The sequence below is a fragment of the Amycolatopsis sp. CA-161197 genome, assembly GCF_050942255.1.
Classification (GTDB): Bacteria; Actinomycetota; Actinomycetes; order Mycobacteriales; family Pseudonocardiaceae; genus Amycolatopsis.
The window spans coordinates 4,779,987-4,892,045 of the sequence record NZ_CP192059.1 but is presented as its reverse complement, the minus strand read 5'-3'; the positions used below and the strand labels follow the sequence as shown (position 1 = coordinate 4,892,045).

Here is a 112,059-nt window from a genome sequence, read left to right as displayed (position 1 = left end):
CGCCTGGTCCGTCGCGCCCAGGTGCCAGGTGACGCCCTGGTCGTCGCTGTAGATGAGCGCGCCGACGTTGGGGCTCGAGGTGGTCGCCTGGTAGCTCATGCCGACCACCAGCCGGCCGGCGTGCGCACCGCGCTGCAGCACGATGCCGTGGCCGGGGCCGGTCGCGAGCCACCCGGGCGCGGTGGTGAAGCCGAGCTGCGCGGTGAGCGCTTTCGGCGCCGTCCAGGTCGTGCCGTTGTCGTCGCTGTAGCTCACCCGCGGCACCCGCCCGCACGCCGCCGACTTCACGCACTGCATCTCGGTCAGCAGCACGATCCGCCCGGTCGGCAGCACGATCGGCACCGCGTCGTCCTTGGTGTCACCGAAACCCTGCACCGCGATGGTCGAAGCGCTCCAGGTCTTGCCGTTGTCCTTCGACCGCTTGAGCACCACGTCCACGTCACCGATGTCGCCGCAGTCGGCGCCGGTGTGCCGCCCCTCGGCGAAGGCGAGCAGGTCGCCGTTGTGCGCCTTCACCACCGCGGGGATGCGGAAGCAGTCGTACCCTCCGGTGTTCGCCTGGAACACCACCGTGCTCGCCACGTCGGCCGACGCGGGCGCGGCGGGCAGCGCGCCCAGCCCCGCCACCGCGGCGGCGGCCGCCAGCGCCCCCGTCGCGAAACGTCTCAATCCCATGATCCCGGCTCCGTCCTGGTTCCTTTGAGGTGCGGCCAGGATCGCGGCGGACCGTACAAGCGCCGTACAACGGCGATTGTTCTCAGTCGTGCCGGGAGGGCTGAAGTTTCCGGGTTCGCCGGTGTGGACACGTTCGCCCCGATAGGATGCCCCGCTGTGACCGCGCCGCCGCAGTCCCTCGCCGATGCCCTGCCGGAGCCCGTGAGGGAAGCCGAACCGGTCCGCGACGAGCTCGTCGACGAGCTGCGCGAGCTGATCAAGCCCACGGCCGAGGCCGTGCTCGGTTTCTTCGCCGAATCCCCGGACCTGACCGTGGCTCACCGGGTCCGGGACGAAGGCGTGCGGACGGAGGTCGTGCAGCGGGTCACCGCGGACTCGGACACGCTGCTCAGCAAGACCAACGAGCAGATCTCCGCGCTGCGCCACGCCCGCCAGGCCCTCGAAGCGCACGAAACCCCGCCCCAGCACGCGGCCGGGCAGCCCGACCCGCGCGACAAGGGCGCGCACGCGCTGCTGGGCGCCGCCCTGTGGCTCGGGGTCCTGGTGCCGGTCGTCGTCTGGCAGCTGCTGCAGACCCCGCTGAGCCCGGCCGCGCACTTCTGGGTGTCGGCCGCCGTGGTGGTCGCGGGATTCGCCTTGCTGCGGCCGGTGTACCTCGCCGTCGCCCGGGCGGGCCGGCGGCTGAACGGCGAACCCGCGCTCGGCGGTGCGGGCTGGCCGTTCCTGACCGGCTTCACCACGACCTACCTCGTGCTGATCGTGCGGTTGTGGCCGTCCTCGCGCGAGACCATGGGCTCGGTCTGGGCGGTGGTGGTCTGGGTCGCTCTCGGCCTCGTCACCGCGTTCCTGCTGTTCCTGGTGGTGGCGATCGGGTTCCTGAAGCTCAAGGACGAGCCGCCGGGCCGGCGGGTCCCGGCTCCGGTCGTCTGGCGGGAACTGCTCGTCACGGTAGCGGCGGCCGCGATCCTCAGCCCGGTGTTCACCGCGGCGGGCGCGGACTGGACCGCGTGGCTGGTGGCCGACGTGCTGTGTTCGCTCATCGCGGTCGTCGGCGGTCCGCTTCTGCTCGTCTCCGTGCCCGCGCGGCTCTCGCGGGACCCCGCCCGATTCGGCAGTCCCGCGTGGACCCGCCGCCGCGACCAGCTGGAGCTGGCGCGCGACACCGCGAGCAAGGAGTGGACGAAAGCCGTCGCGACGCAGGTCGAGCAGAGCGTGCGGCTGCACCTCGCCGCGGTGCTCGACCCGCCGTTCAGCACGGTGCTGCCGGAGCTCGATCGCGGGGCGCTCGGCCAGATGCGCCCCGGCGAGCAGGTTTTCCTGGACACCGATGCGGCCCGGCGGCTGCGGTCCTTGCTCTCCGGCATCCGCGGCGGTGCGGTCGGCATGGCCGGCCCGCGCGGCGTGGGCAAGTCGACGCTGCTGGAGGCGTACCAGGCCGGCCGGTTCCTGGACCCCAACCGCGTGCACATCGCGTTGCTGGAGAGCGTCCCCGTGCGCTACGACGCGCGCGAGTTCGTGCTGCACCTCTACGCCCGGATGTGCGAGGAGGTGATCAGGTTCTGCGAGTCCGAGGGCGCCGAGGCCGCGGACCGGCCGAGCCGGTGGTCGGCGGTGTGGCCCGTGCTGCGCCGGGCGTGGCCGTTCGCCGCGGTGGTGGTCGCGTGGGTCGTCGCCGGTGTCCTCGGGTCGCTGACGTTGCGCAGCCCGCAGGCCGATCTGCGCACGTGGCTCACGGCGAACTGGTGGACGCTCGTGACGCTGCTGGGCGTGGCCGGGGTCGCGGCTCTCGCGCGGCGCCTCCGGCGCGTCCCGTCACCGGAGCCGGCGGAGGTTCGCGAGCAGCCTCGCCTCGAACCCGGTGACGTGCGGGCGCTGAAGGCCGTCGCGGAGGGCAACCTCGGCCGGATCCGCTTCCAGCAGAAACACACGTCGGGCTGGTCGGGCAAAGTCGGCCTGCCGGTCGGCGCCGAGGCCGGTGTGAGCGGCTCTCGCGAGACGACCCGGCAGCCGCTGACGTACCCGCAGATCGTGCACGAGTTCAGCGCGTTCCTCGGCCTGACCGTCGACTGCGTCCGCGGGTTGCCGCAGATGGCGACGCCGTCCGTGGTCGTCATCCTCGACGAGCTGGACAAGATCGTCTCGGCGGAGGCGGCCCAGGATTTCGTCAACGAGATCAAGGCGGTGCTGACCTTCGACGTGCCGGGTTTCCTGCTGCTGGTCTCGGTGTCGGAGGACGCACTGGCGTCGTTCGAACGGCGCGGGCTTCCGGTGCGCGACGCCTTCGACAGCACGTTCGACAGCATCTTCCGGCTGGAGTACCTGCGGCTCGGCGACGCGCGGCAGCTGCTCAACCGGCGCGTGCTGGGGCTGCCGGAACCGTTCGTGTGCTTGGCGCACTGCCTGTCCGGCGGGCTGCCGCGCGAGCTGATCCGCGTGACGCGGCAGGTGCTCGGCTCGGCCGGGCCGCTGGCCGACGTGGCACACCGGCTCGCCGGGGAGGAGCTGCGGGACAAGCGGGCGGCGCTGCGCACGGTCGTCGGGCGCGACAGCTTCGACGACGTCGCCGTGAGCGAGCTGGTCCGGCACGTCGACGCCCACGCGCTCGCCGACAGCGCCTCACTGCTGACGGCCGCGGCTCAGCCGCCCATCACCTCCGCCACGAGCACTGAAACCGTTGCGTTGCACCGGCTTCAGCTCGAAACGCTCGGGCACCTGTACTACCTGGGCACCGTCCTGGAGGTGTTCGGCCCGGCGTTCAGCCCCGCGGACCTCGAACGCGGACGCGGCGAGGGAGACGCGTCGTTCGACACCCTCACCTCGGTCCGGCAGCTCTTCCCGGTCAACGCCCGGCTCGCGTGGCTCACCATCAGCGCGTTCCGCCGGGCCTGGGACCTGCCGGTCGTCGACCCGCCGGACGCCGCCCGGGGCGACGACGGCGCCTAGGCCGTCAGCTCTTGGCGTGGTGCCGCTGGTAGTGCCGCTGAACCCGCGCCCGGTTGCCGCACCCGGCCGAACACCACTCGCGCCGGGAGTGGTCCTTCACGAAGAACAGCAGGCAGTTCGGCGCCAGGCAGGCGCGCAGCTTCTGCCGCTGCTCGCCGCCGAGCAGGTCGATGCCTTGGTGCGCCAGGAAAGCCACCGCGCGTTCGGCCGGGGTACCGCCTGAGCGAAGTACGCGGGCGGGCTCGCCGTCCTCGGGCCAGACCAGCTCGGCGCGCGTCTGGGCGAGGTCGTTGAGCGTGGCCAGCGCCTCGGCCCGGGCCACCTCGACCGCCACGGGGCGGGGGTCGTCGGTGGCCTCGGCGGCGAGCGCGCGCAGGGCGTCGCGCAGGCGTCGCAGCCGGTCGGCGACGGGCGCCGAGTCGTCGTCGAGCGCCACGCCGGCCTCGGTTTCGAGACGAGGAGCGACGGCGGCCAGCCAGCTGACGACGTCGGCGTCGTCCGTCAACGCGTCGGTCACGCCGTCGCGGCCGGCGTTCACGGTGTTCATCAGCTCCACCGGGAGGGGTTCGCCGAGCAGGGCAGCGGTCGTCATAGCACCCACTCTAGCACTTCCTAATGGAAGTCTGCGTCACAACCATTTGACAGCGCGGAGCGACCCGTGCCACTTTGACCTAACGGTTAACAAGACTCCAAACATTAGAAAGGCTTCGAGATGCCGACGCTGCCCCAGATCGAGCTCGAGCACGCCACCGGCCAGGCCGCGGTCCTGCTCGCCGAGACGAAGAAGAACATGGGCGCGATCCCGAACATGGCGAAGACCATGGCGAGCAGCCCCGCGCTGCTGAAGGGATACCTCGGCCTGTCCGGCGCGCTCGCCGGCGGGGTGTTGCCCGCCGCCGTCCGCGAGCGCCTCGCCCTCGCCACCGCCGAGTACAACCAGTGCACGTACTGCCTGTCGGCGCACACGATGATCGGCAGGAAGGTCGCCAAGCTCGACGCCGACGAGATCGAGCGCGCCCGCCATGCCGACTCGGCCGACGCGCACGTCGCCGCCCTGCTCACCCTGTCCGACGCCATCGCCCGCGGCCGCGGCACGATCGACGAGTCCGTGCTCAAGACCGCGCGCGAAGCCGGCGTCACCAACGCCGAGATCGGCGAGGTCGTCGGCAACCTCGCGCTCAACGTCCTCACGAACTACTTCAACATCGTCGCCGACACCGACAACGAGTTCCCGGTCGTGCGGCCCCACGACTGATCACCGCGGGCGGGGTTCGAGCCTGGCTCGAACCCCGCCCGGCGCAAGGGTTTCAGTCGGCCGGACCGCCACCGGGGAAGCCACCCTGCGACAGCACGGTGATCACCTCCGCCGCAACGTCCCCGCGGTTCGCGAAGCGATGCCGCCGTCCCGTGCGCAGGTAGACGCTGTCGCCGGGTTCGAGGTCCACTTCGGACTCCCCGCCGTCGAGCACGAGCTGCACCGCACCGCGCACGACGTGCACCCATTCCTCACCGTCGTGCACGGAGTCCTCGGCCATCACCGCGCCCGGTTCCAGCAGGGCGATGCCCGACAGCAGCGTGCGGCGGGTATCCGGGGAAGCCAGGTAGACGCTCATGCCGGCGGCCGGACTGTAGACCCGCTGACGCTCGGCGGCGCGCACCACGATCCCCTCTTCCGGATCGCGGGCGGGCATCAGGTCCGCCAGGTCCACGCCGTAGAGCGTGAGCAGCCGGTGCAGGCGGCCGAAGGTGATGTCGTTGGTGCCGTTCTCCACCAGGGACAGGAACGACTTCGAGATCCCCGTCGCGAGCGCCACCTGCTGCAGCGAAAGCCCGCGCCGCTTGCGGCACGCGCGCAGGTAGGGACCGATCTCGGGGACCGCCTCGTCGAGAGACCCGGATGACATGGTCCGGGACGGTACCCGATCGTCCAGTTTTCTGGAAGTCGTGTCCGGTGTTGTGAACTTTCCCCGCCGCCGCGGTGACGCATCCGTTATCCGGCAAGCGGTTGACCCGCGCGAACTCGGCTCGTACTGTACGCCGCAAGTTCAGTGTTCAGTTTACTGGATTCACGTTCTGTTTACTGGATAGCGGCGGCGGGCCCTGCCCCGTGGTCCGGGAAGGGCAACGATGCGCATCGGAATCGACGTCGGCGGCACCAACACCGACGCAGTCGCGCTCGACGGCGAGCGGGTCGTGGCGTGGACGAAAACCACCACGACGGCCGACGTGCTCACCGGCGTGGCCACGGCACTCGCCGCGGTGGTCGCGCAGGTCGGCACCGCCGCGGTCGAGGCCGTGGTGATCGGCACGACGCAGTTCGTCAACGCCGTGGTGGAGGCGCGCCGCCTCGCGCCGGTGGTCGTCATCCGGCTGGCCACGCCGCCCCAGACGCTCGAACCGTTCACCGACTGGCCGCCGCCCCTGGCCGCCGCGGTACGGGCGCGGGCTCACGTGGTCGGCGGCGGGCACCAGTTCACCGGTGAACCGCTGCAGGCGCTCGACGCGGACGCCGTCCGGGAGATCGTCCGGACGGCCCCCGAGGGCTGCGAGTTCGTGGTCAGCGGCACGTTCTCCCCGGTCAACCCGGACGCCGAGTGCGAGGCCCGCGACCTCATCGACCGGGTGCGGCCCGGAGCGTCGGTCACGCTGTCGCACCAGATCGGCCGCCTCGGCATGCTGGAGCGGGAGAACGCCGCGATCCTCAACGCGGCGCTGCGGCCACTGGCCGTCCGCGTGATCACCGGCTTCGCCGACGCCCTGGCCGACGTCGGCCTCGACGTCCCGCTGTTCCTCTCCCAGAACGACGGCACCGTGATGAACCTGGCCCTGGCGCGGGCGTTCCCCATCCTCACCATCGCCTCCGGGCCGACGAACTCCCTGCGCGGAGCGGCTTTCGAGTCGGCCGAGACGGACTGCATCGTCGCCGACGTCGGCGGCACCACCACCGACATCGGCCTCGTGCAGGGCGGGTTCCCGCGCGAGTCGGCCATCGCGATCGACCTCGCGGGGGTGCGCACCAACTTCCGGATCCCCGACGTCGTCTCGCTCGGCATCGGCGGTGGCAGCCTGGTCGCCCAGCACGACGGCGAGGTGAGCGTCGGGCCCGAGAGCGTCGGCCACCGGCTCACCGAACGCGCGCTCGTCTTCGGCGGCGACACACTCACCCTCACCGACGTCGCGGTGGCGGCCGGCCTCGCCGACGTCGGCGACCCGGCCCTCGTCGCCCACCTGGAAGCCGAGTTCACCGGCCGGGTGCTGGTGCACGTGCACGAGCGGATCGCCGAAGCCGTGGAACGCGCGAAACTCAGCGCCGCGGCCATCCCGGTGATCGCCGTCGGCGGCGGGGCCTTCGTGGTCGGCGACGAGATGCCCGGCGTGTCGGCAGTGCTGCGACCTGGCCACGCGCCCGTGGCGAACGCCGTCGGCGCGGCGACCGCGAACGTCGGCGCGGAGGTCGACCGGATCTACTCCCTCGCCGAGCGCTCCCGCGACGACGTGCTCGCCGAGGCCCGCCTGAGGGCGCACGAACGCGCGGTCGAGGCCGGCGCCGTCGCCGGGACGGTGCGGATCGTCGACGAGGAAGACCTCCCGCTCGCCTACCTGCAGCACACCACGAGGGTCCGCGTCCGGGCCGTCGGCGACCTCGGCACCTTCGTGCCCCCACGTGAGGAGCAGCTCCATGCAGCTCGATGAACCCGTGCTCGACGACCTGGTCACCGGCGCCACCATCCTCGCCGCCGGTGGCGGCGGCGATCCCTACCTGGGCAAGCTGATGGCACGGCTGTCGATCCGCGAGCACGGCCCGGTGCCGCTGCTCGACGTGGCCGGGATTCCCGACGACGCGCGGGTCGTGTTCGTCGCCGGCATGGGCGCGCCGAGCGTCGTGGTGGAGAAGCTGCCGCGGGCGAGCGAAATCGTGGCCGCGCTGGAAACCCTGGAACAGCACCTGGGCTACCGCTTCACCCACGTCGCTCCCGCCGAAGCGGGCGGGCTCAACGCGGTGATCCCCGTGACCGCGGCCGCGTTGCGCGGCATCCCGATGCTCGACGCCGACGGGATGGGCCGCGCCTTCCCGACGCTCGACCTCGTCACCCCCGCCCTCTACGGCGCGTCCACCACGCCCATGTCCCTCGTGGACGAACACGGCAACCGGCTGGTCATCACCGCGGAGTCCAACGACTGGGCCGACCGCATCGCCCGGTCCGCGATGATCACCTCCGGCTGCGTGATGATGTCGGCGCTGTACCCGATGACCGGCGCGCAGGCCAAGCAGTGGCTGGTGCGCGGTGCGCTCAGCCTGGCCACGAGGCTCGGCAGAGTCGTGCGGACTGCGAGGGCCGGGCACACCTCACCGGTGGACGCCGTCGTCGCCGAACGCGGCGGGGCGCGGCTGTTCGACGGGAAAGTCGTCGGCGTCGAGCGTGCCACCGAGGGCGGCTGGACGGTCGGCGAGGCCGTGCTGCAGGGCCTCGACGCGTTCGCCGGGCAGGAGTTCCGGCTCGGGTTCCGCAACGAGTACCTGGTGGGCCGGCGCGACGGGCGGATCGTCGCGACCACGCCCGACCTGTTGATGGCGCTGGAACGCGAGACCGGCGCACCGATTCCCGCGGAGGAGCTGCGGTACGGCTACCGCGTGGCCGTGATCGGGCTGCCGTGCGACGAGCGGTGGCGCACCGAGGCGGGCCTGCGCGCTTCCGGCCCGCGGCGATTCGGGTACGACGTGGACTTCACGCCGGTCGAGACCGGTGCGGTGGCCCGATGAGCCGCACGGTCCTGCGCGGCGGCCGGGTGCTCGACGGCACCGGCGCCGCGACCGCCGACGGCGACGTGGTGATCGAGGACGGCCGCATCGTCGAAGTCGGGCTCGGCCTCGACGGCGACGAGGAAGTCGACGTCACCGGCCGCACGATCCTGCCCGGCTTCATCGACTGCCACGTGCACGTGGTGTTCTCCGGCGTCGACCCGTTCCGGATGCAGCACGAGCCGTTCTCCTACCAGTTCTACGCCGCCGCGCGGAACCTCGCGGCCACTGTGGACACCGGCGTCACCACCGTCCGCGACGCGGGCGGGGCCGACGCCGGGATCAAGAAAGCGCTCTCCGACGGCCTGATCGAGGGGCCACGGCTGCGCACGGCCGTCACTGTGCTCGGCCAGACCGGGGGCCACACCGACGGCTGGAGCGCGAGCGGCGAGACCGTGCGCCTGCTCGTGCCGCACCCCGGCCGGCCGGACATGATCGTGGACGGCCCCGACGAGATGCGTCGCCGCGTCCGGGAACTCGTGCGCGCCGGCGCCGACGTGATCAAGATCTGCACCTCCGGCGGAGTCCTCTCCCCCAGCGACGACCCGCGCCACGGCCACTTCTCCCCCGAGGAGATCGACGTCTGCGTCGCCGAGGCGGCCGCCGCCGGGCTCGGCGTGATGGCCCACGCCCAGGGCACGGCCGGGATCAAGAACGCCGTGCGTGCCGGGGTCGTCTCGATCGAGCACGGCGTCCACCTCGACGACGAGGCGATCTCCCTGATGCTCGAACGAGGGACCTGGCTCGTGCCGACGCTGATCGCCGGGCGGGCCCTGCTGCGGGACGTCGACGCGGGCACCACGCGGTTGCCGGCGGCCGTTCTCGACAAGGCCCGCGCCGTGACGGCCGAGCACCTGGAGTCGATCCGCCGCGCGGTCGACGCCGGCGTGCCGATCGCGCTGGGCACCGACAGCGGTGTGTTCCCGCACGGCTCGAACCTCGACGAACTGGAGCTGCTCGGCGAGGCCGGACTGTCCCCTGTGGACGCTCTGCGCGCCGGAACCTCCTCCGCCGCACGGCTGCTCGGCCTCGGCGACGAGCTCGGCAGCGTCGAACCCGGCAAGGTCGCCGACCTCGTGGTCCTCGACGGCGACCCGCTCGACCTCACCGGTTACGGCAAGCGCGTCGCGCAAGTCTGGCAACGCGGGCACCTCGTCCGCACCCGTTGATCCCCTCCCCGAGGAGTCCCCCATGGCAAAGGCGCCTGACGAAGTCGTGAACCTGGTCAAGGACTGGCTGGCCGCGGGCCACCGGCGTGACGTCGAGTTCATCACGAAGCACTCCCACACCGAGGACGAGAACTTCGTCCACACCGTCGCCTCCGGTCCCGACGGCGCGCTCACCCTCGCGCAGTTCCTGGACCACCTGCGCCAGTACCGGCCGCGTGAGGTGCTGATCTCGGACCCGCAGGGGTTCGTGCACGGTGACGTCGCGTGGATCTTCGACTCGCCGCGGGTCGACCTGCTCGACGAGGGCGTGGTCGACGCCCGCTTCACCGCGGTGCTGCGCCGCGTCGACGGCGATTGGAAGGTCGTGCACGCGCACCTGTCCGAAGGCGTCCCGCACCAGCCCTGACCACCCATCGTTGCAAGGGGGGATCCACCACATCGAGCCGGCCTTGGAGGCTGTCATGAGTTCGGCGGGTTCTGACGACTACTCCCTCGCGCGCGTGCCGCTCACCGCGCGCCGTTCCTGGTTCGGGATCGCGGTCCAGCGGTTCGGCCAGCTCTCGGCCCTGATCCAGTTCCTCATCGGGGCCACTCTCGGCTACAGCATGCACTTCTGGACCGCGTTCTGGGCGCTCACGCTGGGCGCGCTGGTGATCGAGCTCGTGTCCGTCCTGGTCGGCGTGATCGCCGTGCGGGAAGGACTGCCGACCGCGTTGCTGGCGCGGTGGACGGGCTTCGGCACCGGCGGCTCGGCGCTGCTGTCGCTCGTGCTGGGGCTGTCCATCACCATCGGGTTCGGCGTGCAGTCGGGCGTTTCGGCGCAGGGCCTGCTGTCGCTGCTCGGCGGGCTGCCGCTGTGGGCGTGGGCGATCGTGTTCGGGCTCGTGGTCACGGGCATCGTGGTCTACGGCATGACGTCGATGGCGTGGACGGCCTATCTGGCCGTGCCGGTGTTCCTCGCCCTCGTGGCGTGGTCGGTCGGCACCGAGCTGTCGCGGCACTCGCTGTCGGACCTGGTCGCCTCTCCCCCACCGGGCCCGGCCATGACGCTCGCGCAGGGCGCCGCGCTGGTCGCCGGCTCGTTCATCACCGGCGCTGTGATCACGCCCGACATGGCGCGCTTCAACCGATCCGTCGGCGACGTCGTGAAGCAGACCGTCGTGGGCATCACCCTCGGCGAGTACGTGATCGGGCTGGCCGGCGTGCTGCTCGCCCACGCGGCGGGTTCCAGCGACGTCATCGCGATCATCGTCTCGTCCGTCGGCTGGGTCGGGGTGCTGGTGATCCTGCTGGGCACCGTGAAGATCAACGACTGGAACCTCTACAGCGCGAGCCTCGCCCTGGTGTCGTTCGTCGAGATCATCTTCCGCCGCAAGGTCCACCGCGCGGCGGTGACGATCGCCGTCGGCGTGGTCGGCAGCGTCACCGCGGCGTTCGGCGCGCTGGACTGGTTCACCTCGTACGCGGCGGCGCTGGGGTACATCTTCCCGCCGGTGGCCGGGATCATGCTGGCGGAGTACTTCGTGGTCCGCTCGTGCCGTCCGTTGCTCGACCGGGGCCGCGCCACGGACGAGCTTCCGCCCGAGGCGCCCCGCTGGGTCCCGGCCGCGCTGGTGGTGTGGGTACTGGCTTCGCTCGCGGGCGCGTTGGCGGGCTTCGGAAGCCCGGCGATCACGTCACTGGTGGCGGGGTTCGTCCTCTACGCGGCGGCCGGGAAACTCGGCCTGGTGCGGCGTCCGGTCGTGCCCGCGGCCGAACCCGCTCCGGCCCCCGCGGCGGAAGCGTCGTGACGTCTTCGCCGGACGGCCGGCTACCGCGGCTCTTCGTCGGGGAGGTCCTCGACGGACAGCCGCAGCCAGTCGTGCTCGAGGAGAACGTGCAGGTCCGGCCCACGGCCGATGGCGCGGACGGCGGGCAGTTCCCGGCCGTCCGGCCGGACCAGGCGGTACTCGCCGGTCACGTGCACGCGGTCGTCGCCGAGGACACCCACGACGAGCCGGTCGCGCTCGGCGCCGTAGCCCCCGTAGAACACGACCCGGGAACCGCCGACGGCCAGGGCCCTGGCGCCGTGGACGTCGTTGTGCCAACCGGTCACCTCACCGTCTCGGATGCGCACGACGGGGAAGTCGGTGTAGTGGCAGGTCCACGCCGTGTCGCCGTCGACGTTGAGGGCGTAGCAGTCGCTGATCCCCCAAGACCCGTGCTCGTCGGGCGGGCGGAAGCGCCAGGTCAGGGTCAAATCGGCGGAGAAGCGGTTCAGCCCGTGATCGCCGAGGGGTTCGTCGGCGTTTTCGCCACCCCAGCCGTAGTTTCCGAAGACGCCCTCGTCGAAGTAGCCCGCCCAGATCTCGCCCCGGCGCGTCGCGCCCACGTGTTCGATGCCGTCGCCCAGGGTCTGTTCGATCACCGGCGTTCCGTCGGCGTCGAAGACGATCGCGTTGCGGTCCGGGCCGCCCTCGCGCCACCGGCACCGGGCGCCGACGATCAGCGTCCGGCCATCGGGCAACGGCTGCACGTGGGGGTGCGCCACCGGAAGCCGTGCGATCCGCGTGGTGCCGATCGGTTCCGGTGCGTGCACGCTCACGCGGGCCGCGACCGCATGGGGCGCCACGGCATCGGGAAACGTGGCCCAGCCCGGCTGCGTGGTCGTGGACCGCAGCGCCGCGAGATCTTCGGGCGTCGACCAGAGGGCCACGGCCTCGCCGGAGGGGCCGATCGACGCGGTCACCCGCACGTCACCTTCTTGCGGGGCAAGGATCTTCGCGTGGTGCCGGAGCCGGACAGTGGGCAGGGTCAGCATCTCGGCGCGCCGTTCGAGGTCTCGTCGGCGGTAGTCAGCTTCAGTCATCGAGAGCATTCGAGCACGGGCAAGCGCCCGTGGCCCACCGAATTTCGCGAAGGCGCGCTCACCAGGCGCCCGGTTCGAACTCCGCGGTCAGGTCGCGCCAGCCCACCGGTTCGCCGCAGTGGGCGCACGTCGGGCGGGGGTCGGCGGGGTGGCCGCAGTCGCGGTGGTGGAGGCGGACCGGGGGGACCTCGTTCTGGTACTTGTCGCCCCAGGACATGACGGCGAGGAGGATCGGGTAGAGGTCCGCGCCCTTCTCGGTGAGACGGTATTCGTGCCGCGGCGGGGTGTCCTGGTACTGCACGCGGTCCAGGACACCCTCAGCGGTGAGCAGGCGCAGGCGGTCGTTGAGCACGTTGCTGCCGAGGCCCAGCTTGGTGCGGAAGTGGTCGTAGCGCCGCTCACCGCGGAAGCACTCACGCAGGATCATCATCGTCCAGCGCTCGCCGATGACCGACCACGTGCGGGCGACGGAGCAGTAGACGTCCTGGAGCTCGTCGTGCTTCATGGCAGCCATCGTAGGACAAGGCCGAGTAGGACAACTTTCGAGTCTTACCTGGTTGCGGGCATCGTGGCTGCCCCCTAGAGTCGGACTCAATTCGAGTCCCGGCGGCCGAGAGGACGACGATGCCCTTCTACCAGTTCACGGTCCCGAGCGGTGGCGCGACGCTGAAGCACCGGGCGGAAGTGGCGGCGGTGGTGACGAAAGTCCACGCCGAGGTCACCGGCGCGCCCGAGGTCTACGTGCACTGCTCGTTCACCGAGGTCGCGCCGGGCAGCATCTTCGTCGCCGGGGAGCCGGTGACGGGCCCGCGTCTGGTCGGCTTCATCCGCTCCGGCCGGCCGCCGGAGCTTCGGGCCCGGCTGCTGCACCGGCTGGCCGACGACTGGTGCGCGATCACCGGCGACGCCAAGGAAAGCGTCGCGATCTTCCTCACCGAGATCCCCGGCGCGAACGTCCTCGAAGACGGCCGGATCCTCCCTGAGGTCTGAGCCTCAGAGCACCCGCCGCACCAGCTCGGCCTGTTCCTTCTGGTGCCGGTGGTGCGAACCCGTCGCGGGTGACGCGGCCGCGGGCCGCGACACCACCGTCAGCCGCTTGCCGGCCGGCGGTTCGAACTCGCCGCGCAGGAACGACCACGCTCCCTGGTTCTTCGGTTCCTCCTGCGCCCACACGAGGTCCGCGTTCGGGTAACGGGACAGCACCCGCGTCAGCTCCGCCTGCGGCAACGGCGACAACTGCTCCAGCCGCACCAGCGCGACGTTCCCGCCCGCCCGCGCGAGCAGGTCGTAGTACAGCTTTCCGGACACCAGCACGACCTTCTCGACGGCGGCGGGATCGAGATCGCGGGGGTCGTCGAGCACCGGCGCGAAGGCACCTTCGGTGAAGTCCGCGACGGCACTCGTCGCGGCCCGCAGCCGCAGCATGCTCTTCGGCGTGAACACCACCAATGGCCTGCGCACCGGTGCGAAAGCCTGGCGCCGCAACAGGTGGAAGTAGGACGCCGGCGTCGACGGCTGCGCCACGATCAGGTTCTCCTCGGCACACAGCTGCAGGGACCGCTCGATCCGCGCCGACGAGTGGTCCGGCCCGCGGCCCTCGTACCCGTGCGGCAGCAGCATCACGACCGACGACGACTGGCCCCACTTCTGCTCCGCCGAGCTCACGAACTCGTCGACGATCACCTGCGCACCGTTCACGAAGTCGCCGAACTGCGCCTCCCACAGCACGAGCGCGTCCGGCCGCTCGACCGAGTAGCCGTATTCGAACCCGAGCGCCGCGTACTCGCTCAGCAGCGAGTCGTAGATCCGGAACGGCGCCTGCGTCTCGCCGAGGTGCGCCAGCGGCGTCCACTCCCGGCCGGTCTCGTGGTCGTGGAGCACGGCGTGGCGCTGCACGAACGTGCCGCGCCGGCTGTCCTGGCCCGCGAGCCGCACCGGCACGCCGTCGAGCACCAGCGAGCCGAACGCGAGCAGCTCCGCGAACGCCCAGTCGATGCCGCCCTTCTCCCCCATCTCCGCGCGCTTCGCCAGCAGGGGCGCGAGTTTCGGGTGCACGGTGAAACCCTCGGGCTGATCGGTGAACGCCGTCGCGATCTGTTTCACGGTCACGTCGGAGATCGCGGTCGGCCGCACCGGCGCGGCGCGCCGAGTCTCCGAAGAGGCGACACTGTCCACAGTGGTCTGTGCGAACGCCCGCTCCAGCCGGTCGCGGAAGTCCCGCTCGGCGGCCGCGAACTCGTCCGCGGTGAGGTCGCCGCGCCGCGTGAGGACGTCGGTGTAGAGCTTGCGCACCGAGGGCTTGGCCTCGATCACGGCGTACATCCGCGGCTGGGTCATCGACGGGTCGTCGGCCTCGTTGTGCCCGCGACGGCGGTAGCAGATCAGGTCGATCACCACGTCGCGCCCGAACTCCTGCCGGTAGGCGAACGCGAGCCGCCCGGCGCGCACGACGGCCTCGGGGTCGTCGCCGTTCACGTGCAGCACGGGCGCCTGGATCGTCTTGGCGACGTCGGTCGAATACACCGACGAACGCCCGTCCTGCGGCAGCGTCGTGAACCCGACCTGGTTGTTGATGTTGACGCGGATCGTGCCGCCGACGCGGTAGCCGCGCAGCTGCGACATCTGCAGCGTCTCGGCGACCACGCCTTCGCCGGCGAGCGCCGCGTCGCCGTGGACGATGATCGGCAGCGTCGAGAACCGCCCGTCGCCGCTGCGGTCCTGCCGCGCGCGGGCCACCCCGAGCAGCACGCCGTCCACCGCGTCGAGGTGCGACGGGTTGGCGGCCAGGTACACGGGCAGTTCGGCACCGTCCGCGGCGGTGAAGACGCCCTCGGTGCCCAGGTGGTACTTCACGTCGCCAGAACCGTCACCCGCCTCGGCGCTGTCCTCGAACTCGTCGAAGATCTGGCGGTGCGTCTTGCCGGCGATGGTGGCCAGCACGTTGAGCCGGCCGCGGTGCGCCATCGCGATGGTGGCGCCGGACAGGCCCTCGCCGGCCGCGCGGCCCAGGATCGCGTCGAGCAGCGCGATCGCCGACTCGCCGCCTTCGAGGCTGAAGCGCGTCTGGCCGACGTACTTGGTCTGCAGGAACGTCTCGAACGCCTCGGCTTCGGTGAGCTTGCCGAGCAGGTGCAGCTGCTCGCCTCGACCGGGCTTCACGAACGGCTGCTCGACGCGTTCACGCAGCCACCGGCGCTGCTCGAGATCCTGGATGTGGGTGTACTCGATGCTCAGCGTGCGGCAGTAGGCGTCCCGCAGCACAGCGAGGATGTCGCGCAGGGCCATCCGCTCGCGGCCGCCGAGGCCGCCGGTCGCGAACTCGCGGTCGAGGTCCCAGAGGGTGAGGCCGTGGGTGGCCGGGTCGAGGTCCGGGTGCGAGCGCTGCCGGTACTCCAGCGGGTCCGTGTCGGCGGCGAGGTGACCGTGGGCGCGGTAGGCGTCGATGAGCTCGTGGACCCGGGTCGTTTTGTCGACCGCTCCGGTGACCTCGGCGGCCCAGCGGAGCGGCTCGTACGGGATCCGGAGCGCGGCGAAGACGTCGTCGTAGAAGCCGTGCTCACCCAGCAGCAACTCCTCGACCAGGCGCAGGAACTCGCCACTGCCCGCACCCTGGATCACGCGGTGGTCGTAGGTGCTGGTGAGCGTGAGGGTCTTGCCGATGCCGTTGTCCGCGAGCCACTCGGCACTCGCGCCCTTGAACGCCGCCGGGTACTCCAGCGCGCCCGCGCCGATGATGGCGCCCTGGCCCTGGGTCAGGCGCGGCACGGAGTGCTCGGTGCCGATCCCGCCGGGGTTGGTCAGCGACAGCGTGAGGCCGGCGAAGTCGTCGACCTTCAGCGCGCCGCCGCGGGCGCGTTCGACGAGGTCTTCGTACGACGCCAGGAACTCGGCGAACGTCAGCGCCTCGGCGGCCTTGATCACCGGCACGACGAGCGTGCGGCGGCCGTCGGGGCGCGCCAGGTCGATGGCGACGCCGAGCCCCACGTGCTCGGGCGTGACGACGGCCGGCTTTCCGTCGACCACGGCGTAGTGGACGTTCTGGCCGGGGAACCGCTTCACGGCCTGCACCAGTGCCCAGCCGAGCAGGTGCGTGAAGCTGACCTTGCCGCCGCCGGTGCGGCGCAGGTGGTCGTTGACGACGATCCGGTTCTCGACCAGGAGCTTGGCCGGCACCGTGCGGACGCTCGTGGCGGTCGGCACGGAAAGGCTCGCGTCCATGGCCGACGCCAGGGTTTTCGCGGTGCCGCGCAGGACGGTGACGTCTCCGTCCGGCTGCTCACCGGGCGCCGGTGCGACGGGAGGCTGCGTGCTCGGGGTGTCCGGGGTGTCCGGGGTGTTCGCCTCGGGCCGGTAGTTCTCGAAGACCGGCCACCAGGACCGGTCCACCGAGGTCTTGTCCTGCCGATACCGGTCGTACAGCTCCTCCACCAGCCACTCGTTGACCCCGAACCCTGCCGGGGACCCCTCGTCGACGTCCGTGCCCGCCATTTCGATCCAGCTCCTGTTCCCTGAGAACGATCGTTCTCACCGCTCGGCATCAGTCTACGCCCCGGAAGAGGACCGTTCGCCCGGCCCCGGATCCGGGGGAAATCAGTGGTGTGGCAAGCGATCCACGACGTGCACCACCGTCGGGACCTTGTACGGCGCGAGGCGATCGCGCAGCCACTCGCGCAACGTCGTGCCGACCGTCGGATCGGTGGTGACGACGTACGCGGCGACCGTCTCGCCCCACCGCGGATCGGCGACCCCGGTCACCCGGACGGCGGTGACGGCCGGGTGCGTGAGAACGACCTCTTCCACCTCGTCCGGGTAGACGTGGAACGAGCCGGTGTTGATCATCCCGTCGAGCCGGCCGGTCAGCCGCAGGTAACCGGCGCCGGTGAGCTCGGCGGTGTCGCCGAGCCGGCACCAGCCGTCCACGTCCGCGAAGGCGGGCGAAACCATCGGGCTGCGGGTGCGGACTTCCCCGCCGACGATCCGCAGGTCGACGGCGGGGATCGGGCGGCCGCACGTCCCGGCCACCTGCTCGTCGCCCGCGAGCAGCCGCCCGTGGTCGTCGGGGCTGAGGACGGTGAGCGGCCAGCCGGCCTCGTAGCGGCCGTAGAGCTGGCAGAGGGTGCCGCCGAAGACGCGGTACAGACGGGCGAGCTCGGCCGTTTCCACCGGCGCGCCGCCGTAGAGGACGCGGCGCAGCGAAGCCAGGCGGCCGGGGTCGCCCACCGCGTCGGCGACGCGGCTCAGCATTCCGGGAACGGCGAACACCGTCGTGATCCGGTGCCGTTCGATCGCCTCGGCCATCGCGCCGGCGGAGAACCGCGGCAGCAGAACCTGGGGCAAACCCAGGTGCAGGAACGGAAAACTGCCGACCAGGCCGGTCGCGTGCATCAGCTGGACGACGGTCAGGTAGCGCTCGCCGGCGGCGAGCGGCGGGCCGTAGCCACCGGCGCGGTGGAGGTCCACGTTGATGTCGATGATGGCGCGCCAGTTGGCGTAGCTGGTGGGGATGCCGAAGAGCTCGCCGCCGCGGACCGCGCGCGGGTAGACGACCAGTGGCTGTTCCGCGCGGACGAAAACCCGGTCGAACCACTCGGGGCCCGGTGCCGGTGAAGCGTCGTGGTGCACCAGAGTCGCGGCACCGAGCGCCGTGCTCGTCCAGCCCGTCGGATCGTCGCGGACGTCGTCGTGGTGGCCGTCGGTCAGCACCGCCCGCGCGCCGCCGGCGTCGAAGATCGCCCGGGTTTCGGCTGTCGCCGCGGACGGTTCGACCGGCAGGCGCGTGGCCCCGGCCAGCTCCGTGGCGAGAAACGCCTCGAGCGCGGCCGCGCTGTTGCGGAACGACAGGCCGACCGTCGCGCCCGTCAGCCCGCGCTCGACCAGCCGGCCCGCCAGCGCCCGGGCCCGTCGCAGCAGGTCTTCGCCGGTGCGGGTCACGGTGCCGTCGGGGCTGGAGGTGAGCACGGTGTCGGCGGCTCGGGTCAGCGCTTCCCGGATCTCCCGGCCCGCTTCGACCCCGGAGGGACGGTCCATGGTGTCCTCGTCGTCGGTGAGAACGTTCATTCTCACGGTGGTGGTAGTCTAGGGTTCACTTTTCCGACCGTCAACGTCCGCTTACGTGAGGTGCCGTGACCAGCGCCGAGGAACTCCGAGACCCCGTCCGCGAGCAGCTGCTCGACGCCGCGGAGCAAGTGTTCTACTCGCGGGGCATCCAGGCCGTGGGCATGGACCGGCTGCGGACCGCGGCGAACCTGCCGCTGCGGCGGATCTACCAGCTCTACCCCAGCAAGGACGACCTCGTCGTCGCCTTCCTGCGCCGGCGCCACGAGCGCATGATGGGCAGCATCGCCGACTTCGTCGCCAAGGCCGACGAGCCGCACGCCCGCGTGGCCGCGATCTTCACCTGGCTGCACCGCTGGTTCTGCGAGGCCGACTTCCGCGGCTGCCCGTGGATGAACGCGTTCGGCGAGCTCGGGGCCACGACCCCGGCGGTCGCCGCCGAGGTGCACCACCACCAGCGCGAGTTCCGCAAGCTGCTGTCCGGCATCGTCACCGACGCCGGCTTCTCCCGCGAAGCCGGCAACGCCGTGTACTTGCTGGCGGAGGGCGCGGTCTCGGCGGCCGCCGTCCAGCGCACCGCCACCCCGGCCGCGGAAGCCCGCCGGACAGCCGAGATCATCATCGGCGCCGAAACGCCCGGCCCCCGTCGCCGCGGCGCCGCCCGCGCCCAGTCCTGAGCGCGGGCGGCCGCGGCCGTCAGGCCGACGGTGCGGTGGATTCCTCTGTGGACACCGCGAGAGCGGCGCCCCACTCGGTGATCCGGGTGCGGACGGCCTGCGCGGACAGGCCGACGCGGGCCCGCACGTCGTCGAGCTTGCCGTGCGCGAGGAACTCGTCCGGCACCCCGATTTCGCGGACCGGGGTGTCGACGCCGGCGGCGTGGAGCTGCTGACCGATCCGCGAGCCGACTCCTCCGGCGACCACACCGTCCTCCGCGGTGACCACCAATCCCGCACCGCGAGCAAGGGAGACGAGTGCGGCGGGCAGCGGCTTCACCCACCGCGGATCGACCACGCGGACCGTGAACCCGGCGTCGGCGATTCCCGGAGCCGCGGCGAGAACGTCCGTGGCCATGGTGCCGATGGCGACGACGAGCACATCGACGTCACCTTCGCCGGACTCCCACAGGACGTCGACGTCGCCCTCGCGGCGGATCGCCGGCACGCCGGCGACCAGCGGAGACTTGGGAAACCGCACGACGCTCGGCCCCTCGTCGTGGGCCACCGCCGCCCGTAGCGCAGCTCGCAGCGTCGGTTCGTCCCGCGGCGCCGCCTGCACGAGCCCCGGCACCATCCCCAGCAACGCGTAGTCCCACACCCCGTTGTGCGAAGGCCCGTCCGCGCCCGTCACGCCCGCGCGGTCGAGCACGAGCGTGACCGGCAGCCGGTGCAGCGCCACGTCGAAGAGGAGCTGGTCGAACGCGCGGTTGAGGAACGTCGAGTACAGCGCCACCACGGGGTGCGCGCCGGCGGAAGCGAGGCCGGCCGCGGAGGTCACGGCGTGCTGCTCGGCGATCCCGACGTCGTGGAAGCGCTCGGGGAACGCGCGCGCGAACTTGCCCAGGCCCGTCGGCTCGCGCATCGCGGCGGTGATGGCGACGAGGTCCTCGCGTTCGGCGCCCAGCGCGGTGATCTCGTCGGCGAAGACCGAGGTCCACGTGCGCTTTTTCGCGGCCAGCGGCCGTCCGGTGGTGATGTCGAAGGCTGCGGGAGCGTGCATCTGCTCGACGTCGTCGTCTTCGGCCGGCGCGTAGCCGTGACCTTTGCGCGTGACCGCGTGCACGACCACCGGCTCGCCGAAGTTCTTCGCCAGCGTGAACGCGCGTTCGAGGGCGGCGAGGTCGTGGCCGTCGACCGGGCCGACGTACTTGAGCCCGAGATCCTCGAACATCCCTTGCGGCGCCAGGAGATCCTTGACGCCGCGTTTCACGCCGTGCAGCACGTCGTACACCAGCGGCGCCTTCTCCAGCGCCCCCTTCACGGAGTCCAGCACGCGTTCGTAGCCCGGCTGCAGGCGCAGCTTGGCGAGCCGGTCGGCCAGCGCGCCGGCGGTGGGCGAGTACGAACGGCCGTTGTCGTTGACCACGATCACCACGGGCCGCCGGGCCGCGGCGATGTTGTTGAGCGCTTCCCAGGTCATCCCGCCGGTGAGCGCGCCGTCGCCGGTCACCGCGACCACGCACCGAGTCTCGCCGCGCAGTTCCAGGCCCTTCGCGAGGCCGTCGGCGTAGGACAGCGCCGTGGACGCGTGGGAGTTCTCGATCCAGTCGTGCGCGCTCTCCGCACGGGCGGCGTAGCCGGACAGCCCGCCGGTCTGGCGCAACCGCTCGAAGCCGGCCCGGCGCCCGGTCAGGACTTTGTGGACATACGTCTGGTGCCCCGTGTCGAACAGGATCGGCTCGGCCGGCGAGTCGAACACCACGTGCAGCGCCACAGTGAGCTCGACGACGCCCAGGTTGGGCCCGATGTGGCCCCCGGTCGCCGACACGGTCCGGATCAGGAACTCGCGAATCTCACCGCACAGCGCCACGCGGTCCTCGAAGCTCAGCCGCCGCACGTCTTCCGGGCTCGAAACGCCCGAGAGCAAGCCGGTCATGCCACTCCCCTCGCCCACCGGCCCACCTGGCCGGAGCCACCCGAACGTACAACACGGTGAGAATGGTCGTTCTCAGAGGGCGCGGTCCGGCGGGCAAACGGGTTCCTGACAATCTTCGGTTACCGTCCCCGCCCATGCGGCTGATCATGAAGACGACGGTGCTCGCCGTCGCGGCGATCGTGACGGGATCCGGCACGGCGGTGGCGACCGGGGACCCGGCGGCCACCCGCCGGGTCGAGACGGTGGCCTACGACCTGGGTGACCAGGCGTTCACGCCACCGGCGGACCTCGGCTACGAAGGCAAGAACGAGCTCGACGGCGTCGTCTACTACCCATCCGACTTAGCGCTCGGCACCCATCCGGTGATCATGATCGAACACGGCTCGTGGCAGACCTGCGCCGACCGTGCCGCGACCGACGCCAACGCCGCGGCCCAGGCCGCCCTGGCCGCGGCGCAAAAGGCCGGCGACGACGCGGAAGCGGCGCGGCAAAGCGCGATCGTCGAGCAGACGTCCGCGCGGATGTGGGCGTGGCCGTGCGCCCCCGGCGTCCCGCCGCTGCCCAGCGAGGCCGGCTACGACTACCTCGGGCGGCAGCTCGCGCGGCTCGGGTTCGTCGTCGTGTCCATCGGCACCAACGGGATCAACGCGACGGCGGGCGGCCAGGCCCCGACCGTCTACTACGCGCGGGCGGCGCTGCTCAACGCCCAGCTCGCCCTGTGGCAGCAGCTGGCGTCGACCGGGCAGGGACCGCTGCGCGGCCACTTCACCGACCCGGCCACCGGAAAGCCGCGTGCCGTGGGCTTCCAGGGCCACCTGAACCTGGACGACGTCGGCACCATCGGCCACTCGATGGGCGGCGGCGGGGTCATGCAGCAGGCCGCCGACCAGCGCCACGGCGACTGGCCCGCGGGGGTGACCGTGAAGGCGGTGTTCGCCCTCGCGCCCACCGACAACTGGAACGACGAGGCCGTGACGCAGGTGCCGTTCGCCCAGATGTGGGGCACGTGCGACCAGGTCAACACCGGCCGTTACTTCACGAGCAACTCCGGCCACAACCAGGTCCCGATCTACCGCTTCACCCTCACCGGCGGCAACCACGACAACTACAACACCCAGTGGTCCCCGAGCGGCCACCAGGTCGGCAGCTACGACGACGCCGTCCCCGGCACCCGCCCGGGCACCTGCCGGTCACAGTTCCCCGACGGCCCGCAGCAGGACCAGCCCCGGCTCACGGAGCCCCGGCAGCGCGCCATCACGTCGGCCTACGTCACGGCCTTCTTCCAGCGCTTCCTCAACGGCCGCACCGACTTCGACCCCGTCCTCACCGGCCAGCACCACCCGGCCGGTCTGCCGAACGCGATCGACGTCGGCTACACCCCGGCCGCCGGTTCGCGCTGACCCCGGCCAGGCGCCGCGGGACTTCGGCAGGTCCGCAACCGGCGGGAGCAGCCGCGGCGGCTTCCTGAGGTCGAGAGCGAGGGCGGCGCGCCAGCCCATCGCGGCGGCTTTCCCTTCTCCGGACAGCAGAACTTCCCGGCCCTCCGCGGAGGTCCGCCACCGCTGGACGACCTCGGCACAGGTCGGCCCACCCGGAGCGGCTCATCGAACGGGGCTCGTCTCCGGTCATAAGACTTGGCGGCGCGGCGCAGGTGGGCCGAGCCGGCCCGCCGCGGGTCAGCTCGACACGGCGAGGCCGTGCATGGCCGTGGAGAGCAGGCGTTCCATCAGGTCCGCGGGGCCGCCGGGTTGCTGGGCCGCCCAGGCGAGGCCGAGGGCCAGGGAGATGACCTCGTAGACGGTGACGTCGGCGCGGACGCGGCCGGAGTCCTGGGCGCGCGCGAGCAGCCGGCCGGCGGACGAGCGCATCGCGGCGCACGAGGCGTGCAGCGCGGACTCCTCGTCCGCCAGTGCCGCCATGATCGACTCCGGCAGGCCCAGGTAGGTGCGCGCGCCGGTCGCCAGTTCGCCGAGCCAGGTGAGCAACGCGTCGGGTGCCGCGAGGTCGGGAGTGTCCGCCAGTGCCTCCGCCCGCGTGCGCAACGCGGCGAAGTTGCTGTCCAAAAGGGACTCCAGCAGCGCCGCACGGGTCGGGAAGTGCCGGTAGAGCGTGCCGATGCCGACGCCGGCTCGGCGGGCGACGTCCCGCAGCGACGCATCGGTGCCCTGTTCCGCGAAGGCCTCGCGTGCGGCGGCCAGCAGGAGGTCGCGGTTGTGCGGCACCCCGGACGGCGTGGCTTCGGTCACGCGAGCTCTCCCGCCTTGACGTCGCGGAGCACTGCTCCGTAGCTTTGAAGTGCACCGGAGCGGTGCTCCGGCCGACGTCGAGTGTACGCCGCCAGAAAGGACCACGTCATGCGTGCGGTCATCCTCACCGGCCCGGGCGAGCCGGAGGTCGTGGACCTGCCCGACCCTCACCCGACGGACGGGCAGCTGCGGATCCGGATGGCCGGCGCGGCGGTGAACCCGGCCGACCTGCACGTGATCGACAGCGGCCACACGGGTGTCGGGCTCGGGCTCGACGTGGCGGGGGTCGTGGACGAAGTCGGCCCCGGAGTCACCTGGTTCGCCGTGGGCGACCGCGTCGCGGCCCTGCAGTTCCCGCACGCGCCCCACGCCGTCGCGGGTGCCGCCGCCGAGTACGTGCTCGTGCCGGCCCAGGACGCCGCGCGGGTGCCGGACGGTGTCGACCTCCTCGACGCCGCCACCGTGCCCTGCAACTCCCTGACCGCGGCACAGCTCCTCGCCCTCCTCGGCCCGGCGGCGGGACGGCGGCTGCTGGTCACCGGCGCCGCCGGTGCGGTCGGGGGCTACGCCGTGGCCCTCGCCGCACAGGACGGCTGGTCGGTCGTCGCCCTGGCTCGCGCGTCGGACGCCGGGTTCCTCACCCGCGCCGGAGCGCACGACATCATCACGGACCTGGCGCAGGCACCCGAGGTCGACGCGGTGTTCGACACCGCCCTCCTCAACGAGGCCGCATTGAAGCCGGTGCGCGCCAACGGTTCCTACGTCGGCATCTTCCCGGGTCGCGAACCCGCACCCGAACGCGGCATCGACGTCACCTCGGCGGTCGTCTTCCCCGACGCCGCCGCTCTGACGCGGATGCTCGCCCTCACCGAGCAGGGTGTGCTCGAAGCGCGCCGCGCCGGCACCGTCGCGCTGGCCGAGGCCCCGGCCGCCTACCCGCGGTTCCGGACCGGCGGCCTGCGCGGCCGCCTGGTCCTCACTCCGTGAGCGAGCCGCGCACGACGGGGCCGAAATCGTCGTACGCCGCCGCGACGTCCTCCAGGTCGAGCTCGCCCGGCAGGTCGTCCGCGTCCTGGCGCGCGAGCAGGTACGCCATGATCGCGCGCACCAGCCGCTCCTCCTCGATCCCGCCGAACTCCAGCTCGGACACCGTCGTGCTGTCCGACCTGAGCCGGATCAGGACCTCGTCCTCGCCGCTGGGGACGCTGACGAGGTAATCGTGTTCGGCGAGCCGCTCGACCCGGACCTGCTGCATCGTCACGCCCACCGGCTCCATTCCGAGAACGATCGTTCTCACCGGAACGAGTCTAGAAACCGCCGGCGACCGAAGTCAATCCGGGATGTTCAACCCCACGGTGGCGCGGTGAACCCGCCGAGCTCGCCTTCGAGCAGCCGCGCGAGGTGGATCGTGGTGTGGTCCTCGAACATCGGCCCCACCAGCTGGACACCGACGGGCAGCCCCTCGTCGGACAGCCCCACCGGCGCGACCGTGGCCGGCAGCCCGGGCATCGACGCGATCCCGGCCCACACGAGCTGGCCGGGGTACGGGTGCGCCACGCCGTCGACCGGAATCGTCCGGCCCCACTGGTCTTCGCTGTGGTCGTGCGGGAACGCCGGAGTCGGCATCGCCGGGCACAGCACGACGTCGAACTCCTCGAACAGCTCCCGCCACGCCTGGCGGTGCCGCTGGCGGACCGCGTCGGCGGCCAGCCAGTCGCGGTGGCTGATCACCGTGCCGCGCAGGTGCTCCGCCGCGAGACTGTGATCATCGGGCGCCACCGAAGTGGCCCGCTGCCGGAACTGCTCGTAGACCGGCGGCGGACAGCTCGCGCCGACGACGGAGTCGAACAGCAGCACGAACGTCCGCGCGGCCTCGACCGGATCGGGCAGCAGCGGACTGTCGTGCTCCACCCGCGCGCCGGCACGGGTCAGCACGTCGGCGACCCGCCGGATCCCGGCCCGCACACTCGCGGACGTCGGCATCAACGGGTGGTCCTCGACCACGAGCACGCGGTAATCCGCCAGCGCCGTGCGCCGCGAAGGCGGAAGTTTCCCCGACGCACCACGCGGCGTCGTGAGCGGATCCGGCTCGGCGAGCAGGTCGAGCAGCAGCGCGAGGTCGCTCGCGGTGCGCGCCATCGGCCCGATGACGGTGAGGTCCTTTTCGGACGGCAGCGGCGGGTTCGGCGGCGCGGTGTGCCCGCGTGAGGGCAGCACACCCTGCGACGCCTTGTGCGCGTACACCCCGGTGAAATGCGCCGGGGCCCGCAGTGAACCCGCGATGTCCGACCCGATCGACAGCGCGCCGAACCCGGCGGCGAGCGCGGCGGCCGAGCCCCCGGACGAACCACCCGGCGTCCGCGTGCGGTCCCACGGGTTGTTCGTGGTGCCGTAGATCGCGTTGTAGGTCTGCAGATCCCCGAGCCCCAAGGGGACGTTGGTCTTCCCGAGCACGACGGCGCCCGCCGCCTTCAGCCGCGCGACCGGCAGCGCGTCCTCAGTCGCGACGAAGTCCTTGAACGGCGGGATCCCCCACGTGGTCGGCAGGCCCGCGACGTTGAACGACTCCTTGACGGTCACGGGAATCCCCAGCAGCGGCCGGTCGTCCCCGCGCGCCAGCGCCGCGTCGGCTTCCCGCGCCGCCGCCCGTGCCCGGTCGAAGTCGCGCACGCACACCGCGTTGAGCTCCGGGTCGTACATCTCGATGCGCGCGATCGCCGCCTCCGTCAGCCCGGCCGCGCTCACCTTGCCCGCACGCAGGGCGGCGGACAGTTCGAGGGCCGTCGCGTAAGTCCAGTCCGCCTGCATCGAGGTCCCCCACTCTGGGTTCGGATTGTCGAAGTCAGACTCTACGCAGCTGACTTCGACAGTCGCAACTCAGGGGTAGACTCGCAGCATGGCGATGACTCTGGAGGGCGCGGTCACCGACCGGCGCGGCTGGCGGGCCGAGAACTGCTCGATCACCAAGGCGATCGAGGTCGTGGGCGCCCGCGCGACCGTGCTCGTGCTGCGCGAGGCCTTCTACGGCACGACGCGCTTCGACGAGTTCGTCGACCGCACGGACCTCTCCCCCAGCGTCGCGGCCGCCCGGCTCAAGCAGCTCGTGGAGCTCGGCGCGCTCGAGAAGCAGCCCTACCGCGAACCCGGTGCGCGGCCGCGCGACGAATACGTGCTCACGCCGAGGGGTCGCGATCTCTTCCCGGTCGTGCTGGCGCTGATGCAGTGGGCCGACAAGCACCTGCAGCCCGACGGCGGCCCGGTGCGGATCGTCGAGCGCGGCTCCGGAAAACCCGTCAGCGTCGCGCCCCACACGGACTCCGGCGAGCCGCTGAACCTCGAAGACCTCGCCGTCGTGCCCAACGAGACCTGGGTGCGCCCGTGAGGTCCGCGGGGTCGCGGACCCGCCTCGCCGCCGACGGATTGGGAACCCGGCCGAAGTCGCGGGGCGGGGGACACGCGACCTCGGCCGGGTAGCTATGGGGACGGTGGTCCGTCCCGGTTTTCACCGCCCGCCGGGGATTCCCCGGCAGTCGGCGCATTGCGGCGAGCCTTCACCCGAGCCGCGCTCGGCCCGGTCGCGCAGCCAGCCGGCCGGGAGTCCGAGCCGCGCCGCCTGGCCGCGCAGATCGAAGTCGTCCCAGCCCAGCAGCCGGTCGCTCGACCACCAGCGCCGCGGGCCCGCGTACGCGGTCACGCCGCACTCATCCCGCGCGGGTCGGCCGGCGCCGAAACGTCTTCGTCGGCCTGCGGGTTCGCCAGCCGGCACAGCGGCCCGCCGCCCGGGTGCGAGACGACGCGGCTGTCGGCGAGGAACCACAGGCGCTCGGCCGGGCGGCCGCACACCGAGCACGGGCAGCCGAAGAGCTGCAAACCCCAGCGGGACAACGGCTCAGGCATGGCTCGTCCTCTCCGCATCCGTGCGGCCCCGAGCACCGAGCACGGCCGTGGCGCTGCCTCGCGGCAGCCGGCCCGAACGCATCCGCTGCCGAGGTCCGGCCGGGACGCGGCGGAGGGCGGCCGTGCGTCCCCGGTCGGGCAAGCCGTGCTGGCGCATCACGCTTCCACCTTCCGATCCGGAGGAGAACTCGGGGGGCGGGCGGCATCTTGACGACCCGATGCCGGCTACCGCCATGGCTTTCGAGTCCTCACAGGATCGCCGCGACCGGCTGTGGTCCGCATTCCTGCCACCTGGAGTCCCTCGCCCCCGCTACCGGGACTTTCCCCCGAGGCCGGGGGCTGGCTGTCCGCGCGGGCGGCGCCTATTCTCGGGACGGGTGTTGCGCGTGTCCGACGAAACGATGGTGCAGCGTCGCCGGACCGGAGAGCGCATGCGGCGGCGCTCCAGCGGCGCGCTCGCCGCCGTGGTCGCGGTCGCCGTCGTCACGGGTGTGGCGCTGCTGCTCGAGCCGCATGTGGACTCCGTGTCCCTGCTGATGTTGTACCTCGTCGTGGTGCTGCCGGTCGCCGTGATCTGGGGAACCGCGCTGGCCGTGGGCACCTCGTTGCTGAGCGTCGGTGTCTACGCGGTCCTGTTCGCCCCGCCGCCGTTTTCGCTGCAGTTCGTCGACGCCCAGAACGCGGTCGCACTGGGGGTTTTCCTCATCACCGCGGTGGTGGTGGGGACCCTCGCGGCGCAACTGCAGCGCACGGCCCTGATCTCCGAACGCCTCACCGCCGAGCAGTCGGCCCTGCGCCGGGTCGCGACGCTCGTCGCGAGATCGGTGTCGCCGCCGGAGGTCTTCGAAGCCGTGACGCGGGAGGTCGGCCTGCTCTGCGACGCCGACCTGGCCCGCATGGAACGGTACGAAGTGGACGGCACGGTGACGGGTGTCGCCGCGTGGAGCCGCGTGCCCGTGCACCTCGCCGTCGGCACGAAGATCGAGCTCGACGGGCTCAGCGTCGCGCGCGACGTGCGCGCCACCGGGCGGCCGGTGCGGCTCGCGAGCTTCGCCGGCGAGACGGGCGCGATCGCGCGCGAAGCCCGCAGCCTGGGCATCCGCTCGTCGGTCGGCTGCCCGATCACGGTGTCCGGCCGGCTGTGGGGCGTGATCGCGGCGTCGACGAAGAGCGCCGAGCGCTTCCCCGACAACACCGAGGCGCAGATCGCCAGCTTCACCGAGCTCGTCGCCACCGCGGTCGAGAACGCCGAGGCCCGCGCCGAGCTCCAGGCCTCCCGCGCGCGCATCGTCGCCACCGCCGACCGGACCCGCCGGCGCATCGAACGCAACCTGCACGACGGCGCCCAGCAGCAGCTCGTCTCGCTCGCCCTCCAGGTGCGCGCGGTGCAGGCGCTGATCCCCGACGAGGCCCTCGAGGCCCGCGGCGAGCTCGATCGCATCGCCGACGGACTGTCCGACGCGCTGGACGAGCTGCGCGAGATGGCCCGCGGCATCCACCCGGCGCTGCTGGCCGAGCTCGGGCTCGTGCCCGCGCTCAAGGCCCTCGCCCGGCGCGCGCCGCAGAACGTCGAGCTCGACGTCCGCGCCGACGGACGGCTGCCGGAGCCGATCGAGGTCGGCGCGTACTACGTCGTCGCCGAGGCACTCACGAACGCGGCCAAGCACGCGCAGGCCACCGCGATCACCGTCGTCGTCGAGACCCGCGCCGACGCGCTGCGCATCGCCGTGCGCGACGACGGCGCGGGCGGCGCCGACTTCGCCCGCGGCACCGGGCTGGCCGGGCTGAAGGACCGTGTAGAGGCGCTCGGCGGGCGGATCTTCCTCGACAGCCCGCCCGGCGACGGCACGGTGCTTCGCGCCGAGTTCCCGCTGGTCGGGCGGGCCGGCTGAGCAGGCGTACCGGCCAGCCGGTAGGTGAGCTACCCACTGGCCGGGCCCGGGAATTCCCGCTCGCCGTGACGACGGCGACCCGGTCGGGGTACCACACTGGGTGGCCAGGCGGGGGGCAAAGAAGGTTCCTCGGGAAGAAGTCCGGTCATGACAGTCCACCACCACGCGAGCAACAGGTACTGCACCCGGTGCGGGCGCTGGCACAGCCACTGCGACGCCTGCGGCTGGTTCTGGTACGGCGCCTGCACGTTCTCGGAGGCGCTGCGGCGCATCCGGTTGCACCAGCTCGACGAGGTGTATGCGGACGGGGTGACCGGCCGTGGCCGTACCGGTTAGCGGGAATGCGCGCGCTGCGCGGTTCTGGGAGAGTGAACACGTGCGGTGCCTGATCGTCGACGACAGTCCGGGTTTCCTGGCCGCGGCTCGTCGGCTGCTGGAGCGTGAGGGAGTCACGGTCGCGGGGGTGGCCCGGGGCGGGGCGGAAGCATTGCGGTCCGTCGCGGAGCTGCGACCCGATGTCGTGCTGGTCGACATCGACCTCGGCGGGGAAAGCGGCCTCGACCTCGTGGTGCGCCTGGCGCACACGGACGCCGGGGGCTCGTCGGACATCATCGTGATCTCGACCCACGAGGAAGAGGACTACCGCGACGTGATCGCGGAAGGTCCCGCGGTGGGGTTCCTGCCCAAAGCCATCCTGTCCGCGGGGGCGATCCGCGGCCTGCTCGGCGCGGCCGGCTAGCGGTTGTCGAGGTAGGCCAGCACCGCGAGCACGCGGCGGTGGTCGTCGGTGGTCTCCGGCAGGTCGAGCTTGGCCAGCACGCTGCGGACGTGCTTCTCCACGGTGCCTTCGGTGACCCAGAGCCGGCGCGCGATCCCGGCGTTGGAGCGGCCTTCGGCCATCAGGCCCAGCACCTCGCGTTCCCGGGCGCTCAGCGCGGCCAGTGGGTCGTTGCGGTGGCGGGCCTCGACGAGCTCCTGCACCAGCGCCGGCTCGACGACCGAGCCGCCCTTGGCGATCCGCCGGAGCGTGTCGAGGAACTCCCCCACGTCGGCGACCCGGCTCTTGAGCAGGTAGCCGATGCCGCGGCCGCCGGCCAGCAGCTCCATCGCGTGGTCGACGTCGGCGTGGGCCGAGAGGACCAGGATGCCGATCTCGGGGAGCTCCTCACGGATGGTGCGCGCGGCCTCGAGCCCCTCGACGGTGTGGGTCGGGGGCATCCGGACGTCGACCAGGACCAGGTCGGGGCGGTGCTCCCGCACGAGATCGAGCAGCGCCGTCGCGTCTCCGGCCTGACCGGCCACGGCGAACCCCGAGCGGTCGAGCAGGCTCGCCAGGCCTTCGCGCAGCAGTACGTCGTCCTCGGCCAGGACCACTCGTGGCACCGTCATCGCCACCACCGCTTTCGCCGCGGTGTTGCCCGGATGCCGCGGAACTCAGGTGGACAATCGTGCCATAGCGCTTCGGCCGTCACCAACTCGCTCGGCGTGTCACGAACCGACGAGCACCACGTGCAGGGTCCGCGGCCCGTGCACGCCTTCGACGCGGTTCAGCTCGATGTCGCTCGTGGCACTGGGACCGCTGATCCACGTCTGCGGCCGGTTCGGGTCCAGCAGCGCGACGGCCTCGGGCACACCCGGCACGATCTGGTCCTCCCGGACGACGCACACGTGCACGTCCGGCACCAGGCTGAGTGCGCGGCGGCCCTGGCCCGGGCCGTGGTCGAGCACGAGCGTGCCGGTGCGCGCGATCCCGACGGCCGCCGTGGTGACCACGGCGTCGCAGGAGTCGAGGTCCTCGGCGTCCGGAGTTCCGCCGAGGTCGACGGGGAAACCGTCCGGAACCAGGATGTTTTCAGCCGGCCCCAGCGCGGCGCGGACAGTGTCGGCCAAGTCGGCCGGCGCGCACCGGCTCAGCGTGGCGCGGTAGTCGACCACGCGTTCGGCGAACAGCGAAACCACGTCCGCGGGCGGGGGCGCGCTGCGGTAGCCACGAGGCACGGGCGTCTCGGCGCGGTCGGCCTCGCGCAAGGCACCGCGGACGGCCGCGAGGATCTCGTCGCGCGCGCTCATCGGCGGCCCGTCCGGCGCCACCACGCGCGGAAGGACTCCGGCGGCGGCGCGGGCAGGTCGCGGGCGCCGGTCCACAGCGAGGCGGGCCACGGCAGCCGCCGCACCGCGCGCCGGCCGCCGGGCAGAACCGCGCGGCCGAAGCGGTTCAACGCCTTGCCCGCCGCGCCCATCCCGCGTTCGGCGAGGGTGAGCCGCCGGGCGTCCGACAGCACCCAGGACGCGGTTTTCATCGCCACGGCTTCGGGTTTCGGCGCGCCGCCGCGGTGGGCGTCCACGATCTGGGAGCGCAGGTGGACCAGCACTTCGGGGATGTCGATGCGGACCGGGCAGGCTTCGAAGCAGGCGCCGCACAGGCTGGAGGCGTACGGCAGCGAATCGGTCTGCTCGTCGACGCCGACGCCTTTGAGCAGCGGGTTGAGGATCGCGCCGATCGGGCCCGGGTAGACCGAGCCGTAGGCGTGGCCGCCGGTGCGTTCGTAGACCGGGCACACGTTGAGGCACGCCGAGCAGCGGATGCAGCGCAGCGCCTGCCGCCCGACCTCGTCGGCCAGCGCTCGCGTGCGGCCGTTGTCGAGCAGCACCACGTGCATTTCCTGCGGCCCGTCGCCGGGCGTGAGCCCCGACCACGTGGAGGTGTAGGGGTTCATGCGCTCGCCCGTGCTGGAGCGCGGCAGCAGCTGGAGGAACACGTCCAGATCGGACCAGGTCGGCACGACCTTTTCGATGCCCACCACCGAAACCAGCACCTCGGGCAGCGTCAGGCACATGCGGCCGTTGCCCTCGGACTCGACCACGACCAGTGTCCCGGTGTCGGCGACGGCGAAGTTCGCGCCGGAGACGGCCATCTTGGCGCGCAGGAACTTCTCGCGCAGGTGCAGCCGTGCCGCACCTGCCAGCTCGGCCGGTTCGTCGGTCAGGTCCTCGGGCGCCGGCCGGCCCGCGGCGGCCATCCGGCGGCGGAAGATCTCGCGGATCTCCGCGCGGTTGCGGTGGATCGCGGGCACCAGAATGTGGCTGGGCAGGTCGTCGCCGAGCTGCACGATCAGCTCCGCGAGGTCGGTCTCCCACGCGGTGATGCCCTGCTCGGCGAGCGCCTCGTTGAGCCCGATCTCCTGCGTGGCCATGGACTTGACCTTCACGACCTCGCCGACGCCGTGGCCGTGGGCGATCCGGGCCACGATGTCGCACGCCTCCCGCGCGTCGCGGGCCCAGTGCACGGTCGCGCCGCGGGACTGCAACGCCGCTTCCAGCGTCAGCAGGTGCTCGTCGAGGTGCCGCAGCGTGTTGTCCTTGATCGCCGCGCCCGCCAGCCGCAGTTCTTCCCATTCGTCCACCTCGCCGACGACGGCCGCGCGCTTGGCGCGGATCGTGCCGGTGGCGTGGGCGAGGTTGCGGCGCAGCTGGCTGTCGGCGAGGGCCTCGCGCGCGGCCGTCGGGAACGCCGGCATGCCGACGAACGTGGCACTCACGCGTCCTCCTCGGTCGAAGCCAGTACGTCGGCCAGATGCAGCACCCGCACGCCGGAGCGCTCGCGCGAGAGCAGGCCGCCGATGTGCAGCAGGCACGAGTTGTCGCCCGCCACGAGGACTTCCGCGCCGGTGTCGCGGACGTGGCGGGCCTTGTCCGCGCCCATCGCGGTGGACGTCTCGGCGTTTTTCACCGCGAACGTCCCGCCGAACCCGCAGCACTCCTCGGCAGCGGGCAGTTCCACGAGGTCGAGCCCGCGCACGTTGCGCAACAGCTGCAACGGCTTGTCGCCGACGCCGAGCATGCGCAGCGAGTGGCACGTCGGGTGATACGTCACGCGGTGCGGGAAGTAGGCGTCCACGTCGGTCACGCCGAGCACGTCGACCAGGAACTCGCTGAGCTCGTAGACCTTCGGCCCGGCCTCCGCCAGCCGCGGCTCCCCCGCGCGGCGCGCGACGAGCGAGTGCTGGTGGCGCGCCGAACCCGCGCAGGACCCGGACGGCGTGACGATGCAGTCGTAGCCGGCGAAGGCGTCGGTGAAGGCGCGCACCACGGGCACGGCCTCGTCGAGGTAGCCGGTGTTGACCATCGGCTGGCCGCAGCAGGTCTGCGCTTCCGGGAAGTCCGCGTCGACGCCGAGGCGCCGCAGCAGCCGGAACACCGCCTTGCCGGTGTCGGGGAACATCGTGTCGTTGATGCACGTCACGAGCACGGCGACCTTCACGCCACCACCCCCGCTCCGCTCAGCCGCGCCTCGGCGGCAGCCCAGTTCCCGCCGCCCGGCTGGTAACGCCGCAGCGGCTGGGTCTCGCGGATCAGCCTACGCATGGCCGCGAGGTCCGGCAGGCCGGCACCGAGGGCCCGCGCCTGCACGAGGACGTTGCCCAGCGCCGCCGCCTCGACCGGCCCGGCCAGCACCGGCACGCCGCACGCGTCGGCCGTCAGGCGGCACAGCAGCTCGTTGCGGGCGCCACCGCCGACGACGTGCACCACGTCGACCGGACGGCCCGTGACCTGTGCGGCCTGCCGGACCGCGCGGCGGTACGCGAGCGCGAGACTGTCCACAATGCACCGCACGAGCTCGCCCCGGCTCCGCGGCGGCCGCTGCCCGGTTCCGCGGCACGCGGCGGCGATGCGCGCGGGCATGTCTCCGGGCGGGAGGAACTCGGGGGTGTCGAGGTCCACGACGGCCGCCAGGGGCGGTGCGGCGGCCGCCTCCGCGAGCACCGTCGCCAGGTCCGCGGGCTCGCCGCGCGCGGCCCAGGTCCGCAGGGTCTCGGTGAGCACCCACAGGCCCATCACGTTGCGCAGGAAGCGGATCTTGCCGTCGACGCCGGTCTCGTTGGTGAAATTGGCCGCCAGCGCCGCCGCACCGAGCTGCGGTTCGTCGAGCTCCAGCCCGACCAGCGACCACGTGCCGGAGGAGATGTAGGCGAAGTTCGCACCGGGCTCGGCGGGCACCGCCACGACCGCCGACGCCGTGTCGTGCGAACCGACGGCGATCACCGGCAGCTCCGGCTTCCCGAGCTCCTCGGCCAACGCCGGCAGCAGCGTCCCGATCCGGTCGCCCGGCTCGCGCAACGGGGGCAGCAGCCGTGCCGGGATGCCGGCCCGCTCGGCGAGGCCACCCGCCCACGTCCGCTCGCGCACGTCGTAGAGCTGCGTGGTCGACGCGTTCGTGCGCTCCGCGCCGACGCTGCCGGTCAGCCAGTAGCCGAGCAGGTCCGGGATCAGCAGCATCTTCTCGGCCGCCGCCAGCCGGTCGCCTTCGGACACCAGCTGGTAGAGCGTGTTGAACGGCAGCTCCTGCAAGCCGGTGACGGCGAACAGCTCCGCCGCGGGGATCGTCCGGTGCACGAACTCCGCCACGCCGTCGGTGCGGGAGTCCCGGTAGTGCACGGGGTTGGCGAGCAGCCGGCCGTCGGCGTCGAGGAGGCCGTAGTCGACCGCCCACGAGTCGATGCCGACGCCCGCCACCGCGCCGGCGGCGCCGAGCCCGGCCAGCACCTCGCGGTAGAGCCCGAGCACGTCCCAGTGCAGGGTGGAGCCGGTGGCCCCGGCGACCCGGACGCCGCCGTTCGGAAAGCGGCGCACCTCTTCCAGGTCGAGCCGCCCGGGCCCGACCGTCCCGGCCATCACCCGCCCGCTCGTCGCGCCGAGGTCGACGGCGGCCAGGCGCAGCACCCGCACATCCATCAGCCGGACACCACGGTCAGCCCGAGTCCCAGCAGGTCCGCCACCGCCTTCAGCTCGGCGACGCGGTGGCCGGTCCCCAGCGCCCAGTGGTGGTTCACGCCGGTGGCCGACCACGCGTCGGTCCACTCGCCGGGGTCGCAGCCGAAGTCCACCCGCGACGTCGTGTTCCCGATCTGCAGCAGCGGCCCCGGAACGACCTCGCCTTCGGACGCGACGAGCACGAACGTGCCGTCGCGCAGCTGGCCGAGGCCGCACAACGTCACCGGGCCGTGCTGCACGTCGAACTCGACGGACACGCCCCAGCCCCGCTTGCCGTGGTAGACGCCGAGCCCGCGCAGCAGCGGCTTGCGCGCGCTGATCGCCAGGTGCGCCGGGCCGTCGTGGCCCATCTCCACGACGTTGTCGCGGAAGTTCAGCGCCTGCAGCTCGGTGAACGAACCGCCGGCACCGAGCCGGTCCATCAGCAGCATCGCGAGCGACGCCCGCAGCTCGTACTCGCCGACCGTGGGCACGCCGCGGGCCGTGAGCAGCGAGGCGCCGAGGATGAACCCGGCTCCGACGCGCTCGTGGGTCTCCCCGTCGAGCCCGCGGTGGTAGTACGCGAGCGAGTCCAGCCCGAAGTCCCCGACGAGGCGGTCCAGCGCCACCGAAACCTTGGCGCCCCAGGCGAAGTCCTCCTCGACGACCGAATCGTCCACAGTGAACACTTCGCGGGCGAGGGCCATCCGGGCCGCCGTCTCGGCGTCGGTGACCTGCTCCACGCGCACGCGCAGGTCGTCGACCTCCAGGATCTCGACGTGCCCGCCGAGCTGCGCCGACACCAGCGTCGGATCGGTGGCCACGTCCATCATCCCCGGGTACAGGTGCCCGAGCAGGCCGTGACGCCCGTGCCGGAACGCCGCCCGCACGCCGGCCGCGGTGATCCAGCGCGCGATCTTCACCCAGGCCCGTTCGTCCTCCAGGTACCCGGACACCGACCGGAACTCGACGCCGACGCGGCGGAACGCGTTGGCCATCTCCGGCAGCGGGCAGGCCCCGCAGTAGGCCAGCCACGCGCCCGTGTCGAACGACGCGTGGTCCATCGCCTCGGTGGGCTGCAGGTTCAGCAGCAGCACCGGCGAGCCCGAGCGCTGCGCGATCGGCACCAGCATGCTCGACGTCAGGTACGTGGTGAGGAAGCCGATGATCAGGTCGCAGTCGGCCACCCGCAGCTTCTCCGCGGCGGCCGCGCCTTCGGTCGCGTCGGAGACGAACCCGGCGTCGACGACCTCGCAGTCCATTCCCGACAGCCGCTCCGCGACCCGGCGCGCCGAGGCCTGCAGCTGCGGCAGCAGGTCCGGGAACTGCGGCCAGTACGCACCGAGCCCGCCGGCGACGAGGCCGACGCGGGTGCGGCGCGGGGTGATGCGGTCCAAAGCGGACGGCACAGAGGGCACTGCCGGGACGGGCTGCCCGAGTGTGTCGGTCATGAAATGCTCTCCCTAGCGGAGGAAGGCCGCGGCGACCCCGGCGTCGACCGGGATGTGCAGGCCGGTGGTGTGGGTGAGGTCGCCGCCGGTCAGCGCGAACACCGCGGCGGCGACGTGCGCGGGCAGCACCTCGCGCTTGAGGATCGTGCGCTGGGCGTAGAACTCGCCGAGCTTCTCCTCCGGCACCCCGTAGACCGCGGCGCGCTGCGCACCCCAGCCGCCCGCGAAGATGCCGGAGCCGCGGACGACGCCGTCGGGGTTGATGCCGTTGACACGGATGCCGTGCTCGCCCAGCTCGGCCGCGAGCAACCGGACCTGGTGGGCCTGGTCGGCTTTCGCCGCGCCGTAGGCGACGTTGTTCGGGCCCGCGAACACCGAGTTCTTCGACGAGATGTACACGACGTCGCCGCCGAGGCCCTGGGCGATCATCGCCTTCGCCGCGGCCTGCGAGACCAGGAACGAGCCCTTGGCCATCACGTCGTGCTGCAGGTCCCAGTCGCGTTCCGTCGTCTCCAGCAACGGCTTCGAGATCGACAGCCCGGCGTTGTTCACCACCAGGTCGAGCCCGCCGAACGCCAGCACGGTCGCGTCGACGGCCGCGGCCACTCCGGCCGCGTCGGTCACGTTCGCCGTGACCGCGATGGCCTTGTCGGTGCCGCCGATGCCGGTGGCGACCTCCTCGGCCGCCTCGGTGTTGAGATCGGCGATGGCCACACAGGCGCCTTCGGCCGCGAGCCGTTCGGCGATGGCCCGGCCGATGCCAGAGCCCGCGCCGGTGACCAGCGCGATCCGCCCGGCCAGCGGTTTCGGCTTCGGCAGGCGCTTGAGCTTGGCCTCCTCCAGCGCCCAGTACTCGATGCGGAACTTCTCGCTCTCCGCGATCGGCGCATACGTCGACACGGCTTCCGCGCCGCGCATCACGTTGATCGCGTTGACGTAGAACTCCCCCGCCACCCGCGCGGTCTGCTTGTCCTTGCCGAAGGAGAACATGCCGACGCCGGGCACCAGCACGATCGCCGGGTCCGCACCACGCATCGCCGGGCTGTCCGGCGTCGCGTACCGCTCGTAGTAGGCGCGGTAGGACTCGCGGTACTCGGCGTGCAGCTCCTTCAGCCGCGCGACGACGTCCTCCAGCGGCGCGGTCGCGGGCAGGTCGACCACCAGCGGGCGGACCTTGGTGCGCAGGAAGTGGTCCGGGCACGACGTGCCCAGCGCGGCGAGCCGCCCGAGCTTCTCCCGCGAAAGGAACTCCAGCACCACGTCGGCATCGGTGTAGTGGCCGACGTTGCGCTGATCCGTGGACGCGAGCCCACGGATCAGCGGCGCCAGCGCCGCGGCCCGCGCGCGGCGCTCATCCTCCGGTAACCCCTCGAAACCGGGGACGACGGGGCCGAACGGCTCGGCTTTGCCGCGTTCGGCCAGGAACTTCTCGGCGGTGCGGATGATCTCCAGCGAATTCCGCCGGCACTCCTCGGAAGTCGCGCCCCACGCGGTGATCCCGTGTCCGCCCAGGATCACGCCGATCGCCTGCGGGTTGGCCGCCTTCACGGCCGCGATGTCCAGGCCGAGCTGGAAGCCGGGCCGGCGCCAGTCCACCCAGGCGACGCGGTCGCCGAAGCACTCCTTCGTCAGCGCAGCGCCGTCGGCCGCCGTGGCCAGCGCGATGCCCGAGTCCGGGTGCAGGTGGTCGACGTGCGCCGCCTCGACGAGACCGTGCATCGCGGTGTCGATCGACGGCGCCGCCCCGCCGCGCCCGTGCAGGCAGTAGTCGAACGCGGCGACCATCTCGTCCTCGCGCTCGACCCCCGGATAGACGTCGACGAGCGCGCGCAGCCGGTCCAGCCGCAGCACGGCGAGCCCGGATTCCTTCAGGGTGCCGAGGTCGCCACCGGAACCCTTGACCCACACCAGTTCGACGGGCTTCGCGGTGACCGGGTCGAGCACCTCGCCCTTCGCGGAGGTGTTGCCGCCGGCGTAGTTCGTGTTCCGCGGATCGGCGCCCAGCGCGTTGCTGCGGGCGATGAGCTCCTCGGGCACGGTCATGCTCATGCTCCCCATCCGGCCTGCTGCCCGTCGGCGCGCTCGGCCTCGATCTTCTGCTGGTAGCCGCTGCGGTGGTAGGCGGCGACCGGGTCCGGATCCAGCCCCGCGTCCTCGCGCACCTCGGCCAGGATCGGCCGCACGTCGGTGTTGTAGGCGTCCATGAGCACGGCGTTGGCGCCGAGCACGTCGCCGGACTGCTGGGCCGCGCGCAGGGCGTCGCGGTCGACGAGCAGCGCCTTGGCCGTGGCCTCCTGCACGTTCATCACCGAGCGGATGATCGCGGGGATCTTCGCCTCGATGTTGTGGCACTGGTCGAGCATGAAGTTGATGCCGTAGGCCGGGTCCAGCGCGTCGCCGCGCACGATCTCGTACAGGATCCGGAACAGCTGGAACGGGTCGGCGGCGCCGGCCATCAGGTCGTCGTCGGCGTAGAAGCGCGAGTTGAAGTCGAACGCGCCGAGCTTCCCCGCCCGCAGCAGGAACGCGACGATGAACTCGATGTTCGTGCCCGGCGCGTGGTGGCCGGTGTCGATGCACACGGTCGCCTTCTCGCCCAGCTCGATGCAGTGCGCGTACGAGGTGCCCCAGTCGGGCACGTCGGTGGCGTAGAACGCGGGCTCGAACAGCTTGTACTCCAGCAGCATCCGCTGGTCGTCGCCGAGCCGGTCGTACGCCTCGCGCAACGCGGCCGCGAGCCGGTCCTGGCGGTCCTGCAGGTCGTCCTGGCCCGGGTAGTTGAGGCCGTCGGAGAACCACAGCTTCAGATCCCGCGAGCCGGTGGCGTCCATGATGGAGATCGCCTCGAGCAGGTGGTCGGTCGCCTTGCGCCGGATGTCGGGGTCGGGGTTGGTGACCGAGCCGAGCTTGTAGTCGTTGTCCTGGAACACGTTGGTGTTGATCGCGCCGATCCCCACGCCGAGGTCCTCGGCGTAGGAACGCAGGGCGGCGAAGTCGTCGACCCGGTCCCACGGGATGTGCAGCGCGACGGTCGGCGCGACCCCGGTGAAGCGGTGCACGGTCGCCGCGTCGGCGATCTTCTCCTCGGGCGTGCGGGGAACCCCGGCCTGGGCGAAGACCTTGAACCGGGTGCCGGAGTTCGCGAACGCCCACGAGGGGGTCTCGATCCGCTGCGCCCGCAGAGCGGATTTCACGGCTGCCAGGTCGGGCAAGTCGATCACGTCTTTTCCTTCTCACGCGCTCGCGCGCTCGTCGTCCAGATGAAAAACCTCGGTGAGCAGGGCGAACCCCTCGTCGGGTCCGCGGTCGTCGAGGCCGGTGAAGAACTGCGCCATCTCGGCCTGCCACCGGGCGTTCACCTCGGTCTCGGCCATCGCGGCCTGTGCCGCGGCGAGGTCGTCGGCCTCGACGTAACCGATCAGCAGGCCGTCCTCACGCAGGAAGAGCGAGTAGTTGCGCCAGCCGGTCTCGCGCAGGGCCGCCTGCATCTCCGGCCACACGGCGCGGTGGCGTTCGGCGTACTCGGCCATCCGCTCGGGCCGGACCTGCAGCTGGAAGCAGTATCGCGCCACGATCTCCGTCCTCGGTGGACTCAGTGGATCCAGTGGACTCTGTGGACTCGGGAGGTCCGGCCGGGCCGAGCAGGCCCGGCCGGAGCCGCGCCTCAGAAGTTGAACTTGTCGATGTTGTCGGCGTTGAAGACCGTCGGCGGGCCGAGCACGATCTCGCCGTCCGCGCCGATCGTGTACTCACCGAGCTTGCCGGCCTTGAACTTCTGGCCCTGCGTACCGGTGATCTGCCCCGAGCTCAGCGCCACGCCCGCGTAGGCGGCCAGGTAGCCGATGTCGGCCGGGTTCCACAGCGCGAACTCCTTGACCGTGCCGTCCTTCACGAACGCCCGCATCTGGTTCGGCGTGCCCAGCCCGGTGATCGCGACCTTGCCCTTGTAGCTCGACGAGCTCACGTAGCGGGCCGCGGCCGCGATGCCGACGGTGGTCGGCGACACGATCACCTTGAGGTTCGGGAACGACTGCAGCAGGCCCTGGGCCTCCTGGAACGACTTCTGGTCGTCGTCGTTGCCGTAGGCGATCTTGTCCAGCTTCAGCTTCGCGTACTCGGGCTTCTTGAGCTCGTTCTGCAGCACGGCGATCCACGCGTTCTGGTTGGTCGCGTTCGGCGTCGCCGAGAGGATCGCGATCTCGCCCCCGCCGCCGGCCAGCTCGTTGGCCATCTTCGCGAGCTGCTCGCCGATGCCCTGGGTGCTGGCCTGGTTGATGAACACGTCGCGGCAGCTCTTCGCCGCATCGGAGTCGAAGGCGACGACCTTGATGCCGGCGCTGCGGGCCTGGTTGAGCGACGGGCACACCGCGTTCGGGTCGTTGGCGGCGATGCCGATCACGTCCTGCTGCTGCTGGATCAGCGTGTTGATGTAGCTGACCTGTGAGGACGCGCTGGCGTCGTTGGGGCCGACGAGCTTGTACTCGCCCTTGAGCTCGTCCAGCGCGGCCTTGCCGCCGCCGACCTCGATGTCGCTGTAGGGGTTGTTGAGCTGCTTGGGCAGGAACGCCATCTTGACGCCCGTCTTGCTCGCCGCGTTCGGGTCCGCGGACGCGGTGGACGCGGCCGGGCCGGAGCCCGTGCTGTCGTTCTTCGTGGTGCCTCCGCACGCGGTGAGGCTCAGGACCAGGCCTGCCGCGCTCGCCAGCGACACGACGCCGGTCAGGATTCGTCGGGACATCTTCGTCACCTTTCTGGGTTACTGCTCGGCGCCGGCGAGAGCTCCGGCTTTCGGGGACGGGGATCGCCGCCTGCGCCGCTGCAGCGCGGCACGGGCGGAGGACAGGATGTTGGGCAGCAGCACGGAGATGATCAGCAGCACGCCGGTCACGATGTTGAGCGCCTCGTTCGACACGTCCTGCAGCCGCAACGCGTTCTGCAGCGCCGAAAGCAGCACCACCCCGCCGAGCACGCCGGGCAGCGTGCCCTTGCCGCCGAAGATCGAGACGCCGCCGAGCAGCACCGCGGCCACCACGGCCAGCTCCAGGCCGAAGCCGTTGTCGGCACGGGCGCTGGAGTAGCGCAGCGTCCACAGCACCCCGGCCAGCCCGGCCACGGCGCCGCTGACGACGTAGAGCCAGAACTTCGTGCGCCCGGTGCGGATGCCGGCGAAGCGGGCCGCGGTGTCGCTCGCGCCGGCCGCGAACACGCCGCGGCCGATCGGGGTGGCGTGCAGGACGACCCCGAAGACGATCGCGAGGATCACCAGTGGCACCAGCACGTTCGGGATCGAGCTGCCGCCGATCGTCCCGGTGACCCAGGCGGTGTAGGACTGCGGGAAGTCGGCCACCGCGCTGTCGCCGAGCACCACGAACGCGAGGCCGCGGTAGAGGGCCATGGTGCCGATCGTGACGGCGAGCGACGGCAGCTTCAGCACCGTGACGAAGAAACCGTTCACCGCGCCGAGGATCGCGCCGAGCACGATGCACAGCGGGATGATCGACTCGATCGTCAGGCCGGAGTTCCACAGCGAGCCCATCACCGCGGACGTGAGCCCGAGCGTGCTCGCCACCGACAGGTCGATCTCGCCGGTGACGATGATGAACGTCATCGGCAGCGCCATCAACGCGATCGGCAGCAGGTCCAGCAGCAGGAACGTGTAGTTGCGGCCGGTGCCGAAGTTGTCGATGGTGCCCGACGCGACGAGCAGGACCACGATCGCGATCGCGATGACGGCGACGTCCCAGCTCGCGAGCCGCGCCAGCCAGGCGGGGCGCCGCGCGGCGGTGGTGGGGTCAGACATGGGAGTCCCTCTTCTTCAGTGCCTTGGCGACCCGCACGGCGACCAGCCGGTCGGCGCCGATGGCCAGCAGGATCAGGGCGCCGACGATCGCCTGCTGCCAGAACTGGTCGATGTCCAGCACGGCCAGCGCGCTGCCGATCACCGTCAGCAGGAGCGCGCCGAGGCTCGCGCCCCACACCGAACCGCTGCCGCCGAACACGGCGACCCCGCCGACGACCGCGGCGGCCACGACGTTGAGCTCGTACCCCGTGCCGGCCGCGGCGTCGACCGTGCCGAACCGGGCGGCGAAGAGCACCCCGGCGAGGCCGGCCAGCGCTCCGCTGACGAGGAACGCGATGGTGGTGTTGCGGCCGACCTTGATGCCGGCCAGCTGGGCGGCCTGCGGGCTCGAGCCCATGGCGTACAGCTCACGCCCGCCGCGGTAGTTGCGCAGCACGATGCCGGCGATCACCATCACGAGCACCGCGATGAGCACCAGCCACGGGATGCCGAGCACCGACGCGTCTCCGAAGTCGAGGAACGAACGCGGCAGCTTGTCGGCGTTGATCTGCTGCCCGCCGGCCCAGAAGTAGACCGCGCCGCGGAACGCGTACAGCGTGCCGAGCGTAACGACCAGGGCCGGGACCCGGCCGAACCGCACGACCGCGCCGTTGATCAGGCCGCACGCCGCGCCGACGACCAAGCCGGCGAGCAGGGCCACGATCACCGGCAGGCCGGGGTTGTCGCGCAGCATCGTGCCGACGGCGAAGGCCGACAGACCGAGCACGGACCCGACGGACAGGTCGATGTTGCGCGTGATCATCACGACGGCCTGCCCGACGGCCAGCACCGCGAGGATCGCCGTGCCGAGCAGGATGTCGCGGATGCTCTGCCCCGAAAGGAACCGGGAGTTCTGCGTCGCGGTGAACACCACGATCACGATCAGCGCCAGCACGATGCCCGACTCGCGGGCCTTGAACACGGTTCCGAACACCGATCGCCGCGCCCCCGGGCTCGCCTGGCGGGGCGGCGGGGCCGCCACCTTCGTCGCGTTCACGCCACAGCTCCCTGTCCCATCGCCGCGAACATCACCGAGTTCTCGTCGGCCTCGGCGCGCGGGATCTCCGCGACGATCCGGCCTTCGCGCATCACCAGCACCCGGTCGGCCATGCCCAGCACCTCCGGCAGCTCCGACGACACCATCACCACCGCCACGCCTTCGGCCGCCAGCGCGGACATCAGCCGGTGCACCTCGGCCTTGGTGCCGACGTCGATACCGCGCGTCGGCTCGTCCACGATCAGCACGCGCGGCGCCATCGCGAGCCACTTGGCCAGCACCACTTTCTGCTGGTTGCCGCCCGAGAGCGTGCCGACCGCGTCGCCGAGGCGGCCGTACTTGGTGCGCAGGCGTTCGGTCCAGCGCAAGGCTTCCCGGCGCTCGCCCGGGCCGAGGAGCAGGCCGAGCTTCGACAGCGCTCTCGCTCGCGGAAGTGTCACGTTGCGCTCGATCGAGAGGTCCATGACGAGGCCCTGCTGCCGGCGGTCCTCCGGCACGAGTGCCATGCCCGCCGCCATCGCCGCGCGCGGCGAGTGGGGCTTGAGCTTCTTCCCGTTGAGCCGCACGACTCCGGCGTCGCGTTCGTCCACTCCGAACACCGCCTGGACCACTTCGGACCGACCGGCACCGACCAGCCCGGCGAACGCGACGATCTCGCCCGCCCGCACGGAGAACGACACGTCGCGGAACACGCCCTCGCGCGTCAGACCGTCCACTTCGAGCACCACGGCGCCGGGTTCGACGTCCTGCTTGGGGAAAAGTGCGTCGAGGTCGCGTCCGACCATGCGGCGCACCATCTCGTCCACGGTCACGTCTTCCATCGCGTCGGTGGAGACGTGGCGGCCGTCGCGCATGATGGTCACGCGCTGGCAGAGGTCGACGATCTCCTCGAAGCGGTGCGAGATGAACATGATGGCCGCGCCCTCGTCGCGCAGCGCCCGGGCCACGGAGAACAGGCGCTCGACCTCGACCAGGCTCAGCGCGGCGGTCGGCTCGTCCATGATGAGCACGCGCGCGTCGGCGCTGAGCGCCTTGGCGATCTCCACGATCTGCTGGTCGGCGATGGACAGCCCGCGCGCCGGGCGGTTCGGGTCGATGCGCACGCCGAGGCGGGCGAAGAGCCGTTCGGCCTCGGCGCGGATCGCCGAGCGGTCGATCATCCCCAGCCGGCCGCGCGGGTGGCGGCCCATCACGATGTTCTCGGCGACCGTGAGATCGGGGAACAACGTCGGTTCCTGGTAGATCACCGCGATGCCCGCGGCTTTCGCGTCGGCGGGTGAGGAGAACTCCACTTCCCGGCCGTCCAGGAGCAGCTCGCCCTGGTCGGGACGGTGCACACCGGCCAGCATCTTGACGATCGTGGACTTGCCCGCGCCGTTCTCGCCGACCAGCGCGTGGGCCTCGCCGGCGTAGAGGGGGAAGGAAACGCCCGCGACCGCCGCGACCGCGCCGAACGACTTCGTGACCCCGCGGACCTCGAGCAGTGGCACTCGGTCGCGCTCCTGCCGCGTCATCGCGACCTCCGGGATTGAAAGGTTTCACAAACCTGGCGCGGTGACGCTACTATGCGTTCGAACGGGAAGTCAATGACAGCGGTATCTCGACGTTGTCGCGGTTTTTCAGGCAGCGACCGGTGATTGTCACGTTTCAACACAGGGTGGGGTGACAGTGGAAGACTCGAGCGAAGTCGTGACCCCCGCACCCCGCGCGGCCGGGATCAAGGACGTGGCCGCGGCCGCCGGCGTCTCGCTCGGCACGGTGTCGAACGTGCTCAACCGGCCCGAGCGCGTGAGCCCGAAGACGCGGGCCAAAGTGGAGGCCGCAATGGCGGCGCTGGGCTTCGTGCGCAACGAGTCCGCGCGCCAGCTGCGCGCCGGGCACAGCAGCGTGCTCGCCTACGTGATGCTCGACGGGCGCAACCCGTTCTTCACCGACGTCGCCGCGGGCATGGAGGACGCGGCCGCCGCGGACGACCTGTCCCTGTTCGTGTGCAACAGCGCCAACCTCGCCGAACGCGAGACCGCCTACCTCCGCCGGCTCGAACAGCAGCGCGTGCAGGGCGTTCTCATCACCCCGGTCGACCCGGACTCCCCCGCCCTCGCCGAGCTCGCGCGCCGGGGCACGCCGGTGGTCATCGTCGACCGCAAGCGCCCCGGCACCGACCACTGCTCCGTCGCCGTCGACGACGTCCGCGGCGGCGAGCTCGCCGCCCGCCACCTGCTCGACCAGGGCCACACCCGCATCGCCTTCGTCGGTGGCCCGCTCACGCTCGGCCAGGTCCGTGACCGCCGCGAGGGCGCCCTGCGCGCCTTGCTCGCGGCCGGCCTGGGCCCCGACCACCTCGTCGACCTGGCCACTCCCCAGCTCACCGTCGAGGACGGCAGCAACGCGGGCCAGCGCCTCGCCGGCCTGCCGTCCGCCACCCGCCCGACCGCGGCGTTCTGCGCCAACGACCTGCTCGCCCTCGGCCTTCTGCGCAGCTGCGCGGCGCTGGGCATCTCAGTCCCGGCCGACCTCGCCATCGTGGGCTACGACGACATCGACTTCGCCGCGGCCGCCACGGTGCCCCTCACTTCCGTCCGCCAGCCCCGCCACCGCCTCGGCCGCACGGCCGCGGAGCTGCTCATCCAGGAGACGTCGGACCCGGGACACGTGCACCGGCAGGTGACGTACCTTCCGGAGCTGGTGGTGCGGGCGTCGACCCTGCGGACGAAGTAGGTCCATTGTGGATGGCCGACCATCCACAATGGACCTACTTCGGGATCATTCAGGCACGCGGGTGATCTCCGGCCGTTCCACCCCGTGCGGAATGTCGAACGACTCCTCCCCCGTCCGCAACAACCGCAGGATCACCCCGGCCACGTAGTCCGGGCTCTGCACGACCATCCCCGGGATCGGCGAAGCGCCGAGCTTGAACAGGCCGTCCGCGAACTCCGTCGCGGTGATGGACGGCAGCAGCAGCGACACGGCGATCCCGTCGGCGGCGAGCTCCTGCGTGAGCACCGCGCTGAGCATGTTCACGGCCGCCTTGCTCGCCGCGTAGGCACCCACGCCGACCGCGACGCGGCGGGTCGTGCCGGAGCTGACGTTCACGATGCGGCCGAAGCCCTGGCGCCGCATGGCGGGCAGGACGGCCTGCGTCACGGCGAGCAAGCCGACGACGTTGAGTTCCAGCGTCGCACCGAAGGCGGCGGGGTCGACCTGGTCGAGGGGGCCGTGGAGGCTGGCGCCGGCGTTGTTGACCAGGCCGTCGATGCGGCCGCGCCGGGCCAGGGTGGCCTCGACGAGGGCCGCCACCTGCGCGGGATCGGTCACGTCGGTGGGGACGGTGAAGGCGCCGCCGAGCTCGTCGCCGAGTGCGGCGAGCCGGTCGGCGCGGCGGGCGGCGAGCACGGGGAACGCGCCCGCCGCGTGCAGGCGCCGGGCGGTCGACGCGCCGATTCCCGAGGAGGCGCCGGTGACGATGACCGTTTTGCCGGCCAGGTCGATGAGGTCTGTCATGCCACGACGTCTACCAGACGCGAAGGCGAGGCCGGCAGTTGACAACATGGTCTTATGAGCCTAAGAAATACCAGACCACCGAGCCCGCGCCCGCGCGCCGGTGTCTGGAGGGAGCTATGGCAGCTCTGCGGATCCGGCGGATCCTGATCGCGACCACCGCCCTCGTCTCGCTCGCCGCGTGCGGGCCGGGCGGCCAACCCGACGGCTACGGGCTGGCCGAACCCGGCACCATCACCGCGGGCGTCACAGCCGGCGACGCCCCGTTCGTCTCCCCCGACGCGACCGGCAAGCCGGTGGGCCTGCTGGTCGACCTCAACGACGTGATCGCCCAGCGGATGGGGCTGAAGATCACCTACCGGACGACCACCGTCAGCGCCGGGTTGCCGCTGGTCACGGCCGGTCGGCTCGACCTGCTCGCGATCGGCATGCTGCCGACCGCCGAGCGCAGGAAGAGCGTCGACTTCACCAAGCCGTTCTACCTGGCCTCCGACGACGTCGTGGTCCGCACCGGCTCGGCCGTGAAAGGCGCGGGAGACCTCGCCGGTCGACGCGTCGGCGCGGGGCTGGGCAGCGCGCAGGCCGACTTCGTGACCGCGAAGATCCCCGGCGCCGCCCTCATCTCGCAGCCCACCAACAGCGCGGGCGTGACCCAGCTGCTCAACGGCAATCTCGACGCGATGGTCCTGGCCTCCACCGAGGTCCCGACCGTGCTCCAGGAGAACCCCGGGCGGGTCAGGATCGCCTACTCCGCGCCGCACGAACAGGCGTCGGCGATGCCGGTCAACCGCAAGCTCACCGCGTTCGAGAAGGCCTACGGCGATCAGCTCAAGACCACGATGGACGACGGCACTTTCCTTCGCCTGTACGACAAGTACTTCCCCGGCGAGCCCTACCCGGCGCAGATGTTCACGTACTGGCCCCAGCTCCGAGACCAGATCCAGAAGGGCAGATGAAATGCGCCGACGATTCCGCGCCGCCTTCGCCGCGGCCGCGCTGCTGACCGTTTCCGCGTGCGGCGGCGGGGGTTCCGCGAGCCCGGACCCCTACGGCCTGGCGGTACCCGGCACCATCACCGCCGGCGTGCCGCAGGGCGACGCGCCGTTCGTGTCACCCGACGCGAGCGGCAAGCCGGCCGGGATGCTGATCGATCTCAACGACGTCATCGCGAAGCGCATGGGCCGGAAGATCACCTACAAGCTCTCCACCGTCGGTGCGGGCCTTCCGCTGGTGACCGCCGGCCAGTACGACATGATGATCGCCGACCTCACCATGTCCGAGGAACGCAAGCGCAACGTCGCGTTCACCACGCCGTTCTACGTGGACGCCAACGACGTGCTGGTCCGCTCCGACTCGCCGGTGAAGACCGTCACCGACCTGAGCGGCAAGCGCGTGGGGGTCGGCATCGGCAGCGCGCAGGCCGATTTCGCCGCGAAGACGTTGCCACAGGCCAGTGTCGTGAGCGTCCAGACCAACGCCACCGGCATCGACCAGCTCCTCAACGGCAACCTCGACGGCTTCGTCGTCAGCTCCGTGCAGGCCATCACGGTCTTCACCCAGCACCCCGGGCGGCTGAAAGTCGGTGTCTCCGTGCAGAACCCGCTGCCGGAGGCGATGGCCGTCCGAAAAGGACTCGACAGGTTCCTGACCGACTACGACAAGCAGCTCGCCGCCGTGGTCGACGACGGCACGTTCCTCAAGCTGTACCGCCAGTACTTCCCGGGGCAGGAGTACCCGAGCTCGCTGTACCAGTACTGGCCTTCGCTGCAAGCGCAAGTCCGGAAGGATCCCGCGGGCAAGTGACGACGGCGGCCGGGTTCACGGACCCGGCCGCCGTTCCCCCTCGGGTCAGCTCCGCCACCAGTCCTCGAGCGGGGTGACCGGCACGGTGCGCTTGTGGCGCGTCCGGAGGAAGATCGACTCCACCTTCTCCGCGACCGCCGGGGTCACGTCGAGGCCTTCCAGGTAGTCGTCGAGCTCGGCGTACTTGAGGCCCAGGGCCACCTCGTCGGGCAGGGCGGGCCGGTCGTCCTCGAGGTCGGCGGTCGGCACCTTCTGCCAGACGCTCGGCGGCGCGCCCAGCTCCTGCAGCAGCGCGGCGCCCTGGCGCTTGGTCAGCCCGGTCAGCGGCGTGAGGTCGACGCCGCCGTCGCCGTACTTGGTGAAGAAGCCGGTGACGGCCTCGGCCGCGTGGTCGGTGCCCACGACCAGCAGGTTCAGCTGCCCGGCGATCGAGTACTGGATCACCATGCGCTCGCGGGCCTTGATGTTGCCGCGCACGAAGTCGCGCAGGCCGGGCGCCTGGCCCAGCAGCTCGCTCATCCCGAGCGCGGCCTCCGTCGCGACGGCGTCGGCGCCGGGCTTCACGTTCACCGTGACCGAATGGTCGGGCTTGATGAACTCCAGCGCGATCTGCGCGTCTTCCTCGTCGGCCTGCACGCCGTAGGGCAACCGGACCGCGACGAACGTGGCCTCGTGCCCCTCCTCGCGCAGTTCCTCGCTCGCCAGCTGGCAGAGCCGGCCGGTCAGCGAGCTGTCCTGGCCGCCGCTGATGCCGAGCACGAAGCCCTTGGCCGGCGTGGAGCGCAGGTAATCCTTGAGGAAGTCGATCCGCTGCCGGATCTCGGCTTTCGGCGTGATGACCGGCTTGACGCCGAGCTCGGCGAGAATCTGCTGCCGTAGGTTCTCCATTCGGCGTACTTTACTGGCGCCCGCCGCCCGGCCGGCCACCGCGCCGCTAGCCTCGGCAGGGCCCTCCTCCACCCGAAAGGAGACCCGCCCGTGGCCATCCTCTCGCTCGGCCTGCACCCCGCCGCCCTCGACTACAGCCGCCACCCCGGCCTCGACGAGGCCACCCTCACTGCCCGCATCACCGCCGGCGAGGCCACCGTGCGCGACGCGGGCTTCGACTTCGTGCCGTGTTACGTCCCGGCCGATCCCGACGCGGCGGAGCGGCAGGTGCGCGACTGCGTGGCCGCGAACCCGGTCACCGCGGCGATGATCGGCGCGGGCGTGCGCATGGCCGCCGAGCACACGCTGCTGTTCGAACGGCTCGTCAACGTCCTGGTCGAGCTGGTCCCCGGCGTCACCTTCTGCTTCAACACGTCCCCGGAATCCACCCTCGACGCGCTGCGCCGGGTGGTCTGAGCACTGTCCTCTCCGGACCTCAGCGCGGCTCGCCGCCGAGAATCTCCTGGGCCAGGGCGAGCAACTCGTCGGTACCGGCGGCCGCGAGGTGCGGCAGGGTCCCCGCGTGCCGGCCGAGGATCACGCCGATCAAGGCGGCCGACAGGACCTCGGCGCGCAGCTCGGGGTTGGCCACGCCCTCGCGCACGAACCGCTCGCGCAGCGGGGTGAGAACCCGGTGGCCCAGTTCCGCGAGCGCGGCCTCCTGGGCTTCCGCGTTGTCGTAGGGCCGGATCGCGGCCTGCAGGATCGGACCCGGCCCGCGCGTACCCGTGCGTTCGATCAGGTCCTTCAGCCGCGCCGGTTCCAGGACATCGGGGAGCTGCGCGCCCGGTTCGCCCTCGGCGCGCAGCACGGCGATGAACAGCTGCGCCTTGCCGCCGAAGTAGCGCGCGATCATCGTCGGGTCGACCCCGGCGCGTTCACCGATGTCCCGGGCTGTCGTCTGGTCGTAGCCGCGGTCGGCGAACAGCTCGGCGGCGGCGGTCAGCAGCCGATCGCGGCTCGCCGCCGCGTCGCGACGGCGGGGAGACGAAGAGTCGGGCATCCTGTGCTTCCTTGCGTGCTGGGGTGATCTCGCGGATTTCAGTCGAGGCTGCGCGCGGGCTCGTGCCACCACGTCAGCAGGTCGTCGGACAGGCCGTCCGCCTGCCGCGCGCCCGCCTCGGCCCCGACGTCGATGAACCGCGCGTCGAGAAGATCGTGGGGCTTCTCGTAGAACGGATCCGCCGTGATCACCCGTACGCGGTGACCTCGTGCGGTGAGGAAAGCCTCCTCCCGCGCGAGATTTGCGGACGGCATCGGCGCCACCACGAGCACCCGGCCCGGCTCCACGGCACCGCCTTCGTGCCACTGCGGATCGACGGCCAGGTCGGCGTTGGTGCCCGAGCGCACGCCCCCGTCGACCCAGGTCGCGCCGGCCACGCGCACCGGCGGTGCGACGCCCGGCGCCGCCGACGAACAGGCCACCGCGACCGCGACGGAGATCCCGTCCACCGGCGACCACCCGCGGGCGAGGCCGGTGTCCGTGCTCACCGCGGTGATCCGGAGCCGGCGCGGCCACGGGCCGGCCGGCAACGCCCAGGACCACAGCTCGTCGGCCTGCTCCGCCGAAATCGGCGGCACCGCGGCGATCGCGGCCCGCCCGATCCGCCGCGCCCGCTCGGGTCCCTCCGAGGTGTCCTGGGCGAGGCTCTGGAACAGCGCCCGGTCCCCTTGCCCGGCGGCGACGTTCCGGGCGTGCCAGGCCGCGCGCTCCCGCATCTTCGCCGGCACCGCCGTCAGCCCGGCCGGCTCCATCGTCAGCCACGCACCAACGATCGACCCGGCCGAGGTGCCCACGACGACCCCGGACCCGGACAGCGGCAGGCCCGCGGTCTCCAGCCGGTGCACCAGCGCCGACATCCACGCGGCGCCGACCGGACCGCCTCCGCCGAGGACGAGCGCGGCCGGCGGAGGGACGTCCTGGGATGGGGACATGGCACGTTCTCCTTCACGGTTGCCGAGACACGAACCACCCCGCTCGCGGGCTTGCGGGTACCGTCTCCCACTTAGTCTACGCCTGATGTCTACAGGCGATGTCTACCGCTGTGTACTTACTCCTGGGATGAGCCTGCCCCCGGCGGTGGTACTCACGGCGTCCGCCTGTTCGGCAAGGGCAGGTTCGGACCTTCTTCCGTCGCAATACTCGAGGCACAGCCACGCGGGACCGTCCACGTGCGACTCCGGCATCGGTCGCCGAGCCGGGAGAAGGAGATTTCCCATGACCCCCACCGCTTCCCGCACCGGCCACTGCCTCTGCGGCGCCATCACCTACCGCTTCGACGCCGAGCCCACCGGTGTCGTCCTGTGCCACTGCGACGACTGCCAGCGCCACACCGGCTCGGCGTTCTCGCAGAACGTCCTGGTGGCCCGCGACGCCGTGAAGATCGAGGGCACCCCCCAGGTCCACCACACCACCGGCACCGAGAACGGCCACCTGCGCGACCGCCTCTTCTGCGGCGACTGCGGCACGCCGATCTTCACGATCCTCCACGAACACCCCGAAACCCTCATCGTCAAGGCCGGCACCCTCGACGACCGCACGGGCCTCACCCCCACCGCCGACGTGTGGTGGCGCCGCGCCCAAGACTGGCTCACCCCGCACCCCACCCGCCCCCGCTTCACCGGCGACGCGCACTAGCCGGCTTTCGCGGTGATGCCGCGACCCGGACCGGCACGGCGTGACCACCTGCCTGCCGGCCGAAGGCAATGCCGCGCGCACTGGCCGCCCGCGGCGCCTACGAGAGCCACACGACTCACTAGCCCGCGGCACAAAAGTCCGCAACGGGGCAAACGCCGTCAACGAGCACTTCCCGAGCGTCAAAGTTCCGTCCGTACTCGAGCCCGACGCACCCCGCCGCCGCACGATGGACGGATGACCGGCCTGACGTTCACCCTGGTCGCGATCGGCGGTTTCGTGCTGGTGGCGCTGTTGCTCCGCCTCGCCGGGGCGTGGCTCGACTCCCACGACGACGACCCCTTCGCCCGCGACATCCCGCCGCGCGGCGACGCAGAGACGCGTTAGTCGCTTTCCAGCTCCGCCAGCACTTCCGTGGCCGTCGTGTTGCCGGCCAAGGCCAGGCGGCGCAGCTCGTCGTGGTCCTCGCGTTCGGTCGCCAGCTCGACGAGCAGATCGGCGGCGTCGGAACTGCCGCCGTCGGCCCACTGGCGCAGCTCGGCCGCGTCGCCGCGTTCGGCGGCCAGCTCGATCAGCTGGTCGACGGCGTCGGAGTCTCCTCGGGCGGCCGCCGCGCGCAGGGCTTCCCCATCGGGGTCGGTCATCGTCGGCTCCTTCCTGACGCGCTAAACGTCGATGTGCGAACCCATGATCACGGTCCGTTCGCGAGGCAGCGCGAAGTACTCGGCCGCGTCGGCGGTGATGTAGGACGTGGCGATGAACAGGCGTTTGCGCCAGGCCGCCATCGTCGGTTCGTCGCCGCGGCGCAGCTCGATCTTGGACAGGAAGTACGACGCGTCGTCGACCTGCAGGCGGCCTTCGGTGGCAGCCGGGTCGACGAGTGCGAGCGTGCGCGGCACGTCCGGGGTTTCCATGTAGCCGAAGCGCGCCGTGACGTGGGTGATGCCGTCGTCCGCGTAACCGAGGTCGTCGACGGAGATCCGTTCGGTGTCCGGGATCCGGGGCACGGGCTCGGTTTCCAGCGACATGATCACCACGTGTTCGTGGCGCACGTGGTTGTGCTCCACGTTGGCGCGCATGGCCAGCGGCGCGCTGTCGTTGCCGCGGTTGAGGAACACGGCCGTGCCGGGCACGGTCTGCGTCGGCGACTCGCCGTTGCGCAGCTTGTCGACGAACTCGCGCAGCGACCCTTCCTGCCGGCTGCGCTCGGCCGTCACGATGTGGCGGCCACGCTGCCAGGTGGTCATGACCGTGAACGCGGTGAGGCCGATGAGGAGCGGCAGCCACGCGCCGTGGACGAGCTTGGTGAGGTTGGCGGCGACGAACAGCAGGTCCACCACCAGCAGCACAGTCCCGCCGATCCAGAGCAGCCACGGCGGCGTGCTCCACTTCGACCGGGCGATGTAGAAGAACAGCAACGTGGTGATGGTGATCGTGGCGGTCACGGCCATGCCGAACGCGTAGGCCAGCGCCGACGAGCTGCGGAACGCGAACACGAGCGTCAGCACGGAAAACATCAGCAGCCAGTTGATCCACGGCACGTAGATCTGGCCGCGTTCGGTCTCCGACGTGTGCGCGATCCGCAGCCGCGGCAGGTACCCGAGCTGCGCGGCCTGCGACGCGACCGAGTACGCCCCGGTGATCACGGCCTGCGACGCGATCACCGTCGCCGCCGTGGCCAGCAGCACGAGCGGCAGCCGCGCCCAGCCGGGGACGAGCAGGAAGAACGGGCTGCTCAGGTTGGCCTGGTCTTCGAGGATCAGCGCGCCCTGGCCGAAGTAGTTGAGCACACACGCGGGGAACACGAGGAACAGCCAGCCGCGCGTGATGGCGCGGCGGCCGAAGTGGCCCATGTCCGCGTACAGCGCTTCAGCGCCGGTGACCGACAGCACGACTGCGGCGAGCGCGAAGAAGGCGATGTCGAAGTGGCCGACCATGAAGTCCAGCGCGTACGTGGGCGAGAGCGCCTCGAGGATCGCCGGGTGCTTGACGATGCCCGTCACGCCGGTCAGGCCGATCACGGTGAACCAGGTGATCATCACCGGCCCGAACACCCGCCCGACAGCCGCGGTGCCCCGGCGTTGCACCAGGAACAGCACCACGATGATCACCGCGGTGATCGGCACGACCCAGCTCTCGAACGAGTCGTCGACGACCTTGAGCCCCTCCACCGCCGACAGCACCGAGATCGCCGGGGTGATCATGCTGTCACCGAAGAACAGTGACGCGCCGAAGATGCCCAGCCCCGCCAGCACCACGGCCACCCGCCGCCGCCCCTGCCCGCCGCGGCGGCGCAGCAGGGTGATCAGGGCCATGATGCCGCCCTCGCCGTCGTTGTCCGCGCGCATCGCCAGCAGCACGTACGTGACGGTCACGATGATCGTCACGGACCAGAAGATCAGCGACACGACCCCGAACACGTTCTGCGCGCTCACCGGCACCGGGTGCGGGTCGCTCGGGCTGAACACCGTCTGCAGCGTGTAGATGGGGCTCGTCCCGATGTCGCCGAACACGACTCCCAGCGCCCCGACCACCACGGCCAGCTTCACGGAGTCCCGCGCGAGCCGCGCCCGGGCGGCCGGCCCGTCCCCCGTCGTGGTCGCCTTCCGGCCCTCGGTCACGGTCTTCCTCCTCGGCGCGAGCGGGCACAGCCCCGGCATCGGGGGGAACCCTACCGGGCCGAGGTGCAGGGCACCGGAAGATCAACGGCCGTGTCAGAAGCCCGGACGTGTTCCAGTGCGACGGTCACGGTCAACTGGCCCCAGCTCGTCGGACACCTCGAGCGTGCCGACCCGGGCGAGTGCCGTCGTCATCGCCGCACGGATCGGTGTCCGGCCGGCCTCGTGATCAGCGGCCGCGCCGACCACGCAGCGCGCGGTCGGCGTGGACATCGACGCACGGGACAGCAGCGCCTGCAGCCGCGGGTCGCCCCAGCCCGAGTCGGCTGCCGGGACCACCGTGCCGGCGACCGATCGCCGGAGCCGGTCCGCGAGGTCTGCCGCGTGAGCGGCGGTGAACGGCGGCGACCTCTGCCTGCCGCTGCTGATCCGCGGGTTGCTGCGGCGCCGGCGGTCTTGGCCTCTGATCCCTTGTAGACGGTCAGGTGTCGAGGAGGTCGGCCGCGAAGACCTCCTCGATCCGCCGCCGGCGCTCGGACAGGCCCTGCTCGTGGTGGTAGCGCAGGTAGGTGTCGAGAGCAGTGCGGTTGGCCTCGATGCCATAGGGCCACCAGTCTCCGGTGAACTGCTCCTCGTTGCGCTCGACAAGGGCGTTGAGCCACGGCAGCATCGCCGGGACCTGGTAGAGCCTGCGGTCACGCCGGTAGCGGTCGGCGGCGGTGTCCTTGGCGGCGGTGAACACGGCGTAGAGCTCACGCGCGAGGCCCGGCCGCTGGGCGAGGAGCTCGCGCCGGACGACGATGGTGTGCATGATCGGGAAGATCCCCGTGCGCCGGTGGTAGTCGCGTTCGAGCGGCTCGAAGTCGGGGAACAGACGGGCGACGTTCGGCGACCCGTCGAGCACGCACTGGGGCACGTTGGCGGAGAACAGCGCGTCGATCTCACCCGCGTCGAGCATCGCGTTGAGCGTTTTCCCCGCGGGCGCGTCGGAAACGTCCAGGCCGGACGGACGCGGGTGCGGGATGAAGCCGAACGGCGGCGCCGGGTGCTCCAGCCCGCCGATCACCCACCGGTTGCGCTCGGGCTCGAAGCCGTACTCGTCGGCGAGGATTCCCTTGGCCCAGACGCCGGAGTCCTGGCCGTACGTGCCGAACTCGCCGATCGTCCGGCCGGCGAGGTCGCCCGGCCCGGTGATGCCGGCGTGGGTGTTGACGAAGACGCACGAATGCCGGAACACGCGGTTGGGGAAGATCGGCAGCGCCACGTACGGCAGGCCTTCGCCGAGCAGCCGCAGGAAGAACGTGAGGCCGAGCTCGGCGACGTCGAACTCGTGCTCGCGGATCGCGCGTTCGAAGATCTCGGGCAGGGTGGGCGCGATCCGCACCATCGCGCCGAAGCTGCCGTCGAACAGCGCCTGCGTGGTGTCGTAGCGGTAGCAACCGATGGTGAGTGTCGTGTCCATGCCTTCGATCGTCGGCCCGTCCGGGCGTTCTCGGCCAAGACCGTTTTCGACGGTTTGATACCCCACGGGTATCGTATCGAGGTGGACCTGCGTGTGCTGCGGTACTTCGTCGCGGTGGCCGAGGAGCGGCACGTCGGCCGTGCGGCGCGGCGGCTGCACATGAGCCAGCCCCCGCTCAGCCGCGCGTTGCGGCAGCTGGAGGACGAGCTCGGCGCGACCTTGTTCGAGCGCACGCCCAAAGGCGTCACCCTCACCGCCGCCGGCGCGGTTCTCCACGAAGACGCTGTCGCGCTCCTCGCCCGGGCCGACCGCATCCGCGGCCGCGTGACCGCCGCGGCCGGCACCGCGCGGCTCGTCGTCGGCACCCTCGCCGACGCGGCCGAATTCGTCGGCGCCCAGCTGGTCCCCCGGTTCCGCGAGCACCACACGCACGTCGAAATCACCGTGCGCGAAACCGACCTCACCGACCCGACCGCGGGGCTGCGCGCGGGCCTGGTCGACGTCGCGCTCACCCGCACCCCGTTCGACACCACCGGCATCTCGACCCACGTCCTGCGCACGGTCCCCGTCGCCGTCGTCCTGCGCTCCGACGACCCGCTCGCCGCCCGCCCGACGGTTTCGGCCGCGGACCTCGCCGCCCACGGCTGGGTCCACCTCCCCGACGCCACCGACCCGGCGTGGACGTCCTTCTGGACCGGCGGCCCGCCCGGCCCCGGCGCACCCGTGCTGCGCACCATCCGCGAATGCCTCCACGCCGTCACCTGGAACGGCACGGCCGCCCTCGCGCCGGCCGACCAGCCGCTACCCGCGGGCCTCGTCGCCATCCCGCTGTCCGATCACGCGCCCAGCGACCTCGTCGTGGCGTGGCCGAAAACGGGCGCGGGCCCGCAGGTCCGCAGCTTCGTCCGCATCGCCGCGGACAGTCAGCGCGCCTGATCCCCGCCCGGAGTGTGCGAAGCTGGTCCGATGCAGCTCGGCCTGCACGCACTGGGCATCGGCGCCGGCGCCCGCCGGGCCGTGATCGACGCGGTCGCCGTGGCGGCCGAGGCGGCCGGCTTCGCGACGCTGTGGTCGGGCGAGCACGTGGTGATGGTCGACCGCGCGTCCTCGCGCTACCCGTACTCGGCCGACGGCCGGATCGCCGTCCCGGCGGAGGCGGACTGGCTCGATCCCTTGATCGGCCTCAGTTTCGCCGCCGCGGCCACGTCGACGATTCGTGTGGCGACGGGTGTTCTCCTGCTGCCGGAACACAACCCCGTCGTCGTCGCCAAGCAGGCCGCCAGCCTCGACGTGTTGTCCGGCGGCCGCCTCACCCTCGGCGTGGGCGTCGGCTGGTCGCGCGAGGAGTTCGACGCCCTCGGCGTGCCCTTCGCCCGGCGGGCGGCGCGGACGGAGGAGTACGTCGCCGCCCTGCGCACGTTGTGGCGCGAAGACGTCGCCTCCTTCACCGGCGACTTCGTCCGGTTCGACTCGATCCGCGTCTACCCGAAGCCCCCGCGGCCCACGATCCCGATCGTCTTCGGCGGCAACAGCGACTCCGCCCTGCGCCGCGCCGCCACCTTGGGCGACGGCTGGTACGGCTTCAACCTCGACGGCGTTCCCGAGGTCGCCGACCGCCTGGCTTTCCTCGCGGCACAAGGGCGCGACCTCGCCGACCTGCGGATCGCCGTCGCCCTGCGCGATCCGCAACCCGAAGACATCTCGCAGCTGGCCGCGCTGGGCGTCGACGAACTGGTGCTCGTCGCCGGCCCACCGGACGACCCGGCCGTCGCCGGCGAGTGGGTATCGGCGCTGGCCGACCGCTGGCTCCCCATGTGAAACTCACGACACCGTGGCCGCATCCGCTCCGGTTATGCGGGGTATGCGAACCGCGTCAGCAGCTCCAGCAGCTTCGCCGGCTCACCCGGCCGCAGGTGCGACACCAGCTCCTGCGCCGGGCCCGCCGCGTCGTCGTGCGCCGCGTCGAACGCCCTCAGTCCGGCCTCGGTGATCTCGACCTCGCGCACCCGCCGGTCGCCCGGCACGGACTTGCGGACCGCGAACCCCTTCTCCTCCAGGTCGTCGACGACCCGCATGATGCCGGCCTTGTCCGAACCGGTCGCCTCGACGAGGTCCCGCTGCGTCGTCGGCCCACGGTCCACCAGGATGATCAGCACGGCGAAGTGCCGCAGATCCAGCCCGTGCGGCCGCAGGGCGGCCGTCATCGTGCTCGCCACCCGCGCGTGCGCTCGCCGCAGCAGCAGCCCCAGCGCGAACGGCGAGTCGTCCCCCGGCCGGCCGGTGGCCCGCGGCTTCCCACTCATGCCCGCACTCTACCTCGGCTGATACGGTTTCATCCGATACGGAGGTCGGCCTCGGAGTCACCCGCGCGAACGCGTCTGACTCACATCCGCACGACGTCCGGCAGCCGCCGCCACAGATCGGCCAGCGCCTCGAGCCCCTTCGGGCACCCCACCACCGACACCCGCTTCAGCGACTCCCGCCACCGCTCCACCCCGGCGAACGAGAGCAGCGCGCCGCCCTCGATCCTCAGCTCCTCCACCGACTCCACGAAACCCAGGCACGTGAGATCGGTCAGCTCCATGAACCGCACACTGAGGCTGTCCAGCCGGAACGTCGTCCCGATCACCGACAGCTTCTCCTCCGGCCACCGCGACAGCCGCAGATCCGGCACCGGCCGCAAGTCCCGGTAACGGTCCACAAGCGACTCGTCGGCGCTGAAGTACACGAGTTCCAGCTGCTTCAACGAATCCAGGTACCGTGCCGGCGCCAGGCCGAGCTCGCCGTCGACGAGCAGGCTCGTCCGCGACGACTTCGCCAGCACCGCCTCGCCGTACGCCTGCTCCTCGAAGCGCTCCGCGCAGTTCAGCAGCTCCGCGAACACCCGCGGCCGCGGATCCGAGGCGAACTTCGCGATCACCGGCAACGCCTCCTCCAGCCGCGTCTCCGCCAGCGCCCGGATGGTCGCCGTGACCTCGTCGATCGTCTGCGGCCGGCACGCGGCGAGCAGGTCGAGCACGAACTCGCCCGCCGACGCGACTTCCCGCGCCTGGTGCATCGACGCCGGTGGCAGCAGCCGCGCGGTCTTCAGCTGGATCTCCCGTCGCAGGTCGCCGCTCAGCTCAGGCGCGGTTTCCAGCGACGCCAGCACCAGCAGGTGCAGGTCGCCGCGCGCGAGCAGCCCGGTCAGCAGCTCCTCGCGTTGCCTCAGCGACGCGTGCCGACGGCCATCACCACGACCTCGTGCCACTGGTCGAGGTGCCCGTGCTGCACGACCGTGCCCACGTCGTCGGTGTTCATCGCGTCCTGCGCCGCCAGGTGCTCCTGGAACGTCCGGTGCACGAAGTCGACGCGGCCCTGCACGGGTTCGCGCAGCAGCCCCGAGCGTTCCAGCAGGTGCCGGTACACGTCCTGGATGCTCGCCTTCACCTGCGGCATCTGGAAAAGCCGTCGCGAGATGCGGTAAAGCGCCCGCGGCGCCTCGACGTCGGCGTAGCCGTTGCGCAGCTGCCAGTACGCGAGATCGGCCAGCAGCAACGTCTTCTCGGTGCGGCCCAGACCTTCCACCGGCTCGATCCGGCGTTCGACGTCGCGCCGCTCCAGCAGCATCTGCAGCGCCACGTCGTAGAGCTCCATGCGATTGGCGGGCAACGTGGCGCGCCGGTCCTCGTGCATCGCGCACAACAGCGCGCACAGCAACGGATAGCCGGCCAGCTTGCGCAGATGGCCGCGGCTTTCCAGCAGGTCCAGCAACCGAGTCTCGTACTCGTCGAGCGCCCGGCGCGATTCGTCGTCGGCCCGCATCGACCGCATCGCGCTGTGCCACCGGCCGACGAACCGGCGGACGTCGTCCCGGTTCATCGGCTGCAGATCCAGCACCACGAACCCCGCGCCGTGCAGCCACCGCGGGTGCGCTCCGGACGGCCGCGACGTGACCACCACCCGGACCAGCGGAAAGGCGTCCACCAGGTCGCGCAGCCACGCCCGGGCCTCGGCACGGCGTTCGGCGACGAGCTCGTCCACGCCGTCGACCAGCAGCACCGCGCTGCCGTCGCGCAGCTTCTCCACGACGTAACCGGGCGGCATCGAGTCCGCGATGTACCTGCCGCCCTCGTCGAGGAACTGCGCCGGGCTCGGCAGGTCCCGTCCGGCGTAGCGGCGCAGCGGGATGAAGAAGGGCACCGTCGCGTTCCAGCCCGCCAGCTGCTCGGGGAAGTCACCCAGCGCGCTGCGCACGGCAATCCACTGCAGCAGCGTCGTTTTGCCCAGCCCGGCCTCGCCACGGATGAACACCCGCTGCGCGCCCGCCAGCAGCTCCTCCACCCGCCGCACCGGCCCGGGCTCGCCGGTCGACGCGGTGAGCCCGATGTACGCGACGGACAGCGGGTACCGGCGGCTCGCGTCGGCCAGGGTCACGCCGAACATCTCGACGTGGTCCAGTTTGCGCGCCACGAGCTGGCGGTAGTCGTAGTCGAAGCCGGCGTCGCGGTCGCGCTGCGGCAGGCGGGCGAGCACCTCGCGGATGCCGTCGAGCATCTCGCGGTCGCGCTGCAGCAGCTCGGTCAGCGCGTTCGCCGAGAACGCGGGCAGCCCGCGCGAGATCTCGATGACGTATCCGCAGCATTCGCGCAGCAGCAGGTCGTGCAACGCCGTCGCGTCGGCAGACAGCAGCGCGGTCCGTGACGGCACCCGCTGCCGGATGGAGCGGTCGAGGTGCCCCGCATCGAGGTCGGCCGCGTACAGGTCCGCATCGTCGACGGACGCCAGCGCGAACGTCTCCCGCACCGCCTCGATCGCCGCGAGCTTCTCGTGCTCCGGCAGCGAGCGGAACTCCACGTCGACGATCGGCTCGATCCGGTCGACCACGGCCTCGGCGAAGTTGTCCAGCAGCCGCTTGAGCCGGCGCCGGTCGCGCTCCTTCGCAAGCTGCCCGGACAGCCGGTCGACCACGGCTGCGCCGACCTCCGCGGCGATCTCGTGGTCGCCGAGCCACAGCTTCGTGGCCGTCCGCACGGCGACGGTGCCGAGCGCGATCAGCGCGGTTTCGACGGGCATGGCGTTCATCCAATCCCATCGCCTCGACGCCGGACACCGGTTTCGCCTGAAAGCACCAATAAGACCCCAGTGTATTCCTATCGAAGAATTGTACAAGAATCGTACAAACTCGTTTCACGCCGCAGTTTGACACTTTCCCGAATCGCATGCAGAAATGGTTCTCATGCGAATTCCCCGAGTGCTCCTCCTCGTGCTGGCCGTCGCCGCCGGCGCGCTCGCGATACCCGGCACCGCCAGCGCCGCCTACAGCGATCCGCTGACCACCACGACGAAACAGAGCCTGGTCTGGCACGCCACCCCGGCCGCCGCGTTGACCGCGCTCGACAACGCGCTGCCCAACGTCAGCCTCAACACCGTCGTCAACGACCCCAGCTACCCCACCACCGGCTGCACCGCCGCCGAAAAGGCCGCGCTGCCGAAGGCGCCGGCAGCCACCACGTCGTTCTGCTGGGACACCGACCGCGCGAACAGTGCCACCTGGGTCCCCCAGGGCATCACCACCTCCGGCGACGCCGACGACGACGGCATGTGGGGCGCGGACAAGATCATCCTGTCCGGCTGGCACAGCGGCGACGCCCTCGGCCGCTACGACGACGCCCGCATCATGGCCGTCAACTACGACAAGCCGGCCGCCCCCACCAACCGCATGGTGTACCTCGCGGTCCCGAACAGCACGGGCTCGAGCTTCACCGCCGCCAAAGCCCACATGGGCGGGATGGCCTGGTACGGCGACAAGATCTACGTCACGGCCGTCGGCAACACCTCCACCGCCATCCGCGTCTTCAGCACCAAGCACATCCTGCAGATGACCGACACGACGTCCAACGCGATCGGCAAGACGTCCGCCGGGTACGCCGCCTACACCTACAAGTACGCCATGATGCAAATCGGCTACTACACCTACGCCGGCACCTGCAGCATGCAGTCGGACACCGGCGTCCCCTGCTTCTCCTCGATGTCCCTGGACCGCACCACCTCGCCCGCCTCGATCGTCACCACGGAGTACTTCGCCGACCAGTCCCTCCACGGCCGCCTCTACCGCTACCCCACCGGCGCGGACTACCTCCTGGCGAGCTCGGGCACCACCGCGGCCACCGAGGCCTTCCGCAGCTCCGTCGGCAACATGCAGGGCGTCCTCTCGCACAACGGCAAGTGGTACGTCTCCCACAGCTCCGCCACCCTCAACGGCCAGCTCTGGGCCCAGACGACCACCGCCAGCAGTTCCTCGAGCTGCGGCTCCCCCGCGACGACGGCCTGCTGGGCAGTCCACCCGGAAGCCCTGACCTACGACTGGTCCACCGGCCTGGTGTGGTCCCAGTCGGAATGGTCGACGACGGATTGTTCCGCCCAGGGCCAGACCTGCGGGCGCTCGGTGTTCGCCGTGCCGCTGTCTTCCCTGCCGGTCTGACGGGTTGACGGGTTGACGGGTTGACCTGGCCGGGCGCTTCGCGTTCCTTGTCATGGAGCGCGAAGCGCCGATTTCATCTCCGCGAGGTAGGTGTTGTAGTCCGCCTGCGCGAGCACGGGGTGACTCCACGCCGGGGCCCAGGTTGCCGGGTCCCAGACGGCCGCGTCGTTCGTGACATCCGTCCGGATCGAGGTGTGGTTGGTGATCCGGACGACGGCTTCCTGGCCGGCCTTCGAGACGATCCAGTCGTCGAAAAGCCGGGCGGCGTTGGGGTGCGGCGAGTTCTTGACGACGTCGATCAGGCTGAGCGAAGCCGGCAGCGGGGTGCCGTTGGCGAAGTCGAGTTCGCCCGGGGTCTTCCGCTTCAGCGCCGAGGCCTTGTAGCCGTACGCGGTCGCCGCGACGGGCGGCTCGCCCGCCTGGACGTTCGTCAGCGACACGGTGTGGCTCTGCACGAAACGCGGTGAGTTCGCCCCGAGCGCCTTCAGCAGCGCCAGCGCCTTGTCGTGTCCCATGGCGATGATCAGGCTGTCGTACCAGTTCACCGCGTACGGATCGATGGAGAATTGGCCCTTCCACTCGGGCCGCGTCAGGTCTTCCCACGACCTCGGGGCCGTCAGTCCGCGCTGCGCCACCACGGCCGGGTTCCACGCCAGGACCGTGGTCAGCACGTAGACGACCCCCCGGTACCCGGCCGGCAGCGTCAGCCCGTCCGGCAACGGCGGCGCGTCCTTCGACTGATAAGGCTGCAACGCACCGGCCTGCACGAGCTGCGCGATCTGCGGCCCCTCCCCGGAGACGACGTCCGCGTTGTACTTCCCGCCGCGCTGTTCGGTGATGATGCGCTGCGGCAGCTCGGACGCGCTGGGCCGCAGCGCGTTCACCTTGACGTTCGGGTACGTCTTGTTGAAGTCGGCGATGATGGGCTGCACATCGGTGTCGGCGAAGGTCGTGTACCACACGACGACCCCCTCCTTGGCCGCGGCGGCCGCCAGCTGAGCGGGACTCAGCTTGTCGGCCGCGGCCTGGGCCGCCGAGTCGTCCCCCGCCCCACCACCACACGCGGCCACCGCCGTGACCAGGAGCAGGGCCGCGAGCGGCCGGCAGATCGAGCGCCACACGTTCATACCCGTCCCTTCGGCGCGGACGACCACCCGTCGACACGGGGCGGCGCCTCACCTCGGCGTGAGTGCGAATCGACGCTCAGCAGTATGGACTATTGGTAGGACTATTTGTCAACCAGTGGCCTCTCGTCGGAGCTGCTCGCCCGCACGTGGCGGCCTCGGTGCTGGTGCACGCGACTTCCGCCCCCTCCCGAAGGAAGCGCCCGTTACTCCCTGGGGGCGAGCGTCACGAACCGCATCGCCACCGCCGAGAGGACGGCGGAGGCCAGAATGATGAAGCCGGCCGTGAGGAACACAGTGGGCAAGCTCGTCGACGTAACCAGGACCGCCCCGAGACCGGACCCGGCCGCCAGGGCTATCTGAAGGTTGGTCACATTGACCGCCGACGCGGCCTCCGGGGTTTCGGCCGCCGCGTCGAGTATCCAGACCAGCGTTCCCGGGTTCACGATTCCCCAGAACAACCCCCACAGCACGAACAACAGGCCGGCCAGCCAGGGCAAAGTCCCCACGCTCGCGAGCCCGATGACCATTGCGGCCACCACCGTCGCCGCCCCGGCGAAGCTGCCGATCACGGTGCGCTTGAACAGGGATCCGGCGATGAGTGAGCCGACGATGCCACCGCAGCCGTAGATGACGTACAGCAGGGAGATCATGCTGCCGGACAGATGCGTGTGGTCCATCAGGAACGGGGTGATGTACGTCCACGCGGTGAACTGCCCGATGAACACCACCGCGCCCGCCGCCATCCCCAGCTGTGCCGCCCGCCGTGTCACCACTGCGACGAGATCCCGCACGTGCGTGGGCCCGTCCGGCGGGATACCCGGCAGTACGACCGCCTGCGCGACCACGACAAGCAGCGTCGCCGCCGCCGCGGCGGCGAAAGTGAGACGCCAGCCCACGAGGTCGCCGAGGAACTGTCCCGCCGGCAGCCCCACCACCGTCCCACCCGAAATACCGGCCGCGATGATGGTGATGGCGCGAGTGCCGCCGGCGGGGCCCACCAGTTTGGGCCCGACCGGTGAGACCACCGTCCAGAAGGCTCCGAGAGTGGCGCCGAAGAACATGCGGGCGATCAGCACCAAGGCGAAGTTCGGCGCGACCGCGACGACCGCGTTCGACACCAGCACGGTCAACCCCAGCACGAGGATGACCGAGCGCCGGTTGAACCGGCCGGAGCCGAGGAAGAACAGCGGCGCCGACACCGCGGCGCTGAAACCCGGCACGAGCACCATCAACCCCGCGAGGCCCAGCGAAACGTGCAATCCATCGGCGATCCGCGGCAGCAGTCCCACCGGCATCGTCTCCGTCATCACGACGATGAACGCGCCGAGCGCGATGGCGCCTACTGCGACCCAGCCTCGTTTGCTCCCTGGCTCCACAGTGGCGACGGCCGCGCCGGCGGACCCAGGCTGGATCGGGAAAGCCGCGGCGCACGACGATGTCGAAACCACACGCACCCGGGTCGCGGCACGCGTCGACATCTCCCCCTCGGTTTCCGTCATGACGCTCTCCCTCCTCGTCGTGCACTCCTCGACAGCTCAGTGCGGTGGCCCCAGGACTGGGGGATCCCCGAGCGCCGCCGTGGCCCCCACATGCGCTGCACGTTCTGTCGACATCGCCGCACAGGCTGTCAGCGTCGAGCTCGAGCCGGGGCTTACCACGTCGCGGGAGAGTTCTCGTCGAGGGGAAAGGCCGCCTGGTTCACCGTCGGCGGTCGACGGGGCTCACACCAGGTCGAACGTGTCCGGGTCCGGCCCGGTGCGCCCGTCGCGGTCGAGGGCCGACAGGGCGGCCACGTCGGCGTCGGTGAGGGTGAAGTCGAAGACGTCGAGGTTTTCGGCGACGCGGGAGGGCGTGACGGATTTCGGGATCACGACGTTGCCCAGCTGCAGGTGCCAGCGCAGCACCACCTGGGCGGGCGTGCGGCCGAGGCGCTCGGCCGTCCGCGTCACCGCGGGCTCGTTCAGCAGTTCGCCACCCTTGGCCAGCGGGCTCCAGGCCTCCGTGGCGATCCCGTGTTCGGTGTCGAAGGCGCGCACTTCCCGCTGCACGAGATACGGGTGCAGCTCCACCTGGTTGAGCACCGGCGCCACGGTGCCCTCGTCGAACAGGCGGCGCAGGTGCGCCGGCTGGAAGTTGGACACGCCGATGGCGCGCACGCGGCCGTCGGCGTAGAGCTTCTCCAGCGCCTTCCACGTCGCGATGTACTTGTCGCGCGAGGGCAGCGGCCAGTGGATGAGGTAGAGGTCGAGCCGCTCGAGGCCCAGGGCGGCGATGCTGGAGTCGAACGCGCGCAGCGTCTCGTCGTAGCCCTGGTCGCTGTTCCACAGCTTGGTGGTGATGAACAGCTCGTCGGCCGGGATGCCCGACTCGGCGAGGGCCTCGCCGACCGCGGCTTCATTGCCGTACGCCGTGGCGGTGTCGATGCTGCGGTAGCCGGCGTCCAGCGCGGTCTTCACGGCCGCCTTCGTCTCGGGCGACGGCACCTGGAACACGCCGAAGCCGAGCTGCGGCATCTCGACGCCGTTGTTCAGCTTCACTACGGGAACGCTCGTCAACTCGAAAACCCTTCTGTGCAAGCAAAACTCACGGAACGATCGAATTCCCGACCCTGGTTCGCGCTGGTGGCGCTGCAGTCGCCACCAGCGCGAACCTACGGACGTGGATGATTCTCGTAGGTGGCCGGGATTGTTGTGGTTCGCCCGGCGACGGTGCAGGTTACTTCTGCAGGAAGGCCTGCAGCATGGCCGTCACTTCGTGTGGCTTCTCCTCGGTCACGAAGTGGCCCGAGTTTTTCAGGACTCCGCCCTGGACGTTCACGGCGTAACGACGCAACTGGTCGGGGACCGCCTGGCCGAAGGAATCTTCGCCGCCGATCGCGAGGACGGGCATCTTCAATTTGCCCCGGGCCAGGAACTCCTTGTTCTGCTCGATGTCGGCGCGGAGACCGCGGTAGACGCTCATCCACGCCGTCGTGTGGCCCGGTTCCTTCAGATTGTGGGCGTAGAAGTCGTAGTCCGACGCCGTGAACGGCGACTTGTTGCCACCCAGGTACTCGGTGATCCTGTCCTCGACCAGGACCCGTTCGTTGCCGGCGATGAGCTTTTCGGCGAGAGCCAGCTGGAACAGGCCGAAGTGCCACGCCGCGGGCTTGTTCGGGTCGGCGTTGAGAACGGGCGAGCTGTACACGCTTTCATCCGGGATGGGGGCTTCCATCACCGCCAAGCTCCGCACCTCCGACGGCCACTGCGCCACGTAGTCGTAGGCGACCCAATCACCGATGTCGTGGCCGACTACCTGGACACCGTTGTTGAGCCCGAGCTGCTTCAACAGTTCATGCACGTCCGCCGCCAATTGCGCAGACTGGTAACCGCTCGCCGTGACCTGGGAGCCACAAGTGCCACGCAGGTCGACGGCGATCACCGTGTGGTTCTCGGCGAGTGGGACCATCTGCTGCCGCCACTCGGTCCAGCACTGGGGGAACCCGTGGATCATGACCACGGGCGAGCCTTTTCCACCCATCACGTAATGCATGCTGAAGCCGTTCACTTCCGCATATTTTGAGTGAAAGCCGGCCGGCGGTCGAGATTGCGGGTAAGACGACAGGGACTGTGCCGTCACGGAGACCTGCTCGTCGTTGCCGCTTCGCACCGCGGAGCTCGAAGTCGCGGAAATCACGAGGAGGAAGGCCGCCAAAGCCGCAATGAACGTGAAGGGTCTGTTGACCTTTCCTGTTTTGATACCCATCATTCTCCTGCTCGGAGTCGGTACTCGTTACGCGTCGTCAGACGCACAGGACGGTGAAGCGACCTGGCCGGCCAGGCGCCATCACGCTCGGGATCGGCCTGACAGAGACGTGCTGCCGGAGGATTCTCCCGTCTCCCATCTGTCGCTCGTTCGGCTGAAGACTGGGGCCGGTCGCCGGCCGATACGCCACTTAAACCCCGATCGAGTTACGGGACTTCAACCCGATCGACTTCCGACTCGGTAGATCGCTTCAGAGAGTGAGTGACTGGCGGGAGCAACTTCTTACCGTCCCGACAGCGGGCAGTCGCACCGGCCCGCTTCGGCCACCCCGGGCGGCCCAGGCCGCCACCCGGGGGTCAGGCTGCCGGAATGTTGTGGTTCAGCCGGAAGACGTTCGTCGGGTCGTAGGCCTTCTTGATCTCGACCAGGCGGGCGTAGCGCTCGGGACCGAACACTTCTTCCATGTCGGCCGGACTGGTGGCCTCGTCCGGGGAAAGGAAGTTGGTCATCCGGCGTCCGTCCGACCAAGGGGCCAGCGCGTCGATCACCGCGGCGAGGCTGCCGCGCATCAGTTCGGCCTGATCGGGCCCACCGACACCGAAACCGAACACGACGAACGGCACACCCCGCGTAGAGACCGCGTTGGCGACCACCGGCTCCCGGTCGAAAGCACCCCCGAGGCACCGGATCTCGACGTTGACCAGCGGCGAACCGGACTCAGGACCGAGTACCTCCACGAATGCGTCGACGGCCTCGGCGGGAAGCGCTCGCAGTGACGTCGTCCTGTCCCAGTACGGCATCGGGTCTTCGGGGTCGTTGTGAATCCGCCGCGAAGCCGTGTAGGGCAGCTCTGACACCGCGTCGAGGACCGCGGGCGCGGCGGCGCGCATCGGCGCGAGCAGACGCTCGGCCTCCTGTTCGGACCCGAGGTGCGCGTAACGGAGATGGACTACGTTCGCTCCCCGCAGCGGCGCCGGCAGCTCGGGAAGCGGTGGCAACCGCTGCACAGCGATCGACGAGGTCGCCTCTACCGGCAACCCGGTGACCCACCCGCGCCACGCGTGCAGGATTTCGGCCAGGTGTGTGCCTTCGAAGTACAGGGAGCCTCCGTAGAAGCGGCTGATCGGGAAGAGCTCGAACTCGAGCGCGGTGACCACCCCGAAATTGCCCTTGCACCCACGCAGGGCCCAGAACAGGTCAGGTTCGCTCTCGGCGGTCACCGTGCGCAGCTGCCCGTCAGCCGTCACCACGTCCAGAGAGTGCACGTGGTCGGCCGCATAGCCCAGGCTCCGGCCGAGAACAGGGCTTTGCCCGCCACCCAGCGTGTACCCGGCCACCCCCACGTCCGGCGCCGAACCACTCAGTGGGGCCAGGCCGTGCTGCGCTGCCTCGTCGATGACCGCCTGCCAGATCACGCCGGCTTCCACGCGGGCCCTTCGGCGCCGCGCGTCGATCGAGATGCCCTTCATGCGCCGCGTGGTGACGAGCACACCGCCGTGAGCCGCGGAGACCATCTGATGGCCGGAGTTCTTCACCGCTACCGGCATCCCGTGGGCCGCGGCAAACCTCACTGCGGCCCGGACATCCTCCGCACGAGCCGCGCTGACCACAACCTCGGGCTCCAGCGGGGCCAGCAAGTTGTACCGGCGGGATTCGTCCGCGTACTCGGGCTGCCCCGGGACGAAGACGCCACCGGTGACCTCCCGGCGAAGGACCGCCAGTCCCTCTGTTCGCGCGGACGAAAGGGCAGAAGTCCGAAGAGTTTCGTGCATATCTTTCCGCCTCATCTGGGCATGGACGTGAACCGAATGTCAGAGCTCGGGAACAGCTTTGTTGCGCTCACGCCGCTCGCGTCGGCGTGGCGCGTACGAAACCGCCTCAGGGGGTAAGGTCCACCTGCCGCAGGTCGAAGGCCACGTACCCGGAGAAGTCCTTCCCCACCAGCTCGATCGCAGAGCCCTTCGGTTCCGGGTAGGACCAAGCTCCGTCGCGGACGACCGTGCCGTTGACGACGACGTCGTAGTACTGGGCAGCGCCCTTCCACGGGCAGGTGTAGGGCGTCGCGCTCGCTTTGAGGCTCCCCTCGGCGATCGTCGACGGCGGGAAGTAGCGACTTCCTTCGATCGAGACCACGGCGTCCTCATCGGCTTCGGCGACAACCGTTCCTTCGACACTGACCTTCATGAACGCACCTTTCATAGTTTCTCGACGAAGAGCTACATCTCGACGACGGCCATTCGGGCATGAAGCCGGTGCGCCGGACCAATTCTTGCGGCACCGGCGCACCCGGTCAGCGCGTCCGCCAGACCGGTCGCGTCCAGTACGTCCCGGCTCGCCACAGCCATTCGAACGGGCCGTAGGCGAAGTGGGCGAGCCACAGGTGACTGAACACCAGTTGCACTGCCCAGATCGGCACACACAGCAGCAACAGCAGGGCAGTCGGGATCGTCCAGAATGAAGCGAGCGTACCCACCAGCACGAGACCGAGGATCGCGTGGGTGAGGTAACTGGTGAGTGCCATCCGGCCATAGCGTTGCAGTGGCAGCAAGGCTGCGCGCAGCCGGGGCGAACGAAGCAGCAGCACAAGCCCGCTGAGGTACGCGACCGCCGGCACGACAGCGAGGTTCTCCTCCAGCGCGTGCGAGAGATTCGCATCCGACAACGACAAGGTCCACGCCCACAAGGCGATCGTCGCGATCCCGGTCACCGCGAAGAGCTTCCGGATCGCCGGCACGTACCGTTCGGCTGTCAGCAGCCCGGCGCGCAGTGCCCAGCACCCGAGTACGGTGTGGCCGAACGACTGGACCGCGACGCCCGCCTCCAGCCACGGAACCTGGCCGATCCCGGCGCCCGCGTAGTGGTCCGCGACGGCGACGCCCGTGGTGGCGAGGTCGGCGACAAGTCCGGTCACGAGGCCGATCGCGACCAGAACCCGTTGCGGCGCCCGGAACAGCAGCGCGAGCACGGCGCCGTTGAGCGCGTACACGGTCAGCACGTCCGGCGCGTGCAGCACGGTCAGGTTCAGCAGGCCGAAGGCGAGCAGGATGCCCATCCGGCGCAGGTAAGGTCGCCAGAAGTCTCCGCGCCGCCTCATGTTCTCGTACTGGATGGCCGCGCTGACTCCGAAGAGAAACGCGAAAATGAAGTGGAACTTGTCCAGCACAAGCAGGTCGACGAGCCGGCTCGCCCACGTGTCCACAGCAGACGTTTCGGGCGCGGACCGGTGACCGGGGCTGGCGGTGGTGTAGTACGCCCCGACGTTCACGAGCAGAATCGCCATCACCGCGATCGCTCGAATGATGTCGATCGATTCGATCCGCTGCCGGACCGTCGTCATGGGTATCGTAGCCGCGTCCACAGAAAGTTCCCATCGCGTCGTTGGTGGGGACAGTCAACCGCCGTCCCGAATGACCCGGCATCGATCCCGAGGATGATCCGGAGTTGCCCGAACGCGCTACCCGGCACGATCGATCGCCGTTTGCTCAGGCAGGCGCCGAACCCGAAGCCGACTGACACTCTCGCCGATGACGCGAAACGGACCATTGAGTCCAGTCGATGACATCGAGCCTTCCCGTCATAGACAGATCCTGACAGCAATGGACCTTATCGTCCACTCACAAGGCTCGATGACAGCTGGGCCCGGAAGCAGGTATCCGGGCTGGTCGCGGGCTGGTACGGACGAACGACCAGACACTGACCGAAGAGGCCGGCGAAATCTCGCGCAACGCGATGCGGTGGCTGCTGCGCTGGCCGATCACCTAGGCCGGGACTTCAGGATCAGGTCCGTGGTCAGGCGGATGTGATCGGCGAGAGCTGCGACCGCGCCGTCCGCGTCGCCGGCCAGTGCGTGGTCCGTGATGGCCGCGTGCTCCGCGGCCGGGTCGCGTTCGAGGTCCTGTGCGTCGATCGCTTCAGACCAGCGGCGGTAGAGCTTCGCGCTGTCGCGCAGGCCGCGAGCGATGGCGTACAAGCGCTCACTGCCGCAGCCGGACAGCAGGACATCGTGGAATTCGGCGTGGGCCGATTCCCAGTCGGGCGTCACGCGCCCGGGGTCTCCGGGGTCGCGACGTGGCGTGTTCGCCAGGGTGTAGTGCGCGGCAACGAGTTTCGATCGCCACCCGATGTCGTCCCGCCCGATCGCGCGCCGCAACGCCAGGCACTCGATGTCGACCCGGGTGGTGGTCAGGTCGAGCAGGTCGTCCTCGGAGATCGGGGTCACCTGGAAGCCGATCTGCGGATTCGCCCGCACCAGGCCCTGCTCGGACAGCCGGCTCAGCACCTCGCGGACGAGGCTGACACTCGCGTCGTACCGGGCGCACAGCGGCCGGAACTTGAGCCGCTCGCCGGGAGGGAAGACGCCGCCGAGGATGTCGGCGCGCAGCCAGGCGTACACGTCATCGGTACGGGTCTTGGAAGCCGCGGGTGTCGCCATGAGGGCCACCCTACAGTCTCGAAGTCACCCAGAATGTTCGAGCATACATTGACATGACGAACATCGACCTCTAGAACTGGACTACGCACGAGGCCGTTCCGGCGGCGCGTGCCAGTCCCGCCGCCACCCCACCGCCTCTCTCCGCAAAGGACTCACCATGCCCGGCACCCCCTCCCGCACCGTCGTCGTCACCGGTGGCGGCACCGGCATCGGCGCCGCCACCGCCGCCCTCTTCGCCGAGGCCGGGGACGACGTCGTGATCACCGGCCGCCGCGAGGACGTCCTCTCCCGCACGGCCAAGGAACTCGGCGTCCGCTACGTGGCATTCGACGCCGCCGACCCGGGTTCCGTGCGCGGCGCGCTGACGGAGCTGCCCACCGCAGTCGACGTGCTCGTCACCAACGCCGGCGGCAACACCGACCGGCAGCGACCGCCGGTCGAAGCAGGCGACCTCGACGGCGTCGCCGCCGCGTGGCGCGCCAACTTCGACGCGAACGTGCTCACCACCGTGCTGATCACCGAAGCCCTCACCCCACGGCTGGCCGACGGCGCCCGCGTCGTCACCATCGGCTCGATCGCGGCGAAGCAGGGGTCGGGGTCATACGGCGCGGCCAAGGCCGCCGTCGAGGCGTGGAACGTCGACCTCGCCCGGAAACTGGCCGGCCGCGGCATCAGCGCCAACGTCGTCGCCCCCGGCGTCACGCTGGACACCGAGTTCTTCCAGGGCACCGTCACCGAGGAATGGGTCGCCGCACGCGTGTCCGCGGCATTCGACAAACGCGCGGCCACCCCCGCCGAGATCGCCGGCACCGTGTTCTTCCTGGCGAGCGCAGCGTCGTCACACATCACCGGCCAGGTCGTCCACGTCAACGGGGGCGCATACACCGCTCGGTGAGTCACGCACGGCATCGCCACAACTCTCTGAGACGAGCTCGGTGCCGAGCTCTTGACACGCGGCGATCCGGTCACCTGCCGCGCACCGCCGGGAATGAGCAATCAGCCCCGGGGGCGGATGGCCGACGCGAAGGCAGCGAGTCTGGCAGCCGTGAATTCGCCGGGCTCGGACACGTGGGTGCCGAGCATCGCGGTGAACGCAGTCAGAGCGTGAAGCGCGATCAGGTCTCCTGCCGGACCGTCGCCGAACGCAGCACCGGCCGCGCAGAAGCGTCCTTCGAAGAGGGCGTCCAAGGCGGTCGATACTGCCAGCTCATGGTGCGGTGGCACCGTCGCGGCCAGCCGCGCCAGCATCCCTTTCCGGATCTGCTCAGCCCTGAGCCGGGCGCCCGCAGCTCGAGCCTCGGCGGCAAGGTACGCGGTGAATCTGGTCGCCTCGGCCAGTACCTCCCCCACGTGCCCGCTCTCGCCAACCTGGTGAATGACCTGGGCGACCCGGTCCACATCGTCCTCGATATAGCCGCCGATGAGTTCGAGCACCAGCGCGACGCAGTGGCGGCGCCACGCCTGCTCACCAATCTCGACACCTCCTCCTTCGTCGGCGAGCAACTCGCTGTCGATGCTGCGGGTGACCGCGTTGCGCGCTTCGATTCCGGTCCCGCCAGGGATATCGACCGGAGATTCCGCGTCAAGCGGATGGGCCGCCGGCTCAAGCCCGTGCACCGCGGCCGTGTGACCACCGGCATCCGATCCGACGATGATCACGTTCCTGATTTCCTCGGCAGTCACTCGTGAATCTCCGCTCGTAGTGTGTATCAGCCGCCCATCGACGGTGACGTGCGTCCTTGCGGCGCAGAGCGAGGTTCCGAGGTACTCCGTCACCGCGTTTCGGCGCATCGGGCACCGCCGGCGGTCGGCGCGGCTCGCCCACAGACGGCGCAGGTCCGCAGATCACCTTGCCCGGTTCGCGCACTTGTCGTCTGCGGCGTGACATCTTCGGCCCTGGGGTAATAGCGGCAGCGGAACGGCGCTTCCTTACCGGCTCCCGACGCCGACTTCGCCGCTCCCCTGCCCATCAGACGTGCAGGCGCGGCCATCAGCAGGCCGTCGCCAGACGAGGATGGCGACGGCCGCGGCGAGGATCGCCGCCGTGAGGGCGAAGGGGACCGGGATGAGGGGGTCGACGAGGACGAGGAGGCCGGCCAGAGGCAGGGCCGTGTTGACGACGTGGTCGGCGTGTGGCCTGATCGCGAGGGCCCAGACGCCGAGGACGAAGACGGCGAGGGGGATCGTGTAGGCGAAGGACGCGTAGGGCTGGTGCAGTGTGGTGTGCCCGGTGAGGACGTCGATCTCGACCTCGAGGCCGGCGGAGAACGCGCCTGCGGCGGCGAAGATGAAGAAGTGCCCGTACACGTACGCCAGGGAGCCCGCGACGTCCTTGATGGCGTGGTGGTGCGGCGGCCAGAAGTAGATCCACCACAGGGCCGCCGTGGCGATGAGCGTGAGCACCGCGATACCGATGAGCCGGCCGGGCGACTCGACGTCGTGCTGAGCCTCGATGATCGCGTTGGCGGAGGCCAGGAGGCTCTCGCCGAGGAGGATGAGGGTGAACAGGCCGTAACGCTCGGTGATGTGGTGTGGGTGCCAGGGCGTTGTCCCGGTCCGTTCGGCGATGATCGGCACGGCGAGTTCCGCGACGATGAGCACGACCAGCGCGACGGTGAGCACTCCGGAGGGAAGCAGCAGACAGGCGAGCCACAGGACCTGGACCAGTGCAATGCCGGCCGCGTAGACGAGAGTGGCCCGGCGTGTGGGACCTGAGTGCCGGGATGCGCGGAGCCACTGAGCGACGAGTACTGCTCGCATCACCACATACGCCACGATGAGCAACGAGTAATCGTGCTCCTCGAAAGCAGGACCGATACCCGAAGCAAAAACGAGCACACCGCCCATCTGCACGATGGTGAGCACCCGATACAGCCAGTCGTCGGTGTCGAACGAGGTGGCGAACCAGGTGAAGTTCATCCACGCCCACCAGATCCCGAAGAACACGAAAGCGTAGTTGACGATCCCGTCGAGCACGTGCCCGTCGGCGAGCCCGTGGTGCAGTTGCGCGGCCGCGATACTCACGGCGACGACGAAGACGAGGTCGAAGAACAGCTCCAGCGTCGACGCGGCGCGGCCGGCCTCGTCCGGGTCGCGCGGCCTCATCGGGACGAGCCGGAATCGGGAACCAGGGGTCATGGACGTGAATCTCTCTGAATGCGGCGGCGTGCGGGTACCGTCGGATATATCGCTGACGAAACAGTTCTAAGGTCCGACGAGCTCCTGCAGAATTCCGATCACCGCACTCGCCGCGGGAGCGAGATCTCGGCCGGCGGCCAGCGTGACGCCGACACTGTGGCTCGCCAGATCGAATTCCGGGCCCAGACTCACAACCCCCGGCAGTCCCTCGTGGATGGATCTCGACAGCGGGGCAATCGAGTTCGTGGCGAGGAGCAAATGTCTCATCGCAAGGTAGGAAGTGGTCTCGACCCGGTCGACCGGGAGCGGAATTCGCCGAGCGCTGAAAAACTGGTCCAGCTCACCCCGCAAGCGAGCCTCCGCGTTGGGGAAAATCCACGGGTAGGCGGAGAACTCGGAGGGGTCGATCCCCTCCCTGCCGGCGAGCGGATGTTCCGCCCGGACCACGAGCGACACAGCCTCGTCGTGGAGCGGCAGCCGGACGAAATGCTCGTCGGTGGGCTGGGTCAGCCGGCCGACGATGAGGTCGAGGCGCCCCGAGGCCAGTTCCGAGAGCAGCCTGCGGGGCAACGCTTCGTTCAGCTCGACGGTCAAGCGCGGGTGCCGGGCCTTGAGGATCTCGACCGCCCGCGGCACCAGGGCATCCGAACCGGTCAGGTGAACACCGATCGAGACTGTTCCCAGATCGGCGGTGCGAAGCTGAGTCACGTGCGTCCCGGCCTGGCGAATCTGGGACACAACAGCCTGGGCATGCGCGGAGAACGCTTCACCGAACAGGGTTGGCGACAAGCCGCGTGGATGCCGGTTGTACAACGAGACCCCGAGGAGTTCTTCGAGCTCGCGCAGTGTCCGGGTCGCGGCGGGCTGTGTGATGCTCAGGTCGTGAGCGGCCGCGACAAGACTGCCGTGCCGAGCGATCGCGTCGACCAGCCGTACGTGCCGGATCTTCAGGCGCCCGTCGAGAAGGTTGGGCGTCGTCACCTTGCTCGCCACGTCGACATGCGGATCTCTGGCCTTCATTGACATCGTGCAAACACACCCTCAATCCGCCGCCAGCGGGGCGCGTGACGGGAGTACCCGGATTCAGGGACCCGGAGAGCGCAAACCCCATTACGCGCGTCCGCGTACAGGTGGTTAGGTGCCGTCCATCTCCCCGTCTTACCGGCAAGCGGAGGACCGGTCCGAGCAGCTCCTCGGCCGGCTACTGATGGGGATCGTTGGCTTGGAGCGGATCTCCCGTGGTGGAGACATAGACGACCAAGAGCTTCGCGGGCTTGGTCGTGCTCGCGTTCGCCGCGACGACGTGATGGGCGCCGGGCAGTTCGAACCAAGTTTGCCCCTGGTGGTACGTCGTCACCGCTTGCTCGTCAACCTGGCTTCGCACATCACCTTCCAGCACGTAGGCGTACACGAAAGCCTGACCGTGACGATGAGAGGGCGCGGCCGAGCCTGGCGGGAAGGCCACGATCTGCGACGTGAACGTCTTGCCCTCGGCGTTCGGAAGGGCCTGTTGGAGTAGCACACTCACCTGCGGCGGCGTTGCTGCCGTGCTCGTCACCGCAGCGACGGTGCCCGACACCGCGGTCGGCGCGCTCTCGGCAGCCGAACTGCAAGCTGCCGCACCGGCGAGCGCAGCGATGGCCAACAGGCGACCTGCGACCTGCCTTGCAATCATGAAAGCCTCCTAGCCGATGATCATGGAGTGGACTATATAGTCCCCTCTCTCACGCGTCGTCGCCACCGCGTCGTCTCACCGATTCGAGTGGTCCACCGCACCGCAAGCATGTCTCGTACGCAACCAGAGGTTCACCTGGACCGCGGCGCGGTGCCGATACCGGACGCATCTTCGTTGCGTTGGTCATCGCCGGCCGCAGATCATTTCACCAGATCAACTCGTTGGCGACGAGATAGGCGCGGATCTTACGTCGCGCGTCGAACACGGATTTGTAGATGGCATTTCGATTGGTTTCGAGTTCGACCGCGAGAGTATCGGGCGGAATGTGGTCGATGGCCACGCCTACGAAGATGTTCCGCTGACGTTCGGTCAACGCGTTCTCGATGGCGTGAACGAGCGCTGCTCGGAGCTCACTCGCCTGAACCTGGTCGAGCGGCTCATCACAAACGGAAGCAGGAGCGAGACGAGTCCCGTCGCCACCCAAGGACACGCGAGGGTCGCGCCAGGCGTGGCGGCCGACTTTTACCGCGACCTCGCGCATGACGAATTTGTAAGCCCACGTCTTGAACTGCGCATCGCCGCGAAACTCACCGATCTTACGAGTGATCCGCACCAAGGCGTCGGCCGCGGCTTGATGGGCCACGTCGTCGAATTCAGGGCCGGCGAGCCCCAAGATCGAAGACCTGCGCCTGGCCTCCCGTCGCGCGATCTTGACGAGCAGCCCGTACAGCCTTCGGCAGGCGTCCTGGAACTTCGGACTTCCGGGGCTCAAATCCCGGACCCAGGCGGCGGACTCGGGGTCGAAACTTCTTCCGCCCACCAGACCCCCTCCACCAACTGCTCCGGCGGTCATGTGAGCTGCGGTTTCAGTCTGGCGTCGGCGGCGTACCTCCTCCGAAAACAAACCACACGTGGCGTCACCTCACCACGCCCCTCTGACGAACATCTTCGAATTCTTCTTGCCATGTTCCGTGACTACTTTCCCGACAACTCGAAATCGAGCACAAGTTCCGACGGCGGATCCGTACAGTTACGTTCCTAACAAGAGAGGACTAAAAAGTCCACAAGTACCCACCCCGACGAGGTGAGACGCGCAATCCGCACAGCCCAGACGGGCAGAGATCTCTCCTGCAGCTGTCGTTTCACGCTGCCGACCGCTCCCGCACCGAGGTGACAACGGTGCGGACTCCCTCGAGGCGACTCACCATCGAGGACTGCCTGTCTCCGACGGGTCAGATCCGCTTCAGGTGTTCCCGGATCTTGGCGGCGACGAGGTCCGGACGCTCCTCGGGGAGATGATGTCCCGCGCCATCGACCACTTCGACGCGCAAGTCGACCCCGTGCGGCGTGGCGTCACCCGGCATTGCCGGTGGCGTGAACAGGTCGGCTCTGCCGGCGAGCAAGAGCGCGGGCGGCCGAAGCCTGCGGGTTTCCGGGTGTCGGAGCATCGGGATGAACTCGTGGTAGGCGACCTGGTACATGTGCTGCTCGCCGGCGCGCGCGATGTCGGGTTGGCGGAGCACGTCCACGTACGCGGCGACGGCGTCGGCCGGCATCGACGCCCGGTCGGTGACACCGAGACGCAGCCAGGCACGGGTGAAGAACGGGATGTGCGCCAGGACAAAGCGGCCGAGCAGAGGTGTCTCGACAAACGGTGTCCACAGATATCGCCAGGCGTTGCGGACGACCCGTCGGACATCGACGTAAGGGTGGAGCTCGTTCAACGCGACGACGTGGGTGACGCGGTCCGGATCGTCGAGCGCGAGCTGGAAGGCGACGGCAGCACCACGGTCGTGCCCGACGAGCACGATCCGGTCCAGCCCCAAAGCGTCGAGCAGCGCCCGCGTGTCGTCGACGAGGTCGGCCGTGCGATAGCCGCTCCTCGGCGCGTCCGACCATCCGGATCCGCGCAAGTCAACCGCGATGACCCGGTGCGAGTCGCTGAGGAGAGGCATGGCGTGCCGCCACATGTACCAATGCTTCGCCCAGCCGTGCAGCAGGAGGAGGGGAGATCCCGCGCCTGCCTCCGCGACGTGCATGCGCAGCCGGCCCGTGTCGATGTAACGGTGGCGGACGCCGGGGACCTTCAGCGATTCGGGGAGAGCCCGGGCCGTCGTGCCGGCCACTTTGGACAATCCGCGCTCTTGCGCGTTCATTCGTGTCCCCTGCCGGCCGGGTCCGCGACCGCAACCCGGTCGCCGGTGCCGGAGACGAACGCGACCGATCCCAGAGCCGTCCGCCTCTGTCCGCCACCACGCACCGCGGAGGGCGACGGACGATCGGCTGGCGCCATGATGATCATGCCTCCGACTTTACAAGGCAAGCTGCGATCACGCCTCCGGCTCCACGAAGGCAGTCCAAAGTGGGACCAGTTGCGCTCGACAAATGGGGCCAGTCGCCGCGCCGTCCGCACGTCAGGCGTAGCGTCCGGAGAACTGTGAACCGTCTCCGCAGTGGGTGAAGCGCAGGCCGACGATCGAGCCGTCCTCGACCATCCAGTGCAGGTCGTAGGAGGCGCGGTAGCTGGGCGGCCAGAACGAGGCGAAGCGGCCATCGGCGTCGACGTACCAGTCGCCGTGGGTGGAGTGGCCCCGATCGACGTAGGTGGTCGCGCCGTCGTGGTCGAAGAGTTGTTCGGCGCCGTTGTCGTAAACGATCCGCCCGGCAGTCAACGCTGCCAGCAAGTTCTTCGTGGCCACCTGGTCGCCGTCGGCAGGACTGAGTGACTCCAGTGATCGAGGCAACGGGATTCCTTTCGGGACTGATGCGGGTGCGAAAGCGTTGGCGTTCAGGCGAGAAGCGCACCGACCGCGGTGTGGAGGGTGCGCCAGCTGGCTGCGAAGTTGGCGACGCCCTGCCTCTCGAGCGTGTCGTACACCTCGTCGAGGTCAACGCCCGCGGCGGCGACGGCCGCCATGTCCGCTGCCGCCTCCTTGCTGCGCCCGACGACCTGATCGCCGGAGACCTCGCCGTGATCGGCGAACGCCGAGAGCGTCGCGGGTGGCATCGTGGAAACGGTTCCGGGCGTGATGAGACCGGTGACGTACTTGGTGTCCGGAAAGGACGCGTCCTTGACACCCGTGGATGCCCACAGCAGTCGCTGTGGGCGGGCGCCCTCGGCGGCCAGGCTCTGCCATCGCGAGGATTCCCAGACACCTGACAAGGCCTCGTGAGCGAGCCGGGCATTGGCCAGGGCTGCGCGGCCGCGCGGCTCCGGGACACCCATGGCATCGAGGCGCCGGTCGACCTCGGTGTCCACTCTGGACACGAACAGAGAGGACACGGAATGGATCGACGCGAGATCGTGGCCGTTCTCACGGGCCTGTTCGAGGCCCTCGACGTATGCCTCGCCGATCTCGGCGCACCGCTGCGCCGAGAAGACCAGGGTCACGTTCACGTTCACGCCGGCGGCGAGGGCACCGGTGACAGCTCGGACGCCGGCGCGGGTGGCGGGGATCTTCACCATGAGGTTCGGCCGGTCGACGAGCTCCCAGAGCTGGACCGCCTCGGCGATCGTCGCGCCGGTCTCGCCGGCGAGCTCGGGACTCACCTCCAGCGACACCCTGCCGTCGATGCCGCCGGTCTGCTCCCAGACCGGACGGAGCACGTTCGCCGCGTGCTGAACGTCCCAGATCGTCAGCGCCCGAACGGCCTCGGCGACGTCGATCCCGTTCCTGGCCAAGCGATCCAGCTGCGCGGCGTAGCGGCTGCTCCGGGTGATGGCGTTGGCGAAGATCGTCGGGTTCGTGGTGACGCCGACGACTGAACGACTTCGCACGAGGTGTTCGAATTCGCCGTTCTCCAGGATGTCGCGGGAGAGCTCATCCAGCCAGATCGACACGCCCGCCGCGCTGAGCTCGCGGAGCCGATCGCCGTCTTCGCTTACGTCCACTTCGTTTCCTCCGTTGCGTGCCTCGTTCCAAGGCTGAACTCGCGGACGGGGATCACGAAGCCGTGGCCCGCTTGGGCAGCTTCCACCCGGGGCGGGGGAAGTGGCAGGTGTAGCCGTTCGGGTACTTCTGGAGGTAGTCCTGGTGCTCGGGCTCGGCCTCCCAGAAGTCACCGGCCGGGGTGACCTCGGTGACGACCTTGCCGGGCCAGAGGCCGGAGGCCTCGACGTCGGCGATGGTGTCCTCGGCGACCTTCTTCTGCTCGTCGTTCGTGAAGTAGATCGCGGAGCGGTAGCTCATCCCGATGTCGTTGCCCTGCCGGTTCTTCGTCGTGGGGTCGTGGACCTGGAAGAAGAACTCGAGCAGGTTCCGGAAATCCGTCTGCGCCGGGTCGTAGAGGACCTCGATGGCCTCGGCGTGGGTGCCGTGGTTGCGGTAGGTCGCGTTCGGGGTGTCGCCGCCGCTGTAGCCGACGCGCGTGGACACGACGCCGCTCTGGTGGCGGAACAGCTCCTCCATACCCCAGAAACATCCGCCGGCGAGGATCGCCTTCTCGGTGGTCACGTCGTCTCCCTACTTGTCGGTGTCGTCGGTGTCGGTGAAAAGGGCACGGAAGTCGTCGAAGACGTGGCCGAGGTGGCGGTCACCGCGTCCACGCCGCCGTCGTCCTCGTCGGCGTCGTCACTCATGTCCGACCCTCCTTGGGACTTTGACGATGTGCGGCGGCGCGGGACGGATTCTTACCGCGTGTTCGGCACGACCTTGGCGGGCCAAAGGGGGTCGGGGGTACCGATACACGGCCGGCTCACGGTCTCGGAAAGTCAGTGGGTGCCGGCGCCGTAGCCGCCGCCGACCAGCTCGGACGCCTCGTGGGCGTTCTCGTCGCCATGCTCCGCCAGCCATCGTTCCGCGTCGATGGCCGCGCTGCACCCGGAACCCGCCGCCGTGATGGCCTGCCGGTAGGTGCGGTCCACCAGGTCACCGGCCGCGAACACACCGGGCACGTTCGTGTAGGACGTGCGCCCCTGCGTCACCACGTAACCCTCCTCGTCCAGGTCGACCTGGCCGCGCACCAGAGCGCTGCGCGGGTCGTGCCCGATCGCGACGAAGAAACCGGTGACATCCAGCGTCTTCTCGGCGCCGGTCTTGGTGTCGGTGACCTTCAGGCCCTTGACGGTGCCCTCGCCCTCCACCCCGGTGATCTGCGAGTTCAGCTGCCACTTGATCTTGTCGTTCGCCCGGGCCCGCTCCAGCATGATCTTGGACGCGCGGAACTCGTCACGCCGGTGCACGATCGTGACCGACTTGGCGAACTTCGTCAGGAAGGTCGCCTCCTCCATCGCCGAGTCACCACCACCGGCCACGGCGATGTCGTGATCACGGAAGAAGAAACCGTCACACGTCGCACAGGCCGACACACCACGGCCGAGCAGATCCTGCTCACCGGGCACGTTCAGGTAGCGCGCCGCAGCGCCCATCGCGAGGATGACCGCGCGCGCGGCATACCGAACGCCGTTCGCGACCACGTACTTCACGTCGCCCGCCAGCTCCAGCGACTCGACGTCCTCCGCCCGCAGCTCAGCACCGAAACGCTCGGCCTGCTTGCGCATCTCTTCCATCAGGTCCGGGCCCTGGATGCCGTCGCGGAAGCCCGGGAAGTTCTCGACCTCCGTGGTCGTCATCAGCGCACCACCGAACTGCGTGCCCTCGAACACCAACGGTTCGAGCTGCGCGCGAGCCGCATACACCGCAGCCGTGTAACCGGCCGGACCCGACCCGACGATGATCACGTCCCTGATTTCCTCGGCAGCCGCCTTGCCTGCGGAGTTCAGCCGCCCGTTCGACTCGGCCATGTGCCCCTCTCCCCTGTGCTGGTTTCCTGGTGGCGTCAGCCGACGGCCGGTTCTTACCGCCGGCTGACGACACCCACCCGGATTGACCCGAACCAGCGGCAGATCCTCATCCGCCTGCACCAAGGCCCCACGCGGTAGAGTCCGCAAGCAAGTCGCGTCCGCGCGCCGCCCGAAACGGCAACCGCTCCCCTGCACCCGCGAGCGGCCGGCCGCGGATCCGCATCGGCGTGACCGCGGATATCCCTCGGCCATTTCGCCCGCTTGGGAAGGAACAGCTCGGCCATGTCTGACAACGCAGCCCCGACACGCTACGAGCAGTTCGCCGAACTCCATCGTGGCCCCGACACCTTCATCATGCCCAATGCATGGGACGTGCCGTCGGCCCTGCTGTTCGCGGAGGCCGGGTTCAAGTCCATCGCGACCTCTTCAGCGGCGTTCGCCGCGACGCTGGGCCGGCTTGACGGCATCCACGCCATCGGCCGTGACACGCATCTGGACCATGCCGCCCTGCTCACGTCCGTGAGCGGCCTGCCGATCAACGGCGACTTCGAAGACGGTTACGGCGAGACTCCCGAAGATGTCCGGACCACTGTCGAAGCCGCCATCGCCTGCGGTCTGGCCGGCATCGGCATCGAGGACACCACCGGTGACCCCGCCAACCCGATTCGTGACTTCGACGACGCGGTTCGCCGCATCGAGGCCGCCGCCGCGGCTGCGCGTGGACGGATCGTCCTGACCGGCCGTACGGACAACTTCCTGTGGGGGATCTCCGACTTCGAGGACACCATCCGCCGCCTCACGGCCTTCGCGGAAGCAGGAGCTGACGTCCTCTACGCGCCGAACCTGCCGGACACGGCCTCGATCAGCGCAGTTGTCAAGGCTGTCGCACCCAAGCCGGTCAACGTCCTCGTCAGCCCCCAGGGCACGGCTACCCTCGCGGAACTCCGGACGATCGGCGTCCGCCGGATCAGCCTCGGGGTTGATCCGTACACGCACGCCCTCGGAGCCACGAAGGCGGCTGCGGCGAAGCTCGCGGACGGAGACCTCACGGCGCTCGCAACGGATCTCACCTTCGGCCACATCATCGACCTCATCAAGCGCTGACGCGGGAGTCGGTGGCCTGGCCCGGCAGCGGCGGAAGACTCAACTCGGTGGACAGCGCCGGGTTGAGCGCGACGCTGTGGTCCGCGTCGTCGGAGCCGGCACACGAAACCGCGGTGACTCCCGCTCAGCTCGGGCCCACGACGGCGCGCCGCAGGGAGAACTCGGCCAGAACGGCCGTGCCCGCACCGGCTGCCGTCTGCAGCCAGAGCCGGCCGCCGAGCGCCTCCACCCGGTCCTTGAGCCCGACCAAGCCGGAGCCGCCGGCGAAGTCGGCGCCGCCACGACCGTCGTCGCGTACCCGGACCCGCAGCGCCCGGCCGGAGTCGACGATCTCGACCTCGACGTGGACGGTCGATGCGTGCGCGTGCTTGACCACGTTGGTCAGCGCCTCGGAAACGACGTAGTAGGCGGCGGTCTCGACCGGCTCGGGCAGACGCCGGTCGACCTCTACGGCCAGCTCGACCGGGACCGCGCAGCGGCGGGCGAGTCCCTTGAGCGCCGGGCGGAGGCCGCCCTCGGCGAGGATCGCCGGATGGATGCCGCGGGCGAAGTCGCGCAGCTCGTCCAGGGCGGTGACGGCTTCGGCCTCGAGAGCCTCGAGCTCCTCCCCCAGCGCGCCTGACTCGGGCGGAACGTCCGCTCGGGCGATGCGCGCGCGCATGGCGAGCGTGATCAGACGTTGCTGGGCACCATCGTGCAGGTCCCGCTCGATCCGCCGACGGGCCTGGTCGGCGGCGGTGGCGATACGCGCGCGCGAGGCGATGAGGTCGGAGTAGAGCTGGGCATTGTCGAGGGAGACGGCGAGCTGCGCGGCGATGAGCCTGACCGCGTCGAGCCGTTCCGTGGCGAACGCGGCGCGCATGAGACGGTTTTCCAGCAACAGCACCGTCCGCAGCTCGCCGCGGCCGAGGATGGGCATGGCCAGCAACGAACAGGCGTCCAGACCGGCGAGGTACGGGTCACGGGCGAAGCGGTCATCGCGGGTGGCGTCGTCGACGATCAGGATCTCGGCCGTCCGCTGGACGTAGCGCACTGCCGACATCGGCAGGTCGCGTTCCTGCGGTCCCCCGGCCGTGGCGGTGTCCGTGGTGCGGTTCGGCGCCGGCAGCAGCCAGTCGTGGCGGTCCTCGTCCCACAACAACAGGTGCACGCTGGTGGCGCCGGTCATCGCGCTGAGCACTTCGACGACGCGGGTGTGCAAGCGTTCGATGTCGGTCTCCGAGCTGAGCGCCTGCGACGCGGCGAGGATGCCGAGCAGGTCGAGCGTGCCGGTCGTGACCGCCGAGGACGGCCGGAGATCATCGGTACCCCGGCCGTCGCCGGACTCGCCGGTCGTGACTGTTCCCTGCCGTGAGGTGGGGTATGCGCAGTCCAGCTGGGCGACCTTCGCTGTCGCGCCCCATGCCGCGTAGTACTGCCGCGCTCGGGCGAGCAGGTCGCGCCCCGCCTCCTCCAAGCCCTGCGCGAGATGGAAGCGGGCGGTGCGTTCCGTGATGAGGGCGCGGTGCCACGGGCGCTGCCGGCCGGCGACCTCGCGCCGGGCGGTGTCGAACGCGAGGGCTCCGGCGCGGAAGTCGCCGACCGCCCAGGCCCGCTCCGCCTCCAGCAACCGCTGCAGGTGCCGGAAGTTGTCCGGCGCGTCCGCGGCGCGGGCGGCCAGCCAGCTCGTCACCTCGTCCAGTTCCGACAGCAGACCGCCACGCTCGGCACCCGGGCCGGCGCGGGCCTGCTCGGCGAGGGCCAGGCCGCGCAGCACGCGGGCCACGGCGGTGGGGTACAGGCCCGCCACAGCCGGCAGCAGCGGCATCGCCGCCGCGGTGTGCCGCGCCAGCCCGTCCGGATCGCCGAACACGGCGGCGACGAGCGCGTGGCTGAGATGCGCGTGGAAGAGCGGCATCGGGTTGCTGGCGTACCTGTCGGTGGGGACCACCTCGGCGGTGGTGGCGACGCTTTCGCCACGCAGTACACCGGCCAGCCACTGGTAGCTGTCGAGCCACTCGCCGGTCTGTTCGTTGCCGGTACGCCGCACGAAGGCCAGCCCCGCCTCCACCTCGGCCACGAGGACGTCCAGCGACGGCGCGCAGTCCAGCAGGTAGTGCGCGGTCGGGTGGTAGGTGTAGCCGGCGTTGGCCAGGTCGCCGGCCGCGATCAGCCCCTCGCAGGCCCGCTCCGCGGCTTGGACACCGTTCTCGATCGGCTCGAACCAGCAGCTGAGCAGAGCAAACCGGCGGCGGCATTCGGAGGTGCCGGGCTCGTAGCCGCGGGCTTCGCCCAACGCCAGGACCCGGCGCACCGCCCGGTATCCGGCGGCGTAGCGGGCGCGCCGCGCCACGGCGGCGACGGCGGCGGCGCTGACCGGTCCGATGAGGGTGGGGCCAGGGCCGTGCTCGAGCCAGATCCGCAGCGATTCCAGGCCCAGCCAGGCGCCCGTGGCGTCGCCGCCGGCGAAGTAGGCGGCCGGTTGGACCGCGTCGATCAGCCGGGTCGCGGCCAGCAGTGCGGGCTCGGCGAGGACGGGCCGAGCCAGATCGTCGGCGGCGTCGGTGCGGTCCAGCCACTGGTTCAGGCGGTCGAACTGACGGTCGAGCTCGGCGGCGAGCCGGTCGGCCACGGGCACGGTGATGCCGAGCTCACGCAGCACCTCGATGCCGAGTCCGATCGCATCGGCGAACCGGTTCTGGTGGGTCAGGCTGCTCACCTGCACCGCCGTCGCGGCCGCGCGGTCCAACGCGCTGGGGCCCAGCGCTTCGATCGCGCGGTACTCCTCGTCCGCGTCATCGAGGCGCCCCAGGCCGTAGAGGGCGGCGTGGCGGCCGGTGTGCACCGCGATCAGCGTGTCGGTCTCACCCGGGCCGATCAACCGCAGCGCGGCGGCCAGCAGTGCGTTCACCAGCGCGTGATCCCCGATCAACGCGGCCTGGTCCGCGGCACGCCGCAGCAGGCCCACCACCCGGCGCCGCTCGCCGGCATCGTCGATCCCGTCGACGACCGGCAGGTACTGCTCGGCGGCGACGGCGGACAACTCCGGCACCTCGGCCAGCCGCCGGGCGGTGGCCAGTTGCAGGGTGCGTCGCCGCTCCGGGTCGAGCCCGCGCAGGATCGCCTCGCGGAGCCGGTCGTGGCGGAACCGCACCGCCTCATGGGCACCGGGCTCCATGACGAGAAGTCCTTCGGCGAGGGCCGGCGCGAGCATCGATTGCACCTCGGCCGCCGGGTCGCCGGTCGCGATCTGCAACAGGCTCAGCTCGGCTCGGAAACCCAGACAGGCCATCGCCTCCACCAGCCGCCAGGACCGCGGCGGCACGGTCTCGATGCGTGCCCCCGGCAGCTCGCCCGCCCTTGACCGGCCCAGATGTGCTCGCACCGTCGCCGTGTCCCACCGCCATCCCGTGGCGGTCGCGGTGAGCACGCCGTCGCGGCGCAGCGCGTTGAGCAGTTCCACGGCCTCGTACGGGTTGCCGGACGTGTGCGGCGCGATCACCTCGGCCAAACCGGCCACCACGGCCGGGGCAGCGTGCACCATCTCGGCGACCATGGTGACGAGGCTCGGGACGGGCAGGTTGTCCAATCGCAGGTTCCGCACTCCGGCCCGGTCACGCCATCGGGCCAGCGGCGCCGCCAGCGGATGCGCCGCGTCCACGGCCTCGTCGCGGTAGGCGCCCACCAGCAGCAGACCCCCGACCGGTTCCTCGTCGAGCATCATGTCGACGAGGCCGAGCGCGACGCGCCCGGCCCACTGCAGGTCGTCGAGGAACAGCACCACCGGGCGTTCCCGCGACGCGACCGCCCGCAGCGCCTGCACGCCCATCCGCTGCGCCCGGTTCTGCGCGGTCAGCGGATCCCCGGGTTCGGGCGCCACCGCCAGCAGCGCGGCGAACTCCGGCACCACGGCGGTCAGCAGCCCGGCGTTCGGGCCGAGCGCGGCCAGGATCCGCGCGCGGACCTCGGCCAGCTCAGCCTCCGGCTCGGCCAGGAGCAACCGGCCCAGCGCCCGAAACGCCTGGTGGACGCCGTTGAACTCCAGGTCGCGCCGGTACTGGTCGAACTTGCCGGCCACGAACCAGCCGCCCCGGCCGGCCACCGGCGGCCGCAGCTCGTCGACCAGCGCGGTCTTGCCCACCCCGGGTGTCCCGCCGACCAGTACCGCCCGGCACCGGCCCGCCTGCGCGTTCTCGAACGCCGCCCGCAGGATCGCCACCTCGTCGTCGCGGCCCACCAGCCGCGGCGGCAGGAGCCGCGGCGGGACATCGTGCTCGCCGACGCGGACCGAAGCCGCCGCCGGACGCACCTGAACGCCCGGCACCCGCTCCAGGTCGTGCACCACGCCGTCGGCGGTCTGATAGCGGTGGTCCGGTTCCTTCTCCAGCAGGTGCAGGATGATCTCCGACAGCGGCCCCGGTACGGCCGGGTTCACCTTCGCCGGCGGCGCCGGCACCCGCGCCAGGTGATCGTGGGTGAGGCGCAGCGGGTCCCCGGTGCCGAACGGCGGCTCCCCCGTTGCCAGCTCGTACAGCGTCGCGCCCAGCGCGTAGAGGTCGGAACGCTGGTCCACCGGCCGGCCGGTGCGCCCGGTCTGCTCCGGCGCCAGATAAGCCAACGTCCCCACGATCTGCGTGTGGTGGATGAACTCCGGGCGGATCTTGGCGAACGAGGTCGCCAACGCGAAATCGACCAGGCACGGGACACCGTCGCCGGAGATCACGATGTTGGCCGGGGTGATGTCACCGTGCATCACACCCCGCCCGTGCATCCCCGCCACGGCCCGGGCCAACCCCACCGCCAGCCCGATCAGGACATCACCCGGCAGCGGCTTGGCCAGCCCCGCCAGGCCGGTGCCCGCCACGTCCACCAGCACGATGGACCCCGGATACCGAGGGGCCTCCAGCTGCGCCACCCCCGCGACATCGCGCAGCCGCTCCAACATCGCACGCTCATGCCGTAGCCGGCGCTCGGCGTCCGGACCCAGCGGCTCCTTCCGGATGACCGTGCGCCCGGCCAGGAACAGCCGGCTCACGCGCGTCCGGTCGCTCTCGTGCAGCACCTCGACCTGCGGCTCTCGGCCCGGCAGCACCCCGCCTTCCCCCATCCGACACCTCCACGCACGGACGGCTTCCCCTCACCCTGTGCCTACACCTGTTCGAGGGCAAAGGCGACCACCCGCGCGACGTCGGAGGTTGTGGAACCGGGGTGTCGCCGGATCGCGAACGTGCCCGCGTTCCGGTGGGAACGCGGGCACATCGCGACTAGCTCGACACAACCGGCGTAAGGCTCACTTCTCCGCGGCGCGACCGGCGAACCGCTGCATGAAGTCGGCAGACTCCTTCGCGGTGATGATCACGTCGTAGTAGCCGTCCTCGGTCGGCCAGGTGACGACGCTGTGCTTGCCGGCGGGCACCTGGATGGTCGTCTTCTTCCCGGCGAAGTCGTTCGCGGTCAGCGTGTAGGTCACCGACCGGCGGCCGTCGGCGGACAGCGTGAACTCGACGGTCGCGTCGGCCGACTTGCCCCGGCCGTCCGACCGCGTGCTCCCCTTGACCAGCCGGACGTCGACCCGCGGCTGGGCCGAGGTCCGGTCGCTGGCCGGGACGACGGTGCCGGCGAAGGACCGGATGAAGTGGTCGGGCCCGTAGAAGGTGAACGCGTACTTGCCGTTCGTCGCCTTGGTGTCCCAGGTGTACGACTTCGACCGGTGGTTGCCGGCCGTGAGGGGCAGCGCGTCCTGGCCGATGCCGAGCGGCTCGGCGCCGGCGAGGGCGGGGACGTACTTGTCGGCCAGCCCGACCAGGTTGACCGCCTTGCCGCTGGGGCCGCCTTCGACGGTGAAGGTCGCGGTCGCGGTCCCGGTGCTGTGGTTCTCGACGAGGACGCCGTTGGGCTGGAACGACAGCGGGCTGCGCTTCGCCTTGCCGGTGATCGGCTGGGTCGGCATGACCTGTGCACCGACGGCCGGCTGGGGCACGGCCGGCAGGCCGGCGTCGACGACGACCGACTTGAGCAGGTCGGCCGGCTTCGGCAGCTTCGGGAACGACGTGTCGAAGTTGCCGAAGTCGATCGCCGAGAGCAGGTTGCCGGAGACGCTGCGCCGCCAGTCGTTGATGTTCTGGCAGATCGCCGGCTTGCCGAGGCTCTTGGTCCACTCCTCGATCAGCTGGATCGTCGAGGTGTGGTCGAAGACCTCGGAGTTGACGAAGCCACCACGGGTCCACGGCGAGACCAGCACGAACGGCACACGACCGCCCATGCCGGGCTTGATGCCGGGCGCACGCTCGCCGGCCGTGCCGGTCTCCGGGATCGGCGGCACGACGTGGTCGAAGAAGCCGCCTTCACCGATGCGGTTCGCGTGGTCGGGCTCGTCGTAGTTCAGGATGATCAGCGTCGACTCCCACAGTTCGGGGTTGTCGTGCACCGCCTGGATCACCCGGTCGGTGTAGACCGCGCCGTTGTTCGGAGCGTACGTGGGGTGTTCGGTCCACGCCGCGGGCGCGACGACCCAGGACACCTCGGGGAGATTGCCCGTCTCGCAGTCGGAGATGAAGTCCCGCAGCACGTAGTCGAGGTTGGAGGTGTCGTTCTTGATGCCGGCGGGCTGCGCGGTGTGGGCGTGCACCACGCCGCCGCGGGCGAGCAGGCCCTTGCGGGGGTGGGTGTTCTCCGGGGTCGCGTTCTTCGGGTCGAACGCCGCGAACGAACGGACGGTGTTGTCGGTGTAGTCGCCGAGGAAGTTGTCGTCGGTGTCGTTGTTGACGTAGATCTGCCAGCTGACACCGGCGTCCTGCAGCGTTTCCGGGTAGGTCTTGAACTTGTAGGCGTAGCCGTAGTCACCGTTGTTGTTCACGACCGGGCCGCCCTGGGTGCCCGCGGCGTCGTTGGTGCCGGCCCACATCATGATGCGGTTCGGGCTGGTGCTGGTGTCCAGCGAGCAGAAGTAGTGGTCGCCGATGGTGTAAGCCTTGGCGATCGCGTGGTGCCACGGCACATCGGCTTCCTTGAAGTACCGGTTGCGCGCGCTGGTGTTCTGCGCGTTGTACTTCAGGCTGTCGGCGTGGTACGGCAGCAGGTAACCCTCGGCACGGCTGTTGGGGTCGTAGTAGATCGTCTGGCCGTTCTGCCAGGTCAGCACCTGCTTGTCACCGAAGCCGCGCGCGCCGGCCAGGTCGAGGGTGCCGAAGTAGTGGTCGAACGACCGGTTCTCCTGCATCAGGATCACGATGTGCTTCAGGTCTTTGATCGTGCCGGTGCGGTGCCGGTTCTGCGCCGAGCTCGAGCCGGACTTGCCGCCCTGTGCGGCGTCGGCCACGGCGGCGTCGGCCGGTGCGGCCTCGGCCGGGACGGCCGACAGCCCGCCGGCGGCGACCGCGGCGCCGGCCGCGCCCGCGGCCTGGATCAGTCGGCGCCGGCTGATCCGGTTGCGCTCCGTGGTCGCTCTGTCCGCGGATGCCGAATCGTTGTCAGACATGGGTTTAGTACCTGACCTCTCGTGGTGGGGAGTCCCGCAAAGTCAACTGCCGCGGGTCTCGGCGCCGCGAGAATCAGGTTATGAACGTTCCGGAAAGTCTCAGGACGACCGCCATCTCAACCTGCCCGGCCGGTCACGCGCTGTTCACCGGTGCGTCATGGGCATCATCGAATGCGTTCACGACCGACACCCAGGCTGGGCTCGATGAGCAGCAGGACGGCCTCGGCCACACCAACCCTGCCGTCGAGCCGGCCGCAGCCCATCGTGCTGATCGTCGGCTCGCCCTACGGCATCGACGACTGGCTGGGCGGACCGGCCGGGCGGTACGACTTCGTCTTCGTCAACAACGAGGGCGCCGGCGCGGAGATCTACCTCGAGGACCCCGAGACCGAGCGGATCTACGTCGAGGTCGAGCACTTCGGCCGCGGCGTCACCCGCGCGGTCACGGCATCGGTGCCGCCCGGAACCTACCGCTGGGTCTGCATCACCGACTACACGATCAAGTACAGCCGGCCGGTCGTCGTCACCGGTGACCCGCTGCCCTACGACGTGCACGGGATCATCCCCGTCACGGGGCTCGACCTGCGCATCCCGATCAACGCCTACGTCGGCTGGATCACCGGGCAGCTGCCCGCGCTCACCCGGCAGGTCAGCCGGCTGCGCGGCGACCTGCAAGCCGGCGATGCGGCAGCTGCCAAAGCCGACTGGCTGATCGCGCACCTCACCTACGAGACGCTGGGCGGCGCCTACCGGGCCTACGACGAGACCGGTGACGAGATCAATGGCGACCCGCCGCGCGGCGTCGTCCCCGCCCGCCTCGCGGACGCGGACTTCACCGGCTTCCGCAAGATCGAGGCGATGCTGTGGCACGACCGGCCGGCGGCGACGATCGTGCCCCACGCCGAGGCGCTGCTCGAGGCGATCGGGCAGCTCGCCGACGAGCTGGCGCTGCCGAACGCGATCACGCCGATCGACATGGGCCGTCGCGCGCACGAGATCCTCGAGGATGCCCTGCAATGGGACCTGAACGGGATCGGCGACGCCGGCAGCCAGACCGAGCTGGCGACCGTGGACGCGAACCTCACCGGCGTCTGGCACGCTCTGGATCCGCTGCGGCCGATCCTGCGCAAGCAGAACCCGTACCTGGACCAGACCGACGAGCAGCTGCGGGTCACCCAGCAGCTGGTCCGCAGCCACCACCACGCCGACGGCTGGGCCGGGTTGGCGTCGCTGACCGTCCGGCAGCGCGCCGCGGTCAACGCGGCAGTCCAGCACAGCGTCGAATTGCTCTCCCACACCGCGGTCGTCATCGATCCGCGCAACGCCACCCGCGACCGAGGCCCGATCACCCATGACTGACCACGACATCGCCGTTCCGTTCGAAGGTGCCCACCAGGCCGGCATCCTCGAGCCTCCGCAGCGCGCGGCGGTCGTCGCCGCGTTCCTCGTGACCGCGGCCGACCGGCCGGCGCTGCGGCGGATGTTCCAGACGCTGACGGCGACCATCCGCTACCTGGTCGCCGGCGGCGACGCACCGGCCGGCCGCGGCAGCGACGACGGACTCGTGTCGACCCCGTACGAGAACGGCGTGCTCGGCCCGGGCACGATGCCCGACGGTCTCACCGTCACGGTCAGTGTCGGTGCGAGCCTGTTCGACGACCGGTTCGGTCTCGCCGGCGTCAAACCGGCCCGGCTGCGCGCGATGGACGAGTTCCCGAACGACGCCCTCGACCCCGAGCGCTGCGACGGCGACCTGCTGCTGCAGATCTGCGCCGATCACCGCGACACCGTGCTGCACGCGCTGCGCATCCTGATGCGCGCCACCCGGGCCGACCTGCAGGTGCTGTGGCAGATGGAGGGCTTCACCAGTCCCCCGCGGCCGAGCGGGACGCCCCGCAACCTGTTCGGCTTCAAGGACGGCACAGCCAACAAGGAGATCCTCGACCGCGCCGATCTCGTCGATCAGCTGGTGTGGACCCAGGCCGGCGGCGACGAACCGGCCTGGGTGACCGGTGGTTCGTACCACGTGGTGCGCCTGATCCGCATGTTCGTGGAGTTCTGGGACCGCATCTCGATCAACGAGCAGCAACGGATCTTCGGCCGCGACCGCAACACCGGCGGACCGCTGTCCGGCCGGCGCGAACGAGTGCCCGGCGAGGAGGAGTTCCAGATCCCCAGCTACCACCGGGATGCGCACGGCAACACGGTGCCGCTGAACGCGCACATCCGCCTCGCCAACCCCCACGACGGCACAGCCGACGACCGCCGGATGCTGCGCCGCGCCTTCAACTACAGCGCCGGCATCGAGCCCAACGGCCAGCTCGACATGGGCATGATCTTCATCTGCTTCAACGCCGACCTCGACCAGCAGTTCGTCGCCGTCCAGACGCTCCTCATCGACGAACCCCTGGTCGACTACATCTCCCCCTTCGGCGGCGGCTACTTCTTCGCCCTACCCGGCGTCTGCGATGCCGACGACTGGCTGGGCCGCGGCATGCTCGACTGAACTGTCGGCCGCGCGTTCCGGGGCACGTCGGAGGTGAAACTCTGCTCGCCGCGCTGACACTTCCGGCTCGGCGTTCGACCGCTGGATCGGCCACTCCTCTCGCCTACCGAAGGCTGACTCGCCCGCCGCCGACTGATCGCAACGCCGTGCGCGAAACTTCGCCTAGTTCGCCAACCTCCTTTCCGCGTACTGAGCTACAGCCATCAGGCCCTCTTCGTCGAACTCAACAAATACACTCGACCCTGAAATACTCCACCAATACTCACCGGAAACGAACGGCTCAGACCTCACCGTCACTTCACCACCAACTTCAGCCCCATCCACAAATTCCGTCCGAGTAAAATTCGGCATCCGAAGCCGGTTCGAGTCGGGGCAGCTGCAAATCCGAGAACCGGCGACAGTTGACAGGCGACCTCACCAGGTTCACAGGCCGAGTGCACGCCGGACCTCGGCCAGATGCCGTCGCGACACCGCGACGGTCTCGCGGTCGGGCCCGTCCAGGACGAGCGCGAAGCCGCCGTGGAAGGTCGGGGCGATTTCGCGCACCCGGTGCAGGTTCACCACGCAGTGGCGGTGCACCCGCAGGAATCCGTGTGGTGCCAGCCGCGTCTCCAGCCGGTTCAGGGTGTGGTTCAGTGCCCGCAACCGGCCCCGGTCGGTCAGCAGCCATACGGTTTTGCCCTCGGCCTGCGCGACCCGGATCTCCGCCGGGGCCATGAGCAGGATGTGCCCACCGTGGATGCCGGCGAGCCGCAACACCGGCGCGGGGGCAGGCTCGGTCGCCGGCGGTGAGTCCGTTCTGGTGGTGAGGAGCGTGCCGATGAGCTGCCCGTCGTGCTGGATGGGCTGGACGGTGATCGGGCACCCGTCCTCCGCGCACGCGGCCAGCCGCAGCGCGCCGGCACGCGCGCGGGAGCCCAGCACGGCGTGCCCGACCTCGTTCGCTGCCACAAGCCGCCCGCGCCGGTCGATGACCGCCAGCGGTCCGGCGTCGTCGGCCTGCGGCCGCAGCGATCCGGCCAGCTCGGTGAGCACGTCGTCGCGCCGGCGACGCAGGCCATGACCCAGTTCCTGGGCGCAACAGGCCAGCCGCGCGATCGCGAGCGCCGTCAGCGGACGGCGATGCACCAGGAACGCGAGCACCGCGCAGGGCCGGGGCCGGTCGGGGTCGGCCACCGCGACGCCCGCCCCGGACCAGTCGGCCAGGTCACCGCGCCAGTGCTCCGCGCCGGTCACCTGGGCGTGTCCGTCGAGCAGCGCAGTGCCGAGGGCATTGGTACCGCGGCTGTTCTCCGACCAGTCGTGCCCGGGCGCGAGCTGGTGCGCATCGGCGAGCGCGACGGCGGAACGGCTCCCGAACACCGCGACGACCCGCCCGTCGCCGGCCGCGACCGCCACCACCCCCTCGGTCCGGGTGAGGTCGGCCGCCAGCGAGCGGGCGGCCGACACCACGGTGCGCGGCGCCGCGGCAACCGAGCCGGGAGACGGGTCGGGCGGCGGCGTGTCGGGGGCGATGCCGTAGACCTCGCGGCAGCGCTGCCAGGACGCCTGGATCGCCGGCCGGATCGCGGCGGTGCCGTTCGCTCCGGGTTCGTGGCCGCCGGCCCCGGCCCACTGACCGTCCATGCCGACCTCCTCGCGTTCGGGCGGCCCCCTGAACAGACTAGGACCGACGTGGCCGGCCGGGATAGCGTCCGCGTGCTCCTCGCCCGGGCAGCTCGACGATTCCGGCCGATCCGACGACCCGATGCAGGGAGGTTTCGTCATGGCCATCGACTTCACCCTCACCCCGGAACAACGGGAACTCCAGGCGAGCACCCGCGCCTTCGCCCGCGACGTACTTGCGCCGGTGGTCCGTGCGGCCGACGCCGAGACGGACCCGTTGCGCGCCTTCCAGATGACCAAGGACGCCTATGTGCAGGCCTACCGCGCCGGCATCGCGTTCTGCATGCTGCCCACTCAGTACGGTGGCGGCGGAGTGTCCAATGTGGACCTCATCCTGGCCGCCGAGGAGGTGTGCGCCGTGGACCCGGGGTTCGCCTGCACCATCCTGGTGAACGGGCTGGGCCTGATGCCCGTCTGGTACTGGGGCAGTGAGGAGCAGAAGGAGCGCTTCCTGCGCGCGGCCACCTCGGACCCGACCGGCGAATACATCGTCGGCTACGCGGTGAGCGAGCCGGCCGGAAGCCCCGGCGGCACGGCGAACTTCGACGCACCCGATGCCTCACCCGTCGGGATCGGTGTCACCGCCACGCTCGACGGCGACCACTACGTGCTCAACGGCCGCAAGTACTGGCCGTGCAACGTCGCGGGCTGGGACGGGCAGGGGGCCAACGCGAGCATCGTCGTGGTGCGCACCGACCCGTCGAAGGGCGGCACCGAGGGGCTTTCGGCGATCATGATCGAACGCGGCACCCCCGGCGTCAGCTACAACCTCATCAGCAAGATGGGGCATCGGCTCACCCCCAACGCCGAGATCGTCTTCACCGACGCCCGGGTTCCCGCGAACAACCTCGTCGAGGGCACCCGCGGCAACGGCGATCTGCTGATCAATCGCAACTTCGCCTGGTCGGGGCCGGTGGCCGGGATCGCAGCGGTCGGTGTGGCCCGGACCGCCTACGAATCCGCCCTCGAGTGGGCGCGGACCTACACCGCCGGTGGACCGAGCCCGATCATCAACCACCAGAACGTCGGTTATGTGCTCGGGGACGTCGCGGCGCGGATCGAGATGTGCCGCTGCTTCTGCTGGAAGACCGCGCACTTCCTGGACCAGCACGACTACCACGGCGAGCTGATCGGCGCGATGTGCAAGATCCAATGCACGGAGCTGATGTTCGACGCGGTCTACAAGTGCATGCAGGTCGTGGGCGTGAACAGCCTGGACAAACAGCACGAGTTCGAGAAGCTGCTGCGCGAGGCCGCGGTGCTGCCGCTCTACGACGCCGGCAACTTCGGCATGCAGCGCCGTCGCGTCCACGGCGTGCTCGCCAGCCCGGACTACAACCCGCGGGCTCTGATGGACGACGAGTTCGTGCCCTTCACGAAGTTCATGGAGACCATCGACACGGTCCCCACCTACCAGGAGACCCCGCTTCCCGTGTGACGGGCGAGCGCTCGGGTGCGCCCCTCACCGGACGCGCCCGGGCGCTGGGCGCCGGCCTGGCGGGACCGGTACTCGGCTCCACGCAGGTTCAAACGCTTGCAGCGGGACGACGAGCGGTTCGTCGGGCCGAACTCGTCGTCGCGATCGTGGTGAGCCTCACGGCGTTCGCGCTCGTTGTTCGTCGACGCCCGAGCCGGCACGGCAACGCTCAAGTCCGCCGTCGTCGCACCGCCGTGAACGCGAACAGCCCGGCGAGGAGCCACAGGAAACCCGCCCCGGCCCAGCCCGTGGCATCGGGCGGATCCATCGCCATGCCCGCCGTGGCCAGCAGCGCGATCACGCCGACCACCGCCGCCACGACGAAAAGGATCCTCGACGCGCGTTTCTGCGGTGTCGTGGGTGGCCGTGGCGCCGGAGACGGGATCTCCCGCGGCTGACGCGGCGCCTGCGGGAGTGTCCGATGTGGACCGACCGCCGCGTCGATCGTCGCGGTCACCGCCGGGGACAGGCCGGCGAACAGCGTCGGCTCGACCTGGACCGTCCGGCCGTCGGTGCCGATGAGGCGGCGGCCACCGTCGGGCCAGGCGAGCATGGCCGCGCAGGAGGTGAAGTGAACCGTCGAGACGCCTTCCGGAGTCTGCACGCTGCAGCCGTCGGGCCGACGACCAGGTGTGTATCCGCCTGGTTGTGAGCCCGGAATCGGTTTCCCGCGACCGCGGCCGGCGAGAACCGCGGCACCGCCGCGTATCCGGCCCAGTCCGCCGATCGGCCGTGCGGAGCCCGCAGCAGCACCGACGCGCATGCTTCCAGAGCGACTGCGTGGACCTTCGCGACGTCGACCGCACGCAGCTCGGCGATCCGGTCCTCCGCGGGCGGGAGAGGCGAACCGGAAAGCAGCGCGGCTGCGTGATCGGGTAGCCGCGCCACGTCCGCGTCTTCGCCGTAGAGCGCGGATTCGGCCTGCGTGCGGACCGTTTCGACGTCGCGCGGGTCGATCCGGCCGACCTTGAACTGGGCCAGGACGTCGACGACGCCGCCGAGCACCGCGGCCTGCTTGTCCGGCAAGGCGTCGGCCAGCCCGAGGATCTCCGCGAAGCCGTCGCCCCGGACCTGGTACGACGTCGTCACCTGGTAGGAATAGCCGCCCTCCTACCGCAGCGCGCGGAACAGCTCCCGCTCGAGGACCTTCGCGAAGACCTGGGAAGCAGCTCCCTGGCGTACCACCGCGCTGAAGGCGACACTGCCGTCGCCGTGGGCGAAGTACGCGGGACCTGCGGCCAGGGTCGCGGGCCGAGGAGGCACCGGGCGCCGGACGCCCGAGGGGAGCGGCAGCCGCAACCCGTCGGGCACGTTCTCGCCTGCCACCCACAGCGCCGCGTTCTCGCGGGTGAACCACGTGCGTGCCCAGTGGGCGACCTCCGCGGGGCCCAGGCGGGGGACGCCGAGCTCGAGAAAGTCGGTCAGCCCGTATCCCTGCGCTCCGTAGCGGTGCCGGAACAGCAGGCCGGCCCCGCCGCGCCGGGCCTCCTCGGTACGCAGGATCGACTTCTCGGTCTCCAGCCGGTCCATCGGAAGATCGCTCAGCGACGCGCAGACGCCGGCGAGGAACGCGACGACTTCGGACTCCGCACCGTTCATTTCGAAGTACGTGTGGTCGGAACCCGTCGCGCCGCCGAAGTGGTGCTCCCCCAGTCCGAACCGATGCAACGCGAGATGCTCGACCAGGTGCGTGATGCCGGCCGTCGCGAGCGTCTCGTCGGCCCGGCCGACCCGGAAGACCAGGCCGGCGGTCAGCGGGCCGGATCTCTTGGCCGCCACGGCGGGGACTCCGTCGACCTCGAAGGTGGACAGCATGATCAGCCTTTCGCGAGGGCGCGGTTGCGGTGCTGCGCGAGCGCGGCAGCCGGGTCGGGGAAGAAGTGCCAGGGGGCTTTGCTCGCGCGTCCGTCGAGCGCGCGGAAGTGCACGGTGGCGCGAGGCAGATCGCCGATCAAGCTGAACGCCATGGCGAACGTGCTGTGCGCGGAGACCCAGCCGAACCGCGAACGGTAGGCGGGGTGCAGCACCGACGCCGACGCTGCGGCGGTGATCTCCTCCCGGACTCCGGGCTGCTGAAGGTGGTCACGGCCCGCCTTGGGGCCGAGCTACAGCCAGCGCTCCAGGTGCAGCTCGGCGACGAGGACACCTTGGGGATCGCCGGGCCGCGCGGCCGCCGTGCATTCGCGGACGAAGGTGTGCGCGGCTTCCCAGGAGCCGCCCCACTTCGGGCACAGCTGCTGGAGCAGGTTGCGCTGGGCGGCCAGGAAACCGGGGTGGTGGGCGGCCAGCCGGTCATAACGGCGCCGCGTCTCGCTCTGGCCGAGTTCGAGCCCAAGCGAGGTGGTCAGCCGCAGCCACCAAGCCAGCTCGTTCTCCGGTTCGCGGGCGGTCACGTCGATCAGCAGCCGCTCGGCCCGCCGCAGGTGCTCGTGCATCCCGGCGAACTGCTCGCGGCTCACCCCGGCTGCCCGCCCGCTGCCTCGGACGTTCCACGCCTGCTCGATGAGCTGGGCTGCGAGCAGCAACCGGGCCTGCTCGGAGCGGGGTTCACGCTCGATCACGGCGCGCAGCATCGCCTCGGCCGCCGGCACCGACATGGTGATGTTCACGCCGAAGCTGCGCTCGTCCGGGGCGGTGAACTGGGTGAAAAAGCCCGAAACGGTCGGCCAGTCGCCCGCTTGCGCCGCGGACCGCAGCACGCCTGCCTCCGGATAGGCGGCCGCCGGGTCGAAGACCAGCGCCGGCGCAGTGCGGGTGGAGGTCATGGGAAGTCCTTTGCCAACGGGGAAGGAGAGGGCGCCGAACTGTACTTCGTCCCGCCGCCCCGACCGAAAGGTGGCAGCGGCTAACGCGATTTCCTTCCCTGGCCGGGAATTCACCGGTTCGTCGTGTTCCCGGTTGCCTTCCCGCAAACGGACTGGGTGGACCGACCCGCGCGGCATCGTGGGTTATCGAAGTCCTTCGGGTGCTGATGCCACAACTGGCGCGGGTCCGAGCTCGCACAGGTCTGCCGGTGCGGCTTGACGTTGTTCGGCGCGGCACGTGAAGGCCTGTCCACGCACGACCCCGATCAGCCCGCTCTCGCCGGGGAGACGTTCGTCGACCTGATCTGAAAGGCACGCCGTCGACGGCAAAATGCCACCCGATCGGTCGCGGGGTGGTGCACAGTGCGGCACCGTTTTCCGGAAACGCGGACAGCGTCACCGCGTCCCGGGAAACGCGGTGACGACAGCCCGCAGCAAGGGCAATTCCGTCTGGTAACGCGCTTCCAGCTCGGCGCTCGGCGTGCCTGTGGTGCCCGGCGCGGCGGCCAGCACGGCCAACCAGACGTCCGCCACCGTCGCACAGGAAACCGGCCGCCGGCCCGGGAGCGTGACGGTGAAGCCGTCTGCGTGGCCGGCGACGCGGATGCGGTTTGCGGCGGCAGCGCACAACGCGTCGAGCAGCTGCCCGGCGATCAGGTTGCCACGGGTGCTGCGGCCGGCCGGGAACACCGGGTCGGGGACGACCGTCCGGCCGCAGGCTCCGCACATCTTCGACTCCCTTTCAGGGCATCACGTCGCCGGAGTTGGGGCCCAGTGTCTGGCCGACGAACAGGTTCCCACCCGGATCACTCGCCAGAAGCACGGCAGCCGGGGCGACTTCCTCGGGTGTGCCGAAGCGGCCGAGGGGCAGTTCGGCGCGCTTCGCCACCTTCCACGCTTCGGAGATGCCGTCCACCAACGGGGTTTCGATGGGACCGGGGGCGATGGCGTTGACGAGGACGTTGTCCGCCGCGACCTCCAGCGCCACCGCCTTGGTGAAGCCGAGGACCCCGGCCTTGGCCGCGCTGTAGTGGCCGAGCCCGGTGCCGCCTTTGAGTCCCAGCTGCGACGAGACGTTGACGACCCTGCCCCACCGTTGCGCCCGCATCGGTTTCAGCACCTCGCGGCAGCACAGGAACACCCCGGTCAGGTCGACCGCGATGGTTTCGTTCCACAGCGCCAGATCCATGTCCTCGACCGGCGACTCGGTGAGCAGCCCGGCCGAGTTCACGAGCACGTCGACCGTCCCGAACTCCTTGCGTACCAGCGAGAACGCCGCACGCACACTGTCCTCGTCGGACACGTCCACGGCGATCCCGCCGGGACCGGGCGTCCGGTCGAGCACGGCCACGCGGTCGCCCTCGGCCCGGAACGCCGCCGCGATCGCCCGGCCGATGCCGCTCGCGCCGCCGGTGACCACGACGGTGCGGGCGGTCACGCGCGCATCCGGACGGTCAGGCCGCCGTCGACGACGATGGCCTGACCGGTCACGTAGTTCGCGGCCGGCGAGGTGAGGAAGCCGATCACGTCGGCGACCTCCTCCGGCCGGCCGACGCGGCCCCACGGGATGTCGCCGCCGGCTCGCGCGAGCCCGTCCGGGCCGAGCGAGTTGACCGGGTCGAGCGACTGCGGCGTCTCGATCAGGCCGGGGATCACCGCGTTGGCGCGGATCTGCCGGGGTCCGAGCTCGACCGCGACGCTGCGCACCAGGCCCAGGACTCCGGCCTTGGCCGCGGCGTAGTGGGCGTGTTCCTCCCAGCCGTAGACGCCGCCGGCGATGGACGACACCGCCACCATCGCGCCGCCCTCGGTCATGCGGGTGGAGCCGGCGCGCAGGGTGCGCAGCACGCCCGTCAGGTCGACGTCGAGCATGTCGTGCCAGCGCTGGTCCGACAGGTCGGCCAGCGCCGCGTTGCGCAGGATGCCCGCGTTGGCGACCGCATAGTCCAGCCGGCCGAACTCGGTGCAGCGCACATACGAACAGCCGCGGCAATCGCGCGCCGGAAAGGAGCGGGGCGAAGCGGCGCACCAGGTGGGCGCGGGCCTGATCTTCGGTTATCTCGCTGCCCGCCGTGCCGCGAGATGACCGCTCGAGGTCACGCCCGCGGCCGCGCGGTCGGCTCCCGGATCTTCAAGTGCGACGGGAGCGAAAGGTCCAGCGGCTGATCACCTGATCATCAGCTCGCACGCGGAGGCATTGGCAGCGAACGGCGGCTCGCTTCTACCAGACGACTTCGCCCCCGCTCTCGGCGAGGATCGTCGGGCGGGGGCCGTCCGCGGTGGCCAGGTAGACGGCGGCCGCTGCGGTTTCGTGCGGGGTGGCGAAGCGGCCGACCGGGATGCTGCGCTGCCGCAGCGCAGCGAATTCTTCGGCGGTAGCGGTGCCTTGGGCTCTGGCGAACTGATCGTGCACGGCGGTCAGCAGCGGGCTCTCGGTGCAGCCTGCGCAGAGGGCGTGGTACGTGATGCCCGCGTCGCCCGCTTGGCCGGCAAGGTGACGGATCCAGCCGACCACCGCGAACTTCGACGCACTGTACGCGGCGTTGTCGGGTTCCCCGACCAGGCCCGCCTGCGAGGCGACGGCGACAAACCGCCCACGGCAGCGGCGCAGGGCGGGGAGAGTCACCTCGAGCAAAGCGAGCAAGGATTCGAAGTTGATCCGCATGACGCGTTCGGTGAAGGCCCGCGTGAGGTCGGCCAGCGGAGCGGATCCGGGGACGCCGTGGGCGGCGATCACGCCGGCCAAACCGCCGGCCGAGGCTTCGCGGACCGCGTTCTGTCCTTCGGCGGTAAGGAGATCGCCGCCGATCCAGTGCACGGTGCCGTCATTGGACGGAGTGCGGATGCTGCGTCCGTGTGCGATGACAGTCTCGGATCGGGCCTGTAACTCGGCGACGATCGCCGAGCCGATGGCGCCCGTCGCACCGGTCACCAGGTACGTCATCGGGGCCTCCGCAGGTCGATCGTCGCGCCGGTGACGTAGCCGGAACCGGAGCCGGCGAGGAAGTCCAGCGTCGGCTGCAGATCCATTTCGGATTCCGCATCGCAGACCACACTGTTGATGCGGATCCGCGCACCCAGCTCGCGCGCGAGCGACTGCGCGATGCCTCGCATCGCTTCGACAAGGGCGTTTTGGCCGGCGTGGCTTCCGGATTGCGTGGTCACCAAGGCGACTCTGAGCGGTCCGGCTTGCTCGTCGTGATCGGCCAGCAACTCCTGCAGAACGTTGAACGTCTCGACGATCTCACTTGTCACCGTCGCACCTTCGGTCGAGACGGTGACGACGTGCAGCGACCGCGCCGGGGAGCGGACCTTCATCGAGCCGAAGCCAGGAGCTTCGCCGCCGCCGCCGCGGCCTGTGTGGTCGCGGTGCGCACGTCGAGCGTCCGGTGATCAAGCGACATCATCTCCACGCCCCACGGACCGCTGAATCCGAGTCGCCGCAAGGACTTCACGAAGGACGCCACATCGAAGTCCCCCTCGCCGCAATAGAGCCGATTGTCGAACGTGTCCTCGAACAAGGTTCCGGTCACCTGCTGGTACCCGTCGTTGATCTCGGCGGCGAAGACGTACTCCGGCGGCAGGATGCGCTCCATGTCCTCATAGGACATCGCACTCCGGTAGATGTGCCAGATGTCGACAAGCAGACCACCGGCCGGGTGCGCGACATCGCGGACGAGCCCCGCGGCCGGCTCGATCGTCGTCATCATCGAGAAAGCAGCGGGTTCCAAGGCGATCCGCGTGCCCGCCGCGGCGGCGGCTTGCGCCAGCGCGGCGAACTCTTCGCGCAGCCGGTCGGGGCCGACCGTGTCACCGGGTTGCCCCGCACCGGCCTTGATGTGAGAGGCGCCCAGCGCTTCGGCGGCGTGCAGGAGATCGGCGCGTACGGCCTCCGATCGCTCACGCCGTTCCCCCGAGCACCACCAGTCGTCGATGTACTCGACTTCGACGGTCGTGATGCCGTGCTGTTCGAACTCTCGAGCGAGCGCCGGAAACCCGATGCTCTCGCGCACCGCGACCAGGTCGGTGTGCGTGATCCCGAACCCGCTGAACCCCGCTTCGGCGGCGGCCGCGACCCGGTCCCGGATGTCGAACGGGCTCAAGTCTCCGTTGCGCTGCGGCATGACGTCGCCCGCGGAGGTCCAGCACGTGCTGAGCAAGGCATCGGGGTGCGGCATCAGGAAGTGCCCTTTCAGTCGGTGGTCTCGGCTTGTCCGGACGGTCCGAGCTTGTCGATCAAACGGTCCATGACGTTGCGGATGTGGGTGTCGACGGCTTCGCCCATCGCCCGGGTGTCGCCTGCTTCCATCGCCTCGAGCATGGCCCGATGCTCCTTGTACGCCAGCTCCGTGTGCTCGTGGAACTGCCCGGCCCAGTTGATGATGCGCTGGATGTGCCCGCGCAACCGGTGGATGTGGTTGACGAGCAGGGGGTTGCCGCAGTTGAGCACGAACAGGTCGTGGAAGTCGAAGTCGGCGACGTTGAAGGGTTCGAGGTCGCCCGCGGCGATCGCCTCGCCGATCCGGTCCATGCGTTCGCGCATGGCGGCCAGCTCGCCGGCCGGGATCCGGGTGGCGTTCTCGGCCGCGGCCACCTCGAGTGCCCGGCGCACGGTGTAGACCTGCCGGACCAATTCCACCGACAGCGCCGGAACGGTGAACCCCCGCGGCCCGGACACGTCCAGCAAACCCTCGTCCTGCAACCGGCGGATCGCCTCCCGCAACGGGGAGCGGCTGATCGAAAACCTTCGGGCAAGATCGTTTTCACTGAGCACGGAACCGGGTTCGAGTTCGCCTGACACGACCCAGCGCTTCAACGTGGCGTACGTCTGATCCGCCAGCGACGGCGCTCGTTTCGGCGCGTTCTCGTCGATCCGCATGGTTTCCCACTGCACAGTCGGCTCACTCATGTGCACCCTCCCGTTCGCCCCAGGTCTGTCTCCCGGCTCCGACGACGATTCTCGTGCGAGGACGTCGGCAGCCCCCGCCGGGTGTATTGACACCTTCCGGGAGCGACTCTAGCGTAATCGGTCGACAGGCGACAGGCGCCCGTCGCCATGGCTCGCCAGACACTCTCAGTGTTCGGTCGACAGGCGACCGGACTGGTGCGGAGTCCTGATCTATCTCGGCAAAGGAGTCCAGATGAGAAACCTTCGTCCGCTGACAGCGACCGCGATGAGCGTGTTGGCCGTTTCGGCCGGTCTGGTCGCGTGTGGCGGTGCTTCGGGCAGCAGCTCGTCCGGCGTCACGATCGGCTACTCGACGTACACGTTGTCCAACCCGTTCTTCGCGGGGATGCAGAAGGGCTTGGACGCCGGGACCGAGAAGTACGGGTACAAGCTGGTCACCACCAACTCCAACGGCGACGCCGCCCAGCAGGTCACCGACATTCAGAACCTGATCAGCCGGGGCGTGAACTACATCCTCCTGTCCCCCGCCGACGGCAAGGCCATCGCGCCGGCCGTGTCCGCGGCCGACGCGGCGCACGTGCCGATCATCTCCATCGCCGACAGCGTGATCCCGCCGATCACTGCGACGATCACCATCAACGACGTCAAGGCCGGCAGCGACGCGGTCGATCGGATCGCTGCGGAACTGAAGGCCCGCAAGGGCTCGGCGACCGGCACGGTCGTCGACATCCAGGGCATCCTGGGCACGCCGTCGGCGACGCGGCGCGAACAAGGGTTCCGCCAGCAGCTGGCCCGCTACCCCGGTCTGCGGGTGGCAGCGGCGCAGGACGGTGGCTACGACACCGCAAAGTCGAACGCGCTGATGGTCGACATTCTCCAGGCGAATCCCCAGATCGACGCGGTGTTCGCGGCCAACGACGCCGAAGCGGTGGGCGTGTCGGCGGCAATCAAGTCACAAGGCCGATTCAAGCCGGTGGGCGACCCGGGGCACATCATCGTGATCGGCGTGGACGGTTCCAAGCCCGCCATCGCCGACGTGCGCGCCGGCGTGCAGGACGCCAGCATCAGCCAGAACCCGATCAAGATGATGCAGAAGGCCGTGGACACCGTCGCCGACCTCGAAGCGCACAAGTCCGTGCCGAAGCAGATCGACTGGCCCTCGGCGACCATCACCAAGGAAAGCATCGACTCGCCCGAGGTCAAGAGCTACGGGATCTGGTCCGATGAAGTCTGATGCCCCCGCCCCGACAGTGGAGTTCCGCGGCGTGTCGAAGTCCTACCCGGGCATCCGTGCTCTGCACGACGTGTCCTTGACACTCGCGCCGGGCACCGTCACCGCGCTCGCCGGGGAGAACGGTGCGGGCAAGTCCACCTTCATCAAGCTCCTGTCCGGCGCGGAAAAAGCGGACTCCGGCCAGATTCTGCTCGGCGGAAACGAAGTGCCCGGCTCGCCCGGTGCGGTGATCGACGCGGGCGTGAGCGCGATCTACCAGGAGCTGACCGACGTGCCCGACATGAGCCTGCTGGACAACCTCGTGCTGGGCCGGCAGCCGGCGCGGCTGGGAGTGGTCCGACGAGGGGAAGCAAAACGAGCCGCCCGCCTCGCGCTCGACCGGGTCGGGCTGACGGGCCTGCCGCTGGACCGGCCCGTCCGGGAGCTGTCCCTGGCGCAGCGGCAGCTCACCGAGATCGCGCGGTGCCTGGCCCGCGACGCCAGTGTGCTGGTGTTCGACGAACCGACCTCGGCACTGTCCGAAAACGACGTCCGGGTCCTGCTGCGCACGATCAAGGCGTTGCGCGCGCAGGGCATGACGATCCTGTACGTGAGCCACCACCTCGACGAACTGTTCCAGATCGCCGACACGATCGCGGTGCTGCGCGACGGCGAGCTCGTCGGTGCCGGCCCGGTCGTCGAGTGGAACGAAGCGAAGCTGGTGCGCGCGATGCTCGCCAAGGACATGGCCCACGCCTACCCCTGGCGGGACCGGCCCGTCGGCGCCGACCGGCTCCAGGTGCGAGAACTCGACGCACCCGGCGTGAAGCGGGCGACGCTGCAGGTGAAATCCGGTGAGATCGTCGGCCTGGTCGGCCTCGCCGGCGCCGGTCGTACGGAGCTGCTCAAGGCGCTGGCGGGTCTGTCGGTGCGCTCGCGCGGGAACGTCGAGGTAGACGGCCATCCCCTCCCCGCGCGAGCGCACGACGTGGTGCGCCGAGGTGTGGTGTACGCACCCGAGGATCGCAAGGCCGAAGGCCTCGTCCTCGACGCGTCCATTGTGGACAACCTCTCCTACGGCGTCTACCGCTCGTTCGCCCGGGTCGGCTGGCTGCGCCGCGGCCGGCAGGAACGCCTCGCCCACCACGCCATCGCCGGGTTCGGTGTCAAGACCCGCGATCCCCGTCAACCGGCCGGCAAGCTCTCCGGCGGCAACCAGCAGAAGATCGTCCTCGCGCGAGCCGCCGCGCACACGCCGAAGGTCCTGCTGCTCGACGACCCCACCCGCGGCGTCGACGTGGGCGCGAAGGCAGGCATCCACGAGCACGTCTTGACTCTCGCCGAATCCGGCGCCGCGGTATTGCTGACCAGCTCCGACACCGACGAGGTTCTCGCGATGGCCGACCGCGTGTACGTGCTACGCGCCGGACGGGTCGTCGGCGAGCTGCGCCGAGCCGAGTTCGACCGGGAACGCGTGCTCCAGCTGGCCGCCGCCGGCTGACTCCCCCGACTCGCCTGTGAGAAACGGAAGGCCACCATGGTGATCACGACCTCCACGGAGAAGAAGGAAGAGACCCGCAGGCCAGACTCACCCCCGTCCACGCTGCGGAGAATGGCCGGGCATCCCCGGACCCCGATCGTCGTCGCGTTGGTGCTCGCCTGCGTGGCGATGGCGTTGCTGTCCGACAGTTTCCTGTCCAGCCGCAACTTCACCAACATCCTCACCCAGTCCACCGTGGTCGGAATCGCCGCCGTCGGCGCGACGCTGGTGATCATCACCGGCGGCATCGACCTGTCGGTCGGGTCCAACGTCGCGCTCTCCGGCATGATCGCCTCGCAGCTGGTCAGCGGCGGACTGGCCGGGTTCCTGGGCGTCGTGGTCTGCCTGGTGATCGCCGCCGCGATCGGCGCGTTCAACGGGGTTTCCGTGGCCTGGCTGCGGTTGGCGCCGTTCATCGTGACGCTCGCCGTGCTCGGCATGGGACGCGGCTTGACGTTGCAACTGAGTCAAGGCCAGAGCGTGTACGGGCTGCCGGCAGGACTCACCTGGCTCGGTGGCGGAACGATCGGCACGATCCCCGTCCCGGTGTTCCTGCTCGCCGCGATGTTCCTCGTCGGGCACCTCGTCCTGTCGCGCACCACACTCGGCCACCAGATCTACGCGGTCGGCGGCAACCGGCAGGCGGCTCGGTTGAGCGGCATCCCCGACAAGCGGGTGCTGTTCTACGCCTACCTGATCGCCGGTGCGTGTGCCGGCCTGGCCGCGCTCGTGCTCGTGGGCCGCCTCGGCGCCGCGACCCCCACCGCGGGCACCGGTCTCGAGCTTCAGGTGATCGCCGCGGTCGTGATCGGCGGCACCAGCCTGTTCGGCGGCAAGGGCAGCATGGTCGGCACGCTCATCGGGGTCCTGCTCATCGGGGTCATCAACAACGGGCTGACCCTGCTCAACGTGAGCCCCTTCTGGGTCCAGTTCATCCAAGGCGCGCTGATCCTCGTGGCCGTGCTGTTGGACGCGTTCAACCAACGCAGGCTCTCGGTCGCAGATGCCTGATCCCCACCACATCCACGACAGGAGGCCTACGTGAATCCCCCTTTTGATCACCGGCACCTCGACGAGCTCATGGACAACGCCGGGCTCGACGCGCTGCTGGTGACCTCGAAGCACAACGTCCAGTACCTGCTGGGCGGGCACCGGTTCTTCTTCTTCGACTACATGGACGCCATCGGGGTCAGCCGGTACCTGCCCGTGCTCGTGTACGTTCGCGGCGACCTCGACGCGACCCGCTACATCGGCAACGCGATGGAATCGTGGCAGCTGGACAACGATCCGGTGTGGGTGTCCGATGTGGACACCAGCACGTGGCGAGCGCAGGACGCGATCGAACTCGCGCTGGCACACCTGCGCCGAGTGCTGCCGGGACAGGCCGTGGTCGGCATCGAGGGATCCTTCCTGCCGGTCGAGGCGTACCAGCGGCTGGCGGTCGAACCGTCGGTGACGCTGCGGGACGGACAGTTCGTGCTGGAACGCCTTCGCGCGGTGAAAAGGGTGGACGAGCTGAAGCTGCTCGAAGAAGCGTCGGACGCCATCGTGGACTCGATGCGGGCGGCCTTCGGCGCGCACGGGGCGGGCTCGACGAAACGCGAGATCGTGCAGACCCTGCGCCAGGAACAGACACGGCTCGGCATGACCTTCGAATACTGCCTCGTGAGCATGGGCGCCAGCCACAACCGCGCGCCGTCGAACGCCAGCTGGGCGCCCGGTGAGGTGCTGTGCCTGGATTCCGGCGGCAACCTCGGCGGCTACATCGGCGACCTCGCGCGCATGGCGGTACTCGGCGAACCCGACGCCGAGCTGGAGGATCTGCTGGCCGAAGTCGAAGCTGTGCAGCTGGCCGCGCGGGAACCCATCGCGGACGGCGTGGTCGGCCAGGCGATCTTCGACCGCGCAGGCGAGGTGCTGGCCGCGAGCCCCCACCGTGGGGTGACCACCTTCGTCGCGCACGGCATGGGACTGATCAGCCACGAGGCGCCTCGGCTCACCTCGACCGGACCGGTTCCGTATCCCAACTACGACGGTCCCCGCGCACTGGCGGCCGGCATGGTCCTCTCGATCGAAACGACCATGCTGCACCCCCGGCGCGGGTTCATCAAACTCGAGGACACCGTGACCGTGACCGAAGACGGGCACCGCGCGTTCGGCGACCACGCGCGCGGCTGGAACGTCGTGGACCTCGCAGCAACCCGTGTCTGAGGCCGTACCCACGCAGCCTGCCACTCCCGCCCGACCAGCAGAGGAGCCATCGATGACCGAGACCCTGCCCGACACGATGCCCGCCGTGATCTTCCGGGGTGAGGGCGTACTGGCCCTGGAACAGCACGCGGTACCCGTGATCACCGAGCCCGACGACGTCATCATCAAGGTCGGCGCGGTCGGGATCTGCGGGTCGGACCTGCACGCCCTGCACACGCCGCCGACCCACCCGGGTCTGCCGGGCGTGATCTTCGGGCACGAGTTCTGCGGGGAAATCGTCGCGGCCGGCCCGCAAGCACGTGGTCTGTCGGTGGGTGACCGCGTGGCGGTCGACCAGAACCCGCCGTGCGGGCGCTGCGGCCCCTGCCGTGACGGACACGGCAACTTCTGCGAGCCGTTGTTCGACAACCCGCACCTCGACATCCCGTGGCCCAACACCCCCGGATTCTTCTGGGACGGCGGAATGGCCGGCTACGTCAAGGTGCCGTCGTACTACGCCTACCGCGTGACCGCTGACGTGCCCTACGAGCACCTCGTGCTCGCCGAGCCGCTCGGTTGTGTCCTCAACGGGATCAACAAGGCCGGCGTCGTGGTCGGCGACCGCGCAGTCGTCCTCGGCGGCGGACCGATGGGCCTGCTCGCCGTCATCGCGCTCAAGCACTTCGGGGTGGAGCAGGTCATCCTGGTCGAACCCGCGGTCAAACGGGCCGAGGTGGCCAAGCAGGCCGGCGCGGACCTGGTGCTCAACCCGACGGAAGTCGACGTACGCGAGGAAGTGCTGGCCGCCACCGGCGGCCGCGGCGCGACCTTGGTGTTCGAGGCCGTCGGTTCCCAGCTGGACACCGCGGTCGACGTCGCGGCCGACCAGGCGCGGATCGTGGTCATCGGCATCAACAACAGCTACCGCGCGAACCTGTCCGCGATGACCGTGACGATCAAGGAACTGCGCATCCTCGGCGCGTTCCTGATGCGCTACACCATGCGCGAATCCCTCGACCTCATCCAGAGCGGCAAGCTCCCGCTCGACCGCGTCGTGAGCCACGTGCTCCCGCTTTCGGACATCCACAAAGGAATCTCGCTGGCGCAGGCCGGCGAAGGTCTCAAGATCGTCTTCAAGCCGTGACGGGGCAGGACGAGCCGACCATGGCCCAGGACCGGACCGTCGTCGTCACCGGAGCTGCTTCGGGGATCGGCGCCGGCATCGCGCGCTCCGTGCACGAGGCCGGCTACCGCCTGGTACTGGTCGACATCGACGAAGCCGGGCTGGCCCGCGTTGCGGCGGAACTGGGTGGCGCAACCACCCTGACCGCGGACCTGACCGACCCGGGCTCGGCCGCGCGGCTCACCCAGGTCGCCCGAGCCGCGCAGGGCACCTGGGGGCTGGTCAACTGCGCGGGGATCTCGCTGATCAAGCACTTCCTCCACAACAGCGAACAGGAGTGGACGCGGATCCTCCGGGTGAACCTGGAAGGCACCATGCGCGCCACACACGCCGTCGGCATGGTCCTCACCGAGAACGGCGGCGGCGCCGTGGTGAACATCGCTTCGATCTCCGGCGTTGTCCCGGCCGCGTGCCAGGCGGCCTACGCGGCGTCCAAGGCCGGGCTGATCGGCTTCGGCACCGGACTGGCGTTCGACTTCGGGCCGCTCGACATCACCGTCAACACCATCGCCCCCGGCATCGTGCGCACGCCGATCTGGGACCGGATCCTCGACGAGGACGCCGACCGGACCGGCCTGCCGGCCGAAGAGGTCTTCGCCGAGCACATCCGGCCCATCCCGCTGGGCCGGGCACAGACCGCGGCCGAGATCGGCGACCTCACCGTGTTCCTCCTCGGGCCGGGTGCGCGCAGCATTTCCGGTGAGACGATCAAGGTGACCGGCGGAATGACCACCGTGACCTTCGATTTCGCGAAGGCGGCTGCCGCGGTTCGAGCGGGGGTCACGTCGTGACCGCCCACCTCGCCTTGCAGCTCAAGGAAAAGCTCGCGTCGGAAGAGCCGCTGCTGGGGACGTTCGCCGGGCTCGGCAGCCCGGTCGCGGTGGAGATCGCGGCCGCGGCCGGCGCCGACTGGGTCCTGCTGGACCTCGAACACGGCGGGGGTTCCGAGGAACTAGTCGGGCCCTCGGTGACCGCGGCGGCGGCCTACGGGGTCCCGCTGATCGTCCGGACGGAAAGTGGTGACCGGCCGCGAGCCGGGCGAGCGCTGGACGGCGGGGCCAGCGGCATCATGATCCCCCGGATCACCGGAATCGCCGACGCCCAGGACGCCCTGCGGATCCTCCGATACCCGCCGGACGGCGACCGCGGCGTGGCGACGTACAACCGTCAGGCCCGGTTCGGGCTTCGGCCCGAAGTGCTCGCCTCGCGCAACGACGAGGTCGTCGGCGTCATCCAGATCGAGACCGTCGGCGCTCTTCGCGACATCGGCGAGATCGCCGCGACCGACGGCGTCGACGTGCTGTTCATCGGCCCGGTGGACCTTTCTTACGCGCTGGGCGTGCCGTTGGGGTTCACCTCACCGGTGTTCCGCCAAGCGCTCGACACCGTGGCCGCCGCCGCGAAACGGCACGGGAAGACAGCGGGGATCATGGCGCCCTCGGCCGCCGCCGCGGCGGACTACCTGACCCGTGGCTTCCGCTTCCTGTCGCTCGCGTCCGACGCTTCCCTGCTCGCCCGAACCATGCACAACGCCTTCGCGTCGATCAGGAAGGACCACCCGTGACCGCGGTGCACCTGAACCATTGGAT

At 70.5% G+C, this 112,059-nt stretch carries 107 protein-coding genes (2 of these 107 running past the window's edge); 37 read left to right on the top strand and 70 right to left on the bottom strand.

The features are described 5' to 3' along the window. Positions 1 to 675, bottom strand: the 5' end (the start) of a protein-coding gene (locus ACQPXB_RS23225) for a sialidase family protein (RefSeq protein WP_432855831.1). 813 nt of this gene lie to the left of the window's left edge; 675 of the gene's 1,488 nt are visible here — the first part of the coding sequence; it begins with the start codon at positions 673 to 675; the stop codon falls past the left edge of the window. Positions 676 to 831: 156 nt separating this feature from the next. On the opposite strand from ACQPXB_RS23225, the gene ACQPXB_RS23220 reads away from it, so the two are divergent. Beyond that, positions 832 to 3,618 carry a transcriptional regulator gene (locus tag ACQPXB_RS23220; protein WP_432855828.1) on the top strand — a complete coding sequence of 929 codons (2,787 nt, stop codon included), beginning with the start codon at positions 832 to 834 and terminating at the stop codon, positions 3,616 to 3,618. Positions 3,619 to 3,622: 4 nt separating this feature from the next. On the opposite strand, the gene ACQPXB_RS23215 is transcribed toward ACQPXB_RS23220, so the two are convergent. Further along, on the bottom strand, positions 3,623 to 4,210 hold the full coding sequence (locus ACQPXB_RS23215) for a CGNR zinc finger domain-containing protein (RefSeq protein WP_366589111.1): 588 nt from the start codon (positions 4,208 to 4,210) through the stop codon (positions 3,623 to 3,625). Between the two features lie 120 nt (positions 4,211 to 4,330). Here ACQPXB_RS23215 and ACQPXB_RS23210 point away from each other — a divergent pair, with 120 nt between their 5' ends. Further along, entirely contained in the window at positions 4,331 to 4,873 is a 543-nt protein-coding gene (locus ACQPXB_RS23210) for a carboxymuconolactone decarboxylase family protein (protein WP_432855825.1), read from the top strand. A 52-nt stretch (positions 4,874 to 4,925) separates the two neighbouring features. Here the strand turns inward: ACQPXB_RS23210 and ACQPXB_RS23205 are convergent, their stop codons facing one another. Next, the gene (locus ACQPXB_RS23205; RefSeq protein ID WP_366589107.1) at positions 4,926 to 5,522 is read right to left on the bottom strand and encodes a helix-turn-helix domain-containing protein; all 597 of its coding nucleotides are present in this window, start codon (positions 5,520 to 5,522) and stop codon (positions 4,926 to 4,928) included. Between the two features lie 223 nt (positions 5,523 to 5,745). Here ACQPXB_RS23205 and ACQPXB_RS23200 point away from each other — a divergent pair, with 223 nt between their 5' ends. From ACQPXB_RS23200 to ACQPXB_RS23180, 5 genes are read left to right on the top strand one after another with little or no spacing between them, the layout of a single operon-like run. Then, entirely contained in the window at positions 5,746 to 7,311 is a 1,566-nt protein-coding gene (locus tag ACQPXB_RS23200; RefSeq protein ID WP_432855821.1) for a hydantoinase/oxoprolinase N-terminal domain-containing protein, read from the top strand. Beyond that, positions 7,298 to 8,380, top strand: coding sequence for a DUF917 domain-containing protein (locus tag ACQPXB_RS23195; RefSeq protein WP_432855818.1), 1,083 nt, complete (start codon positions 7,298 to 7,300; stop codon positions 8,378 to 8,380). The genes ACQPXB_RS23200 and ACQPXB_RS23195 overlap by 14 nt, the downstream gene beginning before the upstream one ends. Next, the gene (locus ACQPXB_RS23190) at positions 8,377 to 9,588 is read left to right on the top strand and encodes an amidohydrolase family protein (RefSeq protein ID WP_432855815.1); all 1,212 of its coding nucleotides are present in this window, start codon (positions 8,377 to 8,379) and stop codon (positions 9,586 to 9,588) included. Before ACQPXB_RS23195 ends, ACQPXB_RS23190 begins: the two co-directional genes overlap by 4 nt. A 22-nt stretch (positions 9,589 to 9,610) precedes the next feature. Beyond that, positions 9,611 to 9,994 (top strand): nuclear transport factor 2 family protein, encoded by a 384-nt coding sequence (locus ACQPXB_RS23185; protein ID WP_432855812.1) that lies wholly within the window; start codon positions 9,611 to 9,613, stop codon positions 9,992 to 9,994. A gap of 55 nt (positions 9,995 to 10,049) precedes the next feature. Next, positions 10,050 to 11,378, top strand: a complete 1,329-nt coding sequence (locus ACQPXB_RS23180; RefSeq protein WP_366589096.1) for a purine-cytosine permease family protein — start codon at positions 10,050 to 10,052, stop codon at positions 11,376 to 11,378. A 20-nt stretch (positions 11,379 to 11,398) separates the two neighbouring features. On the opposite strand, the gene ACQPXB_RS23175 is transcribed toward ACQPXB_RS23180, so the two are convergent. Beyond that, the gene (locus ACQPXB_RS23175) at positions 11,399 to 12,436 is read right to left on the bottom strand and encodes a hypothetical protein (RefSeq protein WP_432855809.1); all 1,038 of its coding nucleotides are present in this window, start codon (positions 12,434 to 12,436) and stop codon (positions 11,399 to 11,401) included. A 58-nt stretch (positions 12,437 to 12,494) separates the two neighbouring features. Further along, complete coding sequence (locus tag ACQPXB_RS23170) at positions 12,495 to 12,941, bottom strand: winged helix-turn-helix transcriptional regulator (protein WP_366589090.1); 447 nt, start codon at positions 12,939 to 12,941, stop codon at positions 12,495 to 12,497. A gap of 119 nt (positions 12,942 to 13,060) precedes the next feature. Between ACQPXB_RS23170 and ACQPXB_RS23165 the strand changes: the two genes are divergently transcribed. Then, positions 13,061 to 13,426: a tautomerase family protein gene (locus ACQPXB_RS23165; RefSeq protein WP_432855806.1), complete on the top strand. Its 366-nt coding sequence runs from the start codon at positions 13,061 to 13,063 to the stop codon at positions 13,424 to 13,426. Positions 13,427 to 13,429: 3 nt separating this feature from the next. Here ACQPXB_RS23165 and ACQPXB_RS23160 read toward each other — a convergent pair whose 3' ends face one another. Then, positions 13,430 to 16,924, bottom strand: a complete 3,495-nt coding sequence (locus ACQPXB_RS23160; RefSeq protein WP_432855803.1) for a multifunctional oxoglutarate decarboxylase/oxoglutarate dehydrogenase thiamine pyrophosphate-binding subunit/dihydrolipoyllysine-residue succinyltransferase subunit — start codon at positions 16,922 to 16,924, stop codon at positions 13,430 to 13,432. Between the two features lie 102 nt (positions 16,925 to 17,026). Beyond that, positions 17,027 to 18,493 carry a class I adenylate-forming enzyme family protein gene (locus ACQPXB_RS23155; RefSeq protein WP_432855800.1) on the bottom strand — a complete coding sequence of 489 codons (1,467 nt, stop codon included), beginning with the start codon at positions 18,491 to 18,493 and terminating at the stop codon, positions 17,027 to 17,029. A 65-nt stretch (positions 18,494 to 18,558) separates the two neighbouring features. Here ACQPXB_RS23155 and ACQPXB_RS23150 point away from each other — a divergent pair, with 65 nt between their 5' ends. Continuing rightward, the gene (locus ACQPXB_RS23150) at positions 18,559 to 19,167 is read left to right on the top strand and encodes a TetR/AcrR family transcriptional regulator (protein ID WP_366589082.1); all 609 of its coding nucleotides are present in this window, start codon (positions 18,559 to 18,561) and stop codon (positions 19,165 to 19,167) included. 19 nt (positions 19,168 to 19,186) lie between these two features. Here ACQPXB_RS23150 and dxs read toward each other — a convergent pair whose 3' ends face one another. Continuing rightward, complete coding sequence (gene dxs, locus ACQPXB_RS23145; protein WP_432855797.1) at positions 19,187 to 21,085, bottom strand: 1-deoxy-D-xylulose-5-phosphate synthase; 1,899 nt, start codon at positions 21,083 to 21,085, stop codon at positions 19,187 to 19,189. A gap of 134 nt (positions 21,086 to 21,219) precedes the next feature. On the opposite strand from dxs, the gene ACQPXB_RS23140 reads away from it, so the two are divergent. Next, complete coding sequence (locus ACQPXB_RS23140; RefSeq protein ID WP_432855794.1) at positions 21,220 to 22,485, top strand: hypothetical protein; 1,266 nt, start codon at positions 21,220 to 21,222, stop codon at positions 22,483 to 22,485. A 276-nt stretch (positions 22,486 to 22,761) separates the two neighbouring features. Here the strand turns inward: ACQPXB_RS23140 and ACQPXB_RS23135 are convergent, their stop codons facing one another. Then, positions 22,762 to 23,331: a TetR/AcrR family transcriptional regulator gene (locus tag ACQPXB_RS23135; protein ID WP_366589075.1), complete on the bottom strand. Its 570-nt coding sequence runs from the start codon at positions 23,329 to 23,331 to the stop codon at positions 22,762 to 22,764. A gap of 108 nt (positions 23,332 to 23,439) precedes the next feature. On the opposite strand from ACQPXB_RS23135, the gene ACQPXB_RS23130 reads away from it, so the two are divergent. Continuing rightward, positions 23,440 to 24,318: an alcohol dehydrogenase catalytic domain-containing protein gene (locus ACQPXB_RS23130; protein ID WP_432855790.1), complete on the top strand. Its 879-nt coding sequence runs from the start codon at positions 23,440 to 23,442 to the stop codon at positions 24,316 to 24,318. On the opposite strand, the gene ACQPXB_RS23125 is transcribed toward ACQPXB_RS23130, so the two are convergent. Next, positions 24,308 to 24,628: a hypothetical protein gene (locus ACQPXB_RS23125; RefSeq protein WP_366589071.1), complete on the bottom strand. Its 321-nt coding sequence runs from the start codon at positions 24,626 to 24,628 to the stop codon at positions 24,308 to 24,310. The genes ACQPXB_RS23130 and ACQPXB_RS23125 overlap by 11 nt on opposite strands. 47 nt (positions 24,629 to 24,675) lie before the next feature. Further along, positions 24,676 to 26,139: an amidase gene (locus ACQPXB_RS23120; protein ID WP_432855787.1), complete on the bottom strand. Its 1,464-nt coding sequence runs from the start codon at positions 26,137 to 26,139 to the stop codon at positions 24,676 to 24,678. 88 nt (positions 26,140 to 26,227) lie between these two features. Between ACQPXB_RS23120 and ACQPXB_RS23115 the strand changes: the two genes are divergently transcribed. Further along, positions 26,228 to 26,713 carry a winged helix-turn-helix transcriptional regulator gene (locus ACQPXB_RS23115; protein WP_432855784.1) on the top strand — a complete coding sequence of 162 codons (486 nt, stop codon included), beginning with the start codon at positions 26,228 to 26,230 and terminating at the stop codon, positions 26,711 to 26,713. A 120-nt stretch (positions 26,714 to 26,833) separates the two neighbouring features. Here ACQPXB_RS23115 and ACQPXB_RS23110 read toward each other — a convergent pair whose 3' ends face one another. Both ACQPXB_RS23110 and ACQPXB_RS23105 read right to left on the bottom strand, forming a co-directional pair. Next, on the bottom strand, positions 26,834 to 27,025 hold the full coding sequence (locus ACQPXB_RS23110) for a hypothetical protein (RefSeq protein ID WP_432855781.1): 192 nt from the start codon (positions 27,023 to 27,025) through the stop codon (positions 26,834 to 26,836). Further along, complete coding sequence (locus ACQPXB_RS23105; protein ID WP_366589063.1) at positions 27,022 to 27,228, bottom strand: hypothetical protein; 207 nt, start codon at positions 27,226 to 27,228, stop codon at positions 27,022 to 27,024. Before ACQPXB_RS23105 ends, ACQPXB_RS23110 begins: the two co-directional genes overlap by 4 nt. A gap of 386 nt (positions 27,229 to 27,614) precedes the next feature. Between ACQPXB_RS23105 and ACQPXB_RS23100 the strand changes: the two genes are divergently transcribed. The 3 genes from ACQPXB_RS23100 (at position 27,615) to ACQPXB_RS23090 (ending at position 29,859) form a co-directional block, all read left to right on the top strand. Further along, the gene (locus tag ACQPXB_RS23100; protein WP_366589061.1) at positions 27,615 to 29,120 is read left to right on the top strand and encodes a sensor histidine kinase; all 1,506 of its coding nucleotides are present in this window, start codon (positions 27,615 to 27,617) and stop codon (positions 29,118 to 29,120) included. Positions 29,121 to 29,267: 147 nt separating this feature from the next. Continuing rightward, on the top strand, positions 29,268 to 29,456 hold the full coding sequence (locus tag ACQPXB_RS23095) for a hypothetical protein (RefSeq protein WP_366589059.1): 189 nt from the start codon (positions 29,268 to 29,270) through the stop codon (positions 29,454 to 29,456). A 40-nt stretch (positions 29,457 to 29,496) separates the two neighbouring features. Beyond that, on the top strand, positions 29,497 to 29,859 hold the full coding sequence (locus ACQPXB_RS23090; protein WP_366589057.1) for a response regulator: 363 nt from the start codon (positions 29,497 to 29,499) through the stop codon (positions 29,857 to 29,859). Here ACQPXB_RS23090 and ACQPXB_RS23085 read toward each other — a convergent pair. The 13 genes from ACQPXB_RS23085 to ACQPXB_RS23025 form a co-directional block, all read right to left on the bottom strand. Then, a complete protein-coding gene (locus ACQPXB_RS23085; protein WP_285967331.1) occupies positions 29,856 to 30,509 on the bottom strand; it encodes a response regulator transcription factor in 654 nt (217 codons plus the stop codon). The two genes, ACQPXB_RS23090 and ACQPXB_RS23085, sit on opposite strands and share 4 nt — an antisense overlap. A 99-nt stretch (positions 30,510 to 30,608) precedes the next feature. Continuing rightward, on the bottom strand, positions 30,609 to 31,190 hold the full coding sequence (locus ACQPXB_RS23080) for a LutC/YkgG family protein (RefSeq protein WP_432855774.1): 582 nt from the start codon (positions 31,188 to 31,190) through the stop codon (positions 30,609 to 30,611). Next, complete coding sequence (locus ACQPXB_RS23075) at positions 31,187 to 32,638, bottom strand: lactate utilization protein B (protein ID WP_432856757.1); 1,452 nt, start codon at positions 32,636 to 32,638, stop codon at positions 31,187 to 31,189. Before ACQPXB_RS23075 ends, ACQPXB_RS23080 begins: the two co-directional genes overlap by 4 nt. A gap of 17 nt (positions 32,639 to 32,655) precedes the next feature. After that, entirely contained in the window at positions 32,656 to 33,381 is a 726-nt protein-coding gene (locus ACQPXB_RS23070; protein ID WP_386956207.1) for a (Fe-S)-binding protein, read from the bottom strand. Then, the gene (locus ACQPXB_RS23065; RefSeq protein WP_366589050.1) at positions 33,378 to 34,853 is read right to left on the bottom strand and encodes a rhamnulokinase; all 1,476 of its coding nucleotides are present in this window, start codon (positions 34,851 to 34,853) and stop codon (positions 33,378 to 33,380) included. Before ACQPXB_RS23065 ends, ACQPXB_RS23070 begins: the two co-directional genes overlap by 4 nt. After that, positions 34,853 to 36,322, bottom strand: coding sequence for an arabinose isomerase (locus ACQPXB_RS23060; protein ID WP_432855769.1), 1,470 nt, complete (start codon positions 36,320 to 36,322; stop codon positions 34,853 to 34,855). The genes ACQPXB_RS23065 and ACQPXB_RS23060 overlap by 1 nt, the downstream gene beginning before the upstream one ends. A 12-nt stretch (positions 36,323 to 36,334) precedes the next feature. Next, positions 36,335 to 38,365 carry a bifunctional aldolase/short-chain dehydrogenase gene (locus ACQPXB_RS23055; RefSeq protein ID WP_432855766.1) on the bottom strand — a complete coding sequence of 677 codons (2,031 nt, stop codon included), beginning with the start codon at positions 38,363 to 38,365 and terminating at the stop codon, positions 36,335 to 36,337. A gap of 2 nt (positions 38,366 to 38,367) precedes the next feature. Next, positions 38,368 to 39,543 carry an L-rhamnose isomerase gene (gene rhaI / locus ACQPXB_RS23050; protein WP_432855763.1) on the bottom strand — a complete coding sequence of 392 codons (1,176 nt, stop codon included), beginning with the start codon at positions 39,541 to 39,543 and terminating at the stop codon, positions 38,368 to 38,370. A 12-nt stretch (positions 39,544 to 39,555) separates the two neighbouring features. Then, positions 39,556 to 39,894, bottom strand: a complete 339-nt coding sequence (locus ACQPXB_RS23045) for an L-rhamnose mutarotase (protein WP_366589040.1) — start codon at positions 39,892 to 39,894, stop codon at positions 39,556 to 39,558. 92 nt (positions 39,895 to 39,986) lie between these two features. Then, on the bottom strand, positions 39,987 to 41,060 hold the full coding sequence (rhaS, locus tag ACQPXB_RS23040) for a rhamnose ABC transporter substrate-binding protein (RefSeq protein ID WP_432855760.1): 1,074 nt from the start codon (positions 41,058 to 41,060) through the stop codon (positions 39,987 to 39,989). Positions 41,061 to 41,078: 18 nt separating this feature from the next. Then, positions 41,079 to 42,122, bottom strand: a complete 1,044-nt coding sequence (locus tag ACQPXB_RS23035; RefSeq protein WP_432855757.1) for an ABC transporter permease — start codon at positions 42,120 to 42,122, stop codon at positions 41,079 to 41,081. Continuing rightward, positions 42,115 to 43,158 carry an ABC transporter permease gene (locus ACQPXB_RS23030; protein ID WP_386956214.1) on the bottom strand — a complete coding sequence of 348 codons (1,044 nt, stop codon included), beginning with the start codon at positions 43,156 to 43,158 and terminating at the stop codon, positions 42,115 to 42,117. Before ACQPXB_RS23030 ends, ACQPXB_RS23035 begins: the two co-directional genes overlap by 8 nt. After that, positions 43,155 to 44,672, bottom strand: coding sequence for a sugar ABC transporter ATP-binding protein (locus ACQPXB_RS23025; RefSeq protein WP_366589031.1), 1,518 nt, complete (start codon positions 44,670 to 44,672; stop codon positions 43,155 to 43,157). The genes ACQPXB_RS23030 and ACQPXB_RS23025 overlap by 4 nt, the downstream gene beginning before the upstream one ends. 202 nt (positions 44,673 to 44,874) lie before the next feature. Between ACQPXB_RS23025 and ACQPXB_RS23020 the strand changes: the two genes are divergently transcribed. Next, positions 44,875 to 45,876 carry a LacI family DNA-binding transcriptional regulator gene (locus tag ACQPXB_RS23020; RefSeq protein ID WP_432856754.1) on the top strand — a complete coding sequence of 334 codons (1,002 nt, stop codon included), beginning with the start codon at positions 44,875 to 44,877 and terminating at the stop codon, positions 45,874 to 45,876. A gap of 45 nt (positions 45,877 to 45,921) precedes the next feature. On the opposite strand, the gene ACQPXB_RS23015 is transcribed toward ACQPXB_RS23020, so the two are convergent. Next, positions 45,922 to 46,659, bottom strand: coding sequence for an SDR family oxidoreductase (locus ACQPXB_RS23015; protein ID WP_432855752.1), 738 nt, complete (start codon positions 46,657 to 46,659; stop codon positions 45,922 to 45,924). A gap of 116 nt (positions 46,660 to 46,775) precedes the next feature. On the opposite strand from ACQPXB_RS23015, the gene ACQPXB_RS23010 reads away from it, so the two are divergent. Together ACQPXB_RS23010 and ACQPXB_RS23005 are read left to right on the top strand one after the other, a co-directional pair. Further along, a complete protein-coding gene (locus ACQPXB_RS23010; protein ID WP_432855749.1) occupies positions 46,776 to 47,612 on the top strand; it encodes a substrate-binding periplasmic protein in 837 nt (278 codons plus the stop codon). A 1-nt stretch (position 47,613) separates the two neighbouring features. Then, positions 47,614 to 48,459 carry a substrate-binding periplasmic protein gene (locus ACQPXB_RS23005; RefSeq protein ID WP_432855746.1) on the top strand — a complete coding sequence of 282 codons (846 nt, stop codon included), beginning with the start codon at positions 47,614 to 47,616 and terminating at the stop codon, positions 48,457 to 48,459. Positions 48,460 to 48,504: 45 nt separating this feature from the next. Here ACQPXB_RS23005 and nadE read toward each other — a convergent pair whose 3' ends face one another. Further along, a complete protein-coding gene (gene nadE, locus ACQPXB_RS23000) occupies positions 48,505 to 49,347 on the bottom strand; it encodes an ammonia-dependent NAD(+) synthetase (protein ID WP_432855743.1) in 843 nt (280 codons plus the stop codon). Between the two features lie 90 nt (positions 49,348 to 49,437). Here nadE and ACQPXB_RS22995 point away from each other — a divergent pair, with 90 nt between their 5' ends. After that, entirely contained in the window at positions 49,438 to 49,803 is a 366-nt protein-coding gene (locus tag ACQPXB_RS22995) for a hypothetical protein (protein ID WP_432855740.1), read from the top strand. Positions 49,804 to 49,822: 19 nt separating this feature from the next. Here the strand turns inward: ACQPXB_RS22995 and ACQPXB_RS22990 are convergent, their stop codons facing one another. Continuing rightward, positions 49,823 to 50,389, bottom strand: coding sequence for a TetR family transcriptional regulator (locus ACQPXB_RS22990; protein WP_432855737.1), 567 nt, complete (start codon positions 50,387 to 50,389; stop codon positions 49,823 to 49,825). A gap of 38 nt (positions 50,390 to 50,427) precedes the next feature. After that, a complete protein-coding gene (locus tag ACQPXB_RS22985) occupies positions 50,428 to 51,321 on the bottom strand; it encodes a patatin-like phospholipase family protein (protein ID WP_432855734.1) in 894 nt (297 codons plus the stop codon). Between the two features lie 283 nt (positions 51,322 to 51,604). On the opposite strand from ACQPXB_RS22985, the gene ACQPXB_RS22980 reads away from it, so the two are divergent. Both ACQPXB_RS22980 and ACQPXB_RS22975 read left to right on the top strand, forming a co-directional pair. Then, positions 51,605 to 52,024 (top strand): GFA family protein, encoded by a 420-nt coding sequence (locus ACQPXB_RS22980; RefSeq protein WP_432855731.1) that lies wholly within the window; start codon positions 51,605 to 51,607, stop codon positions 52,022 to 52,024. A gap of 234 nt (positions 52,025 to 52,258) precedes the next feature. Beyond that, positions 52,259 to 52,408, top strand: coding sequence for a hypothetical protein (locus ACQPXB_RS22975; protein ID WP_432855728.1), 150 nt, complete (start codon positions 52,259 to 52,261; stop codon positions 52,406 to 52,408). Here the strand turns inward: ACQPXB_RS22975 and ACQPXB_RS22970 are convergent. The 4 genes from ACQPXB_RS22970 to ACQPXB_RS22955 all read right to left on the bottom strand — a co-directional run bounded on the left by ACQPXB_RS22970 (position 52,405) and on the right by ACQPXB_RS22955 (position 56,101). After that, entirely contained in the window at positions 52,405 to 52,665 is a 261-nt protein-coding gene (locus ACQPXB_RS22970; protein WP_432855725.1) for a hypothetical protein, read from the bottom strand. The genes ACQPXB_RS22975 and ACQPXB_RS22970 overlap by 4 nt on opposite strands. Positions 52,666 to 52,686: 21 nt before the next feature. Next, positions 52,687 to 54,642 (bottom strand): potassium transporter Kup, encoded by a 1,956-nt coding sequence (locus tag ACQPXB_RS22965; RefSeq protein WP_432855722.1) that lies wholly within the window; start codon positions 54,640 to 54,642, stop codon positions 52,687 to 52,689. Positions 54,643 to 54,735: 93 nt separating this feature from the next. Then, the gene (locus ACQPXB_RS22960; RefSeq protein ID WP_432855719.1) at positions 54,736 to 54,912 is read right to left on the bottom strand and encodes a hypothetical protein; all 177 of its coding nucleotides are present in this window, start codon (positions 54,910 to 54,912) and stop codon (positions 54,736 to 54,738) included. Between the two features lie 208 nt (positions 54,913 to 55,120). Beyond that, positions 55,121 to 56,101 (bottom strand): 4,5-dihydroxyphthalate decarboxylase, encoded by a 981-nt coding sequence (locus tag ACQPXB_RS22955; protein WP_432855716.1) that lies wholly within the window; start codon positions 56,099 to 56,101, stop codon positions 55,121 to 55,123. A gap of 81 nt (positions 56,102 to 56,182) precedes the next feature. Here ACQPXB_RS22955 and ACQPXB_RS22950 point away from each other — a divergent pair, with 81 nt between their 5' ends. Both ACQPXB_RS22950 and ACQPXB_RS22945 read left to right on the top strand, forming a co-directional pair. Next, positions 56,183 to 57,037, top strand: a complete 855-nt coding sequence (locus tag ACQPXB_RS22950) for a LysR family transcriptional regulator (protein ID WP_432855713.1) — start codon at positions 56,183 to 56,185, stop codon at positions 57,035 to 57,037. Positions 57,038 to 57,067: 30 nt separating this feature from the next. Further along, on the top strand, positions 57,068 to 57,919 hold the full coding sequence (locus tag ACQPXB_RS22945; protein WP_432855710.1) for an LLM class F420-dependent oxidoreductase: 852 nt from the start codon (positions 57,068 to 57,070) through the stop codon (positions 57,917 to 57,919). A gap of 32 nt (positions 57,920 to 57,951) precedes the next feature. Here ACQPXB_RS22945 and ACQPXB_RS22940 read toward each other — a convergent pair whose 3' ends face one another. The 3 genes from ACQPXB_RS22940 to ACQPXB_RS22930 all read right to left on the bottom strand — a co-directional run bounded on the left by ACQPXB_RS22940 (position 57,952) and on the right by ACQPXB_RS22930 (position 61,156). Then, entirely contained in the window at positions 57,952 to 58,404 is a 453-nt protein-coding gene (locus tag ACQPXB_RS22940; RefSeq protein WP_432855707.1) for a MarR family winged helix-turn-helix transcriptional regulator, read from the bottom strand. Between the two features lie 80 nt (positions 58,405 to 58,484). Then, positions 58,485 to 59,351 (bottom strand): hypothetical protein, encoded by an 867-nt coding sequence (locus ACQPXB_RS22935; RefSeq protein WP_432855704.1) that lies wholly within the window; start codon positions 59,349 to 59,351, stop codon positions 58,485 to 58,487. After that, positions 59,309 to 61,156 carry an NACHT domain-containing protein gene (locus ACQPXB_RS22930; RefSeq protein ID WP_432855701.1) on the bottom strand — a complete coding sequence of 616 codons (1,848 nt, stop codon included), beginning with the start codon at positions 61,154 to 61,156 and terminating at the stop codon, positions 59,309 to 59,311. Before ACQPXB_RS22930 ends, ACQPXB_RS22935 begins: the two co-directional genes overlap by 43 nt. Positions 61,157 to 61,319: 163 nt before the next feature. Here ACQPXB_RS22930 and ACQPXB_RS22925 point away from each other — a divergent pair, with 163 nt between their 5' ends. Further along, positions 61,320 to 62,564 carry a hypothetical protein gene (locus tag ACQPXB_RS22925; RefSeq protein WP_432855698.1) on the top strand — a complete coding sequence of 415 codons (1,245 nt, stop codon included), beginning with the start codon at positions 61,320 to 61,322 and terminating at the stop codon, positions 62,562 to 62,564. 50 nt (positions 62,565 to 62,614) lie between these two features. Here ACQPXB_RS22925 and ACQPXB_RS22920 read toward each other — a convergent pair whose 3' ends face one another. From ACQPXB_RS22920 to ACQPXB_RS22885, 8 genes are all read right to left on the bottom strand, one after another. Continuing rightward, complete coding sequence (locus ACQPXB_RS22920; protein WP_432855695.1) at positions 62,615 to 63,691, bottom strand: ABC transporter substrate-binding protein; 1,077 nt, start codon at positions 63,689 to 63,691, stop codon at positions 62,615 to 62,617. A 203-nt stretch (positions 63,692 to 63,894) separates the two neighbouring features. Beyond that, the gene (locus ACQPXB_RS22915) at positions 63,895 to 65,190 is read right to left on the bottom strand and encodes an MFS transporter (RefSeq protein WP_432855692.1); all 1,296 of its coding nucleotides are present in this window, start codon (positions 65,188 to 65,190) and stop codon (positions 63,895 to 63,897) included. 222 nt (positions 65,191 to 65,412) lie between these two features. Next, positions 65,413 to 66,246: an aldo/keto reductase gene (locus tag ACQPXB_RS22910; RefSeq protein ID WP_432855689.1), complete on the bottom strand. Its 834-nt coding sequence runs from the start codon at positions 66,244 to 66,246 to the stop codon at positions 65,413 to 65,415. 160 nt (positions 66,247 to 66,406) lie between these two features. Next, positions 66,407 to 67,435, bottom strand: coding sequence for an alpha/beta fold hydrolase (locus ACQPXB_RS22905; RefSeq protein WP_432855686.1), 1,029 nt, complete (start codon positions 67,433 to 67,435; stop codon positions 66,407 to 66,409). 356 nt (positions 67,436 to 67,791) lie between these two features. Further along, positions 67,792 to 69,072 (bottom strand): FAD-binding oxidoreductase, encoded by a 1,281-nt coding sequence (locus tag ACQPXB_RS22900; RefSeq protein WP_432855683.1) that lies wholly within the window; start codon positions 69,070 to 69,072, stop codon positions 67,792 to 67,794. Between the two features lie 241 nt (positions 69,073 to 69,313). Beyond that, positions 69,314 to 69,619 carry a DUF427 domain-containing protein gene (locus ACQPXB_RS22895; protein ID WP_432855680.1) on the bottom strand — a complete coding sequence of 102 codons (306 nt, stop codon included), beginning with the start codon at positions 69,617 to 69,619 and terminating at the stop codon, positions 69,314 to 69,316. 106 nt (positions 69,620 to 69,725) lie between these two features. Further along, positions 69,726 to 70,772 (bottom strand): DUF418 domain-containing protein, encoded by a 1,047-nt coding sequence (locus tag ACQPXB_RS22890; RefSeq protein WP_432855677.1) that lies wholly within the window; start codon positions 70,770 to 70,772, stop codon positions 69,726 to 69,728. A gap of 417 nt (positions 70,773 to 71,189) precedes the next feature. Beyond that, positions 71,190 to 71,867 (bottom strand): GntR family transcriptional regulator, encoded by a 678-nt coding sequence (locus ACQPXB_RS22885; protein WP_366590417.1) that lies wholly within the window; start codon positions 71,865 to 71,867, stop codon positions 71,190 to 71,192. A 157-nt stretch (positions 71,868 to 72,024) separates the two neighbouring features. On the opposite strand from ACQPXB_RS22885, the gene ACQPXB_RS22880 reads away from it, so the two are divergent. After that, complete coding sequence (locus tag ACQPXB_RS22880) at positions 72,025 to 72,762, top strand: SDR family oxidoreductase (RefSeq protein ID WP_386956653.1); 738 nt, start codon at positions 72,025 to 72,027, stop codon at positions 72,760 to 72,762. 101 nt (positions 72,763 to 72,863) lie between these two features. Here the strand turns inward: ACQPXB_RS22880 and ACQPXB_RS22875 are convergent, their stop codons facing one another. From ACQPXB_RS22875 to trxB, 11 genes are all read right to left on the bottom strand, one after another. Further along, complete coding sequence (locus ACQPXB_RS22875) at positions 72,864 to 73,550, bottom strand: hypothetical protein (RefSeq protein WP_432855673.1); 687 nt, start codon at positions 73,548 to 73,550, stop codon at positions 72,864 to 72,866. 246 nt (positions 73,551 to 73,796) lie between these two features. Then, positions 73,797 to 75,005, bottom strand: coding sequence for a low temperature requirement protein A (locus ACQPXB_RS22870; RefSeq protein WP_432855670.1), 1,209 nt, complete (start codon positions 75,003 to 75,005; stop codon positions 73,797 to 73,799). Positions 75,006 to 75,071: 66 nt separating this feature from the next. Next, a complete protein-coding gene (locus ACQPXB_RS22865; RefSeq protein WP_432855667.1) occupies positions 75,072 to 75,998 on the bottom strand; it encodes a LysR substrate-binding domain-containing protein in 927 nt (308 codons plus the stop codon). Positions 75,999 to 76,206: 208 nt separating this feature from the next. Beyond that, the gene (locus ACQPXB_RS22860; RefSeq protein ID WP_386956649.1) at positions 76,207 to 76,680 is read right to left on the bottom strand and encodes a cupin domain-containing protein; all 474 of its coding nucleotides are present in this window, start codon (positions 76,678 to 76,680) and stop codon (positions 76,207 to 76,209) included. Positions 76,681 to 76,885: 205 nt separating this feature from the next. Further along, entirely contained in the window at positions 76,886 to 77,533 is a 648-nt protein-coding gene (locus tag ACQPXB_RS22855; RefSeq protein ID WP_432855664.1) for an RNA polymerase sigma factor, read from the bottom strand. A 379-nt stretch (positions 77,534 to 77,912) separates the two neighbouring features. Then, on the bottom strand, positions 77,913 to 78,836 hold the full coding sequence (locus ACQPXB_RS22850) for an alpha/beta fold hydrolase (protein ID WP_432855661.1): 924 nt from the start codon (positions 78,834 to 78,836) through the stop codon (positions 77,913 to 77,915). 258 nt (positions 78,837 to 79,094) lie between these two features. Continuing rightward, positions 79,095 to 79,424 carry a hypothetical protein gene (locus tag ACQPXB_RS22845; protein WP_432855658.1) on the bottom strand — a complete coding sequence of 110 codons (330 nt, stop codon included), beginning with the start codon at positions 79,422 to 79,424 and terminating at the stop codon, positions 79,095 to 79,097. 44 nt (positions 79,425 to 79,468) lie between these two features. Beyond that, entirely contained in the window at positions 79,469 to 80,572 is a 1,104-nt protein-coding gene (gene tal / locus ACQPXB_RS22840) for a transaldolase (RefSeq protein ID WP_432855655.1), read from the bottom strand. A gap of 52 nt (positions 80,573 to 80,624) precedes the next feature. Continuing rightward, positions 80,625 to 81,134, bottom strand: a complete 510-nt coding sequence (msrA, locus tag ACQPXB_RS22835; RefSeq protein ID WP_432855652.1) for a peptide-methionine (S)-S-oxide reductase MsrA — start codon at positions 81,132 to 81,134, stop codon at positions 80,625 to 80,627. Next, a complete protein-coding gene (locus ACQPXB_RS22830) occupies positions 81,131 to 81,259 on the bottom strand; it encodes a hypothetical protein (RefSeq protein ID WP_432855649.1) in 129 nt (42 codons plus the stop codon). Before ACQPXB_RS22830 ends, msrA begins: the two co-directional genes overlap by 4 nt. Positions 81,260 to 81,391: 132 nt before the next feature. Then, positions 81,392 to 82,423: a thioredoxin-disulfide reductase gene (trxB, locus tag ACQPXB_RS22825; protein WP_432855646.1), complete on the bottom strand. Its 1,032-nt coding sequence runs from the start codon at positions 82,421 to 82,423 to the stop codon at positions 81,392 to 81,394. A 282-nt stretch (positions 82,424 to 82,705) separates the two neighbouring features. Between trxB and ACQPXB_RS22820 the strand changes: the two genes are divergently transcribed. Then, the gene (locus ACQPXB_RS22820; protein WP_432855643.1) at positions 82,706 to 83,527 is read left to right on the top strand and encodes an isocitrate lyase/PEP mutase family protein; all 822 of its coding nucleotides are present in this window, start codon (positions 82,706 to 82,708) and stop codon (positions 83,525 to 83,527) included. Positions 83,528 to 83,651: 124 nt separating this feature from the next. On the opposite strand, the gene ACQPXB_RS22815 is transcribed toward ACQPXB_RS22820, so the two are convergent. Both ACQPXB_RS22815 and ACQPXB_RS22810 read right to left on the bottom strand, forming a co-directional pair. Beyond that, entirely contained in the window at positions 83,652 to 88,613 is a 4,962-nt protein-coding gene (locus tag ACQPXB_RS22815; RefSeq protein ID WP_432855640.1) for an AAA family ATPase, read from the bottom strand. A gap of 183 nt (positions 88,614 to 88,796) precedes the next feature. Further along, positions 88,797 to 90,983: an alkaline phosphatase family protein gene (locus ACQPXB_RS22810; protein WP_386956783.1), complete on the bottom strand. Its 2,187-nt coding sequence runs from the start codon at positions 90,981 to 90,983 to the stop codon at positions 88,797 to 88,799. A gap of 204 nt (positions 90,984 to 91,187) precedes the next feature. On the opposite strand from ACQPXB_RS22810, the gene ACQPXB_RS22805 reads away from it, so the two are divergent. Both ACQPXB_RS22805 and ACQPXB_RS22800 read left to right on the top strand, forming a co-directional pair. Then, entirely contained in the window at positions 91,188 to 92,342 is a 1,155-nt protein-coding gene (locus ACQPXB_RS22805; RefSeq protein WP_432855637.1) for an imelysin family protein, read from the top strand. Further along, positions 92,335 to 93,489: a Dyp-type peroxidase gene (locus ACQPXB_RS22800; RefSeq protein ID WP_432855634.1), complete on the top strand. Its 1,155-nt coding sequence runs from the start codon at positions 92,335 to 92,337 to the stop codon at positions 93,487 to 93,489. The genes ACQPXB_RS22805 and ACQPXB_RS22800 overlap by 8 nt, the downstream gene beginning before the upstream one ends. A 423-nt stretch (positions 93,490 to 93,912) precedes the next feature. Here ACQPXB_RS22800 and ACQPXB_RS22795 read toward each other — a convergent pair whose 3' ends face one another. After that, positions 93,913 to 95,115 (bottom strand): LytTR family transcriptional regulator DNA-binding domain-containing protein, encoded by a 1,203-nt coding sequence (locus ACQPXB_RS22795; RefSeq protein ID WP_432855631.1) that lies wholly within the window; start codon positions 95,113 to 95,115, stop codon positions 93,913 to 93,915. A 139-nt stretch (positions 95,116 to 95,254) separates the two neighbouring features. Here ACQPXB_RS22795 and ACQPXB_RS22790 point away from each other — a divergent pair, with 139 nt between their 5' ends. After that, positions 95,255 to 96,592, top strand: coding sequence for an acyl-CoA dehydrogenase family protein (locus tag ACQPXB_RS22790; RefSeq protein ID WP_366589564.1), 1,338 nt, complete (start codon positions 95,255 to 95,257; stop codon positions 96,590 to 96,592). Between the two features lie 208 nt (positions 96,593 to 96,800). On the opposite strand, the gene ACQPXB_RS22785 is transcribed toward ACQPXB_RS22790, so the two are convergent. The 11 genes from ACQPXB_RS22785 to ACQPXB_RS22735 all read right to left on the bottom strand — a co-directional run bounded on the left by ACQPXB_RS22785 (position 96,801) and on the right by ACQPXB_RS22735 (position 104,344). Next, on the bottom strand, positions 96,801 to 97,235 hold the full coding sequence (locus ACQPXB_RS22785) for a hypothetical protein (RefSeq protein WP_432855627.1): 435 nt from the start codon (positions 97,233 to 97,235) through the stop codon (positions 96,801 to 96,803). Between the two features lie 506 nt (positions 97,236 to 97,741). After that, positions 97,742 to 98,446 carry a hypothetical protein gene (locus ACQPXB_RS22780; protein WP_432855624.1) on the bottom strand — a complete coding sequence of 235 codons (705 nt, stop codon included), beginning with the start codon at positions 98,444 to 98,446 and terminating at the stop codon, positions 97,742 to 97,744. A 2-nt stretch (positions 98,447 to 98,448) separates the two neighbouring features. Continuing rightward, positions 98,449 to 98,658, bottom strand: coding sequence for a hypothetical protein (locus ACQPXB_RS22775; protein WP_432855621.1), 210 nt, complete (start codon positions 98,656 to 98,658; stop codon positions 98,449 to 98,451). 78 nt (positions 98,659 to 98,736) lie between these two features. Continuing rightward, on the bottom strand, positions 98,737 to 99,396 hold the full coding sequence (locus ACQPXB_RS22770; RefSeq protein ID WP_432855618.1) for a hypothetical protein: 660 nt from the start codon (positions 99,394 to 99,396) through the stop codon (positions 98,737 to 98,739). Between the two features lie 435 nt (positions 99,397 to 99,831). Continuing rightward, on the bottom strand, positions 99,832 to 100,164 hold the full coding sequence (locus tag ACQPXB_RS22765) for a hypothetical protein (protein ID WP_432855615.1): 333 nt from the start codon (positions 100,162 to 100,164) through the stop codon (positions 99,832 to 99,834). A gap of 13 nt (positions 100,165 to 100,177) precedes the next feature. Further along, entirely contained in the window at positions 100,178 to 100,873 is a 696-nt protein-coding gene (locus ACQPXB_RS22760; RefSeq protein WP_386956498.1) for an SDR family NAD(P)-dependent oxidoreductase, read from the bottom strand. Beyond that, entirely contained in the window at positions 100,870 to 101,409 is a 540-nt protein-coding gene (locus ACQPXB_RS22755; RefSeq protein ID WP_432855611.1) for an SDR family oxidoreductase, read from the bottom strand. Before ACQPXB_RS22755 ends, ACQPXB_RS22760 begins: the two co-directional genes overlap by 4 nt. A 247-nt stretch (positions 101,410 to 101,656) precedes the next feature. Further along, positions 101,657 to 102,379 carry an SDR family NAD(P)-dependent oxidoreductase gene (locus tag ACQPXB_RS22750; protein WP_432855608.1) on the bottom strand — a complete coding sequence of 241 codons (723 nt, stop codon included), beginning with the start codon at positions 102,377 to 102,379 and terminating at the stop codon, positions 101,657 to 101,659. Beyond that, positions 102,376 to 102,753, bottom strand: a complete 378-nt coding sequence (locus ACQPXB_RS22745) for a hypothetical protein (RefSeq protein ID WP_432855605.1) — start codon at positions 102,751 to 102,753, stop codon at positions 102,376 to 102,378. The genes ACQPXB_RS22750 and ACQPXB_RS22745 overlap by 4 nt, the downstream gene beginning before the upstream one ends. Continuing rightward, on the bottom strand, positions 102,750 to 103,613 hold the full coding sequence (locus tag ACQPXB_RS22740; protein ID WP_386956509.1) for a sugar phosphate isomerase/epimerase family protein: 864 nt from the start codon (positions 103,611 to 103,613) through the stop codon (positions 102,750 to 102,752). Before ACQPXB_RS22740 ends, ACQPXB_RS22745 begins: the two co-directional genes overlap by 4 nt. Positions 103,614 to 103,627: 14 nt before the next feature. Continuing rightward, a complete protein-coding gene (locus ACQPXB_RS22735) occupies positions 103,628 to 104,344 on the bottom strand; it encodes a GntR family transcriptional regulator (protein ID WP_366589599.1) in 717 nt (238 codons plus the stop codon). 232 nt (positions 104,345 to 104,576) lie between these two features. On the opposite strand from ACQPXB_RS22735, the gene ACQPXB_RS22730 reads away from it, so the two are divergent. The 8 genes from ACQPXB_RS22730 to ACQPXB_RS22695 all read left to right on the top strand — a co-directional run. After that, positions 104,577 to 105,578, top strand: coding sequence for a sugar ABC transporter substrate-binding protein (locus tag ACQPXB_RS22730; protein WP_432855600.1), 1,002 nt, complete (start codon positions 104,577 to 104,579; stop codon positions 105,576 to 105,578). Then, the gene (locus ACQPXB_RS22725; protein WP_432855597.1) at positions 105,568 to 107,058 is read left to right on the top strand and encodes a sugar ABC transporter ATP-binding protein; all 1,491 of its coding nucleotides are present in this window, start codon (positions 105,568 to 105,570) and stop codon (positions 107,056 to 107,058) included. Before ACQPXB_RS22730 ends, ACQPXB_RS22725 begins: the two co-directional genes overlap by 11 nt. A gap of 111 nt (positions 107,059 to 107,169) precedes the next feature. Beyond that, entirely contained in the window at positions 107,170 to 108,108 is a 939-nt protein-coding gene (locus tag ACQPXB_RS22720) for an ABC transporter permease (protein ID WP_432855594.1), read from the top strand. 30 nt (positions 108,109 to 108,138) lie between these two features. Then, on the top strand, positions 108,139 to 109,308 hold the full coding sequence (locus ACQPXB_RS22715; protein ID WP_432855591.1) for a M24 family metallopeptidase: 1,170 nt from the start codon (positions 108,139 to 108,141) through the stop codon (positions 109,306 to 109,308). Positions 109,309 to 109,360: 52 nt separating this feature from the next. After that, positions 109,361 to 110,431, top strand: coding sequence for a zinc-dependent alcohol dehydrogenase (locus tag ACQPXB_RS22710; protein WP_432855588.1), 1,071 nt, complete (start codon positions 109,361 to 109,363; stop codon positions 110,429 to 110,431). Continuing rightward, on the top strand, positions 110,428 to 111,261 hold the full coding sequence (locus ACQPXB_RS22705; RefSeq protein WP_432855585.1) for an SDR family NAD(P)-dependent oxidoreductase: 834 nt from the start codon (positions 110,428 to 110,430) through the stop codon (positions 111,259 to 111,261). The genes ACQPXB_RS22710 and ACQPXB_RS22705 overlap by 4 nt, the downstream gene beginning before the upstream one ends. Beyond that, complete coding sequence (locus ACQPXB_RS22700) at positions 111,258 to 112,034, top strand: HpcH/HpaI aldolase family protein (protein WP_432855582.1); 777 nt, start codon at positions 111,258 to 111,260, stop codon at positions 112,032 to 112,034. Before ACQPXB_RS22705 ends, ACQPXB_RS22700 begins: the two co-directional genes overlap by 4 nt. Before the next feature lie 5 nt (positions 112,035 to 112,039). Next, positions 112,040 to 112,059 carry the beginning of a CoA-acylating methylmalonate-semialdehyde dehydrogenase gene (locus ACQPXB_RS22695; RefSeq protein WP_432856751.1) on the top strand. Its footprint extends 1,456 nt past the window's final position, so the window shows 20 of its 1,476 coding nt (coding positions 1-20); its start codon is at positions 112,040 to 112,042; its stop codon lies off the right edge, out of view.

Excerpts from the sequence above, each read along its gene's own strand:
- ACQPXB_RS23215 (WP_366589111.1), bottom strand. The coding sequence starts at position 4,210 with ATGACGACCGCTGCCCTGCTCGGCGAACCCCTCCCGGTGGAGCTGATG.
- ACQPXB_RS23210 (WP_432855825.1), top strand. The coding sequence starts at position 4,331 with ATGCCGACGCTGCCCCAGATCGAGCTCGAGCACGCCACCGGCCAGGCC.
- ACQPXB_RS23205 (WP_366589107.1), bottom strand. The coding sequence starts at position 5,522 with ATGTCATCCGGGTCTCTCGACGAGGCGGTCCCCGAGATCGGTCCCTAC.
- ACQPXB_RS23200 (WP_432855821.1), top strand. The coding sequence starts at position 5,746 with ATGCGCATCGGAATCGACGTCGGCGGCACCAACACCGACGCAGTCGCG.
- ACQPXB_RS23195 (WP_432855818.1), top strand. The coding sequence starts at position 7,298 with ATGCAGCTCGATGAACCCGTGCTCGACGACCTGGTCACCGGCGCCACC.
- ACQPXB_RS23190 (WP_432855815.1), top strand. The coding sequence starts at position 8,377 with ATGAGCCGCACGGTCCTGCGCGGCGGCCGGGTGCTCGACGGCACCGGC.
- ACQPXB_RS23185 (WP_432855812.1), top strand. The coding sequence starts at position 9,611 with ATGGCAAAGGCGCCTGACGAAGTCGTGAACCTGGTCAAGGACTGGCTG.
- ACQPXB_RS23180 (WP_366589096.1), top strand. The coding sequence starts at position 10,050 with ATGAGTTCGGCGGGTTCTGACGACTACTCCCTCGCGCGCGTGCCGCTC.
- ACQPXB_RS23175 (WP_432855809.1), bottom strand. The coding sequence starts at position 12,436 with ATGACTGAAGCTGACTACCGCCGACGAGACCTCGAACGGCGCGCCGAG.
- ACQPXB_RS23170 (WP_366589090.1), bottom strand. The coding sequence starts at position 12,941 with ATGAAGCACGACGAGCTCCAGGACGTCTACTGCTCCGTCGCCCGCACG.
- ACQPXB_RS23165 (WP_432855806.1), top strand. The coding sequence starts at position 13,061 with ATGCCCTTCTACCAGTTCACGGTCCCGAGCGGTGGCGCGACGCTGAAG.
- ACQPXB_RS23160 (WP_432855803.1), bottom strand. The coding sequence starts at position 16,924 with ATGGCGGGCACGGACGTCGACGAGGGGTCCCCGGCAGGGTTCGGGGTC.
- ACQPXB_RS23155 (WP_432855800.1), bottom strand. The coding sequence starts at position 18,493 with ATGAACGTTCTCACCGACGACGAGGACACCATGGACCGTCCCTCCGGG.
- dxs (WP_432855797.1), bottom strand. The coding sequence starts at position 21,085 with ATGACCGGCTTGCTCTCGGGCGTTTCGAGCCCGGAAGACGTGCGGCGG.
- ACQPXB_RS23140 (WP_432855794.1), top strand. The coding sequence starts at position 21,220 with ATGCGGCTGATCATGAAGACGACGGTGCTCGCCGTCGCGGCGATCGTG.
- ACQPXB_RS23130 (WP_432855790.1), top strand. The coding sequence starts at position 23,440 with ATGCGTGCGGTCATCCTCACCGGCCCGGGCGAGCCGGAGGTCGTGGAC.
- ACQPXB_RS23120 (WP_432855787.1), bottom strand. The coding sequence starts at position 26,139 with ATGCAGGCGGACTGGACTTACGCGACGGCCCTCGAACTGTCCGCCGCC.
- ACQPXB_RS23115 (WP_432855784.1), top strand. The coding sequence starts at position 26,228 with ATGGCGATGACTCTGGAGGGCGCGGTCACCGACCGGCGCGGCTGGCGG.
- ACQPXB_RS23105 (WP_366589063.1), bottom strand. The coding sequence starts at position 27,228 with ATGCCTGAGCCGTTGTCCCGCTGGGGTTTGCAGCTCTTCGGCTGCCCG.
- ACQPXB_RS23095 (WP_366589059.1), top strand. The coding sequence starts at position 29,268 with ATGACAGTCCACCACCACGCGAGCAACAGGTACTGCACCCGGTGCGGG.
- ACQPXB_RS23085 (WP_285967331.1), bottom strand. The coding sequence starts at position 30,509 with ATGACGGTGCCACGAGTGGTCCTGGCCGAGGACGACGTACTGCTGCGC.
- ACQPXB_RS23080 (WP_432855774.1), bottom strand. The coding sequence starts at position 31,190 with ATGAGCGCGCGCGACGAGATCCTCGCGGCCGTCCGCGGTGCCTTGCGC.
- ACQPXB_RS23075 (WP_432856757.1), bottom strand. The coding sequence starts at position 32,638 with ATGCCGGCGTTCCCGACGGCCGCGCGCGAGGCCCTCGCCGACAGCCAG.
- ACQPXB_RS23065 (WP_366589050.1), bottom strand. The coding sequence starts at position 34,853 with ATGGATGTGCGGGTGCTGCGCCTGGCCGCCGTCGACCTCGGCGCGACG.
- ACQPXB_RS23060 (WP_432855769.1), bottom strand. The coding sequence starts at position 36,322 with ATGACCGACACACTCGGGCAGCCCGTCCCGGCAGTGCCCTCTGTGCCG.
- ACQPXB_RS23055 (WP_432855766.1), bottom strand. The coding sequence starts at position 38,365 with ATGACCGTGCCCGAGGAGCTCATCGCCCGCAGCAACGCGCTGGGCGCC.
- rhaS (WP_432855760.1), bottom strand. The coding sequence starts at position 41,060 with ATGTCCCGACGAATCCTGACCGGCGTCGTGTCGCTGGCGAGCGCGGCA.
- ACQPXB_RS23035 (WP_432855757.1), bottom strand. The coding sequence starts at position 42,122 with ATGTCTGACCCCACCACCGCCGCGCGGCGCCCCGCCTGGCTGGCGCGG.
- ACQPXB_RS23025 (WP_366589031.1), bottom strand. The coding sequence starts at position 44,672 with ATGACGCGGCAGGAGCGCGACCGAGTGCCACTGCTCGAGGTCCGCGGG.
- ACQPXB_RS23015 (WP_432855752.1), bottom strand. The coding sequence starts at position 46,659 with ATGACAGACCTCATCGACCTGGCCGGCAAAACGGTCATCGTCACCGGC.
- ACQPXB_RS23010 (WP_432855749.1), top strand. The coding sequence starts at position 46,776 with ATGGCAGCTCTGCGGATCCGGCGGATCCTGATCGCGACCACCGCCCTC.
- ACQPXB_RS23005 (WP_432855746.1), top strand. The coding sequence starts at position 47,614 with ATGCGCCGACGATTCCGCGCCGCCTTCGCCGCGGCCGCGCTGCTGACC.
- nadE (WP_432855743.1), bottom strand. The coding sequence starts at position 49,347 with ATGGAGAACCTACGGCAGCAGATTCTCGCCGAGCTCGGCGTCAAGCCG.
- ACQPXB_RS22990 (WP_432855737.1), bottom strand. The coding sequence starts at position 50,389 with ATGCCCGACTCTTCGTCTCCCCGCCGTCGCGACGCGGCGGCGAGCCGC.
- ACQPXB_RS22985 (WP_432855734.1), bottom strand. The coding sequence starts at position 51,321 with ATGTCCCCATCCCAGGACGTCCCTCCGCCGGCCGCGCTCGTCCTCGGC.
- ACQPXB_RS22980 (WP_432855731.1), top strand. The coding sequence starts at position 51,605 with ATGACCCCCACCGCTTCCCGCACCGGCCACTGCCTCTGCGGCGCCATC.
- ACQPXB_RS22975 (WP_432855728.1), top strand. The coding sequence starts at position 52,259 with ATGACCGGCCTGACGTTCACCCTGGTCGCGATCGGCGGTTTCGTGCTG.
- ACQPXB_RS22970 (WP_432855725.1), bottom strand. The coding sequence starts at position 52,665 with ATGACCGACCCCGATGGGGAAGCCCTGCGCGCGGCGGCCGCCCGAGGA.
- ACQPXB_RS22960 (WP_432855719.1), bottom strand. The coding sequence starts at position 54,912 with ATGTCCACGCCGACCGCGCGCTGCGTGGTCGGCGCGGCCGCTGATCAC.
- ACQPXB_RS22955 (WP_432855716.1), bottom strand. The coding sequence starts at position 56,101 with ATGGACACGACACTCACCATCGGTTGCTACCGCTACGACACCACGCAG.
- ACQPXB_RS22945 (WP_432855710.1), top strand. The coding sequence starts at position 57,068 with ATGCAGCTCGGCCTGCACGCACTGGGCATCGGCGCCGGCGCCCGCCGG.
- ACQPXB_RS22940 (WP_432855707.1), bottom strand. The coding sequence starts at position 58,404 with ATGAGTGGGAAGCCGCGGGCCACCGGCCGGCCGGGGGACGACTCGCCG.
- ACQPXB_RS22930 (WP_432855701.1), bottom strand. The coding sequence starts at position 61,156 with ATGCCCGTCGAAACCGCGCTGATCGCGCTCGGCACCGTCGCCGTGCGG.
- ACQPXB_RS22925 (WP_432855698.1), top strand. The coding sequence starts at position 61,320 with ATGCGAATTCCCCGAGTGCTCCTCCTCGTGCTGGCCGTCGCCGCCGGC.
- ACQPXB_RS22920 (WP_432855695.1), bottom strand. The coding sequence starts at position 63,691 with ATGAACGTGTGGCGCTCGATCTGCCGGCCGCTCGCGGCCCTGCTCCTG.
- ACQPXB_RS22915 (WP_432855692.1), bottom strand. The coding sequence starts at position 65,190 with ATGACGGAAACCGAGGGGGAGATGTCGACGCGTGCCGCGACCCGGGTG.
- ACQPXB_RS22905 (WP_432855686.1), bottom strand. The coding sequence starts at position 67,435 with ATGGGTATCAAAACAGGAAAGGTCAACAGACCCTTCACGTTCATTGCG.
- ACQPXB_RS22895 (WP_432855680.1), bottom strand. The coding sequence starts at position 69,619 with ATGAAGGTCAGTGTCGAAGGAACGGTTGTCGCCGAAGCCGATGAGGAC.
- ACQPXB_RS22890 (WP_432855677.1), bottom strand. The coding sequence starts at position 70,772 with ATGACGACGGTCCGGCAGCGGATCGAATCGATCGACATCATTCGAGCG.
- ACQPXB_RS22885 (WP_366590417.1), bottom strand. The coding sequence starts at position 71,867 with ATGGCGACACCCGCGGCTTCCAAGACCCGTACCGATGACGTGTACGCC.
- ACQPXB_RS22880 (WP_386956653.1), top strand. The coding sequence starts at position 72,025 with ATGCCCGGCACCCCCTCCCGCACCGTCGTCGTCACCGGTGGCGGCACC.
- ACQPXB_RS22870 (WP_432855670.1), bottom strand. The coding sequence starts at position 75,005 with ATGACCCCTGGTTCCCGATTCCGGCTCGTCCCGATGAGGCCGCGCGAC.
- ACQPXB_RS22860 (WP_386956649.1), bottom strand. The coding sequence starts at position 76,680 with ATGATTGCAAGGCAGGTCGCAGGTCGCCTGTTGGCCATCGCTGCGCTC.
- ACQPXB_RS22855 (WP_432855664.1), bottom strand. The coding sequence starts at position 77,533 with ATGACCGCCGGAGCAGTTGGTGGAGGGGGTCTGGTGGGCGGAAGAAGT.
- ACQPXB_RS22850 (WP_432855661.1), bottom strand. The coding sequence starts at position 78,836 with ATGAACGCGCAAGAGCGCGGATTGTCCAAAGTGGCCGGCACGACGGCC.
- ACQPXB_RS22830 (WP_432855649.1), bottom strand. The coding sequence starts at position 81,259 with ATGAGTGACGACGCCGACGAGGACGACGGCGGCGTGGACGCGGTGACC.
- trxB (WP_432855646.1), bottom strand. The coding sequence starts at position 82,423 with ATGGCCGAGTCGAACGGGCGGCTGAACTCCGCAGGCAAGGCGGCTGCC.
- ACQPXB_RS22820 (WP_432855643.1), top strand. The coding sequence starts at position 82,706 with ATGTCTGACAACGCAGCCCCGACACGCTACGAGCAGTTCGCCGAACTC.
- ACQPXB_RS22815 (WP_432855640.1), bottom strand. The coding sequence starts at position 88,613 with ATGGGGGAAGGCGGGGTGCTGCCGGGCCGAGAGCCGCAGGTCGAGGTG.
- ACQPXB_RS22810 (WP_386956783.1), bottom strand. The coding sequence starts at position 90,983 with ATGTCTGACAACGATTCGGCATCCGCGGACAGAGCGACCACGGAGCGC.
- ACQPXB_RS22805 (WP_432855637.1), top strand. The coding sequence starts at position 91,188 with ATGAGCAGCAGGACGGCCTCGGCCACACCAACCCTGCCGTCGAGCCGG.
- ACQPXB_RS22800 (WP_432855634.1), top strand. The coding sequence starts at position 92,335 with ATGACTGACCACGACATCGCCGTTCCGTTCGAAGGTGCCCACCAGGCC.
- ACQPXB_RS22795 (WP_432855631.1), bottom strand. The coding sequence starts at position 95,115 with ATGGACGGTCAGTGGGCCGGGGCCGGCGGCCACGAACCCGGAGCGAAC.
- ACQPXB_RS22790 (WP_366589564.1), top strand. The coding sequence starts at position 95,255 with ATGGCCATCGACTTCACCCTCACCCCGGAACAACGGGAACTCCAGGCG.
- ACQPXB_RS22780 (WP_432855624.1), bottom strand. The coding sequence starts at position 98,446 with ATGCTGTCCACCTTCGAGGTCGACGGAGTCCCCGCCGTGGCGGCCAAG.
- ACQPXB_RS22770 (WP_432855618.1), bottom strand. The coding sequence starts at position 99,396 with ATGACCTCCACCCGCACTGCGCCGGCGCTGGTCTTCGACCCGGCGGCC.
- ACQPXB_RS22765 (WP_432855615.1), bottom strand. The coding sequence starts at position 100,164 with ATGTGCGGAGCCTGCGGCCGGACGGTCGTCCCCGACCCGGTGTTCCCG.
- ACQPXB_RS22750 (WP_432855608.1), bottom strand. The coding sequence starts at position 102,379 with ATGACGTACCTGGTGACCGGTGCGACGGGCGCCATCGGCTCGGCGATC.
- ACQPXB_RS22745 (WP_432855605.1), bottom strand. The coding sequence starts at position 102,753 with ATGAAGGTCCGCTCCCCGGCGCGGTCGCTGCACGTCGTCACCGTCTCG.
- ACQPXB_RS22740 (WP_386956509.1), bottom strand. The coding sequence starts at position 103,613 with ATGCCGCACCCCGATGCCTTGCTCAGCACGTGCTGGACCTCCGCGGGC.
- ACQPXB_RS22735 (WP_366589599.1), bottom strand. The coding sequence starts at position 104,344 with ATGAGTGAGCCGACTGTGCAGTGGGAAACCATGCGGATCGACGAGAAC.
- ACQPXB_RS22730 (WP_432855600.1), top strand. The coding sequence starts at position 104,577 with ATGAGAAACCTTCGTCCGCTGACAGCGACCGCGATGAGCGTGTTGGCC.
- ACQPXB_RS22725 (WP_432855597.1), top strand. The coding sequence starts at position 105,568 with ATGAAGTCTGATGCCCCCGCCCCGACAGTGGAGTTCCGCGGCGTGTCG.
- ACQPXB_RS22720 (WP_432855594.1), top strand. The coding sequence starts at position 107,170 with ATGGCCGGGCATCCCCGGACCCCGATCGTCGTCGCGTTGGTGCTCGCC.
- ACQPXB_RS22710 (WP_432855588.1), top strand. The coding sequence starts at position 109,361 with ATGACCGAGACCCTGCCCGACACGATGCCCGCCGTGATCTTCCGGGGT.